Annotated in this window: 96 protein-coding genes, 1 rRNA gene and 2 pseudogenes; 36 read left to right on the plus strand and 63 right to left on the minus strand. The window is 72.5% G+C overall.

The window, feature by feature from the left end:
* The 13 genes from N912_RS0143525 to argC all read right to left on the minus strand — a co-directional run.
* A 16S ribosomal RNA gene (locus tag N912_RS0143525) occupies window positions 1-276 on the minus strand; the annotation flags it as partial.
* Between the two features lie 369 nt (window positions 277-645).
* A complete protein-coding gene (tyrS, locus tag N912_RS0143530) occupies window positions 646-1923 on the minus strand; it encodes a tyrosine--tRNA ligase (RefSeq protein WP_028927384.1) in 1278 nt (425 codons plus the stop codon).
* Between the two features lie 30 nt (window positions 1924-1953).
* Window positions 1954-2943 carry an iron-siderophore ABC transporter substrate-binding protein gene (locus N912_RS0143535; RefSeq protein WP_037069793.1) on the minus strand — a complete coding sequence of 330 codons (990 nt, stop codon included), beginning with the start codon at window positions 2941-2943 and terminating at the stop codon, window positions 1954-1956.
* A 58-nt stretch (window positions 2944-3001) separates the two neighbouring features.
* A complete protein-coding gene (locus N912_RS0143540; RefSeq protein ID WP_028927386.1) occupies window positions 3002-3628 on the minus strand; it encodes a DNA-3-methyladenine glycosylase in 627 nt (208 codons plus the stop codon).
* Window positions 3625-4872 carry an aspartate aminotransferase type Ic gene (locus N912_RS0143545; protein ID WP_028927387.1) on the minus strand — a complete coding sequence of 416 codons (1248 nt, stop codon included), beginning with the start codon at window positions 4870-4872 and terminating at the stop codon, window positions 3625-3627. The genes N912_RS0143540 and N912_RS0143545 overlap by 4 nt, the downstream gene beginning before the upstream one ends.
* A gap of 5 nt (window positions 4873-4877) precedes the next feature.
* Window positions 4878-6341, minus strand: a complete 1464-nt coding sequence (gene argH / locus N912_RS0143550; protein WP_211261608.1) for an argininosuccinate lyase — start codon at window positions 6339-6341, stop codon at window positions 4878-4880.
* On the minus strand, window positions 6290-7489 hold the full coding sequence (locus tag N912_RS0143555) for an argininosuccinate synthase (protein ID WP_028927389.1): 1200 nt from the start codon (window positions 7487-7489) through the stop codon (window positions 6290-6292). Before N912_RS0143555 ends, argH begins: the two co-directional genes overlap by 52 nt.
* A 4-nt stretch (window positions 7490-7493) precedes the next feature.
* The gene (locus N912_RS0143560; RefSeq protein WP_028927390.1) at window positions 7494-8000 is read right to left on the minus strand and encodes an arginine repressor; all 507 of its coding nucleotides are present in this window, start codon (window positions 7998-8000) and stop codon (window positions 7494-7496) included.
* Entirely contained in the window at window positions 7997-8926 is a 930-nt protein-coding gene (argF, locus tag N912_RS0143565; protein ID WP_028927391.1) for an ornithine carbamoyltransferase, read from the minus strand. Before argF ends, N912_RS0143560 begins: the two co-directional genes overlap by 4 nt.
* Window positions 8919-10097, minus strand: coding sequence for an acetylornithine transaminase (locus N912_RS0143570; RefSeq protein WP_028927392.1), 1179 nt, complete (start codon window positions 10095-10097; stop codon window positions 8919-8921). The genes argF and N912_RS0143570 overlap by 8 nt, the downstream gene beginning before the upstream one ends.
* Window positions 10094-10987, minus strand: coding sequence for an acetylglutamate kinase (argB, locus tag N912_RS0143575; protein ID WP_028927393.1), 894 nt, complete (start codon window positions 10985-10987; stop codon window positions 10094-10096). The genes N912_RS0143570 and argB overlap by 4 nt, the downstream gene beginning before the upstream one ends.
* The gene (gene argJ / locus N912_RS0143580) at window positions 10984-12141 is read right to left on the minus strand and encodes a bifunctional glutamate N-acetyltransferase/amino-acid acetyltransferase ArgJ (protein WP_028927394.1); all 1158 of its coding nucleotides are present in this window, start codon (window positions 12139-12141) and stop codon (window positions 10984-10986) included. Before argJ ends, argB begins: the two co-directional genes overlap by 4 nt.
* A complete protein-coding gene (gene argC / locus N912_RS0143585) occupies window positions 12138-13157 on the minus strand; it encodes an N-acetyl-gamma-glutamyl-phosphate reductase (protein ID WP_037069794.1) in 1020 nt (339 codons plus the stop codon). Before argC ends, argJ begins: the two co-directional genes overlap by 4 nt.
* 20 nt (window positions 13158-13177) lie before the next feature.
* Between argC and N912_RS0143590 the strand changes: the two genes are divergently transcribed.
* Window positions 13178-13930, plus strand: a complete 753-nt coding sequence (locus N912_RS0143590; RefSeq protein ID WP_051581623.1) for a DNA alkylation repair protein — start codon at window positions 13178-13180, stop codon at window positions 13928-13930.
* Between the two features lie 37 nt (window positions 13931-13967).
* Here the strand turns inward: N912_RS0143590 and pheT are convergent, their stop codons facing one another.
* The 6 genes from pheT to infC all read right to left on the minus strand — a co-directional run bounded on the left by pheT (window position 13968) and on the right by infC (window position 19813).
* Window positions 13968-16460 carry a phenylalanine--tRNA ligase subunit beta gene (gene pheT, locus N912_RS0143595; protein WP_028927397.1) on the minus strand — a complete coding sequence of 831 codons (2493 nt, stop codon included), beginning with the start codon at window positions 16458-16460 and terminating at the stop codon, window positions 13968-13970.
* 21 nt (window positions 16461-16481) lie between these two features.
* Window positions 16482-17561, minus strand: a complete 1080-nt coding sequence (gene pheS, locus N912_RS0143600; protein ID WP_028927398.1) for a phenylalanine--tRNA ligase subunit alpha — start codon at window positions 17559-17561, stop codon at window positions 16482-16484.
* A gap of 73 nt (window positions 17562-17634) precedes the next feature.
* Window positions 17635-18474, minus strand: coding sequence for a TrmH family RNA methyltransferase (locus N912_RS0143605; protein ID WP_028927399.1), 840 nt, complete (start codon window positions 18472-18474; stop codon window positions 17635-17637).
* Window positions 18475-18497: 23 nt separating this feature from the next.
* On the minus strand, window positions 18498-18887 hold the full coding sequence (gene rplT / locus N912_RS0143610; RefSeq protein WP_028927400.1) for a 50S ribosomal protein L20: 390 nt from the start codon (window positions 18885-18887) through the stop codon (window positions 18498-18500).
* A 78-nt stretch (window positions 18888-18965) separates the two neighbouring features.
* Window positions 18966-19160 carry a 50S ribosomal protein L35 gene (gene rpmI / locus N912_RS0143615; RefSeq protein WP_028927401.1) on the minus strand — a complete coding sequence of 65 codons (195 nt, stop codon included), beginning with the start codon at window positions 19158-19160 and terminating at the stop codon, window positions 18966-18968.
* Window positions 19161-19261: 101 nt separating this feature from the next.
* Window positions 19262-19813 carry a translation initiation factor IF-3 gene (gene infC / locus N912_RS0143620; RefSeq protein ID WP_051581638.1) on the minus strand — a complete coding sequence of 184 codons (552 nt, stop codon included), beginning with the start codon at window positions 19811-19813 and terminating at the stop codon, window positions 19262-19264.
* Window positions 19814-20172: 359 nt separating this feature from the next.
* Between infC and N912_RS0143625 the strand changes: the two genes are divergently transcribed.
* Genes N912_RS0143625 through N912_RS0143635 form a run of 3 tightly spaced genes read left to right on the plus strand, consistent with a single transcriptional unit; the run spans window position 20173 to window position 22349 of the window.
* Window positions 20173-20775 carry a TetR/AcrR family transcriptional regulator gene (locus tag N912_RS0143625; RefSeq protein WP_028927403.1) on the plus strand — a complete coding sequence of 201 codons (603 nt, stop codon included), beginning with the start codon at window positions 20173-20175 and terminating at the stop codon, window positions 20773-20775.
* 39 nt (window positions 20776-20814) lie between these two features.
* Complete coding sequence (locus tag N912_RS0143630; RefSeq protein ID WP_028927404.1) at window positions 20815-21537, plus strand: mycothiol-dependent nitroreductase Rv2466c family protein; 723 nt, start codon at window positions 20815-20817, stop codon at window positions 21535-21537.
* Window positions 21534-22349, plus strand: a complete 816-nt coding sequence (locus tag N912_RS0143635) for a maleylpyruvate isomerase family mycothiol-dependent enzyme (RefSeq protein ID WP_028927405.1) — start codon at window positions 21534-21536, stop codon at window positions 22347-22349. Before N912_RS0143630 ends, N912_RS0143635 begins: the two co-directional genes overlap by 4 nt.
* A gap of 44 nt (window positions 22350-22393) precedes the next feature.
* On the opposite strand, the gene uvrA is transcribed toward N912_RS0143635, so the two are convergent.
* Complete coding sequence (gene uvrA, locus N912_RS0143640) at window positions 22394-25294, minus strand: excinuclease ABC subunit UvrA (RefSeq protein ID WP_028927406.1); 2901 nt, start codon at window positions 25292-25294, stop codon at window positions 22394-22396.
* Between the two features lie 217 nt (window positions 25295-25511).
* Here uvrA and N912_RS0143645 point away from each other — a divergent pair, with 217 nt between their 5' ends.
* Both N912_RS0143645 and N912_RS0143650 read left to right on the plus strand, forming a co-directional pair.
* Window positions 25512-26201, plus strand: coding sequence for a GntR family transcriptional regulator (locus N912_RS0143645; protein ID WP_051581624.1), 690 nt, complete (start codon window positions 25512-25514; stop codon window positions 26199-26201).
* A gap of 83 nt (window positions 26202-26284) precedes the next feature.
* The gene (locus tag N912_RS0143650; protein ID WP_028927408.1) at window positions 26285-26467 is read left to right on the plus strand and encodes a hypothetical protein; all 183 of its coding nucleotides are present in this window, start codon (window positions 26285-26287) and stop codon (window positions 26465-26467) included.
* A gap of 3 nt (window positions 26468-26470) precedes the next feature.
* Here the strand turns inward: N912_RS0143650 and N912_RS0143655 are convergent, their stop codons facing one another.
* The 7 genes from N912_RS0143655 to N912_RS0143685 are packed head-to-tail and all read right to left on the minus strand — an operon-like array spanning window position 26471 to window position 36198.
* Window positions 26471-27625, minus strand: a complete 1155-nt coding sequence (locus N912_RS0143655; RefSeq protein WP_028927409.1) for a calcium:cation antiporter — start codon at window positions 27623-27625, stop codon at window positions 26471-26473.
* A complete protein-coding gene (locus N912_RS0143660) occupies window positions 27622-28152 on the minus strand; it encodes a hypothetical protein (protein ID WP_028927410.1) in 531 nt (176 codons plus the stop codon). The genes N912_RS0143655 and N912_RS0143660 overlap by 4 nt, the downstream gene beginning before the upstream one ends.
* 1 nt (window position 28153) lies before the next feature.
* Window positions 28154-29650 (minus strand): Nramp family divalent metal transporter, encoded by a 1497-nt coding sequence (locus tag N912_RS0143665; protein ID WP_028927411.1) that lies wholly within the window; start codon window positions 29648-29650, stop codon window positions 28154-28156.
* A 48-nt stretch (window positions 29651-29698) separates the two neighbouring features.
* The gene (locus tag N912_RS0143670; protein ID WP_028927412.1) at window positions 29699-31078 is read right to left on the minus strand and encodes an OFA family MFS transporter; all 1380 of its coding nucleotides are present in this window, start codon (window positions 31076-31078) and stop codon (window positions 29699-29701) included.
* Window positions 31079-31113: 35 nt separating this feature from the next.
* The gene (locus tag N912_RS0143675) at window positions 31114-33246 is read right to left on the minus strand and encodes an acetate--CoA ligase family protein (RefSeq protein WP_028927413.1); all 2133 of its coding nucleotides are present in this window, start codon (window positions 33244-33246) and stop codon (window positions 31114-31116) included.
* Between the two features lie 3 nt (window positions 33247-33249).
* Window positions 33250-34482 (minus strand): formyl-CoA transferase, encoded by a 1233-nt coding sequence (gene frc / locus N912_RS0143680; RefSeq protein WP_028927414.1) that lies wholly within the window; start codon window positions 34480-34482, stop codon window positions 33250-33252.
* Window positions 34483-34494: 12 nt separating this feature from the next.
* Window positions 34495-36198, minus strand: a complete 1704-nt coding sequence (locus N912_RS0143685; protein ID WP_051581625.1) for a thiamine pyrophosphate-binding protein — start codon at window positions 36196-36198, stop codon at window positions 34495-34497.
* A gap of 249 nt (window positions 36199-36447) precedes the next feature.
* On the opposite strand from N912_RS0143685, the gene N912_RS0143690 reads away from it, so the two are divergent.
* Together N912_RS0143690 and N912_RS0143695 are read left to right on the plus strand one after the other, a co-directional pair.
* Window positions 36448-37428 (plus strand): 2-dehydropantoate 2-reductase, encoded by a 981-nt coding sequence (locus N912_RS0143690; RefSeq protein WP_028927416.1) that lies wholly within the window; start codon window positions 36448-36450, stop codon window positions 37426-37428.
* Between the two features lie 205 nt (window positions 37429-37633).
* Window positions 37634-38977: an MFS transporter gene (locus N912_RS0143695; RefSeq protein WP_028927417.1), complete on the plus strand. Its 1344-nt coding sequence runs from the start codon at window positions 37634-37636 to the stop codon at window positions 38975-38977.
* A 5-nt stretch (window positions 38978-38982) separates the two neighbouring features.
* Here N912_RS0143695 and N912_RS58380 read toward each other — a convergent pair whose 3' ends face one another.
* Window positions 38983-39702 carry a GntR family transcriptional regulator gene (locus N912_RS58380; protein ID WP_051581626.1) on the minus strand — a complete coding sequence of 240 codons (720 nt, stop codon included), beginning with the start codon at window positions 39700-39702 and terminating at the stop codon, window positions 38983-38985.
* Window positions 39703-39883: 181 nt separating this feature from the next.
* Between N912_RS58380 and N912_RS58385 the strand changes: the two genes are divergently transcribed.
* Genes N912_RS58385 through N912_RS0143720 form a run of 4 tightly spaced genes read left to right on the plus strand, consistent with a single transcriptional unit; the run spans window position 39884 to window position 44981 of the window.
* Complete coding sequence (locus N912_RS58385) at window positions 39884-41812, plus strand: molybdopterin oxidoreductase family protein (RefSeq protein ID WP_245645892.1); 1929 nt, start codon at window positions 39884-39886, stop codon at window positions 41810-41812.
* A gap of 9 nt (window positions 41813-41821) precedes the next feature.
* Window positions 41822-43654: an NAD(P)H-dependent oxidoreductase subunit E gene (locus N912_RS0143710; RefSeq protein ID WP_028927418.1), complete on the plus strand. Its 1833-nt coding sequence runs from the start codon at window positions 41822-41824 to the stop codon at window positions 43652-43654.
* The gene (locus tag N912_RS0143715) at window positions 43651-44595 is read left to right on the plus strand and encodes a 2Fe-2S iron-sulfur cluster-binding protein (protein WP_028927419.1); all 945 of its coding nucleotides are present in this window, start codon (window positions 43651-43653) and stop codon (window positions 44593-44595) included. The genes N912_RS0143710 and N912_RS0143715 overlap by 4 nt, the downstream gene beginning before the upstream one ends.
* A complete protein-coding gene (locus N912_RS0143720) occupies window positions 44592-44981 on the plus strand; it encodes a nuclear transport factor 2 family protein (RefSeq protein WP_028927420.1) in 390 nt (129 codons plus the stop codon). Before N912_RS0143715 ends, N912_RS0143720 begins: the two co-directional genes overlap by 4 nt.
* On the opposite strand, the gene N912_RS0143725 is transcribed toward N912_RS0143720, so the two are convergent.
* On the minus strand, window positions 44978-45601 hold the full coding sequence (locus tag N912_RS0143725; protein ID WP_051581627.1) for a helix-turn-helix domain-containing protein: 624 nt from the start codon (window positions 45599-45601) through the stop codon (window positions 44978-44980). The two genes, N912_RS0143720 and N912_RS0143725, sit on opposite strands and share 4 nt — an antisense overlap.
* Before the next feature lie 48 nt (window positions 45602-45649).
* On the opposite strand from N912_RS0143725, the pseudogene N912_RS66210 reads away from it, so the two are divergent.
* A pseudogene (locus N912_RS66210) lies at window positions 45650-46255 on the plus strand (class I SAM-dependent methyltransferase); the annotation flags it as partial.
* On the plus strand, window positions 46244-46729 hold the full coding sequence (locus N912_RS66215) for a DinB family protein (protein ID WP_425415386.1): 486 nt from the start codon (window positions 46244-46246) through the stop codon (window positions 46727-46729). The pseudogene N912_RS66210 and the gene N912_RS66215, both read left to right, overlap by 12 nt.
* 2 nt (window positions 46730-46731) lie before the next feature.
* Here the strand turns inward: N912_RS66215 and N912_RS0143735 are convergent, their stop codons facing one another.
* From N912_RS0143735 to N912_RS67160, 6 genes and pseudogenes are all read right to left on the minus strand, one after another.
* The gene (locus N912_RS0143735) at window positions 46732-47433 is read right to left on the minus strand and encodes an ABC transporter ATP-binding protein (protein ID WP_028927422.1); all 702 of its coding nucleotides are present in this window, start codon (window positions 47431-47433) and stop codon (window positions 46732-46734) included.
* On the minus strand, window positions 47430-48182 hold the full coding sequence (locus N912_RS0143740; RefSeq protein ID WP_211261606.1) for an ABC transporter ATP-binding protein: 753 nt from the start codon (window positions 48180-48182) through the stop codon (window positions 47430-47432). Before N912_RS0143740 ends, N912_RS0143735 begins: the two co-directional genes overlap by 4 nt.
* Window positions 48179-49153, minus strand: a complete 975-nt coding sequence (locus N912_RS61675; protein ID WP_064745550.1) for a branched-chain amino acid ABC transporter permease — start codon at window positions 49151-49153, stop codon at window positions 48179-48181. The genes N912_RS0143740 and N912_RS61675 overlap by 4 nt, the downstream gene beginning before the upstream one ends.
* Window positions 49150-50034, minus strand: a complete 885-nt coding sequence (locus tag N912_RS61680; protein ID WP_028927424.1) for a branched-chain amino acid ABC transporter permease — start codon at window positions 50032-50034, stop codon at window positions 49150-49152. The genes N912_RS61675 and N912_RS61680 overlap by 4 nt, the downstream gene beginning before the upstream one ends.
* Window position 50035: 1 nt before the next feature.
* Window positions 50036-50704: an ABC transporter substrate-binding protein gene (locus N912_RS61285; RefSeq protein ID WP_028927425.1), complete on the minus strand. Its 669-nt coding sequence runs from the start codon at window positions 50702-50704 to the stop codon at window positions 50036-50038.
* A 77-nt stretch (window positions 50705-50781) separates the two neighbouring features.
* Window positions 50782-51060, minus strand: a pseudogene (locus tag N912_RS67160) (ABC transporter substrate-binding protein); the annotation flags it as partial.
* Between N912_RS67160 and N912_RS64800 the strand changes: the two are divergent.
* Window positions 51059-51232, plus strand: a complete 174-nt coding sequence (locus tag N912_RS64800; RefSeq protein WP_169748054.1) for a hypothetical protein — start codon at window positions 51059-51061, stop codon at window positions 51230-51232. The pseudogene N912_RS67160 and the gene N912_RS64800 overlap by 2 nt on opposite strands.
* A 179-nt stretch (window positions 51233-51411) precedes the next feature.
* On the plus strand, window positions 51412-52086 hold the full coding sequence (locus N912_RS0143765; RefSeq protein ID WP_028927427.1) for an MBL fold metallo-hydrolase: 675 nt from the start codon (window positions 51412-51414) through the stop codon (window positions 52084-52086).
* A gap of 4 nt (window positions 52087-52090) precedes the next feature.
* Here N912_RS0143765 and N912_RS58405 read toward each other — a convergent pair whose 3' ends face one another.
* Window positions 52091-52717 carry a TetR/AcrR family transcriptional regulator gene (locus N912_RS58405; RefSeq protein WP_051581629.1) on the minus strand — a complete coding sequence of 209 codons (627 nt, stop codon included), beginning with the start codon at window positions 52715-52717 and terminating at the stop codon, window positions 52091-52093.
* A 94-nt stretch (window positions 52718-52811) separates the two neighbouring features.
* Between N912_RS58405 and N912_RS58410 the strand changes: the two genes are divergently transcribed.
* Together N912_RS58410 and N912_RS58415 are read left to right on the plus strand one after the other, a co-directional pair.
* The gene (locus N912_RS58410; RefSeq protein ID WP_051581630.1) at window positions 52812-54161 is read left to right on the plus strand and encodes an NAD(P)/FAD-dependent oxidoreductase; all 1350 of its coding nucleotides are present in this window, start codon (window positions 52812-52814) and stop codon (window positions 54159-54161) included.
* Window positions 54158-54646: a nuclear transport factor 2 family protein gene (locus N912_RS58415; RefSeq protein WP_051581631.1), complete on the plus strand. Its 489-nt coding sequence runs from the start codon at window positions 54158-54160 to the stop codon at window positions 54644-54646. The genes N912_RS58410 and N912_RS58415 overlap by 4 nt, the downstream gene beginning before the upstream one ends.
* 11 nt (window positions 54647-54657) lie before the next feature.
* Here N912_RS58415 and N912_RS0143785 read toward each other — a convergent pair whose 3' ends face one another.
* Window positions 54658-54918, minus strand: a complete 261-nt coding sequence (locus N912_RS0143785) for a zinc ribbon domain-containing protein (protein ID WP_245645894.1) — start codon at window positions 54916-54918, stop codon at window positions 54658-54660.
* An 88-nt stretch (window positions 54919-55006) separates the two neighbouring features.
* On the opposite strand from N912_RS0143785, the gene rnhA reads away from it, so the two are divergent.
* A complete protein-coding gene (rnhA, locus tag N912_RS0143790) occupies window positions 55007-55450 on the plus strand; it encodes a ribonuclease HI (RefSeq protein ID WP_028927429.1) in 444 nt (147 codons plus the stop codon).
* A 1-nt stretch (window position 55451) separates the two neighbouring features.
* On the opposite strand, the gene N912_RS61295 is transcribed toward rnhA, so the two are convergent.
* Window positions 55452-56135 carry an MmpS family transport accessory protein gene (locus N912_RS61295; protein WP_084211867.1) on the minus strand — a complete coding sequence of 228 codons (684 nt, stop codon included), beginning with the start codon at window positions 56133-56135 and terminating at the stop codon, window positions 55452-55454.
* A 259-nt stretch (window positions 56136-56394) separates the two neighbouring features.
* Between N912_RS61295 and N912_RS0143805 the strand changes: the two genes are divergently transcribed.
* Window positions 56395-56973 (plus strand): TetR/AcrR family transcriptional regulator, encoded by a 579-nt coding sequence (locus N912_RS0143805; protein WP_028927431.1) that lies wholly within the window; start codon window positions 56395-56397, stop codon window positions 56971-56973.
* Between the two features lie 169 nt (window positions 56974-57142).
* Here N912_RS0143805 and N912_RS0143810 read toward each other — a convergent pair whose 3' ends face one another.
* Window positions 57143-58054, minus strand: a complete 912-nt coding sequence (locus tag N912_RS0143810; protein WP_028927432.1) for an MOSC domain-containing protein — start codon at window positions 58052-58054, stop codon at window positions 57143-57145.
* 30 nt (window positions 58055-58084) lie between these two features.
* On the opposite strand from N912_RS0143810, the gene N912_RS0143815 reads away from it, so the two are divergent.
* A complete protein-coding gene (locus N912_RS0143815) occupies window positions 58085-58576 on the plus strand; it encodes a metallophosphoesterase family protein (protein WP_037069817.1) in 492 nt (163 codons plus the stop codon).
* On the opposite strand, the gene N912_RS58425 is transcribed toward N912_RS0143815, so the two are convergent.
* Window positions 58566-59960, minus strand: a complete 1395-nt coding sequence (locus N912_RS58425; protein WP_281176390.1) for an MFS transporter — start codon at window positions 59958-59960, stop codon at window positions 58566-58568. The two genes, N912_RS0143815 and N912_RS58425, sit on opposite strands and share 11 nt — an antisense overlap.
* Window positions 59961-60057: 97 nt before the next feature.
* Entirely contained in the window at window positions 60058-61116 is a 1059-nt protein-coding gene (locus tag N912_RS58430) for a TerC family protein (protein WP_051581633.1), read from the minus strand.
* Between the two features lie 254 nt (window positions 61117-61370).
* On the opposite strand from N912_RS58430, the gene N912_RS0143830 reads away from it, so the two are divergent.
* The 3 genes from N912_RS0143830 (at window position 61371) to N912_RS0143840 (ending at window position 65537) form a co-directional block, all read left to right on the plus strand.
* Complete coding sequence (locus tag N912_RS0143830; RefSeq protein WP_028927434.1) at window positions 61371-61658, plus strand: antibiotic biosynthesis monooxygenase family protein; 288 nt, start codon at window positions 61371-61373, stop codon at window positions 61656-61658.
* A gap of 67 nt (window positions 61659-61725) precedes the next feature.
* Window positions 61726-64686, plus strand: coding sequence for an alpha/beta fold hydrolase (locus N912_RS0143835; protein WP_028927435.1), 2961 nt, complete (start codon window positions 61726-61728; stop codon window positions 64684-64686).
* Window positions 64683-65537, plus strand: coding sequence for an ABC transporter permease (locus N912_RS0143840; protein WP_028927436.1), 855 nt, complete (start codon window positions 64683-64685; stop codon window positions 65535-65537). Before N912_RS0143835 ends, N912_RS0143840 begins: the two co-directional genes overlap by 4 nt.
* A 10-nt stretch (window positions 65538-65547) precedes the next feature.
* Here N912_RS0143840 and N912_RS0143845 read toward each other — a convergent pair whose 3' ends face one another.
* The 8 genes from N912_RS0143845 to N912_RS0143880 all read right to left on the minus strand — a co-directional run bounded on the left by N912_RS0143845 (window position 65548) and on the right by N912_RS0143880 (window position 73986).
* A complete protein-coding gene (locus N912_RS0143845) occupies window positions 65548-66636 on the minus strand; it encodes an acetoin dehydrogenase dihydrolipoyllysine-residue acetyltransferase subunit (RefSeq protein WP_028927437.1) in 1089 nt (362 codons plus the stop codon).
* Window positions 66629-67639, minus strand: coding sequence for an alpha-ketoacid dehydrogenase subunit beta (locus N912_RS0143850; RefSeq protein WP_028927438.1), 1011 nt, complete (start codon window positions 67637-67639; stop codon window positions 66629-66631). Before N912_RS0143850 ends, N912_RS0143845 begins: the two co-directional genes overlap by 8 nt.
* Before the next feature lie 16 nt (window positions 67640-67655).
* Window positions 67656-68639 (minus strand): thiamine pyrophosphate-dependent dehydrogenase E1 component subunit alpha, encoded by a 984-nt coding sequence (locus tag N912_RS0143855; protein ID WP_156994372.1) that lies wholly within the window; start codon window positions 68637-68639, stop codon window positions 67656-67658.
* A 35-nt stretch (window positions 68640-68674) separates the two neighbouring features.
* The gene (locus N912_RS0143860; protein WP_028927440.1) at window positions 68675-69448 is read right to left on the minus strand and encodes an acetoin reductase; all 774 of its coding nucleotides are present in this window, start codon (window positions 69446-69448) and stop codon (window positions 68675-68677) included.
* Complete coding sequence (locus N912_RS0143865) at window positions 69445-70512, minus strand: 2,3-butanediol dehydrogenase (protein WP_028927441.1); 1068 nt, start codon at window positions 70510-70512, stop codon at window positions 69445-69447. The genes N912_RS0143860 and N912_RS0143865 overlap by 4 nt, the downstream gene beginning before the upstream one ends.
* Window positions 70509-71624 carry an ATP-NAD kinase family protein gene (locus tag N912_RS0143870; RefSeq protein ID WP_245645896.1) on the minus strand — a complete coding sequence of 372 codons (1116 nt, stop codon included), beginning with the start codon at window positions 71622-71624 and terminating at the stop codon, window positions 70509-70511. Before N912_RS0143870 ends, N912_RS0143865 begins: the two co-directional genes overlap by 4 nt.
* Window positions 71625-71745: 121 nt before the next feature.
* Window positions 71746-73002, minus strand: a complete 1257-nt coding sequence (locus N912_RS0143875; protein WP_425415385.1) for a GAF domain-containing protein — start codon at window positions 73000-73002, stop codon at window positions 71746-71748.
* 51 nt (window positions 73003-73053) lie between these two features.
* Window positions 73054-73986 carry an EamA family transporter gene (locus N912_RS0143880; protein ID WP_028927444.1) on the minus strand — a complete coding sequence of 311 codons (933 nt, stop codon included), beginning with the start codon at window positions 73984-73986 and terminating at the stop codon, window positions 73054-73056.
* 71 nt (window positions 73987-74057) lie between these two features.
* On the opposite strand from N912_RS0143880, the gene N912_RS0143885 reads away from it, so the two are divergent.
* The 3 genes from N912_RS0143885 to N912_RS0143895 are packed head-to-tail and all read left to right on the plus strand — an operon-like array spanning window position 74058 to window position 75805.
* The gene (locus tag N912_RS0143885) at window positions 74058-74972 is read left to right on the plus strand and encodes a LysR family transcriptional regulator (RefSeq protein WP_028927445.1); all 915 of its coding nucleotides are present in this window, start codon (window positions 74058-74060) and stop codon (window positions 74970-74972) included.
* On the plus strand, window positions 74969-75376 hold the full coding sequence (locus N912_RS0143890) for a cupin domain-containing protein (RefSeq protein ID WP_051581634.1): 408 nt from the start codon (window positions 74969-74971) through the stop codon (window positions 75374-75376). Before N912_RS0143885 ends, N912_RS0143890 begins: the two co-directional genes overlap by 4 nt.
* 9 nt (window positions 75377-75385) lie before the next feature.
* Window positions 75386-75805 (plus strand): hypothetical protein, encoded by a 420-nt coding sequence (locus N912_RS0143895; protein WP_156994373.1) that lies wholly within the window; start codon window positions 75386-75388, stop codon window positions 75803-75805.
* 16 nt (window positions 75806-75821) lie between these two features.
* Here N912_RS0143895 and N912_RS0143900 read toward each other — a convergent pair whose 3' ends face one another.
* Window positions 75822-76409, minus strand: a complete 588-nt coding sequence (locus N912_RS0143900) for a nuclear transport factor 2 family protein (RefSeq protein ID WP_028927448.1) — start codon at window positions 76407-76409, stop codon at window positions 75822-75824.
* A gap of 86 nt (window positions 76410-76495) precedes the next feature.
* Between N912_RS0143900 and mug the strand changes: the two genes are divergently transcribed.
* On the plus strand, window positions 76496-77038 hold the full coding sequence (gene mug / locus N912_RS0143905; RefSeq protein ID WP_051581642.1) for a G/U mismatch-specific DNA glycosylase: 543 nt from the start codon (window positions 76496-76498) through the stop codon (window positions 77036-77038).
* A gap of 85 nt (window positions 77039-77123) precedes the next feature.
* On the opposite strand, the gene N912_RS58435 is transcribed toward mug, so the two are convergent.
* Both N912_RS58435 and uvrB read right to left on the minus strand, forming a co-directional pair.
* Window positions 77124-78350: a glycosyltransferase 87 family protein gene (locus N912_RS58435; RefSeq protein ID WP_084211868.1), complete on the minus strand. Its 1227-nt coding sequence runs from the start codon at window positions 78348-78350 to the stop codon at window positions 77124-77126.
* Between the two features lie 222 nt (window positions 78351-78572).
* Window positions 78573-80714, minus strand: coding sequence for an excinuclease ABC subunit UvrB (gene uvrB / locus N912_RS0143915; RefSeq protein WP_028927450.1), 2142 nt, complete (start codon window positions 80712-80714; stop codon window positions 78573-78575).
* A 41-nt stretch (window positions 80715-80755) separates the two neighbouring features.
* Between uvrB and N912_RS0143920 the strand changes: the two genes are divergently transcribed.
* Window positions 80756-81262, plus strand: a complete 507-nt coding sequence (locus N912_RS0143920) for a ribonuclease FAU-1 family protein (RefSeq protein ID WP_051581635.1) — start codon at window positions 80756-80758, stop codon at window positions 81260-81262.
* Window positions 81263-81326: 64 nt separating this feature from the next.
* Here N912_RS0143920 and N912_RS0143925 read toward each other — a convergent pair whose 3' ends face one another.
* The 5 genes from N912_RS0143925 to rpsA all read right to left on the minus strand — a co-directional run bounded on the left by N912_RS0143925 (window position 81327) and on the right by rpsA (window position 87063).
* Window positions 81327-82784: a hypothetical protein gene (locus N912_RS0143925; protein ID WP_028927452.1), complete on the minus strand. Its 1458-nt coding sequence runs from the start codon at window positions 82782-82784 to the stop codon at window positions 81327-81329.
* The gene (locus tag N912_RS61300) at window positions 82781-83401 is read right to left on the minus strand and encodes an RNA polymerase sigma factor (RefSeq protein ID WP_028927453.1); all 621 of its coding nucleotides are present in this window, start codon (window positions 83399-83401) and stop codon (window positions 82781-82783) included. Before N912_RS61300 ends, N912_RS0143925 begins: the two co-directional genes overlap by 4 nt.
* A 145-nt stretch (window positions 83402-83546) precedes the next feature.
* The gene (gene coaE / locus N912_RS58445; protein ID WP_051581636.1) at window positions 83547-84800 is read right to left on the minus strand and encodes a dephospho-CoA kinase; all 1254 of its coding nucleotides are present in this window, start codon (window positions 84798-84800) and stop codon (window positions 83547-83549) included.
* A 10-nt stretch (window positions 84801-84810) separates the two neighbouring features.
* The gene (locus N912_RS0143940) at window positions 84811-85452 is read right to left on the minus strand and encodes a hypothetical protein (protein WP_156994374.1); all 642 of its coding nucleotides are present in this window, start codon (window positions 85450-85452) and stop codon (window positions 84811-84813) included.
* Between the two features lie 147 nt (window positions 85453-85599).
* Window positions 85600-87063, minus strand: coding sequence for a 30S ribosomal protein S1 (gene rpsA / locus N912_RS0143945; protein WP_028927455.1), 1464 nt, complete (start codon window positions 87061-87063; stop codon window positions 85600-85602).
* A 251-nt stretch (window positions 87064-87314) separates the two neighbouring features.
* Here rpsA and N912_RS0143950 point away from each other — a divergent pair, with 251 nt between their 5' ends.
* A complete protein-coding gene (locus N912_RS0143950; RefSeq protein WP_028927456.1) occupies window positions 87315-88157 on the plus strand; it encodes a class I SAM-dependent methyltransferase in 843 nt (280 codons plus the stop codon).
* A gap of 65 nt (window positions 88158-88222) precedes the next feature.
* Window positions 88223-89770: an IS1182 family transposase gene (locus N912_RS0143955; protein WP_028927457.1), complete on the plus strand. Its 1548-nt coding sequence runs from the start codon at window positions 88223-88225 to the stop codon at window positions 89768-89770.
* A 178-nt stretch (window positions 89771-89948) separates the two neighbouring features.
* On the opposite strand, the gene N912_RS0143960 is transcribed toward N912_RS0143955, so the two are convergent.
* The 5 genes from N912_RS0143960 to N912_RS0143985 all read right to left on the minus strand — a co-directional run bounded on the left by N912_RS0143960 (window position 89949) and on the right by N912_RS0143985 (window position 94331).
* Window positions 89949-90314 (minus strand): VOC family protein, encoded by a 366-nt coding sequence (locus N912_RS0143960; protein WP_028927458.1) that lies wholly within the window; start codon window positions 90312-90314, stop codon window positions 89949-89951.
* On the minus strand, window positions 90311-90730 hold the full coding sequence (locus tag N912_RS0143965) for a VOC family protein (RefSeq protein WP_028927459.1): 420 nt from the start codon (window positions 90728-90730) through the stop codon (window positions 90311-90313). The genes N912_RS0143960 and N912_RS0143965 overlap by 4 nt, the downstream gene beginning before the upstream one ends.
* Window positions 90727-91179 (minus strand): helix-turn-helix transcriptional regulator, encoded by a 453-nt coding sequence (locus tag N912_RS0143970; protein WP_028927460.1) that lies wholly within the window; start codon window positions 91177-91179, stop codon window positions 90727-90729. Before N912_RS0143970 ends, N912_RS0143965 begins: the two co-directional genes overlap by 4 nt.
* A complete protein-coding gene (gene polA / locus N912_RS58450; RefSeq protein ID WP_245645898.1) occupies window positions 91166-93901 on the minus strand; it encodes a DNA polymerase I in 2736 nt (911 codons plus the stop codon). The genes N912_RS0143970 and polA overlap by 14 nt, the downstream gene beginning before the upstream one ends.
* Before the next feature lie 64 nt (window positions 93902-93965).
* Window positions 93966-94331 carry a hypothetical protein gene (locus N912_RS0143985; RefSeq protein ID WP_028927461.1) on the minus strand — a complete coding sequence of 122 codons (366 nt, stop codon included), beginning with the start codon at window positions 94329-94331 and terminating at the stop codon, window positions 93966-93968.
* Between the two features lie 83 nt (window positions 94332-94414).
* Here N912_RS0143985 and yczR point away from each other — a divergent pair, with 83 nt between their 5' ends.
* Window positions 94415-95884, plus strand: a complete 1470-nt coding sequence (gene yczR / locus N912_RS0143990) for a MocR-like transcription factor YczR (protein WP_028927462.1) — start codon at window positions 94415-94417, stop codon at window positions 95882-95884.
* Between the two features lie 35 nt (window positions 95885-95919).
* Window positions 95920-96354 (plus strand): hotdog fold thioesterase, encoded by a 435-nt coding sequence (locus N912_RS0143995; RefSeq protein WP_028927463.1) that lies wholly within the window; start codon window positions 95920-95922, stop codon window positions 96352-96354.
* Window positions 96355-96437: 83 nt separating this feature from the next.
* On the opposite strand, the gene N912_RS0144000 is transcribed toward N912_RS0143995, so the two are convergent.
* Window positions 96438-96872: a DUF1707 SHOCT-like domain-containing protein gene (locus tag N912_RS0144000; protein ID WP_028927464.1), complete on the minus strand. Its 435-nt coding sequence runs from the start codon at window positions 96870-96872 to the stop codon at window positions 96438-96440.
* Between the two features lie 220 nt (window positions 96873-97092).
* On the opposite strand from N912_RS0144000, the gene N912_RS0144005 reads away from it, so the two are divergent.
* The 3 genes from N912_RS0144005 to N912_RS0144015 all read left to right on the plus strand — a co-directional run.
* Window positions 97093-98232: a sensor histidine kinase gene (locus N912_RS0144005; RefSeq protein WP_028927465.1), complete on the plus strand. Its 1140-nt coding sequence runs from the start codon at window positions 97093-97095 to the stop codon at window positions 98230-98232.
* On the plus strand, window positions 98229-98891 hold the full coding sequence (locus tag N912_RS0144010) for a response regulator (protein ID WP_028927466.1): 663 nt from the start codon (window positions 98229-98231) through the stop codon (window positions 98889-98891). The genes N912_RS0144005 and N912_RS0144010 overlap by 4 nt, the downstream gene beginning before the upstream one ends.
* A 115-nt stretch (window positions 98892-99006) precedes the next feature.
* Window positions 99007-99248: helix-turn-helix domain-containing protein (locus N912_RS0144015; RefSeq protein WP_028927467.1), on the plus strand; the 242-nt coding region annotated here is incomplete at its 3' end.

Here is a 99248-nt window from a genome sequence, read left to right on the forward strand (position 1 = left end):
GTCGCCTTGGTAGGCCATCACCCCACCAACAAGCTGATAGGCCGCGGGCCCATCCCACACCGAAAAAACTTTCCACACAACCCCATGCGAGACCATGTGTAACATCCGGTATTAGACCCAGTTTCCCAGGCTTATCCCGAAGTGCGGGGCAGGTCACCCACGTGTTACTCACCCGTTCGCCGCTCGTGTACCCCCGAAAGGGCCTTACCGCTCGACTTGCATGTGTTAAGCACGCCGCCAGCGTTCGTCCTGAGCCAGGATCAAACTCTCCACAGAAAACCCTGACAAACAAAAACAACACAAACTGGCACAAACAAACCAGAAATATAAAGCTCGACACACTGTTGAGTTCTCAAAAGACATCCGCGCACCAGACCACCACACGATCAAGTGTAGGGATCCGGGGCAACTCTCACACGATACACAGTCCGAGTCGCGGTCGCAACCGCTCGCCCTGCAGATCTTCGAGGGTTTGCCACCTCTTCGCGGTCCGGGGGCGTCTCGCCAGTGGTTCTGGCTTCCGTCCGTCCCGCTCGGTGACGAAGAGAAAGTTACAGACCGTGCCCGACCAAAGTCAAATCGGCACCCCCACCCGTCGCCGAACGACATTTCCGCAGGTCAGCCCTGCGACGAACGGTCGCCGAGTTAGCCAGAGACGATCTCCACACCGGCAGTGTGACGCTTGCCTCTTCGGACCACCAACCACCGTCCGTGCAGCAGGTCGTCCCCGGACGGGCGCCACTCCTCGTCCACGACCTTCGCGTTGTTCACGTAGGCCCCACCCTCGGCCACCGTGCGCCGCGCGGCCCCCTTGCTGGCCGCCAGACCGGTGTCCACCAGCAGCTCCACGATGGTCGGGCCGGCGGCCAGGGACGTCGTGCTGGACGGCACCTCGGCCAGGGCAGCGCGCAGCGTGCCGGGATCCAGCTCGCGCAGCTCGGCGCGGCCGAACAGGGCCTGGCTAGCCCGTATGACCCGGTCGGTCTCGTCCGCGCCGTGCACCAGCGTGGTCAGCTCCTCGGCCAGCCGGCGCTGCGCGGCCCTGGCCTGTGGCCGGCTGGCGGTCTGCTCGTCCAGGGCGTCCAGCTCCTCGCGGCCGAGGAAGGTGAACAGCCGCAGGTACCTGCCCACGTCGGAGTCGGCGACGTTCACGAAGTACTGGTACCAGGCGTACGGGGAGGTCATCTCCGGATCGAGCCAGACGTTGCCGCCGCCGGTGGACTTGCCGAACTTGCGGCCGTCGGCGTCGGTCACCAGCGGGGTGGTCAGCGCGTGCACGACCGAGGCGTCCACGCGCCTGACCAGGTCGACCCCGCCGACGATGTTGCCCCACTGGTCCGAGCCGCCGATCTGCAGCCGGCAGCCGTGCGCCCGGTGCAGCTGCAGGTAGTCGTAGGACTGCAGCAGCAGGTAGCTGAACTCGGTGTACGACATGCCCTCGCCGTCGAGCCGGCGCTTGACCGTCTCCCTGCCGAGCATGGTGTTGATCGAGAAGTGCTTGCCGACGTCGCGCAGGAACTCCAGCGCGGTCAGCTGGCCCGTCCAGTCCAGGTTGTTGACCACCAGCGCGCCGGTCGGCGAGGCGCCGAACTCCACGAACCGCTCCAGCTGGCGCCGGATCCGGACCGCCCACTCGGTGACGGTGTCCACCGCGTTCAGCGTGCGCTCCCCGGTGTCGCGGGGGTCGCCGATCATGCCGGTGGCGCCGCCGGCGAGCACGATCGGCCGGTGCCCGGCGTTCTGGAAGCGCCGCAGTGTGAGCAACTGCACCAGGTTGCCGGCGTGCAGGCTGGGCGCGGTCGGGTCGAACCCGCAGTACAGCGTGAGCGGACCGGGGTCGAGGTCGCGGCGCAGCGCGTCAAGGTCGGTGCTCTGCGCGATCAGTCCGCGCCAGGTCAGCTCGTCGAGAATGTGCTCACTCACGGGTCCGATCATCCCGCACCGGGCCAGCGACTATCGCGGCAGCCGCTCGGCCATCCGGGCCGGCAGGGTGTCCAGGGCCGCCGGCAGGCTCAGCACGCTGCTGAACGAGAGCGCCGCCGACAGCTCGTCGTCGAGCACCAGCGTGCGGTTCTCCCGCACCACGCGCAGCCTCTCGTACCCCGCGAGCTGGGGTATCCGGGCGCGCTCGGCCTCCCCGCCGGTGATCCAGACCACCAGGTCGGAGTCGTCCAGCCGGCCGAGCAGCTCCGTGCTGAGCTGGGCGTAGAAGCGCATGCCCGCGCGCCTGTCGAACTCGGCGGGGGTGCCGAAGCCGAGCGCCGAGAAGAACCTGGCGCGCACGTCCTGCGAGCCCCAGACCATGTACTGCGACGGGTCCACCGAGTTGGGCCGGGCGCCGGCCACCAGCTTTCCGGCGAACTCCGGGTGCGCCGCGCGCGCCTCGGCGAACCTGCGCTCCAGGTCGGTGACCATCTGCTCGGCCCTGGCCGGCTTGCCCAACGCGGCGCCGATCAGCCGCGTGGTCTCCTGCCACGGCACGCCGTGGTCGATGAACTGGGCCGGCGGGACCAGGGTGGGAGCGATCTTGCTGAACGTCTCGTACTGCTCGCGGCTCAGCCCGGCCGTCATCGCCACGATCAGGTCGGGCCGCAGGCCGGCCAGCTTCTCGACGCTGACGTCCGAGGCCGGCAGCACCTCGGGCTTGGCGTCGCCGAGCATCGGCCGGGCCCACGGCCAGGTGGCGGAGGGCTGATGGCCGATGAACTCGCGGATGGCCACCGGCACCACGCCGAAGGCCAGGATCGTGTCCTGGTCGGTGTAGCCGATCGACACCACCCGCTTCGGCTCCGCCGGCACCACCGTCTCCCCGTACCGGTTCGGGATCGACACCGGGAACCCCGGACCGCCGGACGGGGCGCTCTCCTGGGTCGGCCCGCTCGAGCAACCGGCCGCGAAGACCAGCGTCAGACCCACCAGCAGCGTCAGCCATCGTCGAGTCACCGCCAGAAGGTAAGGCTCGCCTATCCACCCGGTCCAGGTGGGCGGGCTGAGTCGAACCTCATACCGCTCGTACGGTGGCGTTGCGCCCCGGCCGGTACTGGCTCACCGAGGGCGACCCGTCCAGCCAGAACCGCCAGGGCAGCTCGTGCGCCGCCGCCACCCCCACCCGGGGGCCGCTGCGCACCGACTCCAACGGCACCGGCGGGGCCGCGAGCAGCCGCACCGGCGAGCCGGGATCGGTCAGGTCGACCCCGTTGTGCTCGCGGCCAAGGCCGAGCAGCGAGGCCAACCGCGCCGGCCCCCTGGCCAGCTCGGCGTCCCGGCGCGCGGTCGGACGCCGCGCCCTGGCCAGCGCCACGTCGCTGACCACCTCGCCGGCGCGCAACAGCACGGCCCCGGCCACGCCCTCGGTCAGGCACACCACGTTCGCGCAGAAGTGCATGCCGTACACGAAGTAGACGTACAGGTGGCCGGCCGGCCCCCACATCACGGTGTTGCGCGGCGTGCGGCCCCGGTAGCTGTGCGAGGCGGGGTCGTCGGCGCCGCGGTAGGCCTCCACCTCGACCAGCCGCACCGCGACCGGCCCGTCCGGGGTGTCCGCCTCGACGGTGCAGCCGAGCAGCCGGTGCGCCGCGTCCAGCACGTCCGTCGCCAGCTCCTGCCGACCGAGCAGCGGCGCGGTCACCGCCCGGAGGTCGCCAGGGCCAGCCGCAGGCACACCGCCACCGCCGCGATCGCCCGCTCCACCTGCGCCAGCGGCGGGAAGGTGGGCGCCAGGCGGATGATCGCGTCGTCCGGGTCCTTGCCGTAGGGGTGGGTGGCGCCGGCCGGGGTGAGCGCGATGCCGGCCGCCTTGGCCAGCCGCACCACCTCGGACGCCAGCCCGTCCGGCACCGTCAGCGTGATGAAGTAGCCGCCGGCCGGCTCGGACCAGCTCACCCCCGGGGTGTCGGCGAAGTTCTCCGCCAGCACGCGCTGGACGGCGGCGAACTTCGGCGCGATCAGCTCGCGGTGCCTGCGCATGTGCTCGGCCACCCCGTCCACGGAGCGCAGGAAACGGGCGTGCCGGAGCTGGTTGAGCTTGTCCGGGCCGATGGTGCGGGCCTCCAGCCGGCGCAGCCACCAGTCCAGGTTGGCCGTAGAGGCGCCCAGGAAGGCCACCCCGCCGCCGGCCAGGGTGATCTTCGAGGTGGAGCCGAACACCAGCGGGCGGTCCGCGTGACCGGCCTCGGCGGCCAGCGGCAGGATGTCCGCGACGCGCGCCGGGGTGTCGGTCAGGTGGTGCACGGCGTAGGCGTGGTCCCACATGATCCGGAAGTCCGGGGCGGCGGTGGGCATGCCGGCCAGGCGGCGGACCGTCTCGTCCGAGTAGGCGATGCCCGTCGGGTTGGAGTACAGCGGCACGCACCAGATGCCCTTGATCGAGGCGTCCTCGGCGACCAGCCGCTCCACGGTGTCCATGTCCGGGCCGTGCGGGGTCATCGGCACCGGCACCAGCTCCACGCCCAGCCGCTCGCACACGGTGAAGTGCCTGTCGTAGCCGGGCACCGGGGCCAGGAACGCCACCCTGGGCTCCTCCACCCACCGGCGGGTGGCCCCGGGGACCGGGCTGAGCAGGGCGTTCGCCACCGAGTCGTGCATCAGCGCCAGGCTGGAGTTGCCGGCCGCGACCAGCTGTTCCGCCGGCACGCCCAGCGGCCCGGCGAAGATCTCCCGCAGCTCGGGAAGTCCGCGCAGGTTGCCGTAGTTGCGGGCGTCGGTGCCGTCGGCGGCGCGGAAGTTCTCCCCCGGCAGGGTCAACATCTCCGACGAGAGGTCGAGCTGTTCGGCCGAGGGCTTGCCCCGGGTGAGGTCCAGGGTGATGCCCTGGGCGACCAGGGCCTCGTACTCGGCTTTGGCCGACGCGGCGTCGACTGGGGACACGGTCACGGGACTCATCTCTTCTCAGGGGGGCCGGCCCACCGCCGCGCGTCCTCCACCGCCGAGCGCATCTCCACCAGCTGCTCGGCGACCCGGCCGGGGGCGGTACCGCCCCGGGCGTCACGGGACGCGATGGAACCGGCCACTGTCAGCACCTCACGAACCTTAGGACCCAGCGCCGGCGACGCCGAAGCCAGTTCCTCGTCGGTCAGCTCGTCCAGCCCGACGCCGCGCGCCTCGGCGATCCGCACGCAGGCGCCGGCCGCCTCGTGCGCCACCCGGAACGGCACCCCGGCCCTGACCAGCCATTCGGCCACGTCGGTGGCCAGCGTGAACCCGGCCGGGGCCAGCTCGGCCAGCCGGGCGGGGTGGAAGGTCAGGGTGCCCACCATGCCGGCCATCGCGGGCAGCACCAGGGCGAGCTGGTCGGCGGAGTCGAACAGCGGCTCCTTGTCCTCCTGCAGGTCCCGGTTGTAGGCCAGCGGCTGGGCTTTCAGGGTGGCCAGTAGCCCCGTCAGGTTGCCGATGAGCCGTCCGGCCTTGCCCCGGGCCAGCTCGGCCACGTCCGGGTTCTTCTTCTGCGGCATGATCGAGCTGCCGGTGGAGTACGCGTCGTGCAGCGTGACGTAGCCGAACTCGACGGTGGCCCAGAGGATCACCTCCTCGGCCAGCCGGGACAGGTCCACCCCGACCATGGCCAGCACGAACGCGGCCTCGGCCGCGATGTCGCGGGACGCGGTGCCGTCGATGGAGTTGGGCACCGAACCGGCGAAGCCCAGCTCGGCGGCGACCGCCTCCGGGTCCAGCCCGAGCGAGCTGCCGGCCAGCGCGCCGGAGCCGTACGGGGACAGCGAGGCGCGGCGGTCGGCGTCGCGCAGCCGGTCCACGTCGCGCAGCAGCGCGTGCCCGTGCGCGGCCAGGTGGTGGGCGAGCAGGACGGGCTGGGCGTGCTGCAGGTGGGTACGGCCGGGCATGGCGGTGTCCAGGTGCCGGGAGGCCTGCGCGCGCAGCGCGTCCACCACGTCCAGCACGCCGGAGGCCACCGAGCGGGCGGTGTCGCGCCACCACATCCGCAGCAGGGTGGCGATCTGGTCGTTGCGGGAGCGGCCGGCGCGCAGCTTGCCGCCCAGGTCGGGGCCGACCCGCTCGATCAGGCCGCGTTCCAGCGCGGAGTGCACGTCCTCGTCGTCGGGGGCGGCGGCGAACTCCCCGGAGGTGACGTCGGCCTCCAGCTTGTCCAGCCCGGCCAGCATGCCGGCCAGCTCGTCGCCGGTGAGCAGGCCGGCCCGGTGCAGCACCCGGGCGTGCGCCCGGGAGCCGGCGATGTCGTAGCGCGCCAGCCGCCAGTCGAAGTGCGTTGACTTCGAAAGCGCGGCCAGCGCGTCAGCAGGGCCGCCCTCGAAGCGGCCGCCCCAGAGCTTGCTGGTCACCGCGCGCCCAGGTCCCGCTTCGCGGCGATCTTGGACGGCAGGCCCCAGAGCTGCACGAAGCCCTTGGCCAGCGTCTGGTCGAACGCGTCGCCCTCGTCGTAGGTGGCCAGGTTGAAGTCGTACAGCGACGAGCCGCTGCGCCGGCCGGTCACGGTGGCCTTGCCGGCGGCCAGCTCCAGGCGGATCTCGCCGGAGACGTGCTTCTGGGTCTCGGCGACGAAGGCGTCCAGCGCGTACTTCAGCGGGGAGAACCACAGGCCGTCGTAGACCAGCTCGGTCCAGCGCTGGCCCACGGTGCGCTTGAACCGGGCCAGGTCACGCTCGACGGTGACGTTCTCCAGCTCCTGGTGCGCGGTGATCAGCGCGATCGCGCCGGGGGCCTCGTAGACCTCGCGGCTCTTGATGCCGACCAGCCGGTCCTCCACCATGTCCAGCCGGCCCACGCCGTGCTTGCCGGCCAGCTCGTTGAGCCGCTGGATGGCCTGCAGGACCGTGACCCGCTCGCCGTCCAGGGCCACCGGGACGCCGGCCTCGAAGGTGATCGTCACCTCGTCGGCGGGCTGGAACTGCTGCGGGTCCTGGGTGTAGGTGTAGACGTCCTTGGTGGGGGCGTTCCACAGGTCCTCCAGGAACCCGGTCTCGACGGCGCGGCCCCAGACGTTCTGGTCGATGGAGAACGGCGACTTCTTGGTGACGTCGATCGGCAGGTTGCGGTCCTCGGCGTAGCTGATCGCCTTCTCCCGCGTCCAGGCGAAGTCGCGGACCGGGGCGATCACCTTCAGGTCGGGCGCGAGCGCGCCGATGCCGACCTCGAACCGCACCTGGTCGTTGCCCTTGCCGGTGCAGCCGTGCGCCACGATCGTCGCGTTGTGGTCCTTCGCGGCCGCCGCGAGGTGCTTGACGATCAGCGGGCGGGACAGCGCGGACACCAGCGGGTAGCGGTCCATGTACAGCGCGTTGGCCTGCAGGGCGGGCAGGCAGTACTGGTCGGCGAACTCGTCGCGCGCGTCCGCGACCACCGCCTCGACCGCGCCGCAGGCCAGCGCCCGCTTGCGGATCTCCTCCAGGTCCTCGCCGCCCTGGCCGACGTCGACCGCGACCGCGACCACCTCGGCCCCGGTCTCCTCGCCGATCCAGCCGATGGCCACCGAGGTGTCCAGCCCGCCTGAGTAGGCCAGTACGACCCGCTCGGTCATGTCTTTACTTCCTTTCGTCTGGGGTGTGGGTGGTGCTGAGGGCGCGCAGCCGGTCGGCGAGCTCGGCGCCGGTGAGCGAGCCCTCCCTGGCGATGACCAGCACCGTGTCGTCGCCGGCGATGGTGCCGACCACGTCGTGCAGCGCGGCCCGGTCCAGCGCACTGGCCAGGAACTGCGCGGCGCCCGGCGGGGTGCGCAGGACTACCAGGTTTCCGCTGGTGTCGGCGGAGATGAGCAGCTCGCCGAGCAGCCGGGCCAGCCGCGAGGTGCCGCCGGCCGAGGCGCGCATCGGGTGGCCGTCCTCGGGCAGGACGTAGACCGGCGCGCCGCCGTCCGGGCCGCGCAGCTTCACCGCGCCCAGCTCGTCGAGGTCCCGGGACAGGGTGGCCTGGGTGACCTCGACGCCCTCGGCGGACAGCAGGGTGGCCAGCTCGGCCTGGCTGCGGATGGCCCGCTGGCCGATCAGCTCGACGATCCTGGCCTGCCTGGCCACCCGGGTGGGGACGCTCATCGCTCGTCCTGGGTCAGCAGCCAGGTCAGCAGGGCCTTCTGGGCGTGCAGCCGGTTCTCCGCCTCGTCCCAGACCGCGCTGGCCGGGCCGTCGATCACCTCGTCGGTGATCTCGTCGCCCCGGTGCGCGGGCAGGCAGTGCAGCACGATCGCGCCGGGGTTCGCGTGGGCCAGCAGGGCGGCGTTGAGCTGGAACGGCAGGAAGGGGGCGTGGCGTTGCGCCGCGTCCGCCTCCTGGCCCATGGACACCCAGGTGTCGGTGGCCACCACGTCCGCGCCGGCCACCGCGGTCTCCGGGTCGGTCAGCAGCGTGACGCTGCCGCCGGTCTGGTCGGCGCGGGCCTTGGCGCCGCGGACCACGTCGGGGTCGGGGGTGAAGCCGGCCGGCGCGGCGATCCGGACGTGCAGGCCGGCGGTCACCCCGCCGAGCAGCAGCGACTGCGCCATGTTGTTCGCGCCGTCGCCCAGGTACACCAGGGTCAGGCCGGCCAGGCGGCCGTGCCGTTCGCGGATGGTCTGCAGGTCGGCGAGCACCTGGCAGGGGTGGAAGCTGTCGGTCAGCGCGTTGACCACCGGGACGGACGCGGCGGCGGCCATTTCTTCGACCCGCTGCTGGCCGCTGGTGCGCCAGACCACCGCGTCCACGTACCGGGACAGGACCCGGGCGGTGTCCGCGATCGTCTCGCCGCGGCCGAGCTGGCTGGCGGCGGCGTCGATCACCAGCGGGTGGCCGCCGAGCTGGGCGATGCCGACCTCGAACGACACCCTGGTCCGGGTCGAGCTCTTGTCGAACAGGACGGCGACCGGCTTCGGCCCGGCCAGCGGTTGGCGGCCGTAGCGGTCGCGTTTGAGCTCGGCGGCGAGGTCGAGGACGGCGCGCTGCTCGTCCGGGCTCAGGTCGTCGTCGCGCAGCAGGTGCCTAACCATCGCCGGCCCTGTCCAGGATCGCGGGCAGGGCGGCCAGGAACTCGGCGGCCTGCTCGTGGCTCAGGATCAGCGGCGGGGCCAGCCGCAGCCGGTCGGGGGCGGTGTTGTTGATCAGGAAGCCGGCGTCGCGGGCGGCGGCCAGTGCGGCGGGCGCGGCGGGGGCGGTGAGCCCGATGCCGATCAGCAGGCCGGCGCCCTCGACGCTGCCGACCAGTGGGTGGCCCAGCGCGTCGACGCCGGCGGCCAGCTCCTTGCCGACCCTGTCGACCTGGCCGAGCAGGCCGTCCTTTTCGATCGTCCGCAGCACCGCCAGTGCGGCGGCGCAGCAGACCGGGTTGCCGCCGAACGTGGTGCCGTGCTGGCCGGGTTCGAGCAGCTCGCCGGCGGCGCCGATGCCGATGCAGGCGCCGATCGGCATGCCGCCGGCCAGGCCCTTGGCCAGCGTGATCACGTCGGGGGTGACGCCGGCGGCCTGGTGGGCGAACCAGTGCCCGGTGCGGCCGATGCCGGTCTGCACCTCGTCGAGCACCAGCAGGGCGCCGTGGCGGCGGGTGATCTCCCTGGCGGCTTGGAGGTAGCCCTCGGGCGGGATGACCACGCCGGCCTCGCCCAGGATCGGTTCCAGGACGACGGCGGCGGTGTCCGCGTCGACTTCGGCCTCCAGCGCGGCCACGTCGCCGTACGGGACGTGGGTGACGGAGCCGGGCAGCGGCTCGAACGGTTGACGCTTGGGTGGTTGGCCGGTGAGGGCGAGCGCGCCCATGGTGCGGCCGTGGAAGGCGTTCTCGGCGGCCACCAGCTTGGTGCGGCCGGTCCGGCGGGAGATCTTGAACGCGGCCTCCAGCGCCTCGGCGCCGGAGTTGCAGAACAGCGCGCGGGCGCCCCCGGGGGCCACGCCGAGCAGGCCGGTCAGCCGCTCGGCCAGCTCGATGGACGGCTCGGCCAGGTACAGGTTGGACACGTGCCCGAGGGTGGCGACCTGGTTGCTGACCGCCTCCACCACGGCGGGGTGCGCATGCCCGAGGGAGTTGACGGCGATGCCGGCGAGCAGGTCCAGGTAGCGGCGGCCCTCGTCGTCCCACACGTACGCGCCCTCGCCGCGCACCAGCGCGAGCGGCGGGGTGCCGTAGTTGTTCATCATCGCGGCCTGCCACCGCGCCGCCATGTTCATGCTGGGACCACCATCGTTCCCACTCCCTCCGGGGTGAACACCTCTAGAAGCACCGAGTGCGCCAGCCGGCCGTCGATCACGTGCGCGCGCGGGACACCGCCGCGCACCGCGCGCAGGCAGGCCTCCATCTTGGGCGCCATGCCGGACGCCAGGGACGGCAGCATCGGCTCCAGCTCGTCCGCCGTCAGCTCGCTGATCAGCGAGTCCGGGTCCGGGTAGTTCGCGTACAGGCCCTCCACGTCGGTCAGCACCACCAGCTTGGCCGCGCCCAGCGCCTCGGCGAGCGCGGCGGCGGCGCTGTCGGCGTTGATGTTGTAGACGGTGCCGTCCGCGTCCGGCGCCACGCCCGCGACCACCGGGATCCGGCCGGCCGCGACGATGTCCAGCACGGCCGCCGCGTTCACCTCGACGACCTCGCCGACCAGCCCGATGTCCACCGCCTCGCCGTCCACCAGCGCGGTGCGCCGCTCGGCGGTGAACAGCCCGGCGTCCTCCCCGGACATGCCCACCGCGTACGGGCCGTGCGCGTTCACCAGCCCCACGAGCTCGCGCCCGACCTGCCCCACCATCACCATGCGCACCACGTCGATGGTCTCCGGGGTAGTCACCCGCAGTCCGCCTCGGAACTCGGCGGGCAGGTTGAGCCGGCCGAGCATGGCGGTGATCTGCGGGCCGCCGCCGTGCACCACCACTGGGTGGATGCCGGCCAGCCGCAGGAACACCATGTCCTGCGCGAACGCGGCCTTCAGCTCGTCGTCGATCATGGCGTTGCCGCCGTACTTGATCACGACGATCTTGCCGTGGAAGGTCTGCAGCCAGGGCAGCGCCTCGGCCAGCACGGCCGCCTTCTCGCCGGCGTGGGCGAGCCGCTGCTGCGGGGTCACCGTCATGACGAGTACGCGCTGTTCTCTTCGACGTAGGCGTGCGAGAGGTCGGTGGTCAGGATCTGCGCCGCGGAGTCGCCCACGCCGAGGTCGATCTCGACCAGGATGTCCCGGCCGGACAGGTCGGCGGCGTGCCGGTCGCCGGCGGCCTCGCCGTTGCGGCAGAGCGTGACGCCGTTGATCCGGATCTCCAGGCGGTTCGGGTCCAGGTTGGCGTCCGCGTTCCCGACCGCCATGGCGACCCGCCCCCAGTTCGGGTCCGAGCCGAAGAACGCCGTCTTCACCAGGCTGTCCCTGGCCACGGCGCGGGCGGCGGTCAGCGCGTCCTCCTCGCTGGCGGCACCGAGGACGGCGACCGTGACGTGCTTGGTGACGCCCTCGGCGTCGGCTTGGAGCTGTCCGACCAGGTCGGCGCACACTGTCGCGACCGCCTCGGTCAGCTCGTCGCCGGCCACTCTCACCCCGGACGCGCCGGAGGCGAGCAGGAGCACGGTGTCGTTCGTGGAGGTGCCGCCGTCGATGTCCAGCCTGTCGAAGGTCCGCGCGGTGGCCGTGCGCAGTGCCTTGTCCAGCTCGGCGGGGTCGACCACGGCGTCGGTGGTGAGCACCGCGAGCATGGTGGCCATCGCCGGGGCGATCATGCCGGAGCCCTTGGCGAACCCGCCGACCCGCCAGGCGTTTGTCTCGGACACCGCCTGCTTCGGGTGGTTGTCCGTGGTGAGCACGGCGGTCGCGGCGGCGGTGGCGGCCTCGGGCTCGGCGGACAGCGCGTCCGCCGCCGCCCCGACCCCGGCCAGCACCCCGTCCCTGGGCAGCTGGGCGCCGATCAGGCCGGTGGAGCAGACGGCCACCTCGGCCGCGCCGCAGCCCAGCAGCTCGGCGGCGCGCTCGGCGGTGGCGTGGGTGGTCTGGAAGCCCTGCGGCCCGGTGCACGCGTTGGCGCCGCCGGAGTTGAGCACCACCGCGCGCAGCCGCCCGGCGGTGAGCACCTGCTGCGACCACAGCACCGGCGCGGCCTTGACCTTGTTGCGGGTGAACACGCCGGCCGCGTGCCGGTCCGGGCCGTCGTTGACGACCAGCGCGAGGTCCAGCGCGCCGCTGCTCTTGATGCCGGCGGCCACGCCGGCGGCGCGGAATCCGGCGGGGGCGGTGATGCTCACGGGGCGACTCCGGTGAGGGGAAGGCCGGTGGTCTCCGGCAGGCCGACGGCGAGGTTCATGCACTGCACCGCCCCACCGGCGGTGCCCTTGGTCAGGTTGTCGATGGCGGCCACCGCGACCAGCCGGCCGGCGTCCGCGTCGACGGTGAGCTGCAGCGCCACCGTGTTCGCGGCCAGGGTCATCGCGGTGCTCGGCCAGGCGCCCTCGGGCAGCAGGTGGACGAACGGCTCGTCGCCGTACGCCTTGTGGTACGCCGCCAGCAGGTCGTCGGGTGTCGCAGTGGTACGCGCGGTGCAGGTGGCCAGGATGCCCCGGGGCATCGGCGCCAGCACCGGGGTGAAGCTCACCATGACCGGCGCCCCGGCGGCCGCCGACAGGTTCTGGACCAGCTCCGGGGTGTGCCGGTGTACGCCGCCGACCCCGTAGGCGCTCACCGAACCCATCACCTCGGAGCCGAGCAGGTGCGGCTTGGGCGACTTGCCCGCGCCGGAGGTGCCGGTCACGGCGGTCACCACCACGTCGGGCTCGACCAGGCCTGCCGCGAGCGCGGGCGCCAGCGCCAGGCTGGCCACCGTCGGGTAGCAGCCGGGCACCGCGACCCGCCGGGCGCCGACCAGCTTCTCCCGCTGCCCGGGCAGCTCCGGCAGCCCGTACGGCCAGCTCCCCGCGTGCTCGCCGCCGTACCAGCGCCGCCACGCCTCCGGGTCGGCCAGCCGGTGGTCGGCGCCGCAGTCGATCACCACCGTGTCCGGGCCGAGCTGGGCGGCCAGCGCCGCCGAGTGCCCGTGCGGCAGCGCCAGGAACACCACGTCGTGGCCGGCCAGGTTGTCCGCGTCGGTCTCCTCCAGCTCGCGGTCGGCCAGCGGGACCAGGTGCGGCTGCACCTCGCCGAGCCGCGCGCCCGCGTTCCCGCCGGCGGTCAGCGCGCCGATCTCCGCCTCCGGATGGGCCAACAACAGCCGGAGCAGCTCGCCGCCGGCGTACCCGCTGGCCCCTGCCACCGCGATCCGCACCATACGCATGACTATGCAGGAGCATGCAGATCTATGCAAGACTGCCGCTCGATGGTGTGACCGACTACGCTGCGCCGGTGGAGATCACGCCACTGCTCGACGCCGCGCGCGACGGGCTGCGCGCGCTCGCCGACCCGGTGGCCGCGCCCGAGATGCGCCGCTACATGCGCTCGGAGATGCCGTTCCTCGGCGTACCGAAACCGGCCAGGTCAGGGCTCGAACGCCGGCTGGTCGCCGAGCACCCGCTACCGGATGCCGCCGCGTTGGAACTGACCGTCCGCACCCTCTGGGACGAGGCCGAGTACCGCGAGGAGCGCTACCTCGCGCTCGCCCTGACCGGCCACCGCCGCTACACCCGCTGGCTCACGCCGGACCAGGTGCCGCTGTACCGGCACTGGATAGTCGACGGCGCCTGGTGGGACTACGTCGACGAGATCGCCAACCGCCGGATCGGCCCGCTGCTCCGCGCCCACCCCGTGACGCTGGACCCGGTGGTCCGGGAATGGTCGGCGTCCGAGGACCGCTGGCTGCGCCGCACCGCGATCATCTGCCAGCTCGGCTCCAAGGACGCCACCGACGTGCGGCTACTCACCGACTGCATCGAGGCGGCCATCGGCGAGCCGGACTTCTTCCTCCGCAAGGGCATCGGCTGGGCCTTACGGCAATACGCCCGCACCGACCCCGACTGGGTCCGCGCGTTCGTCGCCGCCCACCCCGACCTGTCCCCACTCTCCCGCCGCGAAGCGCTCAGGCGCCTCGACCCCGTGAGTGGTTAGCGTTGCTATGACAACGCTAACCACTCACGGGGTCTGATCAGGCGCGGAGGGAGGCGCCGCAGCGTTCGGCGGCCAGTGCCACGGCGGAGTCCCTGGCGCCGATGGCCTCCTCGCCGGTCAGCGTCCGGTCCGGGGCGCGCATCCGCATCTTGAACGCGAGCGAGCGGTTGCCCTCGCCGACCTGGTCGCCGGTGTAGACGTCGAACAGCCGCAGGTGCTCCAGCAGCTCGCCGGCGCCCTCGCGCAGCGCCTCGGCCACCTTGCTCACCGGCTGCTCCTCGTTGACGATCAACGCCACGTCCAGCAGGACCGGCGGGAACGGCGAGATCTGCGGCGCGGGCCGACGCTCGGTCAGCGGCAGCGCGTCCAGCGCCAGCTCCATCACGCAGGTCCGGGCCGGCAGCCCGAGCGCCTCGACGACCTTCGGGTGCAGCTCGCCCGCGTACCCGACCGGCCACTCACCCACCCGCAGCAGCGCGCACCGCCCCGGGTGCCACGGCGGCAGGTCGGCGGCGGCCACCGTCAGCTCCACGCCCGCCGCGTCCGCCACCAGCTGGGCCGCGTGCACCGCGTCCGCCCAGTTCGCGGACCGGCCCGGCCCCCACCAGCCCGGCCGCTCGCGCACCCCGGCCAGCGCCACCGCGACGTGCACCGGCTGCGCCGGCAGCGCGTCCAGCAGCGCGCGGATCTGCTCGTCGGACGGGCGCGCGTCCACCGGCACCGACGGCACCGGGGCCGGCTCGGTGTGCGGCAGCACCACCTGCCCGATCTGGAACACCGCCACGTCGGCCAGCCCGCGCGAGACGTTGCGGACCACCGTGTCGAGCAGGCCGGGCAGCAGCGTGCTGGCCAGCTCAGGGCGCTCGGTGTCCAGCGGGTTGAGCACCGTGAGCGTCCGCCGGCGGGCGTCGTCCTCCGGGCAGCCGAAGTCGTCGAACACCGAGCCGGAGATGAACGGGAACGGCAGCACCTCGCTGTAGCCCGCCTCGGCCAGCGCGTGCGACACCGCCCGGCGCCGCCGCTGCGCCGGGGTGAGCCCGCGCCCGGGGGCGGCGAGCGGGAGTACGGACGGGATCGACTCGTACCCCTCCAGCCGCAGCACCTCCTCGACCAGGTCGGCCGGGGCCAGCAGGTCGGGCCGCCAGCTCGGCGGGGTGGCCACGATCTCCGCGTTGCCTGCCGAGGCCGAGGTCCGCAGCTCAACGTGGCAGCCGATCTGGCCCAGCCGCCGGGCGGTCACGCCGCGCTCGTAGTGCACGCCCGCGATCCGGTCGGGCAGCTCCAGCGGCATCACCACCGGCGCCAGCGCGGGCGGCTCGCCCACGTCGGTGCGGCCGGCCTCGATCGTGCCGCCGCCGTAGCGGACCAGCAGCGACGCCGCCCGCTCGGCGGCCACCGCGCCCAGCTCCGGGTCCACACCGCGCTCGAACCGCTTGGACGCCTCGCTGGGCAGCTTGTGCCGCCGCGCCGCCCGCGCGATCACCGCCGGCTCGAAGTTGGCCGCCTCCAGCAGCACGTCGCGGGTGGACTCGGAGATCTCGGTGGTCGCGCCGCCCATCACCCCGGCCAGCCCGATCGGGCCGCTGCCGTCGGTGATCAGCAGGTCGTCCGGGTCCAGCTCGCGGGCGGTGCCGTCCAGGGTGGTGAGCTTCTCCCCCGCCTCGCCGTTCTGCCCGGCGCGGCGCACCACGATGGCTTCGGTGAGCCGGGTGGTGTCGTAGGCGTGCAGCGGCTGGCCCAGCTCCATCATCACGTAGTTGGTGACGTCCACCGCCAGCGAGATCGGGCGGATCCCGGCCGCGATCAGCCGCCGGCGCATCCACCACGGGCTGGGCGCCTCCGGGTTCACCCCGGTCACCCGGCGGGCCACGAACCGGCGGCAGCCCTCCGGGTCCTCGATCCGCACCGGCCACGCCTCACCCTCGGCGGCCGGCAGCTCGATCCTGGCCGGGTCGCCGAACAGGGCGTCCAGCGAGCACGCCAGCTCGCGGGCCAGCCCGCGCACCGAGAAGCAGTAGCCCCGGTCCGGGGTGACCGCCAGCTCGATCACCGGGTCGTCCAGCCCGAGCACCGCGCCCGCGTCGTCACCGGGGTCGCCGCTCTCCGGCGGCAGCACCAGGATCCCGGTGTGGTCGGTGCCCAGCCGCAGCTCGGCCGGCGAGCAGATCATCCCGTCCGAGACGTGCCCGTAGGCGGTGCGCGCGGAGATCACGAAGTCGCCGGGCAGCACCGTGCCGGGCAGCGCGACCACCACCGTGTCGCCCTCGACGAAGTTGGTCGCCCCGCAGATGACGCCGCGCGGGGCGATCTCGCCGACCTCGACCTGGCAGTACCGGATCGGCTTCTTGACGTCCTCGAGCTGCTCGAACGAGACCACCCGGCCCAGCCGCAGCGGCCCGCTCACCTCGGGCGGCGAATGGATCTGCTCGACCTCCAGCCCGACCCGGACGAACGCCTCGGCGATCTCCTCCGCCGTGATGCCCTCGGGCAGCCGGACCTGCTCGGCCAGCCACGACACCGAAACACGCACGTAATCGCTCCTCGCAGGATCTCAGCCGTCGACGCCGAAGGCGGCGGTGAACCGGACGTCGCCCTCGACCATGTCGCGCATGTCCGGCAGGCCGTTGCGGAACATCAGGGTGCGTTCCAGGCCCATGCCGAACGCGAAGCCGGTGTAGCGGACGGGATCCACGCCGCAGGCCCGCAGCACGTTCGGGTTCACCATGCCGCAGCCACCCCACTCGATCCAGCCGGCGCCGCCCTTCTTCTCCGGGAACCAGACGTCCACCTCGGCGGACGGCTCGGTGAACGGGAAGTAGGACGGCCGCAGCCGGGTCTTCGACGTCTGCCCGAACATCGCCCGGGCGAACGCGTCAAGGGTGCCCTTGAGGTGGGCCATCGTGATGCCCTCGTCCACCGCGAGGCCCTCGACCTGGTGGAACGCCGGGCTGTGGGTGGCGTCCGGCTCGTCGGTCCGGTAGCACCGCCCCGGGCACACCACGTAGACCGGCAGCGGGCGCTCCAGCAGCGCCCGCACCTGCACCGGCGAGGTGTGGGTGCGCAGGACCAGCTCGGAGTCCTCCTCCGGGCGCCCGGAGTCGACGTAGAAGGTGTCCTGCATGGCCCGGGCCGGATGGTCCTTGCCGAAGTTCAGCGCGTCGAAGTTGAACCAGCCGGTCTCCACCTCCGGCCCCTCGGCCACCTCCCAGCCCATGCCGACGAACACGTCGGCGATCCGCTCGGAGATCTGGGTGACCGGGTGCCGGGCGCCGCGCGCGACGCGGTCCCAGGGCAACGTGACGTCCACCCGCTCGTCGGCGAGGACCCGGGCGTCGCGCTCCTCCTCCAGCTTCGCACGGCGCGCCTCGAACGCCTTCTGGACGGACTGCAGGGCCTCGTTGACCCGCTTGCCGGCCTCGGCCCTGGCCTGCGGTGGCAGCGCGCCGATCTCCCGGCGGGCGGACAGCACGGGCGAGCGGTCCCCCAGGTGCGCGGACTTCACGGCGGTCAGCGCGTGCAGGTCGGCGGCCTCGGTAAAGGCCTTCTCGGCCTCCGCCACGGCGCTCGTGAGCGCCTCCGGCCGCAGGGCCGCGACCTCTTTGGGGTCGTAGTCGTCGTTCACACCGGACATGGGGACGAGCCGCGCTCTCTTCGCTGAATGGGATGGCTTGGATGACCAGATGCCGCTTGGTTACCGAACGTGGTCACCGAGCGGCATCTGGTGAAATCGTAGCGCCACGCTGTACTAGCGCTGTCGCATATATGCATACCGCCGATGCGGTGGCCAGGTTCAGGCTCTCCGCCCGGCCGTAGATCGGCACCCTGACCCGCTCGTCGGCGGCCGCCGCGACCTCGGCGGGCAGGCCGTGCGCCTCGTTGCCGAACAGCCACGCCGCCGGCCCGGCCAGTGCCGCCGAGGTGGCCGGGTCGTGCAGGTCGCGCTCGCCGATGGCGGTGGCCGCGAACAGCCGAAGGCCGGCCTCCCGGCAGGCGGCGAGCGCCGTGGCGACGTCGCGCTCCCGCGCCACCGGCAGGTGGAACACGCTGCCGGCCGAGGCCCGCACGCACTTGCCGTTGTGCGGGTCCACGGCGTCGCCGGCCAGGAGCACGGCGTCCGCGCCGGCCGCGTCGGCGACCCTGATCACGGTGCCGGCGTTGCCAGGGTCGGACGCGCCGACCAGCACCACCACCAGCCTCGGGTCACCGTCCAGTGCTTCGGCCATGGGTACGTCGAGCAGCCCGCACACCGCGACCAGCCCCTGCGGGGTGACCGTCTCGGACAGCGCGGCGGCGGCTCGCTCGGTGATCATCGACACGGTCACGCCGGCGGCGTGCGCGGCGGCCAGCGGCCCGGGGTTGCGGTCCGCCGCCGCCGGCGTGACGAACACCTCGTACACCCGTACCGAGCCGGGCGCGGCGGCCAGCGCGGCGCCGACCGCCTGCGCGCCCTCGGCGAGGAAGCGCCCGACCCGCTCGCGCGCGGCCCGGCGGTGCAGCTTGCGCGCCGCGACCACGCGCGGGGTGCGCTCGGTGCACTCGGCCATGGCCGCTGGGTACGGGGGCGGGCTCAGGCCGCGGAGTCGTCCTTGGCGGGGCGCCCGGCCGGCGCGTTCGCCTTGGCCAGCTCGACCAGGCCGGCGAACGCGGTCGGGTCGCTGACCGCGAGCTCGGCCAGGATCTTGCGGTCGACCTCCACCTCGGCGGCGCGCAGGCCCTGGATGAAGCGGTTGTAGGTCATGCCGTTGGCACGGGCGGCCGCGTTGATCCGGGTGATCCAGAGCTGGCGGAAGTCGCCCTTGCGGGCACGGCGGTCACGGTAGGCGTAGTTGAGCGAGTGGAGCATCTGCTCCTTGGCCTTGCGGTACAGGCGGGAGCGCTGGCCCCGGTATCCGCTGGCCGCCTCGAGGGTCGACCGTCGCTTCTTCTGGGCGTTGACCGCCCGCTTCACGCGTGCCACTGCTACATCCTTATTCGGTCGGGTGGGGCGGCGGGGCCGCCCGCTCGGGCGTGGGGTCCTTGCGGCGCGAGCGCGGCGTCAGCGGCCGAGCATCTTGCGGACCCGCTTGACATCGGCGGGCGCCACGTCGGTGGTCCCGGCCAGCCTGCGGGTCTCCCGGCTCGACTTGACCTCCAGCCGGTGGCGCAGGCCGGCCTTCTGGCGACGCAGCTTGCCGCTTCCGGTGACCTTGACCCGCTTCGAGATCCCGCTGTGGGTCTTGTTCTTGGGCATGAAAAATCCTTCGCGTTCTCGTTCGGAAGGCTGTCCTCGGACGAGCCTGTCGTACCGATCCGGCCGGTAGCACGCCGGCCGGACGGTCGGGGGCTTGTCGACTAGGAGTCGCTCGCCGCCGCCGCGGGCTTCGGCTTCGCCCGGTTCTTGTGCGGCGCGATCACCATCGTCATGTTGCGGCCGTCCTGCTTGGGCGCGGCCTCCACGACGCCGAGATCGCTGATGTCCTCGGCCAACCGCTGCAGCAGCCGGAATCCGAGCTCCGGACGGGACTGCTCCCGGCCCCGGAACATGATCGTCACCTTGACCTTGTTGCCGTGTTCGAGGAAGCGCCGGACGTGGCCCTTCTTCGTCTCGTAGTCGTGGGTGTCGATCTTCGGACGGAGCTTCTGCTCCTTGATCACGGTGAGCTGCTGGTTGCGCCGGGACTCGCGGGCCTTCTGCGCGCTCTCATACTTGAACTTCCCGTAGTCCATGAGCTTGCAGACCGGCGGCCGCGCCTGTGCGGCCACCTCGACCAGGTCCAGATCGGCCTCTCGGGCCAGGCGCAGGGCGTCTTCGATGCGCACGATGCCGACCTGCTCACCGTTCGGTCCGACCAGGCGGACCTCCGGCACGCGGATCCGGTCGTTGATGCGCGTCTCTGTGCTGATGGGGTCTCCTCTGTCTCGGGGTCGTGCGTGACACTCGTTGTCGCCTGCGCAACACCGTCGACCGCCAGTGGATTCCCGAACCACGACAAAGGCCCCGCCGCCACAATGGCTGCGAGGCCCGCGCCGACCGATCGGCGTGCGACGAACCGTCACACGCAACGCCGCCACCGTCGCCGGCGGCGGGACCGGACCCGGGCACCTGAGGCGATGCCGGGTGGGAGCGGGGCTCCGCTTGCTGCTCGCCACGCACGCGCGACGAGCTGGTCGCGGAGCACATAGTACCAGCCCGATGCCCCGGTACGGGGACGGTGCCGACTCGTCGTTGACTGACCGGTCAACTACTGGCTAGTGTGCCGGGCATGCCAAAGCCGGTCGACACCCGCGAGCGCATCGTGCGCGGCGCGGCCCGGCTGTTCCTGACTCGCAGCTACACCGGGGTCGGGGTGGCGGACCTGTGCGCGGCCGCCGACGTGCGGCGCGGCAGCTTCTACCACTACTTCCCGTCCAAGGCGGAGCTGGCCAAGGCGGTCGTCGACCTGCACGCGGCCGAGTTCGACCGGCGGATGGACCAGGCGTGCCGCGAACACGGCGTCCGAGGCCGGCTGCGGGCGGCGGCGGACGCCGTGTTCGCCATCCAGTCGGGCTTCGAGGACAGGTTCGGCCGGATCGTCGGCTGCCCGTTCGGGAACCTCGCCGCCGAGCTCGCCACCACCGACGACGAGGTGCGCGCCCACGTCGCGGCGGTGTTCGCCGGTTGGGAGGCCCGGCTGGCGGAGATCTGCCGGGAGGCGGCGGCCGAGGGCGCGCTGCGGGCCGGGGTCGAACCCGAGCGGGCGGCGCACGCGGTGCTGGCGCAGATGCAGGGGCTGATCCTGCTGGCCAAGGTGCGGGGCGCCAGCGCGCGGAGCATCCGGGACGACCTGGACACGCTGATCGACAGCTTCCTGATCACCGCCGAGTAGCGGTGGCGGGGGAGGCGGTGGAGAGATGAGGAGCCCCGGATGGCCGATGTGCAGGTGGACTTCCACTTCGATCCGATGTGTCCTTTCGCGTACCACACGTCTCGGTGGCTGCGGGAGGTCCGCGCGCGGCTGGGCATCGACGTGCGCTGGCGGTTCTTCAGCCTGGAGGAGGTCAACCGCGCCGAGGGGAAGAAGCACCCCTGGCAGCGGCCGTGGTCCTACGGCTGGTCGCTGATGCGCATCGGGGTGCTGCTGCGGCGGCGCGACATGGCGCTGCTGGACGCCTGGTACCGGCTCACCGGCTCGACCCTGCACGAGCACGGCGGCAAGCCGCACGACCCGGAGGTGGCCCGGCGGCTGCTGACCGAGATCGGCGTCGAGCCCACGCTGCTGGACCAGGCGCTGGACGACCCCTCGACGCACGAGGAAATCAAGGCCGAGCACCGGAAGGTGGTCGAGCACGGCGGTTTCGGCGTGCCCACCCTGTTCGTGTCCGGCCCCGGGCTGTCCGGCGAGCAGTGCCTGTTCGGCCCGGTGCTGATGGACCCGCCGAGCGGCGCGGCGGCGGAGCGGCTGTGGCGGGCGGTCACCGGGCTGCTGGAGTTTCCGCACGTCTACGAGCTGCAACGACCCAAGTCGGCGGCCGACCAGGCGCTCATCGCGGACCGGCTGCAACCGTACCTGCGCGGGCGGGACTGGGTGAGCATCAACCGCGGCGAGATCGTCGAGTTCCCCGAAAGCAAGGCGGGAGTCACCTCATGAAGATCGACAGGGATGCGGTGGTCGGCAACCTCGGCGCGGAGTGGGCGTCGATCAGCGAGCTGCTCGGCGGGCTGTCCGCCCAGGACTGGAAGGCGCCGAGCGTGCTGCCGGGCTGGTCGGTGCAGGACATCGTGGCGCACATGATCGGTACCGAGTCGTGGTTGGACGGCCAGGACCCGCCGGAGCCGGGCCTGGACCCGATGAGCCTGCCGCACGTGCGCAACGAGATCGCCGCGCGGAACGAGCGGTGGGTGCTGTCCATCCGGCCGGACGACCCCGCGCGGGTGCTCGACCGGTTCCGGGAGATCACCGACCGGCGGCTCGCGGCGCTGCGCGCGATGTCCGACGAGGAGTTCCACCGGCCGTCCTGGACGCCGGCCGGGGAGGACACCTACGCCCGGTTCATGCGGATCCGGGTGTTCGACTGCTGGCTGCACGAGCAGGACATCCGCGCCACCCTGGACCTGCCCGGCCACGAGGACGGCCCAGTCGCCGAGATGGCGCTGGACGAGGTGGCCGGCGCGATCGGTTTCCTGATCGGCAAGCGGGCCGGGGCGCCGGACGGCAGCGCGGTGGCCCTGCGGCTGACCGGCCCGGTGCGCCGGGAATACCACGTCGAAGTGGACGGCCGCGCCAAGGTGGTCGACCCGCCGTCCCGACCGGCGACGACGACGGTGAGCATGACGTCGAGCCTGTTCACCCGGCTGACCGGCGGCCGGGTGGACCCCGCGTCGCGACTCACCGAGGTCGAGCTGGCCGGCGACCCGGACCTCGGCCGCCGCATCGCCCTCAACCTGGCCTTCACCATCTGACGACGGCCGGGCGCGCCACCGGGGTCGGCGCGCCCGGCCGTCGGTCACACCGCCGCCGCCTTGCCGCGCCTGGTGACCGCAGCCTCCTCCGGCCTGACCATCCGGGCCAGGAACTCGCCCGTGTAGCTGGTCGGGTGGCCGGCCACCTGCTCCGGCGTGCCCGCGACCACCACCGTGCCGCCGCCGGAGCCGCCCTCCGGACCCATGTCGATGATCCAGTCGGCGGTCTTGATGACGTCCAGGTTGTGCTCGATGACGACCACCGTGTTGCCCTTCTCCACCAGCCCGTTGATCACCGCGAGCAGCTTGCGGATGTCCTCGAAGTGCAGCCCGGTGGTGGGCTCGTCCAGGATGTAGATCGTCCGCCCGTTGGACCGCTTCTGCAGCTCGGACGCGAGCTTCACCCGCTGCGCCTCACCGCCGGAGAGCGTCGGCGCCGGCTGGCCCAGCCGCACGTAACCGAGGCCGACCTCGACCAGGGTGCGCAGGTAGCGGGCGATCGAGTTGATCGGGGCGAAGAACTCGGCGGCCTCCTCGATCGGCATGTCCAGCACATCCGCGACCGTCTTGCCCTTGTAGTGCACCTCCAGGGTCTCCCGGTTGTACCGGGCGCCCTTGCACACCTCGCACGGGACGTAGACGTCCGGCAGGAAGTTCATCTCGATCTTGATGGTGCCGTCGCCGGAGCACGCCTCGCAGCGCCCGCCCTTGACGTTGAACGAGAACCGGCCGGGCTGGTAGCCGCGCACCTTGGCCTCGGTGGTGGCGGCGAACAGCTTGCGCACGTGGTCCCAGACGCCGGTGTAGGTGGCCGGGTTGGACCGCGGCGTGCGCCCGATCGGCGACTGGTCGACCTGGACCAGCTTGTCCAGCCCGTCCAGCCCGACCACCCTGGTGTGCCGGCCGGGCACCTGGCGCGCGCCGTTCAGCTTGTTCGCCAGCGTGGTCGCGAGGATGTCGTTGACCAGCGTGGACTTCCCGGAGCCGGAGACCCCGGTGACCGCGACCAGGCAGCCGAGCGGGATGTCCACGTCGATGCCGCGCAGGTTGTGCTCGCGCGCCCCGACGACCGTGAGCATCCGCTTGCGGTTCAGCGCGCGGCGCTTGGCCGGCGTCGTGATGGACCGCCGGCCGGACAGGTACGCGCCGGTCAGCGAGGTGTCGTGGGACTCCAGCTCGGCGACCGAGCCGCTGTGCACGATGTACCCGCCGTGCTCCCCCGCGCCCGGGCCGATGTCCACGGTCCAGTCGGCGTGCCGGATGGTGTCCTCGTCGTGCTCGACGATGATCAGCGTGTTGCCCAGGTCGCGCAGCCGGGTCAGCGTCTCGATCAGCCGGTGGTTGTCCCGCTGGTGCAGCCCGATGGACGGCTCGTCGAGCACGTAGAGCACGCCGACCAGGCCGGACCCGATCTGGGTGGCCAGCCGGATGCGCTGTGCCTCGCCGCCGGAGAGCGTGCCGGCCGCCCGGTCCAGCGAGAGGTAGTCCAGCCCGACGTCGAGCAGGAAGCCCAGCCGGGCCTGCACCTCCTTGAGCACCCGGCCGGCGATCATCTTCTGCCGCTCGTCTAGCTCCATGTCGGCCAGGAAGCGCGAGCAGTCCGCCACCGACATGGCGCACACCTCGGCGATGGACCGGTCCCCCTGCTCGTGGTGGCGCAGGGTCACCGCCAGCACCTCGGGCCGCAGCCGGGCGCCCTTGCACGTCGGGCAGGGCACCTCGCGCATGTAGCCCTCGTAGCGCTCCCGCATCGACTCCGACTCGGTCTGCTCCATCCGCCGCTCCAGGAACGGCACCACGCCCTCGAACGCCGCGTAGTACGAGCGCTCCCGGCCGTAGCGGTTCTGGTAGCGCACGTGCACCTGGTCGTCGATGCCGTGCAGCACGGCCTTCTGCGCCTTCGCCGGCAGCGCGCGCCACGGGGTGTCCATCCGGAACCCGACCGACTCGGACAGCGCCTGCAGCAACCGGCCGAAGTACTCGGCGGACTGGCCGCCCGCCCACGGCGCGATCGCCCCCTCGCCGAGGCTGAGCTCGTCGTCGGGCACCACCAGCTCCGGGTCGACCTCCTTCTTGATCCCGATGCCGGTGCAGGCCGGGCAGGCGCCGTACGGGGAGTTGAAGGAGAACGTCCTGGGCTCCAGGTCGTCCAGCGCCACCGGGTGGCCGTTCGGGCAGGCCATCCGCTCGGAGAAGCGGCGCTCGCGGGCCGGGTCGTGCTCCGGCAGGTCCACGAAGTCGAGCACGACCAGGCCGTCGGCCAGCCGCAGCGCGGTCTCCACCGAGTCGGTGAGCCGCTGCTTGGCGCTGTCCTTGACGGCCAGCCTGTCGACCACCACGGAGATGTCGTGCTTCTCCTGCTTCTTGAGCTTCGGCGGGTCGCTGAGCTGGTGCACGGTGCCGTCCACCAGGACCCGCGAGTAGCCCTGGGTCTGCAGCTGGGAGAACAGGTCCACGAACTCGCCCTTGCGGGTGCGGACCACCGGCGCCAGCACCTGGAACCGGCTCCCGGCCGCCATCGCCAGCACCTGGTCCACGATCTGCTGCGGGGTCTGCCGCTCGATCACGTGGCCGCACACCGGGCAGTGCGGCACGCCGGCGCGGGCGTAGAGCAGCCGCAGGTAGTCGTAGACCTCGGTGATGGTGCCGACGGTCGACCGGGGGTTGCGGTTGGTCGACTTCTGGTCGATGGACACCGCCGGGGACAGGCCCTCGATGAAGTCCACGTCCGGCTTGTCCATCTGCCCGAGGAACTGGCGCGCGTACGCCGAGAGGGACTCCACGTAGCGGCGCTGGCCCTCGGCGAAGATCGTGTCGAACGCGAGGCTGGACTTCCCGGAACCGGACAGTCCGGTGAACACGATCAAGCTGTCCCTGGGTAGGTCCAGGTCGACGCCGCGCAGGTTGTGCTCGCGCGCGCCGCGAATCACGAGTCGGTCGGCCACAGACGCCCCTTCCGACGGGCCGAGGGATTGCCGATGCGGAGCTGTCTCCACGTCGGTTTCCATGCTATGCGGCACCCCCGACAGAACCGTGGGCGCGGTCGCCGGCGGGCGTGAGGCGACTCACCGCGCGGTCACCGGTTCGCCGGCCGCGCAGACTGTATGCTGTAACCAGTCGACGAAAACCACCGTTGACCAGACCACACCACTGGAGCGTGCGATGGCGATGACCGGGGCTCAGGCGCCGGCCAGCTCGCGGATTGCCCGGCCGGTTCCGCTGCGGGAGAGCGTCCAGGCGGCGATCCTGGACATGATCGTGAGCCGGGAGCTGGAGCCGGGCCGACACCTGGTGGAGAACGAGCTGGCGACCCTGCTCGGGGTGTCCCGCCAGCCGGTCCGGGAGGCCCTCCAGTCGCTGCAGAACGACGGCTGGGTGGAGCTGCGCCCGGGGCACGGCGCCTACGTGCACGCGCCGACCGCCGAGGAGGCCGACCACCTGCTCGGCGTCCGCCGGCTGCTGGAGTCCGAGTCCGCCGCGCTCGCCGCCCGCCACGCCGGCCCCGACGGGGTCGCCCGCCTGCGCGAGATCTACCGGCGCGGCGTCGAGGCCCTGGACGCCGACGACGTGGACACCGTGGTCGCCTGCAACGCCGAGCTGCACGCCGAGGTGGCCCGGCTGTCCGGCAACGCCGTGCTGGTCGAACTGGCCTCCACGGTGGCGCAGCGGGTGCGCTGGCTGCACGCGCCGGTGGCCCGCACCCGCGGCCGCCGCTCCTGGGACGAGCACCTGGCCCTGATCGACGCCATCGCGTCCGGCGACGCCGACGAGGCCGGCCGGATCATGGCCGAGCACACCGAACACACCCGGCACTCCTATCTCGGGACGGACGCACCCGCGCCGACGCACTGATCCGCCCCCAACAACGCCACACCTCGGCACACCCATGCCTTGTCCGACAGATGTATACTTTATAACAGGAGGTCTAGCTCGCCATGTCCAAGTTCAGGTCAGTTCTCTCCGCCCTGCGCCGGCTGCCCCGGGGTGCCTCCGCCGACGGCCGGAGCATCGGCCTCGGCCTGGCCGCCGCCCTCGACGCCCAACGCGCCCGAGGCGCGGAGCCCATCACCAAGAGCCCTCGCCCCACCCTCGAGGACACCCGCACCCAGGTGCACTAAGGCTCACATGACCACGTAGAACGCGACCACGACGGCCCCGTACGCGCCCAGCAGCGCCGGACCGTGCCACCGGGCCGTCCGGCCGCGCACCAGCAGGAGCGCGGGCACCAGCACGGCGACCGCGAGCCCCAGGTACTCCACCCAACTGAACGCCAGCGGCATCGGGCGGAAGAACAGCGAGAGCAGCATCACGGCGGGGATCACCCCCACCGCCACCTGCGACGCCGACTGCAGGGCGATCTCCGAGGCCAGCCGGACCCCGCCCCGGGCCGCGATCACCACCGCCCCGCCGTGCTCGGCGGCGTTCCCCGCGATCGCCACGATCACCGCGGAGACGAACAGCTCGGACAGCCCGGACGCCCTGGTGAACTCCTCGATCGAGTCGACCAGCACGTGCGAGACCGCCAGGGTGGCCAGCGTGGCCACCCCCAGCGCAACCAAGGCGCGCGGCAGCGACCAGTCCGCCTCACCCGCCTCGCCGCTGTCCCGCTGCCTGTCTCGTTGGCGGCGTCCCTCCTTGACCACCGACCAGGCCGTCACCACCAGGTAGATCGTCAGCAACACCGCGGCCACCGCGATCCCGACACCGGTCAACTCATCGCGCGCGAGCGGCCCGTCGGCCACCACCGGCAGCACGAACAGCACCCCGGCCAGCGCCACCATGCCCAGCGCGCCGAACACGGTGCGCCGCGAGACCCGCCCCCGGCCGCCGACGAACAGCGCGAACCCGAGCACCAGCAGCAGGTTGCTGATCACGCTGCCCGACAGCGAGCCCCTAACCACCTCGAACAGCCCGCTGTCCACCGCGAACAGTGCGATGATCAGCTCCGGCGCGTTGCCGAAGCTGGCGTTGAGCAGCCCCGCGATGGCCGGGCCGGTGTACTCCCCCACCTGCTCGGTCGCCTCGCCGATCACCCACGCCAGCGGGATGAGCGCGAGCACCGACAGCAGGAACACCGCCACGTCGCCCATCCCGAGCGCGGCGGCCGCCAGTGAGGCGGGGACGATGACCAGCGAGGCCCACATCAGGTGCCGGCCGGAGACGCGCCGCCAGTCCAGGACGCCCCACCGCGCCAGCCCGCGATACACCCTGCCCTTGGGGGCGTAGGTCACCCGGCTGAAGCCGGTCCGCTCCCGAGGTAGCTCCAGCTCGCTCATCCTGTCCTTTCTCTCCGCCTGGCTCGGCGCCGCTCACGTTGGCGGTAGACCATCTCCGCGTGTGCCCGGTACGCGTCGAACACCCGCGCGGCGACCGGGTTGTGCCCGCCGATGCGCGCCAGCCAGTGCGGCGCGATCCGCTCGTGCAGCCAGATGAAGCCCACCGCGTACCCGAGGCTGATGATCCCCTGGAAGGCCAGGAAACCAGCCAGGTCGGCCGGCGGCGTTGCCGGCCCCCCGAGCAGCACCGGGGTGAACGTGGCGTGCACCAGCCGGGCCAGCGGAAACCCCACCAGCCAGGCCAGCGCGGCGGGCGCGAACACCCCCGGCCGCGCCCACCCGCGCGCCAGCATCACGCCGTAGAAGGCGCCCACCGCCGCCAGCAGCACGCCGAGCACCAGCGCCCCGACCAGCGCCCAGCCGACGGGCTGGCCGACCACCACCGCCAGCCCGCCGACGAAGACCCCGGCCACCAGCCCGATGCCGATCCCCGGCAGCCCGACCTCCAGCTCCTGGCGGCCCGGCACCTCAGCCCACCACCACGCCGAACCTGAACAGGCTGTAGAACAGCATGCCCAGGTAGAACACCGCGCCGAACCCGATGACCAGGTTGGTCCACAGCTTGGGCCGGATCGGCTTGGGCAGCATCCGGTTGTTCACCAGCAGCAGCGTCACGCAGTACGAGCCCATTGCGAAGGTGGACAGGAACGCCAGCGTGTCCAGGATCCCCTGCGGGCCGTCGGCCGGCCCGAACAGCAGGATCAGGATGCCGAAGATGATCACCGCCCAGAGGAACCCGCCGTACAGGTGGGACACCCGGAACCGCTTCGCGCCCGGCACGAAGTTGTAGATCATGTCGGCCTGGCCCCGGGAGAACGAGTCGAACAGGCCGAGCGTGGCGTTCAGCCCGATCAGCGCGATGAACCCGAGGAACAGCGCGCCCAGCGCCGGCGCGCCCGCCGAGGCGAACGACTGGGACATGGCCTCCAGCGCGGTGTTCCGCTCGCCCTCGCGCAGCAGGCCGATCAGGTCCGGGTTCTGCCGGGCCGCCGCCTGCGCGAGCACCGTGAAGGAGATGGTCACCAGCATGGTGATGCCCCAGAACAGCAGCAGCGCGTCGAAGGTGACCCAGCGCCGCCAGCCCTTCCACTTGCGCATCTCGTCGGCGTCGTCGGTGTCGAACATGAACCCGCGCGCGGGCAGCTCCTCCTGCGCGCCGGAGTGCGCGAGGCCCCGGATCTTCGGGATGTGCGCGCCCATGCCGGCGCCGCTCTCCCGCAGGTGCAGCGTGTACCACATCTGCTGCATGCCCGACGGCCCGGCGAACGCGATGGCCCCGACCAGCACCGGGAACCACTCCTCGCTGAACGCCTCTTGCGGGATGTAGCCGAAGGCGAACATGCCGGCGAGCGTGCTGGCCAGGTCGGCCCAGGTACCGACCAGCGAGGCGATGATCGCGGTGCCGACCACCAGCACGCCGATCAGGATGGACAGCACGTTCTCCAGCAGGTCGTAGATCACCTTCGCCAGCGTGAAGACCACGCCGACCAGGACCAGCCCCACCACGGCGGCGGCCACCCACGGTATGCCGGTGGCCAGCTCGAACGCCGAGGCGCCCGCCGAGAGGTGGCCCGGCCAGATGTAGACGGCCAGCGCGGTGATGAAGAAGAACCACATGAGCGGCTTGAACACCCGCGCCGCGCCGGTGAAGATGCTCTCCCCGGTGGCCATGGCGTAGCGCGCCATCTCCAGCATCACCACGGCCTGCAGGGTGACGCCGATCAGGAACAGCCACCGGATGTCCGGCCCGAACAGCAGCACCAGCCGGGGCCACAGGTAGGACTCCCCGATGCCCACCCCGAGCGCGACCAGGAACACCGTCGGCCCGATCAGGTGGACGGACGGCGGCGCGTCCGGGAGCTTGCGGATCGGCATCGGATCGAGGCCGCCGGCGTGCCAGACCCGTTCATCGGGTGCGGTGGCAACCTCCGGTCCGTCGGGGTTCGGATTCTTGGACGTGGTCACGGCAGACTCCTTTGTAAGCCGGTCGGGGTGGCGTCTTGCGATGCGGCCCTAGGCCGGGCCTCCCAACGCCGGGTCGGGCCTGACGGCGATCTCCGATCCCTTGCTCCGCCCGGGTTGGCGCAGGAACAGCGCGATCAGCGCGGACAGGAACGCGATCGCGCCGCTGATCTCGTAGGCCCCCTGGAACCCCAGTCCGGTCACCACGCTGGCCGCCACTCCGAACCCGACCAGCCCGCTGACCAGCTTGGAGCTGTACACCAGCCCGTAGTTCGTGGCGTTGTTGTTCTCCCCGAAGTAGTCGGGGGTGAGCGCGGCGAACATCGGGAAGAACGCGCCGCCGCCGAACCCGGCCAGGAACGCGGAGAACAGGAACAGCGCCTCGTTCCTGATGTCACCGGCCCAGACCAGCCCGTACTGGGCGATCCCCTCGACGACCAGGACCAGGATCAGCGCCCGCTTGCGCCCCAGGTGGTCGGACAGCCAGCCGACCACGCCACGCCCGACGCCGTTCACGATCGTGAGCACGCCGGCGCCCGCCGCCGCCACGAACGGGCCGAACCCGACCTGCTTGGCGAAGTTGACCTGGTAGCCGACGCCGAACAGGGACACCCCGCCGATGACGGCCAGCGAGAACCACATCAGCGGGAGCTGGCCGGTCCTGATCGCCTCGATCGGGCCGAACTGGCGCACGGCGGGCGGGTTCATCCGCAGGGTGCGCGCGGACTTGGGGTGCGACGCCCACGCCAGCGGGTCGATGTCGACGGGCCACCAGTTCTTCGGCGGATCCTTGAACAGGAACCCGCACACCCCCACCACGATCAGCATGTACAGCCCGATCAGCCCCAGGACCCAGGAGAAGTCCGCCTCGTTGAACAGGTAGCTGAACACGAAGATGAACGGCACCGACCCGTAGGCGAAGGCCCCGTTGACGAAGCCGGTCCGGGCGCCGCGCTTCTCCGGGAACCACTTGCCCACCATGTTGATGCAGGTCGCGTACACCAGGCCGGCGCCGGTGCCACCGATCACCGAGTAGAAGACGATGTTGACCGCCAGGCTGTCGGAGACGCCGAGCACGCCGAACGCGAGGAAGCACATCACCGCGCCGGCCAGCATCGCGGCCCTGGCCGAGACGACGCCCCTCTCCCGCAGCCGGCCGGCCGGGAACGCCACGCCGGCCTGGAACACCGTCCAGATCGCGACCAGCCAGAACGCCTGGGACAGCGACCAGTGGTGCACGTGCTCCAGCGTCTTCTCCGCGGCGCCGTAGCCGTACTCGAAGACGCTGACCCCGAACATGGCCAGCCACGGGAGCCACATCATCCAGTCCCGTGACCTGCCCATCAGCTGTTCGGGGGTCTCCCCCACGCGGTACACGCGTCCGTTCGCGTCGGCTACTTCCCGATAAGGCAGATCAGAGGTCGCGGTCACGTCGTCTCCCTTGACGAGCTGCGCGGGGCGTTCGGTCAGAGCAGGTTCGCCGCGCGTGCCCAGCGGTACTTCGCACCGAGCACGGCGACCGGCTTCTCCGTGGTGTACGGGTAGGCGACCACGCCGTGGTCGTAGAGGTACTCGCTGGCCTGCTCCACCTCGGTGTCGCCGGCCAGGGAGGCCACGATCGGCTTGTCGATGCCCTTGGCCCTGGCCTCGCCGACGACCCGGCCGACCAGCTCGGCGAACACCATCGGCGGGGTGACGATGGTGTGCCAGTAGCCGAGCACCAGCGCGTGGATGCGCGGGTCCTCCAGCCCGAGGCGGATGGTGGCCTCGTAGGTGCTGGGCGGCTCGCCGCCGGTGATGTCGATCGGGTTGCCGGCCGCGCCGAACGGCGGGATGAACGCCCGGAACGCGGTGTCCAGGTCGTCCGGGATGTCCATCAGGGTCAGCCCGTTGGCGTCGCAGGCGTCGGAGAGCAGCACGCCCGATCCGCCGGCGCCGGTGATGATCACGACGTTCTCGCCCTTCGGCGTGGGCAGCACCGGGAGCCCGCGCGCGAACTCCAGCATGTCGTTGAGGCTGTAGGCGCGGACCACGCCGGCCTGGCGCAGGATGTCGTCGTAGACCTTGTCGTCGCCGGCCAGCGCTCCGGTGTGCGAGCTGGCGGCGCGGGCGCCCAGGGCGGTGCGGCCGGCCTTGAGCACGACCACCGGCTTGCGCTTGGTGGTGCGCTGGGCGGCCCGGACGAAGGCGCGCCCGTCCTTGAGGTCCTCCAGGTGCATGGCGATGCACCTGGTGTTGTCGTCCTCCTCGAAGAACGTGAGCAGGTCGTCCTCGTCCAGGTCGGACTTGTTGCCCAGCCCGACGATGGCCGACACCCCGGTGCGGGTGGTGCGGGAGAAGCCCAGGATGGCCATGCCGATCCCGCCGCTCTGCGAGGTCAGCGCCACCCCGCCCTTGACGTCGTACGGGGTGCAGAACGTCGCGCACAGGTTCTCGTGCGTGTAGTAGTAGCCGTAGATGTTCGGCCCGAGCAGCCGCACGTTGTGCTCGCGGGCGGCCTGGACGAGTTCTTTCTGCAGCTCCACGTTGCCGGTCTCGGCGAAGCCGGACGGGATGAGCACGGCGGCCGGGATGCCCTTCTCGCCGACCTCACGCACGGCGCTGACGACGAACTTCGCCGGGATTGCGAACACGGCGACGTCGACCTCGCCGGGCACGTCGGCGACCCGGGCGTAGGCCTTGCGGCCGAGCACCTCGTCGGCCTTCGGGTTGATCGGGTAGATCTCGCCAAGGTAGCCGCCGTTGATCAGGTTCTTCATCACCGAGTTGCCGATCTTGCCGTCCTCGTTGGACGCCCCGATCACCGCGACAGCGCGCGGGTGCATCAGCCGGTTCATCACCGCGAGCATCTCCTCGCGGGTGTACTGGGGCGGCGCCGCGACCGGCTCGGTGTCCAGCAGGATCCGCACGTCCGCCGCCACGGACCCGTCCGCGCCGGCGAACACCGGGTTGAGGTCGAACTCGCGGATCTCCGGGAAGTCCGTGACCAGGTCGGACAGCCGGACGATCACGTCGGCGAGCGCGTCGGCGTCCACCGCCTCGCCGCCCCGGACCCCGCGCAGCAGCTCGGCCGCCGCGATGCCGTCCAGCATGGAGCGGGCTTCCGTTTTGTCCACAGGGGCCAGCCGGAAGGTGACGTCCTTGAGCACCTCGACGAGCACGCCGCCCAGGCCGAACACCACGACCTTGCCGAAGCTGGGGTCGGTGGTGGCGCCGATGATCACTTCCTGGCCGCCGGTCAGCATCTGCTGCACCTGCACGCCGTCCACGGCCGCGTCGGCCTTGTAGCCGCGCGCGTTGGCCAGGATCTTCTCGAAGCCGGCCCGCACCGCGTCGGCGCCCTCGACGCCGACCAGCACGCCGCCGGCCTCGGTCTTGTGCAGGATGTCCGGGGACACGATCTTCAACGCCACCGGCCCGCCGCCCAGCTCGGCGGCCAGCGCCACGGCCTCCTCGGCGGTGCTGGCCAGGCCCTCACCCGGGGTGGGGATGCCGTAGGCCTCGCACACCCGCCGGCCCTCGGGCGCGGTGAGCGCGTCGCGGCCGGCCGCCGCGGCCTTGTCGAGTACCTCTCGTACCGTCTGCTTCTGGTAGGGCACGGTTCAGACCACTCCATCCTTGCGGAGCCCGGCGAGCTCGGCCCGGTCCAGCCCGAGCTCGCCGAGGAAGACGTCCTCGTTGTGTTGTCCGAGCAGCGGTGAGGTCTGGACGTTCACCGGCGAGTCGGAGAGCTTGATCGGGCAGCCGACGGTGCGGAAGGTGCCGCGCTGGGGGTGCTCGACGTCGACGACCATCTCGTTGTCCACCAGCGAGGCGTCCTCGATGATCTCCTTGGTGGACAGGATCGGGCCGCACGGGATGTTGTGCTCGTTCAGCGTGGCCAGCACGTCCCACTTGCCGTGCCGGATGGACCACTCCTCGATGAGCTGGAACATCTTGTCCAACTTGGACAGCCGCGCCTCCGGGGTGGCCCACTCCGGGTCGGTGGCCAGCTCGGGGCGGCCGATCAGCTCGGCGATCGGCGCCCAGCCCTGCGGCTGGACGATCACGTAGATGTAGTCGTTCGGCCCGCCGGGGCTGCAGCGCACGGCCCAGCCCGGCTGGCCGCCGCCGGAGGCGTTCCCGGAGCGCGGCACCGCGTCGCCGAACTCCTCGTTCGGGTACTCGTTGAGCGGGCCGTGGGTGAGCCGCTGCTGGTCACGCAGCTTGACCCGGCACAGGTTGAGCACGGCGTGCTGCATGGCCACCGTGACCCGCTGGCCCCGGCCGGTGCTGCCCCGTTGCAGCAGCGCGGCCAGGATGCCGGCGACTGTGTGGATGCCGGTGCCGGAGTCGCCGATCTGCGCGCCGGTGGCCAGCGGCGGGCCGTCCTCGAACCCGGTGGTGGACATCGAGCCGCCCATCGCCTGGGCCACCACCTCGTAGGCCTTGAAGTGGGTGTACGGCCCGTCCCCGAAGCCCTTGATGGAGGCGTACACCAGCCGGGGGTTGATCTCCTGCAGCCGCTCCCAGGAGAACCCCATCCGATCCACCGCGCCGGGGCCGAAGTTCTCCACCAGCACGTCGGACTTCGTAACCAGCTCGGTGAACAGCTCCTTGCCGCGCTCGCTCTTCATGTTGAGCGTGATGCTGCGCTTGTTGCAGTTCAGCATCGTGAAGTAGAGGCTGTCGACGTCCGGCAGGTCCCGGAGCTGCTTGCGGGTGATGTCGCCGGTCGGGGCCTCGAGCTTCAGCACGTCCGCGCCGAGCCAGGCGAGAATCTGCGTACACGAAGGTCCGGACTGGACATGGGTCATGTCCAGAACGCGGACTCCTTCCAAGGCACGTTGTGTCATGGCTGGGGTCCCTTACTTGTACATCGTCTGGTTCATGGTTCCGGGCGCGTAGACGTCCGGGTCCACCCAGACGTTGATCAGTGATGGCTTGCCGGACTCCCTGGCGCGGCGCAGCGCCGGGCCGATGTCGGCCGGGTCGCGGACCTCCTCGCCGTGGCCGCCGAGGATCTGGGCGAACTTGTCGTACGGCACGTGCCCGAGCGTGTTGCCGACGCGGCCTCGGGCCTCGCCGTACTTCTGGATCTGGCCGTAGCGGATCTGGTTCATCGAGGAGTTGTTGCCGACGATGCCGACGAACGGCAGGTCGAAGCGGACCATCGTCTCGAAGTCCCAGCCGGTGAGGCTGAACGCGCCGTCGCCGAACAGGCAGACGATCTCCTTGTCCGGGCGGGCGTGCTTGGCGGCCATCGCGAACGGCACGCCCACGCCGAGGGTGCCCAGCGGCCCCGGGTCCATCCAGTGACCGGGCGACTTGGGCTGGACGACCTGGCCGGAGAAGGTGACGATGTCGCCGCCGTCGCCGATGTAGATGGAGTCCTCGGTGAGGAACTCGTTGATCTCGTGCACCAGCCGGTACGGGTCGATCGGGGAGGCGTCGGAGTGCTGGCGGGGCAGCCGCTTCTCGTAGGCCGCCGTCTCCACCGCGCGCAGCTCCTCGATCCAGGTCTTGCGGACGCGCTTCGCCGCCGTCCGCGCGACGGCGCCCAGCACGGTGCCGGGGTCGCCGACGATGCCCAGGTCGATGTCCCGGTTCTTGCCGACCGTGCGGTAGTCCAGGTCGATCTGGACGACCTTGGCCGCGGGCGAGAGCCGCCGCCCGTACCCCATCCGGAAGTCGAACGGGGTGCCCACGATGATGATCAGGTCGGCCTCGGCGAAGGCGTGCCGACGGGCGAGCTGGAAGTGCAGCGGGTCGCCGGGCGGCAGGGTGCCCCGGCCGGCGCCGTTCATGAACGCCGGCACGTTCAGGGAGCGGACGAAGTCGACGGCCTCGGCGGTGGCCCGGCAGCTCCAGACCTGGTTGCCGAGCAGGATGCAGGGCTTCTCGGCGCCGTCGAGTAGCGCGGCCAGGCGGTCGACGTCGGCCGGGTCGCCGAGCGAGCGGCGGGAGGCGCGGTACTGGCCGGCGTGCGGGATGCGGGCCTGCTCCAGCGGCACCTTGGCGTCCAGGATGTCGCGCGGGATCTCCAGGAACGACGGGCCTGGCGCGCCGTGGAAGCACTCCCGGAAGGCCATGGACACCAGGTCGGCCACCCGGGCGGTGCTGGGCACGGTGGCGGCGAACTTGGTGATCGGCGCCATCATGTCCACGTGCGGCAGGTCCTGTAGCGAGCCCATCTTGTGCTGGCTCAGCGCGCCCTGGCCGCCGATCAGCAGCATCGGGCTCTCCGCGCGCAGCGCGTTGGCCACGCCGGTGACCGCGTCGCTGGTGCCGGGGCCGGCGGTGACCACCGCGCAGCCAGGGGTGCCGGTGACCCGGGCGTAGCCGTCGGCGGCGTGCGCGGCGACCTGCTCGTGGCGCACGTCGATGACCGAGATGCCCTCGTCCACGCAGCCGTCGTAGATGTCGATGATGTGGCCGCCGCAGAGCGTGAAGATCGTGTCGATGCCTTCCGCCTTGAGCGCCTTCGCGACCAGGTGACCGCCCGAGATCCGCTCGGGATCGCCGGTCGCTGCATCGCTCGGCGCGGCGCTCTCGGGAAGTGTCTGGGTCATCCGGTCTTCATCTCCTCGTGGTCGCACGCGGGCCGAACGGGCGGGCTCGCCATACTGCATACCGTATGTCGTTTTCGTACTCCATTGATCTCCCGATGTCCAGACCCGCTCGCTAGCTCGCTTCCGGCGACCGGTTCCGTTCGACCATCGGATACTGCATACTGCATACTCTGCCACAGCACGCGGGCGTTGCTCTACCCCCGCACGAGACTCGACGCGCCGCCGCCGATCACACGACGGGAGCACGACGTGAAGATTGCCGTTCTGGGAGCCGGGGCCATCGGTGCCTACGTGGGCGCCAGCCTGTGCCGCGCCGGCGCCGAGGTACACCTGATCGCCCGGGGCCCGCACCTGGCCGCGCTGCGCCGCGACGGGGTGCGCGTGCTCAGCCCGCGCGGGGACTTCTCCGCCCGCCCGTACGCCACCGACGACCCGCGCGAGGTCGGCCCGGTGGACCACGTCTTCCTCGGGCTCAAGGCGCACGCGTACGCCGCCGCCGGGGAGCTGGTCCGGCCGTTGCTGCACGCCAGGACGACGATCATCGCCGCGCAGAACGGCATCCCGTGGTGGTACTTCCACGGGCTGCCCGGTCCCTACCGGGACTACCGGATCGAGAGCGTGGACCCGGGCGGGGCCGTCACGTCCGCGCTGCCGCTGCACCGGGCGGTCGGCTGCGTGGTCTACGCCGCGACCGAGATCGAGTCGCCCGGCGTGGTGCGCCACCTGGAGGGCACCCGGCTGTCCATCGGCGAGCCGGACGGGCGGGTGTCGGGGCGGTGTACGGAGTTCGCCGACGCGATGGTTGCGGGCGGGCTGAAGTGCCCGGTCGAGCCCGACCTGCGGGCCGACATCTGGATCAAGCTGATGGGCAACATCTCGTTCAACCCGATCAGCGCGCTGTGCCGGGCCACCATGGCCGGAATCTGCCGCCACGACGGCACCCGCGCGCTGGTGGCCACCATGATGGCCGAGACCCTGGACGTCGCCGCCCGCCTCGGCTGCCGCCCGGAGATCTCCATCGAACGCCGCCTGGCCGGAGCCGAACGCGCCGGCGAGCACAAGACCTCCACGCTCCAGGACCTGGAACGCGGCCGCCCCATGGAACTGGACGTGCTGCTGACCGCCGTGGTCGAACTGGCCGACCTCACCGGCGCCGAGGCCCCCACCCTGCGCACCGTCGCCGCCATCGCCGACCTGCTCAACCGACAACTCGGCCCGCAAAACGCCTGACCAGGACCCGTGAGTGGCTAGGGGCGCTATAGCGCCCCTAGCCACTCACGGCCTCTGACCAGCGGATACGACAGATCGCCGGGCAAAGACGCATGTATGCGTGACCCTCGCGCGTTAGTGCATACAGTATGGACTCCCTCTTGTGCTCCAGGTCACTCAGGGGCAGACTGAAGGACGTTTCCATACAGTATGGAAGGGGGCGGCGATGGCCAGGGGTGAGCACGGTGGTCGGGTGGTGCACGACTGCTACGGGCGGCGGTACCTGCTGCGGAACACCCGGAGCGACATCGCCGGGCGGGAGTCGGCGACCTGGCTGGCCTGGCCGCCGATGGCCGCGGTGGGCGTGCTGCAGTACGGGTATGGGGCGGCCGCGCCGGCGTTGATGGAGCGCAACGGGTGGTCGCTGGTCACGGTGTTCTGGCTGCTCGCGGCGTGGACGGTGTGCCAGGCCGGGGTGGGGTTTCCGGTGGCGTTTCTGCGCGAACGAGGCTGGATCGGGCTGCGCACCGTGATGCTGTCCGGGGCGGTACTCTGCGCGGCCGGGGTGCTGGCGCTGGCGCGGTCGCCCGGCCTGCTCGGCGCGCTGCTCGGGTACTCGGTGCTCGGCGGCGTGGGCGCCGGGCTGGTGTACGCGGCGTGCAGCTCGACGGTGGCGAAGTGGCACCCGGAGCGGGTCGCCAGCCAGGTCAGCGTCGTGACCGGGGCGTTCGCCTACGGCACCGTGCCGTTCGCGCTCGCGGCGGTGGTCCGGCTGGACGGCACGAACCTGGAGCACGCCCTGACCGTGACCGCCGTGCTCATGGTGCTCATCGTCGGCGGGTTCGGGCTGTTCTTCCGCGACCCGCCGCAAGGCTGGTGGCCGGAGTGGCTCGACCCCGGCCAGTGGGCGCTGGCCCACGCGCCCGGCCGGCGCGCCAACCCGCCGGCGATCCGGCAATACACCCCGCCGAAGGCCCTGCACACCGCCGCCCTCGCGGTGATGTACCTGATCCTGCTCGCGGCCGGGGCGGTGTCGCTGTTCGACGCGGCGTTCCTGGTCGTGTTCGGGCTTTCGACCGGTACCACCGTCGGGTTCATCGCGCTGGCCGCCGGACTGCTGGTGGGCGTCAACGGCGCCAGCAGGGCGGTCGCGGTGCGCATCTCCGACCGGATCGGGCGCGGGCGGACGCTCAAGCTCGTACTCCTACTACAGGCGGTGGCGCAGCTGGCGCTCGCGCTCGCGGCCGGAACCAGCTCGGGCGGCCCGCTGGTGGTGGCCGCCGTGCTCGCCGGCCTGGGCGGGGGTGGCTTCTACCCGCTGTTCGCCAGCCTGGCCCGCGACTACTTCGGCGACCGCCGCGCCCTGGAGGTGCACGCGGTGGTCTACAGTGCGAAGGCGCTCGGCGGGGTGATCGGCGTCGGCCTGGCCGCGATGGCCGTCATGGCCTGGGGTTTCACCGTCGTCTTCGTGATCGCCGCCGCCGTAGCCCTGGCGAGCGCGGCGGCCACCTCCGCCCTACACCGCCCCGGTCTCCCGAACACCCTACCGGCGGGATCACCCGCCGCCTAAGACGATCAGTGGGCGCGGCGGCCCGCGGCGAGGTCTCCGGTGGACGGTTCGGACGCCTGGGCGAGGTAGCTCTGGCGGGTGTGCTCGGTGTGCGCGCGCATGATGTCGGCCGCGCGGTCGGCATCGCGGGCGGCGATCGCGTCGACCAGGTCGGCGTGCTCAACCCAGGACTGGCCACCTCGGGTGCGGGCGACCGGGTTGTAGTACCAGCGGACCCGGCGGTCCACCTGGCCGGCCAGCTCCACCAGCACCTTGTTCCCGGAAGCCAGGGCCACCGCCGCGTGGAACTCGGCGTTCGCGCTCACCATGCCGTCCACGTCGTCGGACTCCACCGCCGCGAGCCCGCGCTGGCACAGCTCACGCAGGGTGGCCAGGTCCGCCTCGCCGGCGTGCAGCGCGGCCACCCGGGCCGACTCGGCCTCCAGCAGCGTGCGCACCGCCAGCAGCTGGTCGGCCTCCTCGGCGGTCGGCGCGTGCACGAACGCCCCGTGCGCCGGCCGCAGGTCCACCCACCCGTCGTTCTTCAGCCACTGCAGCGCCTCGCGGACCGGCTGGCGGGACACGCCCAGCATCACCGCCAGCTCGTTCTCCACCAGGTGCTGGCCGGGGCCCAGGGTGCGGTTGACGATCATCTCCAGGATCGCCTCGTAGACGCTCTGCCGCAGCGGGACCGGCCGCGCGATCTGGCGACCCAGCTTGTCGGGCGGTGTCTCGGGCGGCGGCATCGTGGCTCCGAGGAGATGTCGATCAGTATTGGATGGCTACAGCATACGATGTGCCGCCAAGCGCGCCGGAGTGGCCAGCGTTCAACGGCGAGTGCATACTGTAGACACCGAGCTGGAGAGAGCCCCCGTTTCGTCGGTAAGCTTCTTTCCGCCCACAGTGTGTCTTTCGAGGGAGATGGCGATGCGCAAGCCACGCCACGTACGGCTGACCGAGCCGCTGGTCCGCGACGGGGGCGAGCTGCGGCCCGCGTCCTGGGACGAGGCGCTGCGCCGGGCGGCCGACGGGTTCGAGCGGGCCAGGGCGGCGGGGCCGTCCGCGTTCGGCATGTTCAGCTGCTCGAAGGCCACCAACGAGATGAACTACGCGGCCGAGAAGTTCGCCAGGGCGGTGATGGGCAGCAACAACGTCGACAGCTGCAACCGCACTTGACACGCTCCTAGCGTCGTCGGTCTGACGACAGTCTTCGGTGCCGGTGGCGGCACCTCCTCCTACGAAGAGGCCGAGCGCGCCGACCTCATCGTGCTGTGGGGCTCGAACGCGCGCGAGACCCACCCGATCTTCTTCCACCACGTCCTGCAGGGCCTGCGCAACGGCGCCCGGATGTACAACGTGGACCCCAGGCGCACCAGCACGGCACAGTGGGCGGACGGCTGGCTGGGCCTGGACGTGGGCACCGACATCGCGCTGGCCAACGCGATCGGCCGGGAGATCATCGCGGCCGGGCTGCACAACCGGGCGTTCATCGAGCGGGCAACCACCGGCTTCGAGGACTACCGGCGCACCGTGGAGCCCTACACCCTGGAACGTGCCGAGGAGCTGACCAAGGTGCCGGCCGCGATGATCCGCGAGCTGGCGCACGCCTACGCCCGCGCCGACCGCGCGCAGCTGTGCTGGACGCTGGGCATCACCGAGCACCACAACGCGGCCGACTACGTGTTCGCCCTGATCAACCTGGCGCTGCTGACCGGGCACGTGGGCCGCTACGGCTCCGGGCTGTGCCCGTTGCGCGGGCAGAACAACGTGCAGGGCGGCGGCGACATGGGAGCGATCCCGGCCAAGCTGCCCGGCGGCTACGACCTGGGCGACGACGAGGCGCGGGCCCGCTTCGAGCGGACCTGGGGCGCGAGCATCTCACCGAAGCCCGGCTGGCACCTGTCCCAGATGTTCGAGGCCATGGAGCGCAAGGAGCTGCGCGCGCTCTACTGCATCGGGGAGAACCCGGCCGAGTCCGAGGCGAACGCGACGCACGCCCGGCACCTGCTGGAGGGCCTGGACCACCTGGTGGTGCAGGACATCTTCCGGACGGCCACCGCCGAGCTGGCCGACGTGGTGCTGCCCTCGGCGGCCGACTGGTGCGAGTACGAGGGCACCGTCACGAACAGCGAGCGGCGGGTGCAGCGGGTGCGCAAGGCCATCGACCCGCCGGGGATGGCCAGGCCGGACACGCACATCATCTGCGAGATCGCGAACCGGATGGGCCACGACTGGGGGCTGCCCACGGCCGAGCAGGTGTGGGACGAGCTGCGCTCGCTGTCGCTGAACTGGCACCACGGCATGAGCTACGCCCGGCTGGAGGCCGAGGGCGGGCTGCAGTGGCCCTGCCCGTCCGAGGGCCACCCGGGCACGCCGCTGATGCACGCCCGGCTGTGGGCCGACGACCCGGCCGACCGGGGTACCCCGGCGCCGTTCACCGCGGTGGAGCACGTGCCGCCGGTGGACGCGCTGTCCGAGGACTTCCCGATCCGGCTGACCACCGTGCGCAACCTGGACAACTACAACTCCGGGGTGCAGACCGGCGGCTACGCCTCTCCCCTGCGCCGGCGCGAGGCGCTGCGCATCGACGCCTCCGACGCGGCCAAGCTGGGCGTCGAGGAGGGCGAGGTCGTGCTGGTGGTGTCCCGGCGCGGGTCGGTGCGGGCGCCGGTGAGCTTCGACCCGGCGCTGCGGCCAGGGCTGGCGTCGATCACGCCGCACTTCTCCGAGCAGGTGGACACGAACGTGATCACCAACGACGCCTGGGACCCGAAGTCGGGCACCTCCGAGTTCAAGGCGACAGCCATCAGGATCGAGAAGCTGGCCCCGGCCACCCTCCCGGTCGCCGGACGGTAAGGAGTCCCGTTGGACCTACGGCTCACCCAGGCCCGTGCCACCGCCGCCGAGCGGGAGGCGGTGGACCGCGTCGTCGGCCCCTCCGAGGGCCACGACGAGCACTTCGCCGACGCCGGGCACGCCGCGCGGAGCCGGCGGCACCTGCTGCTGCCCGCGCTGCACGCCGTGCAGGAGGACATCGGCTGGATCAGTCCCGGCGCGCTGAACCACGTGTCGCTGCGGCTGTCCGTACCCCCGGCCGACGCCTACGGGGTGGCCACCTTCTACGCGATGTTCAGCACCGAGCCGCGGGCGCCGAAGGTGGTGCACGTCTGCGACGACATCGCGTGCGGTGCCCGCGGCGGCGAGGCGATGGCCGCCGCGCTGACCGCCGAGATCGGCGCGGAGGGTCAGGGCGAGGACGTGTGCTGGGTGCGCAGCCCGTGCCTGGGGCTGTGCGAGCGGGCGCCGGCGGTGCTGCTGCAGCGCACCGGCGAGCCGGACTACTCGATCGCCCCGGCCTCGGTCGAGCAGGCGCTGGCCGCCGCGACCGGTGACCGCGCCGCCTCGGACGCCGACTTCGACGACACCTCGGTCAGCGTTCCGCAGACGGGATCCCCCCGGGCCGAAGGGCTGCGGCTGCTGCGCCGGGTCGGGCTGGTCGACCCGGAGAGCCTGGACGACTACCGCGCGCACGGCGGCTACTCCGCGCTGCGCCGAGCGGTGGACCTCGGCCCGAGCCGGGTGATCACCGAGGTGTCCGACTCCTCGCTGACCGGCCGGGGCGGCGCCGCCTTCCCCACCGGCGTCAAGTGGGACGGTGTGGCCCGCGCGCCGGAGCGCCCGCACTACCTGGTGTGCAACGCCGACGAGTCCGAGCCCGGCACGTTCAAGGACCGGGTGCTGCTGGAGAACGACCCGTTCGCGCTGGTCGAGGCCATGACGATCGCCGGCTACGCGGCCGGCTGCGAGCGCGGCTACCTCTACATCCGGGGCGAGTACCCGCTGGCCACCCGCCGCCTGGAGAACGCCATCGAGCAGGCCCGGCTGCGCGGCTACCTCGGCGAGGACGTGATGGGCGAGGGGTTCTCCTTCGACATCGAGCTGCGCCGGGGCGCCGGGGCGTACATCTGCGGCGAGGAGACCGCCCTGCTCAACTCCATCGAGGGCTACCGGGGCGAGCCGCGCAACAAGCCGCCGTTCCCGTCGGTGTCCGGCCTGTTCGGCAAGCCCACGGTGATCAACAACGTGGAGACGCTGTACAACGTCCTGCAGGTGCTGGAGGTCGGCGGCCCGGCGTTCGCGTCCATCGGCGGCGGCCGCTCCACCGGACCCAAGCTGTTCTGCGTCTCCGGCGCGGTGGCCAGGCCCGGGGTGTACGAGGTGCCGTTCGGCGCCACCCTGCGCCAGGTGCTGGACCTGGCCGGCGGCACCACCGGCGAGCTGCGCACCATCCTGCTCGGCGGCGCGGCCGGCGGGTTCGTCATGCCGGACCAGCTCGACGTGCCGTTGACCTTGGAGGGCACCAGGGAGATTGGCGCATCCCTCGGCTCCGGGGTGATCTTCGCGCTGGACACCGAGGCGAACCTGCCGGACATCCTGCGGCGCATCGCGGCGTTCTTCCGCGACGAGTCGTGCGGGCAGTGCGTACCGTGCCGGGTGGGCACCGTGCGGCAGGAGGAGGCGCTGGCCCGGTTGGCGCGCGGGACCGAGATCGGGTCCCGGGAACAGGAGTTGGCGTTGCTGGACGACCTGGCCAGGGTGATGCGGGACGCCTCGATCTGCGGGCTCGGGCAGACCGCGCCGGCGGCGGTGCAGTCGGCGATCAGCCTGGAGCTGCTGAACGGGAGGCCGGGCTCATGACGGCGGTGATGCTGGGCACGATCCGGCGGATGGTGACGCTCACCCTGGACGGGGTGGAGGTGCGGGTGCCGGAGGGCTCCACGATCCTGGACGCGCTGCGCGCGCAGGGCACGGACACCCCGACGCTGTGCTGGGCGCCGAACCTGACCCCGGTCAACGCCTGCCGGGTGTGCATGGTCGAGGTGACCGGCTCCCGGGTGCTGGTGCCGTCCTGCGCCCGGGCGGTGGAGGACGGCATGGAGGTGCACACCGACTCGGAGAAGGTCCAGCACAGCCGCAAGATGGTGCTGGAGCTGCTGGCCAGCTCGGTGGACCTGTCTCAGACCGACCCGGACGTGCACCGCTGGATGACCAAATACGGGGTGGACGCCACGCGCTACGGACCGCCCGCACCCCCGGCCGCCGAGGGCGAGCGGGACACCCGACACCCCGGCCACCACCACGCCCCGGACGGGTCCACCGCCGAGACGGTCGCGCAGCCGGTCAAGGAGGACAACGACCTGTACGTGCGCGACTACGGTCGGTGCATCATGTGCTACAAGTGCGTGAAGGCCTGTGGTACGGACGCGCAGTACACGTTCGCCATCTCGGCGGCCGGGCGCGGGTTCGACACCCGGATCGCCACCGAGTACAACACCGAGCTGCCCGACTCGGCCTGTGTGTACTGCGGCAACTGCATCGGCGTGTGCCCGACCGGGGCGCTCAAGTCGGTCGCCGAGCACGAGCTGCGCGAGGCCGGCAAGTGGGACGAGGAGAACGAGACGGTCACCACCACGATCTGCTCGTTCTGCGGCGTGGGCTGCAACCTGGAGCTGCACGTCCAGCACAACACGATCGTCAACGTGACCTCCCCCAGCGACCACAGCGTCACCCACGGCCACCTGTGCATCAAGGGCCGCTTCGGGTTCCAGCACGTTCAGAATTTGCCACCGTCGGAATGAACGTCGAGGCGGAGGTCGTCGAGCAGCATCGGCTGCTCGCCGCCTGGCTGGGCTCGGCCGCCGGTCCCGAGGTGCTCGACGAGCTGCGCGACGCGCACACCGACGACTTCTCCATGGTCACCACCGACGGCCAGGCGCTGAGCCGCGCCGCGCTGCTCGACGGCCTCGCCGGCGCCCGCAACGCCACACCCGGGCTGCACATCCTGATCAGCGAGGTGACGGTGGTGGCCGAGCTGGGCGACGCGGTGCTGGCCCGGTTCCTGGAGACGCACGTGGCGCACGGCCACACGTCCTCACGCCGGGTCACCGTGCTGCTCCAGCTCGACGAGAAGGCCCGCAACGGCCTGCGCTGGCGCTACCTGCACGAGACGCCGATCGCCGACTAGGTCGCGTCCGTGCCGGGGCGCACGTGCGCGCGCACGCCGTTCAGGCCGAACAGGATGAGCAGCTCGACCGCGCCGCCGTCCGCGCTGCCCAGCCAGTGCGGTACCGACGTGTCGAACTCGGCGGCCTCACCGGCCGGTAGCGTCATGTCGCGCTCGCCGAGCACCAGCCGCAGGCGTCCGTTGAGCACGTACAGCCATTCGAAGCCGTCGTGGGTCCTCGGGCTCGGTTCGAGGGGTTCCGGACGGGCGGGAATGATCATCTTGAACGCCTGGGTGCCGCCCGGGCGCCGGGACAGCGGGATGAAGGTCATCCCGAAGCGGTGGATCGGCTTGAGGTGGATGCGCGGGTCGCCGGTGCGCGGGGCGCCGACGAGGTCGTCCAGCGGGACGTCGTAGGTACGGGACAGCGGCAGCAGCAGCTCCAGGGTCGCCCGGCGCTGCCCGCTCTCCAGCCGGGACAGCGTGCTCTCCGACACTCCCGTGGTCGCCGAGAGGTCGGCGAGGGTGAGCCCCCGCTCGCGGCGCAGCGCACGCAACCGAGGTCCCACCGCGTCGAGCACGTCCTCCGTCTCACCACTCACGAGGCCATCTTGCCGGAACGGCAAGAATCCGTGCCACATCGCGCCGAGCCTGGCGAGACTGGCCGCATCCCGACCCGAGGAGGCTCGATGAGCAGCACCGATGCGGCCACGTTCTGGGACGGCGTCTACGCCGCCCGGCCGGCCGCCACGGACCCCCGGCCGAACGTCCGCCTGACCGAGGCCGTCACGGACCTGCCGCCCGGCGAGGCTCTGGACATCGGATGCGGCGACGGCGGCGACGCGCTGTGGCTGGCCCGCCAGGGATGGCGGGTCACCGCCGTCGACATCTCGGCCGTGGCGGTCGAGCGGCTCGCCGGCCTTGCCCGCTCACACGGCCTGGCCGAGCGGATCGACGCCCAGCGGCTCGGCCGTTTCCCCAAGGGCCGGTTCGACCTGGTCAGCGCCCACTACCTGCCGCCCGCCCCGGGCAGGGCGACGGTCCTGCGCGCGGCCGCGCACGCGCTGCGCCCTGGCGGGCTGCTGCTCGTGGTGGACCACGGCTCGACGGCGCCCTGGTCATGGAACCAGGACCCCGACGTCCGCTACCCCAGCCCGACGGAGGTCGCCGAGGGCCTCGACCTGGACCCGGCGAGGTGGACGGTCGAGCGGGCCGACGCACCCCGCCGGGTCGCGACCGGACCGGGCGGACACACCGCCGAGGTCACCGACCACGTCCTGCTCATCCGCCGCACCCGCCGCACCCGCCGCCGTGACACCCCGCCGCCCCGGACCGGCAACAGCGAGCTCGAGACCCTGCGCGGATTCCTCGACTACCTGCGGACCTCGATCGCCGCGAAGGTCGACGGCGCCCCCGAACCGGCTGTTCGAACGGCCGGAGTGCCGTCCGGCACGAACCTGCTCGGCCTGCTCAACCACCTCACGTTCGTCGAGCGCTCGACCTTCCTCGGGGGCAAGGTCACGAACTGGCAAGCGACGTTCCACGCCGCGCCGGACGACAGCGTGGCCGACGTCGTCGAGCGCTACCGAACGACTGTCGAACGCGCCAACGAGGTCCTCGACAACTGCACCGACCCCGGCGCGCCAGTGCCTGAGCGCCCCGGTCCCAGCGTCCGCTGGGCGCTCACCCACATGATCGAGGAAACCGGCCGCCACGCCGGCCACGCGGACATCCTCCGCGAGCTGATCGACGGCGCAACCGGACGCTGACGTCAGGCGACGCCGAGCAGCCGGTGCGCGGTGTCCGGGTCGCGGCGGAACGCGGGCGTGTCCACCCGGTGCACGATGCGGCCCTTCTCCATCACGGCGATCTCGTCGCTCACCGCGAACGCCAGGTGCAGGTCCTGCTCGACCAGCAGGATGCCGGCGCCCTCGGCGCGCATCCGCCCGATCACGCCGACGAGCTGGTCCACGACCGAGGGCGCGAGCCCGTCCGAGGGTTCGTCCAGGAGCACGAGCTTCGGGTTGGTCACCAGCGCACGAGCCACCGCGAGCATCTGCTGTTCGCCGCCAGAGAGTTGCCCGGCGTACTGCCGGCGCCGCTCCGCCAGCCGGGGCAGCAGCTCGTACACGGCGTCCACCGTCCAGCCGCCGCGGCGACCCCGGCCGGCGAGCGCGAGGTGCTCGGCCACGGTCAGGGTCGCCCACACCCGCCGGCCCTGCGGCACCAGCGCCACGCCGGCCCTGGCGATCGCGTCGGGGCGGCGGCCGGCCAGCTCCTCCCCGTCCAGCAGAACCGAGCCGGATGTCACCGGCACCAACCCCATCAGCGTCATGACCAGCGTGGACTTCCCCACCCCGTTGCGGCCGAGCAGCCCGAGCACGGCGCCGGCGTCCAGGTCGAGGTCCACACCGCCCAGCACGGTGCTCCGGTCGTAGCCGGACACCAGCTCGCGGACCCGCAGGAACGTCATGTCAGGAACAGCTCCTCCCGCCGGCCGGTACCCAGGTACGCCTCCCGCACCCGCTCGCTGGCCCGCACCCGCTCCGGCGAGCCGGACATCAGCACCCGGCCCAGGTGCAGCACCGTCACCGTGTCCGCCAGCTCGAACACCAGGTCCAGGTCGTGCTCGACGAACAGCACGGTGACCTCCGGGGGCAGCCCGGCGAGCAGCTCCACCAGCCGCTTGCTCTCCGCCGGGGACATGCCGGCCGCCGGCTCGTCGAGCAGCATCAGCGTCGGGCGGCAGGCCAGCGCGACCGCCACCTCCAGCTGCCGCCGCTCGCCGTGCGACAGCGACGGCACCGCCACCCCGCCCCGCCCGGCCAGCCCGACCGCGTCGAGCAGCTCGTCGACCCGGTCCCAGACCGCCGGCTCGCGCCTGGGCAGCACCCCGACGCGCCCGTGCCGCCGGACCGCGAGCGCGACGGTCCGGGCGGCGGTCATGGAGGCGAACAGGCTGGAGTGCTGCGGCGTCCGGCTCATGCCCAACCGCGCCCGGCGCGCCTCGGAGAGCCGGGTGAGGTCCCGCCCGTTCAGCGCCACCGTCCCGGCGTCCGGCCGCAGCACCCCGGTGAGCAGCCGGAACAGGGTCGACTTGCCGGCGCCGTTCGGGCCGATCAGCGCGTGCCGGGCGCCGGCCGCGACCTCCAGGTCCACCCCGTCCACCGCCTTCAGCGCGCCGAACGAGCGGCTCAGCCCGGCGCACCGCAGCACGCTCACCTCCCCCACCGCCCGAGCCGCAACCCGGCGGCGCCGCGCGGCAGCAGGTAGACCACGACCACGAACAGCGCGCCGAGCAGCAGCGTCCCGTGCCCGCCCAGGCTCGGCCCCAGCGCGTCCCTGACCACGATCACCAGCGCGGCGCCCAGGCAGGCGCCCCACAGCGACCCGGCGCCCCCGATGATGACCGCGAGCAGCGCGAACGCGGCGGTGACGAACCCGAGGTCGGCGGGCGTGACCAGCCGCTGCTGCGCGGCCAGCAGCGCACCGGCCAGCCCGGCCACCCCGCCGGAGGCCACGAACGCCAGGTACTTGTAGCGCGCCGTCGGGTAGCCCAGCGCGCGCATCCTCGGCTCGTTGTCCCGGATCCCGCGCAGCGCCTCCCCGACCGGCGACCGGGCCACCGCCCAGAGCAGCGCGAACCCTACCCCGAACCCGGCCAGCACGTACCAGTACACGAACCCGGCCAGCACCAGCGGCTCTCCGCCCAGCCGGGGCGCCGGTATCCCGGACATGCCGTTGGCGCCGCCGGTCACCGTCTCCCAGGTCTCCGCGACCTGCTGCACCAGCTCGCCGATGGCCAGCGTCAGCATCAGGAAGTACACGCCCCCGGTGCGCACCGTGATCCACCCGGTCAGCGCCGCCGCCACCGCCCCGAACGCCGCCCCCGCCAGCAGCGGCACCGGTATCTCCGCCGTCACCCGCAGCGACACCCAGCCGGCGGCGTACGCCCCCGCGCCGAAGTAGGCGGCGTGCCCGAGCGACGGCAGCCCGGTCACCCCGACCAGCAGGTCCAGGCTCACCGCGAACAGCGCGAACACCAGGACCCTGCTCAAAGTGCCGGTCACGAACGGCGCCAGGAACAGCGGCGCCGCCGCCAGCACCACGGGCACCGCCACCGCCAGCACGGCGGCCGCCCGCCCCCGCCGAACGCCGGGACCGCGCGCGGGCGCCGAGGTCGTGACGGTCACCTGTCCACCGCCACCTGCCCGAACAGGCCCCTCGGCCGCAGCACCAGCACCACCGCGAGCGCCCCGAACAGCACGAACGACGCCAGGTCCGGCAACAGCGCTCGCCCGAGCGACTCGATCTGGCCGATCACCAACGCACCCACCAACGCCCCGCGCACCGACCCCAACCCGCCGATCACCACCACGACCAGCGCCAGGATCAGCACCGTCGAGTCCAGCCCGGAGCGGGCGCCGTAGATCGGCCCGCCGAGCACCCCCGCGGTGGTGGCCAGCAACGAGCCGACCGCGAACACCGCCGCCTTGACCAGCCGGTTGTCCACGCCGACGGTGGTGACCATCTCCCGGTCCGCGACCGTGGCCCTGACCAGCGCGCCCACCCAGGTGCGGTCCACGACCAGGTAGACGGCGAGCGCCAACACCGCGCCGATTCCGATCAGCGCCAGCCGGTAGGTGGGGTACGTGGCGCCCAGCACCGCGACCGAGCCGTCCAGCCCCGACGGCGCGCTGGCCGCGAGCGGGTTGTCCCCGAACACGATGCTCAGCAGCTCGGCCGCCACCAGCGCGACGCCGAGGGTGAGCAGCGCCTGGTCCAGGTGCGAGCGGTTGCGCAGCGGCTCGGTCATCAGCGACAGCGCCCCGCCGGCCGCGAGCCCGGCCACCGCCGCGATCCCCAGCGCGGCCAGGAACCCTCCCCAGCTCGCGGTCCCACCGAGCGTCGCGCCCAGGTACGCACCGCCCAGGAACAGTGCCCCGTGCGCCAGGTTCAGCACGTCCATCATGCCGAACACCAGCGACAGCCCGACCGCGAGGATGAACAGCAGGAACCCGATCGCGAACCCGTTGAGCACGCTGACCAGGTGCGCCTGGAGCCAGATCGGCATGTCAGGCCGGCTGGCTCTGCTGCCCGAGGTCCCGCACCACGGCGTTGACCAGCGTGTTCCCCACCCGGTCCACCCGGCGCAGGTAGATGGTCTGCCTCGGGGTCTGCCCGTCGAACGTCCACGGCCCGCGCGGGCTGTCCTCGATCGTGCCGACCCCGCCCAGGGCCGCCGCTATCGCGTCCCCGCTCAGCCCGGTGGCCGTCCGCAGCGCCCGGTTGAGCACGTTCGCGGCGTCCCAGGCCTGCACCGAGAAGCAGCTCGGCGGCTCCCCGTACTTCTCGCTGTACGCCGCCACGAACGCCTTGTTGGCCGGGTTGTCCAGCCGGTCGCTGTAGTGCAGCGTGTTCTGCACGCCCAGCGCCGCGTCGCCCTGCTGGGGCAGCACGTTGCCCTCGGTCAGGAACCCCGACGCGTACAGCGGGATGCTCCTGGCCAGCCCGAACTGCGCGTACTGGCGCACGAACGTGATCGCCTCCGAGCCGGAGAAGAAGCAGAACGTGGCCTTGGCCCCGGAGTTCTGGATGCCGGCCAGGAACGGCTGGTAGTCCGCCGTCTTCCCGAACGCCGGCTTCGCCTGGCCCACCACCTTCCCGCCGCCCGCCTCGAACGCCTTGGTGAACCCGGCGATGACCTCGCTGCCCGCCGCGTAGTCCGGCGCGATGGCGTACACCCCTCGGAAAACCCGGAGGCGGCCAGGTGCGTCCCCATCGCGGCGGAGATCTGCGCGTTGGTGAACGAGCTGCGCCACAGGTACGGGCTGCGCGCCTTGCCGGTGATGTCCGCCGCGCCCGCGTTGGCCACGATGAGCAGCTTCTTCGACTCGGCGAGCAGGTTGCGCACGCCCAGCGCGGTCGCTGAGTTGACCAGGCCCACCACCACGTCGACGCCGTCGCTCTGCAGCACCTTCTGCACCGCCGGCACCCCGGTCTGCGGCGTCTCCCCCTCGTCCGCGAGCACCGTCGTCACCGAGTAGTCGCCGAACCTGCCGCCGTTACGGGCCAGCCACAGCTCCCAGCCGCGCTGCATGTCGGTGCCCAGCGCGGCGTACACCCCGGACGCCGGCACCACCAGGCCGACCTTCACCGCCCGCCCGCCGCCGCCACCGCCCCCGCCGACGCTGCTCCCGCACGCCGCCAGCGCCAGCGCGCCACCACCGGCGCCCGCCATCGCGAGGAGCCGCCGCCGACTGATGCCCTGAATGCCCTGGATGCCCGCCATGTCACCGCTCCTCGGCCGAACGCGCACGTGGGCGGATCGTGGCGGCGAACGATCTCCCTTGTCAACCTTTCGAGTGAACGAAGTTCCCCAGGGCGCCCCGCCGACACCCAAAGCCGCGACCCAATTGTGACGCCGACGACGCTGGCTAAGGTGGACGCCGTGGACGTACTGGACTCCTACACCGGTCACACCGACCCCGGCGGCGCCGCGACCCGCCGCACCCTGGACGGCCTGACGATCACCAAGGTCTCCGTCGGCCCGATGGACAACAACGCCTACCTGCTGACCTGCACCGCGTCGGGCGAGGCGCTGTTGATCGACGCGGCCAACGAGCCGGACCGGCTGATGGACGTCGTCGGCCACGGTGACGACCGCCCGCAGCTGCGCACCGTGGTCACCACGCACCAACACTGGGACCACTGGCAGGCCCTGGCCGCCGTCGTCGGCATGTGCGAGGCGGCCACCGTGGCGCACCCGCTGGACGCCCCCGAGCTGCCCGTCCCGGTGGAGACGCTGGTCGAGCACGGCGACACCGTCCGCGTCGGCCAGGCCGAGCTCGAGGTGATCCACCTGCGCGGCCACACCCCCGGCTCGATCGCCCTGCTCTACCGCGCCGAGGACCGCCCCCACCTGTTCACCGGCGACTCCCTGTTCCCCGGCGGCGTGGGCAAGACCGGCTCCCCGGAGGACTTCCGGTCCCTGATCGACGACGTCGAGGGCCGGATCTTCGACGAGCTGCCCGACCAGACCTGGTTCTACCCGGGCCACGGCGACGACTCCACGCTGGGCGCGGAGCGGCCGAAGCTTCCGGAGTGGCGCGAACGCGGCTGGTGACGGTTCAGGCCTGCTCCCGGGCGGTCAGGTAGCGCTGGGCGAGTTCGCCCAGGGTGACCAGGCTGTGGGCGACCTGGCCGGTGACGGCGGCCAGGTCGGGGCCGATCCTGTCCTGCAGGTTGGCGGTGAGCCACAGGGTGGCGAAGCCGTGCGAGAGTGACCAACCCGCCGTGACCAGGCCGGCGACGTCCGCGTCGGCCGGGGTGCCGGGGTGGCTGGCGCGGGCGCTGCCGTAGAGCAGGTCGAACGCGGCGTCGCGGGCGGTGACCAGGTCCGGGTCGTCGTCCAGGTAGAGGTCGGGCCGGAACATCACCTCGTAGTGCCCGGGGTGGGTGAGCGCGAACCGGATGTAGGCGATGCCGCCGAGGAGAAACCCGTCCGGCCCGGTCGCGGCGGGACCGATCGTCTCGACGGCAAGGCGGAAGCCCTCGGTCGCGATCGCGGTGAAGATGCCGGCCTTGTCCCCGAACTGGTAGGCCAGCGCGGCGTGGGACACCCCCGCCCGGCGGGCGATCTCGCGCATGCTCACCCCGGCCGCGCCGACCGCCCGCACCTCGGCCACCGCAGCCTCGATCGCGGCCTGTCGAAGCCGGCCGTGGTGGTAACGCCGGGGTGTGCTGTGCGAGTTCACCCGACCACCTTAGCCCGATCTGACCATTGATAAGTTCCCTGGTCATGCCGGAGACTGACCAACGGTAAGTTCCGCGGGTGACGGAGGTCGGTCGATGGAGCCGTTCGATGTCGTGATCGTGGGGGCGCGCTGCGCCGGATCGCCGCTGGCGGTGCTGCTGGCCCGGCGAAGCCTGCGGGTGTGCGTGCTGGACAAAGCCCGGTTCCCGAGCGACACCCCTTCGACGCACGTGATCCAACCGTCCGGCGTGGCCGTCCTCGACCGGCTCGGGGTGCTCGACACCGTGCTCGCCGCCGGGGCGGTCCAGCTCACCGCGTTCACGATGGTCAACGAACACGCCCGGATCGAGGCGGACCTCACCGATGCGGCCGTTCGCGCCGCCTACGGGGCGGCCGGGGCGGGGCTGTGTGTCCGGCGGGTGACGCTGGACCACCTGCTGGTGGCGGCGGCCGGAGAGGCCGGCGTGGACGTCCGCACCCGCACCGGCGTGACCGGGCTGCGCCACGACGGCACGCGGGTGACCGGCGTCGAGACCACCCACGGCCCGGTGCGGGCGTCACTGGTGGTGGGGGCCGACGGCCGGCACTCGACGGTGGCCCGGTTGGCCGGCGCCGCCGAGTACCACACCACCGGGCCATGCCGCCCGTTCACCTGGGCCTACTTCGACGGTGTCGCCGACACCGAGGCGCGGCTGCGGCTCGGCCGGCTCGGCGACCTCGCCTTTCTCTCCAGCCCCACCGACGGTGGCCTGTATCTGGCCGGCGCCATCCCGTCCTCGGGCGTCGACACCCGCGAAGAAAGCTTCATGGCGCGGTTCGCGGCGTGGCCGGAGCTGGCCGAGCGGCTCGACGGGGCGAGGCGGGTGGGCCCGATCCGGGTGGTACCGGACTGCCGAGGCTACTTCCGCTCGGCCACCGGCCCCGGCTGGGTGCTGACCGGTGATGCCGGACAGTTCAAGGACCCGACACCGGCCCAAGGCATCTCCGACGCCTTCCGCCAGGCCGAGCGGCTGGCCGACGCGATAGTCGCCGGACTCGGCGGATCCGCCGTCCTCGACGACGAGCTGCGCCGCTGGTGGCGCTGGCGCGACGACGACTGCTACGAGATGCACTGGCTCGCCACCGACATGGGCGCGCCCGGCCTGCCCTCCCCGCTGATCACCCAGGTGCTGCGCGACATCGCCGGCGACGTGCCCGCCACCGTCGCGCTGCTGCGAGTGCTCAACCGCGACCTGCGCCCCTCGCGGCTGTTCACGCCGCGCCGGCTGCTCACCGCCGCCGCGCGCGCCATGGGCGCCCAGCCCACCCGAATCCCCGCGCTCGCCCACGAGGCCGCGTCCCTCGCCGGCCAGGAGCTGCGCCGCGCCCGCCAACGCCGCCTCGGAACACGAGGTCGGATTCTCGCCAGCGTTCCCCGGACGCGTGTTCGTACGCTCGCGCCATGAGAACCGACAACCGGGCCGTCGTCCAGGCCGCGTGGCGGGCGTTCGCCACTCACGACGCCGAGCGGATCGCCGCGTTCTTCACCGAGGACGCCGAGTGGCTGGCCCCGGCGGGAAACGCGACCGCGGCGGCGCTCGACGGACCCAGCCACATGATCGGACGGGACGCGATCGTTCGCTTCCTGTCGCGGGACTTCTCGCGGCTTTTCGTCCGCGACGTCACGGTGGACTTCCGGGGCGTCTACGCCGATGGTGACCGGGTCGTCGTGGAGGAGACGATGAGCGCGACCCTCGTGAACGGAAACGCGTACAGCAACGACTACTGCTTCGTGTTCGAGTTGCGGGACGGGCTGATCCGCCGGGTCCGCGAGTACATGGACACCGCGCGCGGGCACCGCGACATCTTCGGTGACACGACCGCGTCCGGGCTACCGGAACTCGTGCACGACCTCGATCGGGCCGACCAGGTGGGTGTTGAACTCGGCTAGTTCCTCGGTCGTCACGGGCGGTTCCTCGCCGGATCCCATGCCTGGCGGCGGAGATCCTCGGCCTGGTCCTTGGTCAGGCGGGAGGCGGCACCGCAGTACGTGCACTGGATGGAGTGCTCGGTGCGGACCGGGAACAGCGGCACGAAGAACAGCGTGAACTTGGTGACCACCCGGCTCAGCGGATGCGCGCACGAGTTGTGGCAGTGCGCGCAGACCAGGGTGAGCATCGCGAGCTGCTCGGCGTAGCCCTTCAGTCCGAAAATGATCAACATCCGCCACACCCCCTCCTACCACGGTAGCCGGGGCCGTACCCGCGCCGTACTCGAATACGGTGCCGGCGCGGCGGCGTACGGTTCGTGGGTGGGCGTCGAGATCTACACGGACGGGGCGTGCAGCGGCAACCCCGGGCCCGGCGGCTGGGGCGCGCTGCTCCGGTACGGCCGCCACGAGAAGGAGATGTACGGCGGCCAGTCCACCACCACGACCAACAACCGGATGGAGCTGACGGCGCCGATCATGGCGCTGGAGAGCCTGACCCGCCCGTCCGAGGTGGACATCTACACCGACAGCAGCTACGTCCGCAACGGCGTCACGATGTGGCTGCCCCGGTGGAAGCTCAACGGGTGGGAGACGCGCGGCAAGCAGCCGGTCAAGAACGCCGACCTGTGGCGGCGGCTCGACGCGGCCGCCGCCGCGCACCGGGTGCGCTGGCACTGGGTCAAGGGGCACGCCGGGCACCCGGAGAACGAGCGTGCCGACCGGCTCGCGGTCAGGGGAATCCAGGAGGCGCTCGCGGCCGGGTGAGTCAGCGCGCCTGGCCTTCGTCGGAGAGGGCCTGCGCGGTGCAGGTGGCCACGGCGTTGGTGCCCTGCGTGGTCACGCTGGAGACCAGCTCGCCGTCGACGATGATCCGGCAGCTGATCGACCCCGACCCGGCGCTCTGCACGCTGACGCTCGGCACGAAGCCGCCGGCGGCGTCGAACTCCTTGCGCCAGGGCAGCCGCACCCGCGTGACCTCGGTGACCGGGCTCGCCTGGCCGCTGGTGAAACTGACCAGGCCGGCGTACGGCGCCCCGTCCAGCTCGTAGCGCACCCGCACCAGCAGCGGCGGGACCGGGATCGGGCCGCCGGGCTGCTGGGCCGGCGCCGCCTCGGTGGGGGCCGGCGGGGCCGCGCTGGGCGGCGCGACCAGCACCGGCGCGAGCGCCCTCGGCGGCGTCATCTCGCTGAGCGCGTACTCGGAGGTGTCCACCGGACCCGAGAACGTGACCGCCGTGAACCCCACGCACGCCGTGCCGAGCACCACCGACCCGGCCGCGAGCCACGGCGTCCACCGCCGGCCCGGACCCGGATCCGGCGTGGCGGGCGGCCGTTCGGCGCAACGGGACTCGGAGGCCGGGCGCTGCCGGGGGATCAGCGCGGACACCTCCGGATACGCGCCCTGGCACGCCGAGTTACCGCGAGAACCGGAGGACGGCGAGGTGCTCATGCTCGGTCGGCCTTCCTGGCTGGACGTGGCGCGCGCTATATGTGTGATCGGCACGGCCCCCCAACGTGTTACCCGGATCACCCAGACGGCCGTCGTAGCGGTCGCCCGCCCGGAGGTCTACGCCGTAGACCGAACGCCACCGTCTACGGCGTAGACATCGTGCGTATACGGCCGTAGCCGGGCGTTGACACGCACCTCGTGTGTACGGCGTAGACGTGGGCCTGACAGGGCGGCGGGAGCGGTGCTCTAGGTTGTCCCCATGGCCCTTCGCACCGCGGACCGCATCGCGGAGCAGGCCAAGGCGATCTTGGTCGCCGAGGGCTCGGAGGCGGTCAGCATGCGCCGGGTCGCGGGCGCGGCCGGCGTCACCGCGATGGCGATATATCGACACTATCCGAACCGTGAGGCGCTGCTCGGCGCGGTGGCCGAGCGCGGTCGGGCCGATCTTGCCGAGCGCTGGCGGCGGCGCCCCCGGGAGGACAACCCGCGCGCCGAGCTGCGCGCCGTGCTCAACGCCCTGCTGGACTTCGCGCTGGACCAGCCCCGGCTCTACGCGCTGCTGCACAGCGAGCCGCCCTGGCACGAGGACGGGGTCGCCAGGGACTTCCGGTCCGACGACTCCCCCGCGCTCAACGCCGTCGTCGCGGCCATCGACGAAGGGATGCACCGGGGCGTGTTCGCGCCGGACGACGTGTGGGAGGCGGCGCTGTCGATCGTGGCGCTGCTGCACGGGCTGATCAGCCTGCATCACGCCGGTCGCCTCGGCGTGTCCGACCCGGAGTTCCGGGTGCTCTGCGGCACGGCGATGACCCGGCTGCTGCACGGCATCTCCGCCTAGGAGGGTCCTGAACAATGCCGCTCGTCGCGAGCGGCGATCCAGCCGGATGCATCGCAAGGCGGCGTCTGATTCGGAGCCCCCGATACCGCTGTTGTATCGGGGGCGACGACAACGCCGCGAGGCGCCGGCTGGGCGCCGCGCAGCAGAGCATGCATTGTTCAGGGCGCTCCTAGCCAGCCGCGTCCGCCGCCTCGGGAGCCCGCACCTCGTCGCCCCGGCGCACCACGCCGGGTCCGTTCACCGAGGCGTAGACGCCGGCGCACGCCCACTTCCCCATCCCGGTGATCTCGCGGCGGTTGTGCTTGGCGATGGTGCGCAGGGTCTGGCGGTCCTCGGGCAGGCCGTCCTGGGCGAGCGTGGTCATCACGCAGCGCATGGTCGGCATGACCACCGACACGGTGGCCTGACCGCCGACGGCCAGCTCGGCGTTCACCCAGTCCTCCTCGACGAAACGCTCACCGGGAACGTCCAGCACCAGGTTCGGGCGGTACCGGCGCGGGTCGAACCCGGCGTCGGGGGCGAGCGCGGACAGCTTGGCCAGGGTCGCGGTGGTGATCAGGTGGAGCACGGCGAGGTCCTGGAAGGTGTTGGCCGGGGCCATCGCGCCGAGCGGGATGCGGCTGACCGCCTCGCCGGTCGCCTCGTGGCCCACGGTGGTGCCCGCGATGAACTTCTCCGGGGCCAGGCCGGCGATCTCCGGCCACACCTCCTCGAACGACTTGCCCTCCGGCGGCTGGCTGACCAGCTTGACGTCCCGTCCCAGGGTGGCGGACAGGGCCGCGTCGATGTCCTCGTCGTCGCTGCGCCGCACCGCGCCGTCCGGGAACGTGATCCGCACCGGCGGCAGCGGCCCGTCCGGCGTCGGCTCGGCCAGGTAAGCGGCGCGAAAGCCGAGCAGGGCGCCCCACTTGCGCGGGTTCTTGGCGCTGGCGACCATGCCGTCGCCGGCGTCCACGACCGCGTAGGCTCGGTCGCCGGGCAACCCGTCGGCCGTGATCGAACACTCGTCCAGTGCCTCCCCCAGCATGGACTTGACGGGATAGCGGTGGATCGCCGCGACGGTGAGGCGCTCGGAGGTCATATACAGGTGTCTACCACGAAACTGCTGTTCATGTCCGATACGCACGTCCCGGCCCGGGGCCGGCGAGTGCCGGACGCGCTGTGGCGGGAGGTCGAGTCGGCCGACGTGGTGGTGCACGCCGGGGACTGGGTGGGCGTCGAGCTGCTGGACGAGCTGCAGGCCAGGGCGCGGCGGCTGGTCGGCGTGGTGGGCAACAACGACGGCCCCGACCTGCGTGCCCGGCTGCCCGAGGTGGCCACCGCCGAGCTGGACGGGGTGCGGCTGGCCGTGGTGCACGAGACCGGTCCGGCGGCCGGGCGGGAGCGGCGGTGCGCGGCCCGCTTCCCGGACGCCGACGTGCTGGTATTCGGGCACAGCCACATTCCGTGGGACACCGTGGCGCCGGGCGGCCTGAGGTTGCTCAACCCGGGTTCGCCGACCGACCGCAGGCGCCAGCCCACGCACACCTGGATGACCGCCCGGACCGCCGCCGGGCGCCTCGACGACGTGGTGCTGCACCACCTGGAGCGGCTCAGGTCGTGAGCCGTGCCCGCGCGTCGGCCTGGCGCGTCTCCACGATCGCGATCACGAGCGCGACCAGCACGAACAGGATCGCGACCAGCATCGCCGCGACCACCGCGACGCCCTGGTCGCGCCCGGTGGCCTCCAGCGTGCCGTAGTACACGCCGGCCAGCAGCGCGGTGCCGATGGCCGCCCCGATCCGCCCGCCGGTTTGCAGCGCGCCGCCCGCCGCGCCGGCCATCCGCACCGGCACCTCGGACAGCGTGAGGGTGATGTTCGGCGAGATCACCACGCCGCCGCCGATCCCGGCCAGCAGCAGCGGCCCGGCGGCCAGCCAGCCGGCGGCCGGCCCGGTGTGGATGCCCACGGCGGCCGCCGTGCCCGCCAGCCCCACCACGACGGCGACCAGCCCGTACACGGTCAGCCGCCGCCCGAACCGGGCCAGCAGCCGCCCGCTGGCCCCCGCCGAGAACGCCGATCCCACCGCGAACGAGGTCACCGCCAGCCCGGACTGCAGCGGCGTGTAGCCCAGCCCGCCCTGGAAGAACATGGCCAGCACGATCCACAGCCCGGAGAAGCCGATGAAGTAGGTCAGGCTCAGCGCCGTGCCGGTCGCGTACCCGGGCGTGCTGGTGAGCAGCCGTGGGTCCAGCAGCGGCGGGCGGACCCCACGCCGGGCCACCCGCACCTCCCAGAGCGCGAACCCGGCCAGCAGCGCCGCCGCCACCAGCAGCAGCCACCACAGCCGGCCGAACCTGTCGTACTCCAGCATCGGCAGCAGCACGGCCAGCACGCCGGCGCCGAGCAGGGCGGTGCCGACCAGGTCGAGCCGGCGGGCGAACTTCGGGGCGTGCGCGGCGTCGGTCCGGCGGCGCGGCAGCAGCCGGTAGGCCAGCGCAAGCGTGACCAGCCCGACGGGCACGTTGACGTAGAACACCCACCGCCAGCCGTCCGGGCCGCCGGCCAGCGCCAGGATCACCCCGCCGAGCACCGGGCCCACCGCGGTGGACAGCCCCACCGTCGCGCCGAACATGCCGAACGCCCGGCCCCGCTCCGCGCCCCGGAACAGGTCCTGGATCAGCCCGGAGTTCTGCGGCCCGATCATGCCGGCGGTGAACCCCTGCACGAGCCGCGCCAGTACCAGCAGCTCGAGCGTGGGCGCCGCCCCGCACAGCGCGCTGGTCACCACGAAGCCGGTGAGCGAGACGAAGAACATCCGCCGGCGCCCCCACGCGTCGCCCAGCCGCCCGGCGGGCACCAGTGCCAGCCCGAACGCGAGCGCGTAGCCGGACACCACCCACTGAACGCCGGACGGGGTCGTACCCAGCGAGGCCTCCATGGACGGCAGCGCCACCGTCACGATGCTCACGTCGAGCAGGCTCATGAACCCCGCCGCGAGGGTCACCCAGAGCGCCCGCCAGCGGCGTGGGTCCGGCGCCTGCTCCGGGGCGGCGGGACGGGTCTCCGCTCGGCGCGGGGCGGGGCGGCGGGCGGAGGTCACCCTAGGAGTGTGCGCCCTCCCCGGAGCCGTTCGCGCGCCGAGGTTCGGGCACGGTGGCCGGGGTCGGCGGGTCGTCCTCGGTGGTCTCGCTGGTCGAGGTGCCGCGCGCCTTGATCAGGCTGGCCACCGTGGTGACCGCGAGCACGCCCACGATGACGCCCAGCGAGAGCACGATGCCGATCTCCGGGACCGGCACCGGGTCGCCGCCGTTGAGGAACGGCAGGTCGTTCTCGTGCAGGGCCTCGAGCACCAGCTTGACGCCGATGAACGCCAGGATCACCGACAGCCCGTAGGACAGGTACACCAACCGGTTGAGCAGCCCGCCGAGCAGGAAGTACAGCTGCCGCAGGCCCATCAGGGCGAACGCGTTCGCGGTGAAGACCAGGTACGGCTCCTTGGTCAGGCCGAAGATGGCCGGGATGGAGTCCAGCGCGAACAGCAGGTCGGTGGTGCCGATCGCGGTCATGACCACCAGCATCGGGGTGACGAACCGCCTGCCGTCGATGCGGACCGTCGTGCGGGCGCCGTGGAACTCGTTGGTGACCGGGACCAGCTTGCGCAGGATCCGCAGCGCCGCGTTCTCCTTGTACTCCTCGTCGGCGTCGTCGTGGTTGCGCAACAGCCGGTACGCCGTGACCAGCAGGACCACCGCGAACAGGTAGAACACCCAGCTGAAGTGCGCGATCGCGGCGGCCCCCAGCGCGATGAACGCACCCCGCATGAACAGCGCTATCACGATGCCGACCAGGAGCACCCGGTGTTGGTGCTCGGCCGGGACCTTGAACGCCGACATGATGATCACGAAGACGAACAGGTTGTCCACCGACAGCGAGTACTCGGTGACGTAGCCGGCGAAGAACTCGCCCGCCGACCCCCCGCCGGCGAATATCCAGACGCCGACGCCGAACAGCACCGCCAACGCCAGGTAGAAGATCACCCATCTGGTGGCCTCGGCGAGGGACACGGCGTGCGGGTTGTGGTCCACCACGAACAGGTCGACCACGACCACCGCGAGAAGCACGGCGATCGTGACCAACCACAACCACACGGGAACGTTCATGGCGAGACGCCTTCCGGACGAGAGCATCGGTCTACGACCGAGGTCTCTCCCGCCGGCGCTTTCGTGCTCACTCCGACCGATGACACCGGGCGCAGCGGCGCCGTGTTGACGATGTCATCGCGCGAGGGATACTCCCCTTGGCTATACCCGTGAGTGTTACCTAAGAACGGGCTGTGCGCCAGCCCTGGACACCCGGACGTGAGTGCCGACACCTGTGACATTCGGCTAGTTCGGCGCTGTGCATGATGGTGGCCATGATCCTGGAGATCGCGGAGCTCAGCATCCAGCCCGGCCGTGAGGACGACTTCGCCGCCGCCTACCGACAGGCCCGCCCGCTGGTGGCGGCCACCGAGGGTTTCCGGTCCGCCCGGATGACCAGGGGCATCGAGTCGCCGTCGACGTTCGTCCTGATCATCGAGTGGGACTCGGTGGAGGCGCACCTGAAGGGCTTCCGCGAGTCCGAGCGCTTCACCCGATGGCGGGAGCTGCTCGGGCCGTACTTCGCCGCCGACCCCCAGGTGCGGCACACCGCCGAGATCTGACGCCGGCGGCCGCGGCGGCTGTGGATATCTTCAGCGTCCCCTCAGCCTGTTCGCATACCGTCGTGTGGTGTCCTCGTTCACGACCCGGCTCCGGCTCACCCGAGGTCGGGTCGCCACCATCCTGGCCGTCCTCGCGCTGCTCGCCGGCACCGTCACCGTGCTGGCCGTTCGCGGCACCGGCCCGGCCGACGTGTCCACCCAGGACCTGCGGCTGACCGTGCCGGGCGGCCCGGGGCAGCCGGCCACCGTGGCGCTGGACGCGACCCTGTACCTGCCGTCGCGGACGCCGGCGCCCTCGGTCCTGGTCCCGCACGGGTTCGGCGGCACCAAGGCCTCGGTGGACGCGGACGCCCGCGAGCTGGCCGCGCGCGGGTTCGTGGCGCTGGCCTGGTCCGCCAGGGGCTTCGGCACCAGCACCGGCCAGATCGCGCTGGACTCCCCCGACCACGAGGTGGCCGACGCGTCGCGGCTGCTCGACTACCTGGCCACCCGGCCCGAGGTGCGCCTGGACGGCCCAGGCGACCCCCGCGTCGGGGTGACCGGTGCTTCCTACGGCGGCGCGCTGGCGCTGCTGCTCGCCGGCTACGACCACCGGGTGGACGCGATAGCCCCCGTGATCACCTGGAACGACCTGTCCCAGGCGCTGTTCCCGAACGCCGCGCTGCCCGCACCGGCGCCTGCCGCCCTGACCCCGGCGGCCACCGCGTTCGGCCCGGACGGGGTGTTCAAGCGCTCCTGGGCGGGCATCTTCTTCTCCGCCGGGCTGAACACCGGGCGGACCAACCGAGGACCCACCGGGATCGCGCCGGAGGCCACCCCCGGCGGCGGCCGGAGCACCTCGGCGCAGGCCCAGGACGAGGCCGCCGACGCCGAGCAGCGGGAGGCGGTGCTGTCCTCCGACCCGAGCCGCCGCGACGCGGCCGCGAACCCGCCGACCGTCTGCGGCCGGTTCGTGCCGGCGATCTGCACGGCCTACGCCGAGGCGGCCAGCACCGGGCGGGTCAGCCCGGCCACCGCGGAGCTGCTGCGCCGGTCCTCCCCCGCCAGCGTGACCGACCGGATCGCCGCGCCGACCCTGCTCGTGCAGGGCGAGACCGACACGCTGTTCGGGCTCGACCAGGCCGACGCCACCGCCCGCCAGATCGCGGCGGCCGGCGGCACCGTGGACGTGATCTGGTTCGCCGGCGGTCACGACGGCGGCGCGCCCGGGCCGGTGGTGCGCGAGCGGATCGGCGCCTGGTTCGACAGGTACCTGGACGGTCGGACGGACGCCGAGGCCACCCCCGGCCTGAGCTACGCCGTCCAGGGCGGCGTCCGCACCGAGAGCCGCAACACCCCGACCGTGCGCACCGTCAGCTCGGACCGCTACCCCGGGCTGACCGGCCCCGACCCGGCACCGGCCCAGCCGCTGCCGCTGCGCGGCGACCCGCGGGTGGTGCTCAACCCGGCCGGCGCCAACCCGGCGGCGATCACCTCGGTGCCCGGGGTGGGCGGCGCGCTGGGCTCGCTGTCCGGGCGGTTGGCCGCGATCACCTCCGAGCTGCCCGGCCAGTCCGCCGGGTTCAGCACCGACCCGTTGAACGGGCAGCTGCTGATCGCCGGCTCGCCCCGGGTGCGGATCCAGGTGGCGCCGGTGCCCGGCCAGCCGGCGGGCTCGGAGGCCGTGCTGTTCGGCAAGGTCTTCAAGGTCGCCCAGGACGGGCGGCGCACCCTGCTCGGCGGCGCGGTCGCCCCGATGCGCGTCCCGATGCCCGCCGACGGCTCGCCGGCCCAGGTGACGGTGACGCTGCCCGCCGTGGTCGCCCCGATCGAGGCCGGCCAGCGGCTGGTGGTCTCGGTCAGCACCACCGACCAGGCCTACGCCGGCGCGAACCAGCCCTCGGTGTGGCGGATCGGGCTGGCCGGCGGCGCCGGGGAGGTCGCGGTGCCGGTCGTGCCCGGCCGCAACGTCACCGCGAACACCGTCCCGGCCGCCCCGGCGGTGGGCATCGGCCTGATCCTGGCCGCCGCGCTGGTGGCCTGGCTGGTCGCGGTGCTCCGGCGCCGCCGGCGGCGGGCGGCCGAGGTCCGCGCGCTGACCGGCTCCGAGCTGCCGCTGGTGATCGACCGGCTGCGCAAGTCGTATCCGGGCGGGGTGACGGCCGTGAACGGGGTGTCGTTCACCGCGAGGCCGAACCAGGTGCTCGGCCTGCTCGGCCCCAACGGCGCCGGCAAGACCACCGTGCTGCGCATGCTGATGGGCCTGATCCATCCCAGCGCCGAGAGAAGCGCCAGCGGAACGAGCATCAGCACGGGGGAGATCCGCGTGTTCGGCCATCCGGTCGGGCCGGGGGCGCCGGTGCTGTCCAGGATCGGCTCGTTCGTGGAGGGGCCGGGCTTCCTGCCGCACCTGTCCGGGGCGGACAACCTGCGGCTGTACTGGGCGGCGACCGGCCGGCCGGCGGCGGACGCGCACGTGGAGGAGGCGCTGGAGATCGCCGGCCTCGGCAACGCCGTGCACCGCCGGGTCCGCACCTACAGCCAGGGCATGCGCCAGCGGCTGGCCATCGCGCAGGCCATGCTCGGCCTGCCCGACCTGCTGGTCCTCGACGAGCCGACGAACGGGCTGGACCCGCCGCAGATCCACGCCATGCGCGAGGTGCTGCGCAACTACGCCCGCGACGGCCGCACCGTGCTGATCTCCAGCCACCTGCTCGCCGAGGTGGAGCAGACCTGCGACCACGTCGTGGTCATGCACCGGGGCACGGTGGTCGCCGACGGCACGGTCGCCGACATCATCGCGGGCGGCAGCCAGGCCAGCTTCCGGGTGGACGACCCGGCGCGGGCCGCCGAGGTGCTGCGCGGGGCGTCCGGGGTCAGCGCCGTCGAGGTGGACTCCGGCAGCGTGCACGCGGACCTGAACGGGATGCCCCGCGCGGACGCCGTCGGCCGCCTGGTCCAGGCCGGGGTCGCGGTGTCCGCCGCCGGCCCCAGGCGCCGGCTGGAGGACGCGTTCCTCCAGCTCGTCGGAGAGGACACCACGCCATGACCGCGAGCACCGCGGACGCCGCGCCCGGCTACCGGCCCGGCCAGACCCTGCGGGTGCGGGTGGAGCTGGTCCGCCAGCTCAAGCGGCGGCGCACCCAGGTGGCGCTGGCCCTGGCCGGGCTGCTCCCGATCATCCTGTGGATCGCGTTCAGCCTGACCAGGAAGGGTCCCGCGACCGGCTCGGTGACGCTGGTCGACCTGGCGCAGACCAGCGCGCCGAACTTCACAGTGTTCGCGCTGTTCGCCTCGGCCGGGTTCCTGCTGGTGGTCGCGGTGGCGCTGTTCTTCGGGGACACGGTGGCCAGCGAGGCGTCCTGGTCCAGCCTGCGCTACCTGCTCGCCTCCCCGGTGCCCCGCGCGCGGCTGCTGCGGCAGAAGGCACTGGTCGCCGGGCTGCTGTCGATCGTGTCACTGGTGCTGCTGCCGGCGGTCGCGCTGCTGGTCGGCTCGCTGGCCTACGGCACCGGCGACATGGTCAACCCGACCGGCGAGTCGCTGCCGTTCGGCCAGGCCGTGACCCGCCTGTTCATGGCGGCCGGCTACATCGCCGTCTACCTGTTCTGGGTGGCCGGCCTGGCGCTGCTGCTCTCGGTGGTCACCGACGCCCCGCTCGGCGCGGTCGGCGGCGCCGTGCTCGTCTCGATCGTCTCGCAGATCCTGGACAGCATCACCGCCCTGGAAGGCCTGCGCGACTACCTGCCGACGCACTACGGCTACGCCTGGGCCGAGCTGCTCACCGACCAGGTCGACTGGGGCAACATGACCCGGGGCGTGTTCTCCTCCCTCGCCTACGGCACCGCGTTCTGCGCGCTCGCGGTCTGGCGCTTCGCCACCAAGGACATCACGTCCTGACCCGTGCCGCTCACGGCCTGCGCAGCCGGGCCAGCACGTCGTTCGCGGCCTCCATGTGCAGCATGTGCCCGGCGTCCACCCGGAACAGCTCGACGCCGTCCGGCACCGGGAGGATGCGGTCGGCGCCGCCCCACACGACGGTGACCGGGGCCTTCACCCCGGCCAGCAGCGCGGGGGTGTCGATGGCCTGGCGGTCGCCGTCGAGCAGGGTGGCGAGCAGGGTGGACAGCGCGGCCGACACCCCGTCCAGGCGCTTGTACTTCAGCAGGTCGTCCACGAGCTGGCGGGTGACCTGCGAGGGGTCCGCGAACAGCCGCCCGAGCAGCGGTTTCAGCTCGCGGCGGGACGCGGCGGCGGCGAAACCGCGCAGGTACTCGACGTCGGCGTCCGGGCCGAAGCCGGCGGGGGCGAGCAGGTCCAGCGAGGCGACCCGGTCGGGGGCGCGGGCGGCCACCGCGGCCACGACCGCGCCGCCGAGCGAGTGCCCGACCAGGTGCGCGCGCTCGGCGCCCACCGCGTCCAGGAAGCCGAGCACGGTGTCGGCCAGGGTGTCCAGCGAGCCGTCGCCGACGTCCTTGCCGGACGCGCCGTGCCCTGGCAGGTCCAGCGCGTGCACGGTGTGCGACTCGGACAGCGGCTGCTGGACGAACAGCCAGGAGTTCTTGTCCCCGCCGAAGCCGTGCACCAGCACGAACGGGTCGCCGCCGCCCTCGCCCATGGTGACGTAGGAGATCGTCCGGCCGCCGACCTCGACGGTGGCCGGCTCGATCTCGTCCTCACCGCCCAGCTCGCCGGACTCCAGCTGTTCGCGCGCCTGGGCCACCACGGCCTCGACCTCGCCGTCGGGCACGTCCGCCGGGGCCACCACCGCGAGCGTGGCCCCGACCGGCAGCTCCACGCCGGTCTCGGCGACGATCCGGCGCAGCAGCCCCTCCTGCGGCGACTCCAGGGTGCCGGCGATCTTCTCGGTCTCGATGTCGGCCAGGTCGTCGCCCTTGGCGATGGTGTCGCCCTCGGACACGAACCAGTCGATGACCTTGCCGGTCTTCATCGACAGGCCCCACTTGGGCATCGTGATCCGCTCGATGCGGTCATCCATGGGCCATCACGGCCTTCACCGCGTTGGTGATCTTCTGCGCGTCCGGGATGTAGAGGTCCTCCAGGGAGTCGGCGAACGGGACGGGGGTGTGTGGCGCGGTCACCATCTGGATCGGCGCGCGCAGCGACCCGAACGCCTCCTGCGCCACGGTCGCGGAGATGTCGCTGGCCAGCCCGCACCTCGGGGTGGCCTCGTCGACGACCACCAGCCGGCCGGTGGCCTCCACGCTCTCCAGGATCGTGTCGGTGTCCATCGGGCTGGTGGTGCGCGGGTCGATGACCTCGCACTCGACGCCCTCGCCGGCCAGCGCGGCGGCGGCCTCCACGGCGGTGTGCACCAGCTTGCCCACCGCGACGACCGTCACGTCGCCCCCGTCGCGGACCACGTTGGCCTCGCCGAACGGGATCGCGTAGCTCTCCTCCGGCACGTCGCCGGTGGTGTCGTAGAGCATCTTGTGCTCGCAGAACATCACCGGGTCGTCGTCCCGGATGGCCTGGATGAGCAGCCCCTTCGCGTCGTACGGGGTGGACGGGGCGACGACCTTCAGCCCGGGGATGTGGGTGAAGATCGGCAGCAGCGACTGGGAGTGCTGCGCGGCCGCCCGCAGCCCGGCGCCCCACATGGTGCGGATCACCACCGGGGTGACGGCCTTGCCGCCGAACATGTAGCGGAACTTCGCGGCCTGGTTGAAGATCTGGTCGAAGCAGACGCCCATGAAGTCGATGAACATCAGCTCGGCGACCGGACGCAGGCCGCCGGTGGCCGCGCCGATCGCGGCGCCGATGAACGCCGACTCCGAGATCGGGGTGTCCATCACGCGGCCGGGGTACTTGCCGTACAGGCCCTTGGTCACGCCCAGCACGCCACCCCAGGCGTCCATCTCGCCGGGCGAGCCGGTGCCGCCCACGTTGTCCTCGCCGAACACCACGACCCGTGGGTCACGCGCCATCTCCTGGTCCAGCGCCTCGTTGATCGCCTCGCGGTAGCTGATCGTGCGTGCCATCTTTTAACCCTCCGGATCAGTACGAGACGTAGACGTCGGTGAGCAGTTCGGGCGCGTCCGGTTTGGGGGACGCCTTGGCCTCCTCGACCGACCTGTCGATCAGGGCGGCGACCTCGGTGTCGATCGCGTCCAGCTGTTCGGCGGTGAGCTGGGCGCTGTCGGTGACCCTGGCCCGGAACCGCTTGAGGCAGTCCAGCTTCTCCCGGGCGTTGGCCACCTCGTCGCCCCGGTAGAGCTGCTGGTCACCCTCGAAGTGGCCGAAGTAGCGGGTGAACTTGACCTCGATGAGCGTCGGGCCGCCGCCCTCGCGGGCCCGGGCCACCGCCTCACCGGCCGCCTCGTGCACGGCGAAGAAGTCGAACCCGTCCACGATCACGCCGGGCATGCCGAAGGCGGCGGCCCGGTCGGCGATGTCGTCGGTGGCCACCGACCACGCCGACGCCGTCGCCTCGGCGTAGCCGTTGTTCTCCGCCACGAAGATCGCCGGCAGGTTCCAGACCGTGGCCAGGTTCAGCGACTCCAGCGTGGTGCCCTGGTTGGACGCGCCGTCGCCGAAGAACGCCACCGCCACCCCGCCGGTGCCGAGCTGCTTGGACGCCAGCGCGCGCCCGCAGATCAGCGGCGGCCCGCCGCCCACGATGCCGTTGGCGCCGAGCATGCCCTTGGACAGGTCGGCGATGTGCATCGAGCCGCCCTTGCCCCGGCAGGTGCCGTTCGCCTTGCCGTAGATCTCGGCCATCATGGCGACCACGTCCACGCCCTTGGCGATGCAGTGGCCGTGGCCCCGGTGGGTGGAGGCGATGGCGTCGCGGTCGTCGAGGTGCATGCACACCCCGGTCGCGGACGCCTCCTCGCCGGCGTACAGGTGCACGAAACCGGGGATGTCCCCGCCCGCGAACTCCTCGTGCACCCGTTCCTCGAAGTCGCGGATGGTGCGCATCATCCGGTAGGCGTCGAGCAGATGTTCCGGCCCCAGCTCGTGGGTCCCGGTTGTCGGCATCGTTGCTGTCACCGTCGTACCCCTTTCGGTAAGAGTCAGTTCATCGCCATGCCGCCGTCGATCATGATCGACTGGCCGGTCATGTAGTCGGAGTCGGAGCTGGCCAGGTAGGACACGAAGTTGGCCACGTCCTCGGGGGTCTGCACCCGGCCGAGCGGGACGGCGTGCACGTAGCGGTCCCTGGCCTCGCCCTTCGCGGTGCCCAGGTAGCCGCGCAGCCGGTCGTCGATCAGGTCCCACATGTCGGTGCCGACGATCCCGGGGCAGTACGCGTTGACGGTGATCTGGTGCGGGGCCAGCTCCTTGGCCGCCGCCTGGGTCAGGCCCCGGACCGCGAACTTGGTGGCCGAGTACGGACCGAGGTAGGCGGCCCCGGCGTGCGCGGCGACCGACGCGGCGCTGATGATCTTGCCACCGCCGCCCTGGGAGATGAACCGCTCGGCGGCCGCCTGCATGCAGTAGACGACGCCGTTGACGTTCACGTCGAAGATCCGCCGCAGGTCCTCCGGCGTGGTCTCCAGCACGGTGTTGACCTGGACGATGCCCGCGTTCGCCACCATCACGTCCAGCCGCCCGAACGTCTCGGCGGCGCGCGCGACCATGCCGAACACCGCGTCCCGGTCGGTCACGTCCCCCGGCACCGGCAGCGCACGCCCGCCGGCCGCCTCGATCTCCTTGCCGACGGCCGCCGCGGACTCCGGGTTGACGTCGTTGACGGCCACCGCCAGCCCGTCCGAGGCCAGCCGCAGCGCGATCGCCCGCCCGATCCCCCGGCCCGCCCCGGTGACCACCGCAACCCTGCCGCTCATGACAACCCCCTCGGTGAGACCAAGATCTTCACGTGCTCGTCCTTGTGCTCGATGAGCTGCCGGAACCCGCCCTCGACCAGCTCGTCCAACCCGATCCGCCCGGTGATGAACCGGCCGGCGTCGACGGTGCCGTCGGTGAGCAACCGGATGGTGTCCGGGTGGTCGTCGCGGTAGGCCAGCGAGCCGACGACCGCGACCTCGGACATCACCAGCGAGTTCATCGACACGGTGGCCGGCTGCCCCCAGATGGCCACGTTCACCACCGTGCCGCCGGGGCGGACCGACGCGATCGCGCTGGCCAGCACCGCGTCCAGGCCGGCGCACTCGAACGCCACCTCGGCGCCGGCACCGCCGGTGAGGTCGCGCACGGCGGCCGGTACGTCCACCTCGGTCGGGTCCAGCACCACGTTCGCGCCGGCCTCGGGCGCCTTGCCCTTGCGCGCCGCCGCCGGCTCAACGGCGATGACCTGCCCGGCGCCGGTGGCCCGCAGCGACGCCATGGTGACCAGCCCGATCGGGCCGGCGCCGAACACCACGGCGGTCGCGCCCTCGGGCAGCGCGGACAGCCGCACCGCGTGGTAGCCCACGGCAAGGGGCTCCACCAGCGCGCCGATGTCGGTGTCCAGCCCGCCCAGCGGATGGACCCACCGCCGGTCCACCACGCACCGCTCGGCGAACCCGCCCTGCGCCCCGGACAGCCCGACGAACCCGAGCGAGCGGCAGATGTTGTAGCGGCCCTCCAGGCAGGCCGCGCAGTGCCCGCAGACGTAGTACGGCTCGACGGCCACCCGGTCGCCCACGCTCACCCCGTCGACGCCCGCGCCCAGCTCGGCGACGGTGCCGGCGAACTCGTGGCCCATCACCACCGGCAGGGTCTGGCCGGTGAGCGGGTGCGGGCTGCCGGGCGGCGGGATGAACAGCGGCCCCTCCAGGAACTCGTGCAGGTCGCTGCCGCAGATGCCGCACCAGTCCACTGACACCTTGACCTGGTTGGGTCCGACCTCGGGTTCGGGCACCTCGTCGATGCGGATGTCGCCGCGTCCGTGGTAGCGCGCCGCCTTCATCTGCCCTCCAGGGTCGAAACCGCCAACGACTCGGACGCCACCAGCAGGCCGCGCTCGGCGGCGGCGGCCAGCACGGCCCTGACGTCCAGCACGGTCGGGCCGTCCGGGGTGAGCGTCACGGTGACCGGCGTGGCCGGCCCGAACTCCAGCTCCCGCTCCCCGTCCACCGCCACCGTCCCTCGGCTGACCGCGCTGGTCAGCGGCCTCCCGGCGGTCATGGCGGCCACGTCGAGCACCCCGACAGGGGCGAGCACGCCAGGGGCGATCGGGGCCAGCACCCGGCGCGGCGCGGTGGCGATATCGCCGGCCAGCCGGACCAGGACGCCCCCGGCATCGGTCCGCGCGACCGGCGCGAGCAGGCCGGCGATGCTGGACAGCCCGATCGCGTGCGGCTCGGCGAACGCGCAGTACAGCTCGCGCAGGGTGCCGACCTCCCACAGCGCGCGGGCGCCCACGTGGGCCACCGTGGACACGCACACGTCGACCAGGGCCAGCTCCTCGGCCTGTCCGCGACGCACCTTCAGCGCCTTGGCCCGGTAGGTGACCTCCTCGCGCGGCACCCGCCCGGTGGCCAGCAGCGCGGCGGCGGCGCCGGCCACGGTGGCCTCCCACATCTCCGGGAACGCGTTGTTCGTCCCGGTGGACAGCGGCAGCACCGGCAGGTCGCCGCACTCGGCGGCCGCCGCCCGCACGGTGCCGTCGCCGCCGAGCAGCACCAGCACCGCCACGCCGCGCTCCCGCATCGCCCGCACCAGCGCCCGGGTGTCCTCGGCCGTGCCGGACGCCTCCCCCAGCTCGCAGAACTCCAGCTCGGGCCACCGCCCGTCCCGGGCCCGGCGCTTGGCCTGGGCGCGCAGCACCCCGGCCGCGACCCCCATGGCGTCGGTGGACATGAACACCCGCTGCACGCCCAGCGCCCCGGCCGCCGCGATCAGCCGCAGCGCCATGTTGGTCTTCTCCGCGTTCGGGAACACCGACGCCCGCGCGACCAGCCGCCTGATGTCCCGCCCGGACATCGGGTTGGCGATGATCCCGATGGCGGAGCCCGGCACGACCGGCAGCGGCGGCGGCGCCGTCCGCCCGTCGCCGTTCCGACTTCCGTGGTCGAGCACTCGCCGCCCCTTATGCCGCCTGTGGCCTACCTCACCGCGGCGCCCGCGCGCCGGCAACGGTTGCAGTCCGGTTGCACCTGAACCCGTGAGTGGCTAGGGCCGTCATAGCGGCCCTAGCCACTCACGGGTTGAGTGCGCGGACCCCGGGCGCGGCGGAGCGGGCCACGAACGCGCTGCCGGCCAGCCCGGTGGTCCGCGCCTCCACCCACGGGGCGATCCGGTACGGACGGGCCTGCAGCAGCCCGCCCAGGGTGCGGCGCAGCCGGGACAGCTCGGCGCGGACCGTGACCAGGTGCTCGCCGTCGCCGTACAGCGCCCGGCTCAGCTGGGCCGCGTTCATCCCGGCCGGGCCGGCCAGCGCCAGCAACAGCAGCACCTCGGCGTGCCGGGTGGACAGCGGGTGCAGCCAGACGCTGGTGCCCTCCACGATCGCCCGGGGCGGCCGGTGGTCGAGCTCGAGCAGCAGCCGCATCCGGCGCGGCGCCCGCCCGGGGTCCTCGGCGCGCAGCAGCCAGCCGCCGGGGACCGGCTCGGGCTGGCACACGCCGATGCCGTGCACCGCCAGCGGCTGCCCGGGCCGGGGCGCGGGCACCCGGTCCAGGCTGGGCATGCCGGTCACGGCGGCCACCCAGCCCTGGTCGTCGACCACCAGGCCCGGTCCTCGGGCGGCGGCCAGCAGCGGGGCGCCGACCGTGCGCAGCGTCTCCAGCCGGCGCTCGTGCTGGTGCCACAGGCTCGCCTCGGCCAGCTTCACGGCGGTGCAGACCAGCGCGACGGTCGTCGGGTGCACCGTCTCGGCCAGGCCGCTGACGTCCACGGCGCCGATCAGCTCGCCGGTGCGCGGGTCGTGCACCGGGCAGGCGGTGCAGGTCCACGGGTGGTGGGTCCGAACGAAGTGCTCGGCGGAGAAGATCTGCACCGGCGCCGCCTCGGCCAGCGCGGTGCCGATCGCGTTGGTGCCGACCATGCCCTCCGACCAGTCGGCGCCCTCGGTGAACCCCAGCCGGTCGGCCCGGTGCCGAACCGCCGGCGCGCCCTCCCGCCACAGCAGGATGCCGTCCGCGTCGGTGACCACCATGACGTGCCGGGCGTCGTCGGCGATCGAGGTGAGGCTGGCGCGCAGCTCGGGCAGCACCCTGGCCAGCGGCGTGGACAGCCGCCGCTGCTCGACCTCGTCCAGGGACACCTGGCCGGGCGGGTCGCCCTGGTCCGGGCTCACCCCGTGCCCGCGCACCCGTCGCCAGGACCGCTCCACCAGCTTCCTCGGCCGGGCCGGTGGCCGGTCACCGGAGAGCAACGCGTCGTGCACCTGGGCAAGCAGGCGCGCATGCCGGCCGAGGTCCACCCCGGGCCGGACCGCGCAGACACCGTCGTCCACCAGCATCCCTCCGAGCGGCCGCCGGCCACCGCGCGCCGCCCGCGCCTCAGCCTAGGTAGCCCGCGTGACCTCCGCTATAGCCCGCTCAGCCGCACCCTCCTCGGTGCGTGCGCGCGGGCGCGGCGGGCGCGGGGTACCGAGCAGGACGCCGCCCACGATGACCGCGCCGGCCACCAGCTCCACCCAGCTCGGCCGCTCGCCCAGCACCAGCGCGGCCAGCCCCATGCCCACCACCGGCACCAACATGCAGTACGGCGCGACGGTGCCGGCCGGGTACCTGGTCAGCAGCGCGGTCCACACCCCCAGCCCGAGCACCGTCGCGCACAGCACCAGGTAGCCCAGCGCCGCCAGCCCGGCCCACCCGCCCGGTGTCACCGCCGAGGCGAGCGCCTCCCCCATCGCCCCCGGCCCCTCCACGGCCAACGACAGCGCGAACAGCGGCACCGGTGGCACCACCGACATCCAGAGCATGAACCGCATCGGCTCGGCCGGGTCCGCCCTGCGGCTGCACAGGTTGCCGAACGCCCAGCTCAGCGCCGCGAGCAGGCCGAGGACGAGCGGCAGCGCCGGCGCCACCGCCGAGCGGGCCACCGCGATCGCGGCCAGCCCGCCCACCGCGAGCAGCACCCCGGTGACCTGGCGCCGGGCCAGCCGCTCGCGCAGCAGCACGGCCCCGAGCAGCACCGTGAACGGCGCCGCGGCCTGCAGCACCAGCGATGCCAGCCCGGTCGGCAGGCCCAGCTTCATGCCCATGAACAGGAACGGGAACTGCGCGGTGCCGAAGAAGAAGCCGTAGCCGACCAACCACCGCCACCTGACGTTCGGGCGGGGCACCAGCAGCACCGTCGGCACCGCGATCACCAGGAACCGGACGGCGGCCAGCAGCAGCGGCGGGAAGTGCTCCAGCGCGATGTGCATGGCCAGGAAGTTGCCGCCCCACAGCACCACGACGAGCAACGCAGCCAACCGGTCCCGCACCGTCACCTTCCCACCGTTGGTGAGCTCAACTGAAAAGACAATCAACAAGAAGTTGGCTGGCACTTTAGAGTTGCTTCATGGACGTTCGCCGGCTGCGCATCCTGCGTGAGCTGGCCGACCGGGGGTCGGTGTCGGCCGTCGCGTCGGCGCTGTCGTTCACCCCGTCCGCGATCTCCCAGCAGCTGCGCACCCTGCAGGCCGAGGTCGGCGTGGCGCTGACCGAGCCGGCCGGGCGCGGGCTGCGGCTCACCGACGCCGGGCACGCCCTGGTCGCCCATGCCGACGCCGTGCTGGCCGCGCTGGCCAGCGCCGACGCCGCCGTGGAGCAGTACCGCTCGCAGCCGCGCGGGGTGGTGCGCATCGCCATGTTCGCCTCGGCCGCCCGGCTGCTGCTGCCCGGGCTGCTGCGCCGGGTCGGCGAGCTGCCGCACGTCGAGCCTCGGTTCAGCGACGTCAACATGACCCCGCCCGAGGTGCCGGCGCTCACCGCCGACTTCGACCTGGTGGTGGCCCACCGCGACGAGCACGCCCCGCCGTTCGCCTCGGACCGCTGGGACGTCACGCACCTGCTGCGCGAGCCGCTGGACGTGGTGCTGCCGCCGAGGCATCCGCTGGCCCGCCGCCGCCGGCTGCGGCTGGTCGACCTCACCGAGGAGTCCTGGATCAGCGTGCAGGAAGGTTTCCCCGTGGACGACGTGCTCCGTTCGATAGCGCTGCGCACCGGCACCGAGCCGAGGGTGGTGCAGCGGATCAACGACTTCGGCGTGACCGAGGAGCTGGTGGCGGCCGGGCTCGGGGTGGCGCTGCTGCCCCGCTACTCCACCGACGACCGGGGCGGGCGGCGGCTGGTGCGCCGCGAGCTGGCCGGGGTGCGCGCCGCCCGGCACGTCGAGGCGGTGACCCGGCGCGGCGGGCTGTCCAGGCCGGCGACCCGGGCGGTGCTGGACGCGCTGCGCGCCGAGACCGACCAGGTGCGGCGGTCCGGGCGGTGACCGAGCACGCCGAGGACCCGTTTCTGCACCTGCCGTTGGCGCGGGCCAGGGCGGTCACCGCGCCGGACGGTTCGCTGGTGCACGAGCTGCCTCGGGTGCGGGGCGGCGGGATGGCGTTGTGCACGCTGCCCGCCGGCGCGGTGTCCCGCCCGATCCGGCACCGCACGGTCGACGAGGTGTGGTTCGTGCTCGCCGGCCGGGCCGACTTCTGGCGCGCGGCGGACGGCCGGGAGGAGGTGCGCGCGGTCGGCGCGGAGGACAGCCTGCGCATCCTCGCCGGCACCGCGTTCCAGTTCCGGACGGTCGGGCCGGCGCCGCTGCGCGCGCTGCTGCTCACCGCCCCGCCGTGGCCCGGCGAGGACGAGGCGGTATTGCTCGAGCACGGGCGCTGGCCAGGGCACTAGAGTGCTGTCGTGGCTGGCAGCGCGGCATCGACCCCCGACGAACGCAGGCCGGTGATCGACGAGCTGGCCGATCATCCGCACCCGGCGGTCAGCCGCGCGGCGCTCGCCGCCCGGCATCCCGCCTGGGGGTTGGCCACGGTCTCGTTGCTGGCGGTGGGCCTGGTCGCCGGGTTCATGTCGCTGGGGCCGTTGGGCGCGACCATCAAGGGCTGCACGGCGGTGGCGGAGCGGCTGGTGTGCTCCGCGCGGATGCACGCCATCGTGGTGGTGCTGCCGATGGCCTCGCTCATCGCCGGCCTTGCGGTGGCGCTGGTCGGCGGCCGGGTGGCCATCCGGCTGGGCCGCTCGCCGCTGCTGGCCGCGGCCGCCGGCTGGGTGGTCTTCCTGGCCGGCATGGTGACGGCGTACGCCATGGGCGGCGTGATCTGAGCGGGTCCGCTCCTGCTCAACGGCCGGTGGACAGCCAGGTGAAGGCGTCGGCGTAGAAGCGGGCGGTCTCCTCGGGCCGGTCGTCGCCGTAGAGGTCATCGCCGATCCGGTAGCCGCGCCGGGAGAAGACGTAGGACAGGAACCGGTACGGCGGCCGGTAGGCCGCGACATCGGCCGGCGCGATGCGCAGCGACACGCCGGGGTGCACGGGCGTGATCGTGTCTTGCTCGTAGACGGGGTCCAACGACGCGATCAGCCAGCGGCCGTCGCGCCGCTCCACGCGAAAGTAGAGACGCGCCGCCGAGGCAAGGTCGACCTCGACGTCGTCGACGACCGTGCGCACCTCGATCACCGCCGGAAGCTCCACGAACGCGCGGCCGTCCTGCTGGTGCACCACGGGCGGGCTCAGCCGGTGCCGGGCGGTATCGCCTCGGGCGGCCATCTTCTGTGACTCGGCGATGAACTCGGCGCCGCCGCCTCGGAACCAGCTCAGACGGATGGCGGCATCGTCGGCGTAGCACGGCCGCATCCGCTCCCACCAACCTCGGTCACGTCCCTGGCGCTCCTTGAGCACAAGCTGCGTGATCTCGGTGATCTCGTCCATGCTTCTCCCGACGTCGAACCTGGACTCCGCACAGTAACGTCGGATCGCCCGGAGTGGCCGGCGCGGCGGGCGCTAGAGTGCCGGCCGTGGCAGGTGGTGGCGGCGCCGGGGTGGGCGTGCTGCCCGACCTGCTGCCCGGTCCCGCCGACCCGCCGGCGCGGGTGCTGTTCTGCGGCATCAACCCGGGCATGGTCTCGGCGGCCACCGGGCACCACTTCGCCCGGCCGGGCAACCGGTTCTGGCCGGCGCTGCACCGCTCCGGCTTCACCCCGACGCTGCTGCGCCCCGACCAGCAGTCCGTGCTCCCCTCCCTCGGCCTCGGCCTGACCAACCTGGTCGCGCGGGCCACCGCGCGCGCCGACGAGCTCACCGCCGACGAGCTGCGGGCCGGCGGTGAGCGGTTGCGCGAGCTGACCGAGCGCCTCCGCCCGGCCTGGTTGGCGGTGGTCGGCATCACCGCCTACCGCACGGCGTTCGGCCGGCCGAAGGCGGTGGTCGGCCGCCAGGACGAACGCCTCGGCGACACCAGCATCTGGGCACTCCCCAACCCGAGCGGCCTCAACGCCCACTGGACCCTGCCCACCCTCGCCGACGAGTTCGCCCGACTGCGCGCCGCCGCCTCCGCCTAGACCGCACACCCGGTTCGTGCCCGGCACACCTGCTCCAGCGCGTGTGCGGCGCGCGAAGTTGGTGTGCGGGCAGCAGCGGCGGCGGCTAGGCGGGTACGGCGGGGCGGTTGCGCCAGGTCAGCCAGAGCAGGACGTAGACGGCGACGGTGGCGATGACGTAGCTGGCGCCGATCACCTGCTGGACCGGCGACCAGGTCAGCTCGAGGCCGGCGGTCACGTCGTGCGGCATGAACTGGAACGGAGCCACCACGAACACCACGGCGAGCACCCCGGTGACCGCCGCCCACAGCCGCGACCCCGCCCGCCACGCGGACACCCCGCCGACCAGCAGCGCCGGGGCCACCCACACCCAGTGGTGCGACCACGAGGTGGGCGAGGCCAGCAGCGCCACGCCGGCGACGGCCATCAGCGCGAGCGGCCGGGGTGACCTGCGGATGACCGGCACCGCGAGCAGCAGCACCGCCGCGGACAGCGCCAGCCACGCGACCTTCAGCTCCAGCCCGCCGACACCTGCCCTGGCGAGCACCGCCTGGAACGTCTGGTTGGTGAAGAACGGCGAGCCGCTCACGCCGCTGACCCCGGACATCCCGCCGCCCCAGTACCGCTCTGACGCCCCCGGGGCGACCAGCGCGCCCACCCCGGTGGCCACCGCCGCGCTCACCGCCGCGGTCACCGCCGCCCGGTAGTCCCGCCGCAGCAGGAAGTACAACACGAACGCCGCCGGCGTCAGCTTGACCGCCGCCGCGATGCCGATCAGCAGCCCGCGCGGCCACCGGGTCCGCGCCGCCAGGCAGTCCACCGCCACCAACGCCATCAGGATCAGGTTGACCTGACCGAACCGGAACGTCTCCAGCACGGGCTCCAGCGCCAGCGTCAACGTCAACACCGCCGACCCCGCCGCCAACGCCCCCGCGCGCCCGCCCGACGGCCACAGCCGCCGCAGCACCACGTACACGGTGACCGCCAGCGACATCAGCGACGCCACGAACAGCGCGACCCACGCCACCGTCCACCCGGTCACCGCCAGCGGCACCATCAACAGCGCCGCGAACGGCGGATAGATGAACGGCAGCACCAGCCCCGTACTGGTCGGCGGCAACGCCCCGTAGATGTCCCCGCCGCTCAGCCACACCTGAACCCCGAGCCGATACACCTCCAGGTCCAGGAAGTACCCGTGCAGATGCACCAACAACGCCACGATCGCCAGCGCCAGCACCGGTAGCGACACCCGATAGATGAGCCCCGGCCGCTCCCGCAACCGCGCCCCGAGACCGCCGACCCGAGCGCGCACCGTGCCAACCGCCGCAGTCACAGCCCGGGTTCCCCGCTCCCTCTATCCCTCGCCTACTCCCACCCCACCGTATCGCCGCACCCCATACCGCCGACCGTCCGCCCCCACGGCACGAGTTATAGCCAGGCTGCGAGATCTAGCGGGCGTCCAGGTGCGTGCATCGCAAGGCCGAGCGTCCCGACGCGTGCTCAGCACGCGAGGGGCGGGAGAACGCCGCGAGGTGCGTGCCTGGGCGTTCGCTAGCTAGGAGGCCGCGTCCATGCCTCGCAGCTCCTTTTTGAGCTCGCCGATCTCGTCCCGGAGCCGGGCCGCCAGCTCGAACTGCAGGTCGCGGGCGGCCGCGAGCATCTGGTCGGACAGCTGCTGGATGAGGTCGGCCAGCTCGGCGCGCGGCATGGACGAGGTGTCCCGCCCGTGCACCACGCCGGAGCTGGCCCGGCCGGGCTCGCCGGCGGCGCGCTTGCCCCGGGACTGGTTGCGCCCGGAACCGCCGACCGGGACCTCGTCGGACTCCCGGTACACCTGGTCCAGGATGTCGGCGATCTTCTTGCGCAGCGGCGTCGGGTCGAGGCCGCGCTCGGTGTTGTACGCGATCTGCTTGGCCCGGCGGCGTTCGGTCTCGTCGATGGCGCGCTGCATGGACTCGGTGACCGTGTCGGCGTACATGTGCACCTGGCCGGAGACGTTCCGGGCGGCCCGGCCGATGGTCTGGATCAGCGAGGTCTCCGAGCGCAGGAAGCCCTCCTTGTCCGCGTCCAGGATGGCCACCAGGGACACCTCGGGCAGGTCGAGGCCCTCGCGGAGCAGGTTGATGCCGACCAGCACGTCGAAGTCGCCCAGCCGCAGCTGCCGCAGCAGCTCCACCCGCCGCAGGGTGTCCACCTCGGAGTGCAGGTAGCGGACCCGCACGCCCAGCTCGAGCAGGTAGTCGGTGAGGTCCTCGGCCATCTTCTTGGTCAGCGTGGTGACCAGCACCCGCTCGTCGCGCTCGGCGCGGACCCGGATTTCGTGCACCAGGTCGTCGATCTGGCCCTTGGTCGGCTTGACCACGACCTCCGGGTCGACCAGGCCGGTCGGCCGGATCACCTGCTCGACGAACTCGCCGCCGGTGCGCTGCAGCTCGTACGGGCCCGGCGTGGCGGACAGGTACACCACCTGCCCGATCCGGTCGGCGAACTCCTCCCAGGTCAGCGGGCGGTTGTCGCAGGCCGAGGGCAGCCGGAAGCCGTACTCGACCAGGTTGCGCTTGCGCGACATGTCGCCCTCGTACATGCCGCCGATCTGCGGCACCGTGACGTGCGACTCGTCGATGACCAGCAGGAAGTCGTCCGGGAAGTAGTCGAGCAGGGTGGACGGCGCGGTGCCGGCACCCCGGCCGTCGATGTGCCGCGAGTAGTTCTCGATGCCCGAGCAGAACCCGACCTGGCGCATCATCTCCACGTCGTACTGGGTGCGCATCCGCAGCCGCTGTGCCTCCAGCAGCTTGCCCTGGCGCTCCAGCTCGGCCAGCCGCTGCTCCAGCTCGGCCTCGATGTCCCGGATGGCCCGTTCCATCCGCTCCGGGCCGGCCACGTAGTGCGTGGCCGGGAAGATCCGTACCTCGTTCACCTTCTTGATCACGTCGCCGGTGAGCGGGTGCAGGTAGTAGAGCTCCTCGATCTCGTCGCCGAAGAACTCGATGCGGATCGCCAGCTCCTCGTACGCCGGGATGATCTCGACGGTGTCGCCCCTGACCCGGAAGGTGCCGCGGTTGAACGCCATGTCGTTGCGGGTGTACTGCACGTCGACCAGCGCGCGCAGCAGCGCGTCCCTGTCGATCTCGGTGCCGACGCCGAGCTGCACCGAGCGGTCCAGGTAGGACTGCGGGGTGCCCAGGCCGTAGATGCAGGACACCGACGCGACCACCACCACGTCGCGCCGCGAGAGCAGGTTCATCGTGGCGGAGTGGCGCAGCCGCTCGACGTCGTCGTTGATCGACGAGTCCTTCTCGATGTACGTGTCGGTCTGCGCGATGTACGCCTCGGGCTGGTAGTAGTCGTAGTACGACACGAAGTACTCGACGGCGTTGTTGGGCAGCATGTCGCGCAGCTCGTTGGCCAGCTGGGCGGCCAGCGTCTTGTTCGGCGCCATCACCAGCGTGGGCCGCTGCACCCGCTCGATCAGCCAGGCGGTGGTGGCCGACTTGCCGGTGCCGGTGGCGCCGAGCAGCACGACGTCCTGCTCGTTGGCGCGCAGCCGGCGCTCCAGCTCGTCGATGGCGGCCGGTTGGTCGCCGGCCGGCTGGTACTCGCTGACCACCTCGAAGCGGCCGTCGTCCCGGGGGATCGCCTCCACCGGGCGGGTGTCCGAGTGCGCGGTAACTGGGTATTCGGTCGCGAATGCCACGGTATCGAGGGTAAGCCTTCGGTCTGACAGTATCTGAGTCGATGCACCCGCCGAAGGTCGAGACGTTCGACGTGCGCGCCCGTACCAACACCGACCCGAAGGGGTTTATTCGCCCGGTCGAGGAGTACCGGGTCGAGCCGTTCGGCCTCTACCTGATGCGGCCCATGCAGGACCACCCGAGGGTGGACTGGATCGAGTCCTGGCTGCTGCCCGCGCAGGGCATCCGGGTCACGGACTGGGGATGGCGCCCCGGCCACGAGCGTGACCAGGACTTCTACCTCGACATCGCGGACATCGAACGCGACGGCGACGTCTGGCGGACGGTGGACCACTACCTGGACATCGTGGTCCGGACCGGGCGCGACAGCCGGGTGCTCGACCTCGACGAGTACGTGTCGGCCGTGGCCGCCGGGCTGCTGGACACCGCGGCCGCCGAGCGAGCGCTGGCCACCAGCTACCGGGTGCTGTCCGGGCTGGGCGCGCACCGCCACGACCTGGACGCCTGGCTGTCCGACCTGGGGATCAGCCTGACCTGGCGCCGCCGCTAGCCCTCTGAACAGACGAAACCGCCCCGACCCGGGTGTCCGGATCGGGGCGGTTGGTCGTTCTTGCTCAGCCGTGCGGCGCCGGTTTCGGGGGCGCGTTCTCCGGCGTGGGCCGGACACCCTGCGGAGCCGCGGCAGGGGCGGGGGCCGGCCGGTGGTAGGCGGCCGGCTTCGCGTCCGAACCGTGCACCCGACTGGACTCCTCGCCGGACCCACCGGTCCCGCCGCCCGACGGGCGCTCGTCGGACCCGCTTCCGCCTCGCCCGCTCGACTCACCGGAGCCGCTGCCCCGGCCGCTGCTCGACGGGCTCTCGTCGGAGCCACCGCCGCCCGAGCCCTGCGTGGGCTGGTGCTGCGTCTTGGTCGCGGGCTTCGGTGTCTCCTTGGTGGTCTGCGTCTTCTCGGCCGGAGGCTTGGCCTCGGTCGTGGTCGGCTTCGGCTTGGGCTGCTCGGCCGGCTTCTCGGTCGTCGGCTGCTGCTGCGGCTTCTCGGCGGACGGCTGCGGCTTTTCGGCCGGCTTCTCCGCCGAGGGCTGCTGCGGCTTCTCGGCGGGCTTCTCCGAGGACGGCTGCTGCGGCTTCTCCGCCGGAGCCGTCGGGGCCGTGCCACCGGGCTGCGGCCAACCGACCCCCGGAGGCCTCGGCGTCCCGGCCGGCACGCCCGGCCATCCGCCAGGAGGCTGCGGCCCGTTGGTCGGCGCCTGCGGCCAACCGACCGGGGGCCGCTGGCCCTCACTCGGCTTCTCGGACGGGGAGCCCGGACGGTCCGGCAGCGTGCTGGGCCGGGTGGACGACGAGGGGTCCGGGCGGTCCGTGGGCCGGCCCGGGTTCGGCCACTCGACCGGCGGCCACGGGCGGTCCGTCGGCGGCTTCGGCCAGTTGGTCGGCCAGGGGCCGTTCGTCGGCGGCCAGGGGCGGTCGGACGGCGGCCACGGGTCGTCCGTCGGCGGCCGGGGCCTGGTCGTCGGCGTCGGGTGGTGGTTCCCGTCACCATCGTGGTCACCGTGGTCACCGTCGTGGTCGTGATGGTGACCGTGGTCGCTGTCCCAGTCGCGCCCACCGCTGTCGCCGTCGTCATCGTCGTCATCGTCGCGGACGTCGACAGGGCTTCCCTCGTCCGAGCTCACCGAGGAGCCCTTGGGCAGCACGGTGACGCCACCGCCCAGGCCGCGGGCGCCCGCCGGGGGCACCACACCCTGCTTGAGCTGGACCAGCGACTCACCGGGCTGGAGCACCTCGGCGACCGGCGGCGGGGCCGCGCCGGCGGGGGCCGCCATCGGAGAGGCCGGCGACAGCGCCACCGGCGCCGGCAGCGGCACGCCACCGGAGACGACGGACTGCGCGACGACGGTCACCGCGCCCAGCGCTCCCACCGTCAGCACGGCCGCGGTCGCCGCGGTCGTGGTGCGGTTCATCGAGTCCGCGCGCCGGATGACCGCGTCAACCGGAGGGAGCATCACGGACTGGGTCAGGTCTTCGTCGAGGCGGCGCAGTGCGGCAGCCCCGAGGTCGACGTTGTCGTTCACATGTCCTCCCAGTTAGCGGTGGGCGGCACTGTCGTGGGGCCCTGCGACAGGATTTCGGTCAGTTCGCGCTGCGCGTATGCGAGTCGCGCCTCGGTCACGCCGATGTCCAGGTTTTCCAGTGCGGCAATGTCGGTGAGCGGCATCTGCGCGATGTCGGCGAGCACCAGCACCCGGCGCCGGTACAGCGGCATCTGGGCGAGCGCGTGCAGCACGGCCTGGTGCTGAGGGTCGTCAGACGGCGGTACGGCGTTCTTGCCGCCGTACCTGTCGATGCCCAGCTTGGCCAGGAACCGCCGCCATTTGCGGTTGCTCCCCTGGACCGCCATGAACCGGACCCAGCCGGTCGGGTTGGGCAGCTCACGCACCTGCGACCAGCGCTGCCAGGCGCGCGAGTACGCCTCCTGCACCAGGTCCTGCGCTTCCGTGGCGTTCAGGGTGATCATGCAGAGCTGCGCGACCAGAGCGGGGTAGTTCGCTTCCAGATGAGCACCGAACTCCGCGCGCAGGTTTGACTCCGGCGCGGCAACGGTAGCTACGGTGGCCCCCGCGTCACCCAGGTACTGGGTGGCATCGTCACCCAGGTACTGGGTGGCCTCGGCGGCCATCTCCCGGTTCACGTCGTTCCCCCCTCGATATCAGCGGGCAGCCCTCGAATGCTTCGGAGATCGGCGCGGCTCGGGGGCAGACCGCGCCATCTCGGTGACGGCATGCCGGTACGGCTTCCGTCTCGTACTCGGTCTGTCGAAGGTGGCGATCCGTCCGTTACACCTTTGGGGAATCGCCCGGCACCAATTGGGCGGAGTTGTCGTCGAACGGTATCCGCCATCCGGTCGCTTGCGCCCAGGCGTCGGCCCGGGGCAGCGCGCTGTCGAACCACCGTTCCTTTGCCCGCCCGTAGTCGAAGCTGGCCCGGTCATCGGCGTGCTCGGCGGCCAGGCGGCGCTTCAGCTCCAGGTACTCCGTACGGACCGACTCGTCCGCGCGCAGCCAGTCGCGGAAGAGCAGCGCGTACCGCCATCCGGGTGAGTCGACCGCCCGCAGGTGCAGGTTCACCGGCCGCCCCGGGTCGGCAGAGGTGAAGAGCCGCTTGCGCCACCGCTCGGGGTCCGGGTTGGACGGCGTGGGGTTGTCCGACCGCAGCCACGGCACCTCGACGAATCCGGCCGTGCGCAGCGCCGGGCCGAGCGTGTCGGCGACGTCTGCGACGTCCACGGAGGCCACCCCGAGCTGGATGTCCAGCACGTCCTTGGCCGGCAGCCCGGGCACCGAGGTGGACCCGATGTGGTCCACCCGCGCGGTCACCTCGCCGACGGCGCGTTCGATCCGCGCGGCCAGCCGGGCGTACTGCTCCGGCCAGCGCTCGTCCGGCGCCACCAGCCGGACCGGCATCGGACCCCGGGGCCGGTCCAACCGGAGGTTCTCCTCGAACGGCACCAGCCGCTCCCGCCACAGCCGGTCGACGGCCTCGACCGCGGCGTCCGGAGACCCGGAGTTGTCCAGCCAGACGTCGGCGGCGGCCCGGCGGGCGTCGTCGTCGGCCTGCGAGGCGATCCGGGCGCGGGCGTCGCGGTCGCTCATCCCCCGGTTCGCGCGCAGCCGGCGCACCCGCTCCTCCACCGGTGCGCCCACCACGACGACCAGGTGGAAGCCCGGGCCGAGGCCGTTCTCCACCAGCAGCGGGATGTCCTGGACGACCACCGCGTCCGCCGGCGCGGCCGCCACCAGCTCGGCGGTCCTGCGGCCGACCAGCGGGTGGACGATGCCGTTCAGGCGGCGCCGGGCGTCCGGGTCCTCGAACACGATGGACGCGAGCGCGGGCCGGTCCAGCGCGCCGTCGGCGTCGAGCACCCGCTCACCGAACGCGGCGACCACCTCGGCGAGCCCAGGGCTGCCCGGCCGGACCACCTCGCGGGCGACCACGTCGGAGTCCACCAGCGTCGCGCCGAGCTCGACCAGCCGGCCGGCGACCGTCGACTTGCCCGCCCCGATCCCGCCGGTCAGGCCCACCCGCAACATGACGGGGACGCTATCGTGAGGACCCCGGGCGCGGTGGCACCAGGTTGGGCAGCACCCGCTGCGCCAGGTCGATCATCACCTGACGGCCCAGCTCGGGGCGGACCACGCCGTCGCGCAACATCACGGTCACCGCCGAGCGGCCGCTGGCGACCATGAGCACCGACATGCCGCGCTCGGCGAACAGGAACGTCCGCGCGGTGCCGATGGTGAACTCCTCGACGGACACGGCGTCGGACCGCTCGGCGTTGGCGTTCGTGGTCAGCTGGGCGTCGGCGGCGGCGTCGGTGGTGTACGCGGTGAGGTTCAGCTTCACGCTCGGCGTGCTGTTGCGGGCGCCGGCGGGCTGGTAGAGGCAGGTCACCCGCTCCAGCTGGCCCACGGTGGGCGCCGGCTGGCCGATCACCGCCTGTTCCTTGACGCTGTCCACCGGCTGGCCGAGCAGCGCGGACATGTTCGTCCCGGTGATCACGTCCGCGCAGTCGGCGGGTAACAGGGTGTCGCGCTGCCGGGCCGGCCCCGCGCCGGCTCCCGGCGTCGCGGAGAAGGTCGGCACCGGGTGGTCCAGGTCGCCCCGGTGGCCGCCACAACCACCGATCGCCCCACAGGCCAGCACGACCGACACCAACGCGACGACCTGGGACCGAGCACGCACATCGAGAACGTTATCGGGGCGCCGACGGATCCACCGGCGCGGCACGCCCAAAGTCCCCCGGGCATGCGAATGTCTGAAATCACACGCGAAACGGGCCGGTCACCCCTCGCGGTGAGGGATGACCGGCCCGTGTCGTCAGCGTGCGGCTCAGGCGCCGCCGGAGAGCTTCTCCCGCAGCGCGGCGAGCTGCTCGTCGCTGGCCAGCGTGCCGCCGTCGGACGAGCTCTCCGAGGAGTAGTTCGACGGGGCGGCCCCGCCCTCCTCGGTGGCGGCCTGGGCGTCGGCCTCGGCGGCCTTCTTGAGCTGCGCGATGTGCTGCTCGTAGCGGACGTGCGCCTCGGCGTACTGGCGCTCCCACTCCTCGCGCTGCTTGTCGTACCCCTCCTGCCACTCCTGGGTCTCCGGGTCGAAGCCCTCGGGGTAGATGTAGTTGCCCTCGTTGTCGTACTCGGCGGCCATGCCGTAGCGGGTCGGGTCGAACTCCGTCTCCGGGGTCATGCCCTCGTTGGCCTGCTTGAGCGACAGCGAGATCCGCCGACGGTCCAGGTCGATGTCGATGACCTTGACCATGCAGTCGTCGCCGACCTGCACGACCTGCTCCGGGATCTCCACGTGGCGCTCGGCCAGCTCGGAGATGTGCACCAGGCCCTCGATGCCCTCCTCGACGCGGACGAACGCGCCGAACGGCACCAGCTTGGTGACCTTGCCCGGCACGATCTGGCCGATCGCGTGGGTGCGGGCGTAGAGCCGCCACGGGTCTTCCTGGGTGGCCTTCAGCGACAGCGAGACGCGCTCGCGGTCGAGGTCCACGTCGAGCACCTCGACGGTGACCTCCTGGCCCACCTCGACGACCTCGCTGGGGTGGTCGATGTGCTTCCAGGACAGCTCCGAGACGTGCACCAGGCCGTCCACGCCGCCGAGGTCGACGAACGCGCCGAAGTTGACCACCGAGGACACCACGCCCTTGCGGACCTGGCCCTTGGCGAGCTGGTTGAGGAACTCGCTGCGCACCTCGGACTGGGTCTGCTCCAGCCAGGCGCGGCGGGACAGGACCACGTTGTTGCGGTTCTTGTCCAGCTCGATGATCTTGGCTTCGATCTTGCGGCCGACGTAGGGCTGCAGGTCGCGCACCCGGCGCATCTCCACCAGGGAGGCGGGCAGGAAGCCGCGCAGGCCGATGTCCAGGATCAGGCCGCCCTTGACGACCTCGATGACGGTGCCCTCGACCGGCTCGTCGGCCTCCTTGAGGGCCTCGATCGTGCCCCAGGCGCGCTCGTACTGGGCGCGCTTCTTGGACAGGATCAGGCGGCCTTCCTTGTCCTCCTTCTGCAGGACAAGCGCCTCGACGAACTCCCCGACCTTGACCACTTCGGCCGGATCGACGTCGTGCTTGATGGACAGCTCCCTGGACGGGATGACGCCTTCGGTCTTGTAGCCGATATCGAGAAGAACCTCGTCACGGTCGACCTTGACGATGGTCCCCTCCACGATGTCTCCATCGTTGAAGTACTTGATCGTCTGGTCGATGGCGGCGAGGAAATCCTCCTCCGTCCCGACGTCGTTGACGGCGACCTGGGGTGTGGTCGGGACGGTGGTGGTGTCGGTGGACATGCGGTGGGTTGCTCCGGTATGGATAGATGTTGAGGCGGGCAGTTGTCGTGGCGTGCTGTTGTTGGCGCCGCACGGAGTGTGTCTGCGCGCCGCCAGCTCCTCCAACGCTGTGTTCTGCACCAACGCTGGCGAGCGACGTTGTATTTCACGCAGCACATAAACCGATGCGGTTCCATGCTACGCGTCACCCGATCGGGCGGGCAACGGCGCCCCCCGTGCGATCCGCGCGAGCGGCCGGCGAGGATGCGCCGATGGACTCGGATGCTCGTTCCGCGGACGCTGTGCTGGGTGCGGTGGGCGTCGCCCGGCGGCCGGTGGACAGCGCCGAGTCGTCGGCCGCCAGCCGGCGCTGGTGGGACGCCGACGCCGACGACTACCAGGCCGAACACGGCGCCTTCCTGGGCGACACGGACTTCGTGTGGTGCCCGGAGCGGCTGCGCGAGTCCGACGCCCAGCTGCTCGGCGACCCGGCCGGGCTGGCCGGCGCGCGGGTGCTGGAGGTGGGCTGCGGCGCGGCGGCCTGCGCGCGCTGGCTGGCGGCGAGAGGTGCCGCCGTGGTCGGGCTGGATCTGTCGGCGGGGATGCTGCGGCAGGCGAGGCTGGCTTCCGGGCGCAGCGGGGTGAGCGTGCCGCTGGTGCAGGCGGACGCGGAGCGGTTGCCGTTCGGGGACGGGCGGTTCGACCTGGCCTGCTCGGCGTTCGGCGCGGTGCCGTTCGTGGCCGACCCCGGCCGGGTGATGCGCGAGGTCGCGCGGGTGCTGCGGCCGGGCGGGCGCTGGGTGTTCGCGGTGAACCACCCGATGCGCTGGATGTTCTCCGACGACCCCGGCCCGGACGGGCTGACCGTCTCCCAGTCGTACTTCGACACCTCGCCCTACCTGGAGGTCGACGACCAGGGCCGGGCCACCTACGTGGAGCACCACCGCACGCTCGGCGACCGGATCCGGGACATCGTCTCCGCCGGGCTCGAGCTCTACGACCTGGTGGAGCCCGAGTGGCCGGAGGACCTCACCGAGCAGTGGGGCCAGTGGTCCCCGCTGCGCGGCGCGCTGTTCCCCGGCACGGCGATCTTCTGCTGCCGCAAGCCGGGCTAGGAGCCTGCTGAAAAGCTCGGGTGTCGGACCGCTAGTTGTTGTCGGGTCGCTGCGACGATGCCGGGGTGCAGGGTCGATGTGATCCGCAGCGCGAGCTGCTTGATGTCGAGTCCGTGGCCGGGCATCTGCTGCCCGAAGGCGGGATGTTCGCGTTCCTGGCCGAACACCGCCGGGAGTTGTTCCCCGACGAGTTGTTCGCCGACCTGTTCGCCACCGGACGGGGGCGCCCGTCGGTCCCGGTCGAGCAGGTCGCCTCGGTGCTGGTGCTGCAGACCCTGCATGGCCTGTCGGACCGCGAAGCGGTCGAGGCACTCACGTTCGACCCGCGGTGGAAGGCCGCGTGCGGGCTCGCGGTCACCGACGCCGGGTTCCACCCCACCACCCTGACCTACTGGCGGCGCCGCCTCGCGGCCTCGGACCGCCCGGGACGGATCTTCGAGGCCGTGCGGGCGGTCGTCACGCAGACCGGCGCCCTGGCCGGCAGGCATCGCCGCGCGTTGGACTCCACGATCCTCGACGACGCGGTGGCCACCCAGGACACGGTCACCCAGATCATCGCCGCGATCCGCCGGGTGGGCCGCGAGGTCCCTGGCGCCAGCGAGGTGATCACCGCTCACGCGCGCGCCCACGACTACGCCCAAGCTGGGAAGCCACGAATCACCTGGGACGACGAGACCGCCCGCGCAGAACTGGTCGACGCCCTCGTCTCGGACGCTCACCGGATCCTCGGTCATCTCCCCGAGCAGGAACTCGGCCCGCGAGCAGCCGAAGCGGTCGGACTACTCGCCTTGGTGGCCGGCCAGGACGTCGAACCGGCCGAGGATTCCGACGGGCGCGACGGGCGCTGGCGCATCGCCCGGCGCACCGCCTCGGACCGGGTCATCTCAGTCGTCGACCCCGACACCCGACATGCCCACAAGACCCGCAACCAGCGCCGCGACGGCTATAAGGCCCACCTGGTGGTCGAGCCCGACACCGGCATCATCACCGCCACCACGCTGACCCCGGCGGCCGGGCCGGAGAACTCCGACGCCGCGGTCGGTATCGATCTGCTCGCAGGCCCGCGGCGGTTCGAGGTGCTGGGCGACTCGGCCTATGGGAGCGGGGACATGCTCGCCGCGCTCGCCCAGGCCGGGCATCGGGCAGTGATCAAGCCTTGGCCGCTGCACTCGCCGGTTCCGGGCGGGTTCACCGTCGACGACTTCACCGTTGACGAGATCGCAGGCGCCGTGACCTGCCCCCACGGCGTCACCGCCTCCATCAGCCCCACCCGCCAGGTCACCTTCGGAGCGCGCTGCCGCGGCTGCCCCCTGATCGCTCGCTGCACCACCTCCAAGACCGGCCGTATGCTGCGGCTACGCCCGCACGACGCGCTGCAACGCGCTCACCGCGCCGCCGCCCGAGACCCCGAATTCATCGAGGTCTACCGCCGCCACCGCCCCATGGTCGAACGCAGCATCGCCTGGCTCACCCGCGGCAACCGGCGCCTGCGGTTCCGCGGTGTCGCTCTCAACGACCTGTGGCTGGCTCACCGCGCCGCCGCGCTGAACCTGCGCCGACTGCTCGCCCTGGGCCTGCACCGCCGGTCCACCGGCGCTTGGGCACTCGCATAACCCGCGCACAGCGCCCACCCAGCGCCAACCACTCTTGACCCGGCAAGATCAGCGGCGCAGGCTCCCCAGCGGACAGGGCGACCCTCAAGATGTCGCACCCACTGGTGCTGACCCAACCCAGCGGCACCAGACCACCATGAGGCGCCCTACCCCACAACCACCCTTGTTCAGCAGGCTCCTAGCCCTTGTCGTTGACCACGAACTCGCGGCCTTCGGGGTCGGTGACCTTGATGAAGCTGCCCCACGGGTGGGTCTCCGGCTCGGTCACCGGTACGCCGGCGGCGGTCAGCCGGGCGTGCGTTTCGGCCAGGTCGGCGCAGCTGAAGCCGAGCGGGTACTGCTTGTCGGGCTCGCGGCCGAAGTCCGCGGCGCGTTCGAGCACCAGCGCGGTCTGCGCGTCCGGCGGGGTCACCTGCACCCACCGGGCACCGGGCCACATCTCCGCGTCGACGGTCTTGGCGAAGCCGAGCGTGTCGACGAAGAACTCGGCCATCACATCCTGGTCGGCCACCGCCAGCGTGACGAACCCGATCTTGCTGATCACTGTTGCGCTCCCTCGGCCGCCTGGCTCAGGCTGAACCAGTTGCCGGAGTCGTCCCGGAACAGGGCCTCGGTGCCGTAGAACCGCTCGGTGGGCTCCTGGGTGAACGTCACTCCCCTGCTCACCAGCTCGTCGTAGGTCTTGCGGCAGTCGCCGGTGGCCAGCACGCCGGGGCCGATCGCGCCCTTGGCCACCAGCGCCCTGATCTGGTCGGCGGTCTCCGCGTCGTGGCCCATGGAGCAGTCCGCGAGGATGATCTTGAGGTCGGGCTGGTCCGGCGGGCTCACGGTCAGCCAGCGGATGTCGTCCCCGAGGGCGACGTCCTCGTTCAGGGTGAAGCCGAGCTTCTCGGTGTAGAACGCCTTGGCGGAGTCCTGGTCGAGCACGTAGATGCAGGCGTGGGACAGAGCTTTGATCATGTGGCCACGCTATCCGCGCCGGCCGGGGCGACGCTTCTCCTCGATTGCTCGGTTCCGGCGACCGGGCGCGTCCAGGCCATCACGAAGCACCCCGGCACGCGCGGCTCCCCGGTGCGCCGGCGGAACTCCGACGGCGACATCCCGACCAGCTCACGGAACCGCGAGCTGAACGAGCCCAGGCTGCTGAACCCGACCAGCGCGCACACCTCGGTGACCGTGACGTCGGCGGCCCGGAGCAGGTCCTTGGCCCGCTCCACCCGCCGCCGGCTCAGGTAGCCGCCGGGCGTCTCGCCGTACACCTCCCGGAACAGCCGGGCGAAGTGGAACCGGGAGAACCCGGCCTCCCGCGCCATCGTGTCCAGGTCGAGCGGCTCGGCGTAGCGCCTGTCGATCAGGTCGCGGGCCAGCCGCACCCGGATGAGCCCGGGCACCGGGTCAGTGCGCGGCATCGTCCCAGCTGCGCCCGACGCCGACCGAGACCTCCAGCGGCACGGACAGCTCGTGCGCGGCGCCCATCTCCGCGCGCACCAGCTCCTGGACGGGCTCCCGCTCCCCCTCCGCGATCTCCAGCACCAGCTCGTCGTGGACCTGCAGCAGCATCCGCGAGCGCAGGTCGGCCTCGGACAGCGCCCGGTGCACCCGCAGCATCGCCACCTTGATGATGTCCGCGGCGCTGCCCTGGATCGGGGCGTTCAGCGCCATCCGCTCGGCCATCTCGCGGCGCTGGCGGTTGTCGCTGGTCAGGTCGGGCAGGTAGCGGCGGCGGCCGAGCATGGTCTCGGTGTAGCCGTCCTTGCGGGCCTGGTCGACCACGCTGCGCAGGTAGTCCCGCACGCCGCCGAAGGTCTTGAAGTACTCGTCCATCAGCCCGCGCGCCTCCTCGGTGGAGATCCGCAGCTGCTGGGAGAGGCCGAACGCGGACAGCCCGTAGGCCAGCCCGTAGTTCATCGCCTTGATCTTCGCCCGCTGCTCGGGGCCGACCTCGTCGGCGCCCACCCCGAACACCCTGGCGGCGGTCTCGGCGTGGAAGTCGTGCTGGGACCGGAAGGCCTCGATCAGCGCGGCGTCCTCGGACAGGTGCGCCATGATCCGCATCTCGATCTGGCTGTAGTCGGCGGTCATGAGCTCGGAGTAGGCGTCTCCGACGACGAACGTCTCCCGGATGCGGCGGCCGGCGGCGGTGCGGATGGGGACGTTCTGCAGGTTCGGCTCGGTGGACGACAGGCGGCCGGTGGCCGCGATGGTCTGGCTGTACGTGGTGTGGATGCGGCCGTCGTCGTCGATCGACTTGAGCAGGCCGTCCACGGTGACCTTGAGCCGGGTGGCGTCGCGGTGCAGCAGCAGGTGCGACAGGAACGGGTGCCCGGTCTGCTCGAACAGGTTCTGCAGGGCGTCCGCGTCGGTGGTGTAGCCGGTCTTGGTGCGCTTGGTCTTGGGCATGCCCAGCTCGTCGAACAGCACCACCTGCAGCTGCTTGGGCGAGCCGAGGTTGATCTCCTTGCCGATCTGCGCGTACGCGTCCTGGGCGGCCTGCTTGACCTGCGCGGCGAAGTCGGCCTCCAGGGCGGCCAGCAGGTCGCCGTCCACCGCGATGCCGGCCTTCTCCAGGTCGGCGAGCACGCCGAGCAGCGGCAGCTCCAGGTCGGCCAGCAGCGGCGCCCCGCCCAGCTTGGTCAGCTCGGTGTCCAGTGCGTCGGCCAGCTCGCCGACCGCGTGCGCGCGCAGGATCTCGGCGGAGTCGCGCTGGGCGTCGGCCTCCTCCTCGCCGCCGAGCAGCGAGAGCTGGCCGTCCTCGGGCTCGCCGTCGGCCCGCAGCTCGCGGCGCAGGTAGCGCAGCGCCAGGTCGGCAAGGTCGAAGCTGCGCTGGCCGGGGCGCACCAGGTAGGCGGCCAGCGCGGTGTCGCTGGTGAGTCCGGCGAGGCGCCAGCCCCGGTTGCGCAGGGCGTGGATCGCGGCCTTCACGTCGTGCGCGGCCTTGGGCGCCGCCGGGTCGGCCAGCCACTCGCCGAGCGCCGCCTCGTCCTCCGGGGTGAGCCCTGGCAGGTCCAGGTAGCCGCCCTGGCCGTCGGCGGTGGCGATCGCTATGCCGTCCACGTCCCGGCCGATCCAGCTGCCCAGCGCGCCGTGGAAGGCCAGGCCGACCCGCCGGCCGTCGCGGGCGTGCTCGGCCAGCCAGGCGGCCACCGTGCCCGGCTCGACGGCGCCGCCCTGCACCTGGAAGCCCGACTCGGCCTCGGGCTCGGCGCTGGACAGGGTGGAGAACAGCCGCTCGCGCAGCACCCGGAACTCCAGCTCGTCGAACAGCCGGTGCACCGCGTCGCGGTCCCAGGCGCGCACCGCAAGGTCGTCGGGCACCACGTCCAGCGGGACCTCCCGCACCAGCTCGGTGAGCTGGCGGTTGAGCAGCACGTTCGCCAGGTTGGCGCGCAGCGCGTCGCCGGCCTTGCCCTTCACCTCGTCGACCCGGTCGGTCAGCTCCGCCAGCGAGCCGAACTCGCGGACCCACTTCGCCGCCGTCTTCTCCCCCACCCCGGGGATGGACGGCAGGTTGTCGCTCGGGTCGCCGCGCAGGGCCGCGAAGTCGGGGTACTGGGTGGGGGTGAGCCCGTAGCGGGCGTCCACCTCGGCCGGGTCGACCCTGGCCAGGTCGGAGACGCCGCGCTTCGGGTACAGCACCGTCACCGCGTCGCCGACCAGCTGGAACGCGTCCCGGTCGCCGGTGCAGATCTCCACCTTGTAGCCGGCGGCGGTGGCCTGGGTGGTCAGGGTGGCGATGACGTCGTCCGCCTCGTAGCCCTCCACCGCGACGCTGGGCACCGCGAGCGCGGTCAGCACCTCGCGGATCAGCTCGACCTGGCCCCGGAAGTCGTCGGGCGTGGTGGTGCGGTTGGCCTTGTACTCCGCGTAGGCCTCGGAGCGGAACGTCCGCCGGGACACGTCGAACGCCACCGCGAGGTGGGTGGGCTGCTCGTCGCGCAGCAGGTTGATCAGCATCGAGGTGAAGCCGTAGACCGCGTTCGTGGTCTGCCCGGTCTGGGTGCGGAAGTTCTCCGCCGGCAGCGCGAAGAAGGCGCGGTAGGCCAGCGAATGCCCGTCCAGGAGCAGCAGCCGACGGTCGGCGTCCTCGGGTTGGGCTGTCTTTCCTGCGGTGCTGGCGGTGGTGGCGGTCACCTCGGCGAGTCTAGGCCGACCCCCTGACAACCTACGGCCGGCTCCGGCGACCGCCACCCGCGATTCAGTCGATCCGGGCCGAGGGCTCCCCCGCCGGCGGAACGGGCGGCAGCATGCGGCCCCGCAGCCGCCAGCCGTCGCCCTCCTCCCGCCAGTGCAGCTCCTCCTCGGGCGACGCCGGCGGGTCGTCACCGCGCCAGGGCTGGTGCGCCCGCCAGCACGCCCCCCACGCCCGCTCCTGCGCGTCCCACATCCGCGCCAGCCACGCCCCCAACGCCCGCAGGTCGCCGCCGAGGGTGCGCCGCGCCCCCGGCCCGCCGGCACGGCTACCCGCCGAGCTCCAGTCCCTTCCGTCCCTCGAGTCCACCCCGTAACGTGGCGCGAGCGCCGCCACGACGGCCAGTATGGCCACCACGACCAGGCCAGTCATTGTCTATCGCCTCCCTGTGGACCTATCCTGGCGAGAATTGGACCGGGCTTACAGAGCCAATTCCGAGGAAGTGGACCACGTCGATGGACGGCGACAGGCACGTGACCGGCCGCACGCTGGCCAAGCACCTGGGCCAGTGGCGCACCGCCAACTCCAGGGCGGCGTACGCCGAGCTGGCCGAGCGGGTCAAGCTGCTAGTGCTGGACGGGCGGCTGCCGGTGCGGACCCGGCTGCCCGCCGAACGCGAGCTGGCCGCCGCGCTGCAGATCAGCCGGACCACCGTGGCGGCCGGCTACGACCTGCTGCGGGAGGCCGGCTTCCTGCAGAGCAAGCGCGGCTCGGGCAGCTGGACGACGCTCCCGGACGCGCCAGGGGTCCGCCAGCTCACCCCGTTCGCGCCGGCCGGCGACAGCGCCGCGTTCGACCTGGCCTACGCCGCGCTCGCGGCCCCGCCGGACGCGCTGGCCGGCGCCATGGCCGCCGCCACCGAGCAGGTCGCGTGCCACGCCACCGGCAGCGGCTACCAGCTGCTCGGCCTGGACTCGCTGCGGGAGACGGTGGCCCGGCGGTTCACCGACCGGGGGCTGCCCACCACCCCGGACCAGATCCTGATCACCTGCGGCGCCCAGCACGCCATGGCGCTGGTGCTCAGCGCGCTGGTGTCCCCCGGTGACCGGGTGCTGGTCGAGCACCCCACCTACCCGAACGCGCTGGACGCCATCGCCCGCGAGCACGCCCGCGCGGTGCCCGTCGGGTTCACCGGGCCGGACTGGGACCTGGACACCATCGCGGCGGCCGTGCGCGACGCGTGCCCCAGGCTGATGTACCTGATCCCGGACTACCAGAACCCCACCGGCCGGTGCATGAGCCAGGAGCAGCGCGCGGAGATCGTCGAGCTGGCCCGGCGCACCCGCACCCCGCTGCTGATCGACGAGACGGTCAGCGAGATCGTCCTGGACGGGCCGGCGCCGACGCCGCTGGCCGGCCAGCTCGCGGAGAGCAGCACCTCACCGCTGATCACCATCGGCTCGGCGAGCAAGACGTTCTGGGGCGGATTCCGGATCGGGTGGGTGCGGGCGCGGCGGCCGATGATCGAGCGGATCGCGCGCGCCCGCGCCTCGATGGACATTTCCACCTCGGTGATCGACCAGCTGGTCTGCCAGCACCTGATGGCGGACCTCGGCCCGGTGCTGGCGCGGCGGCTGCCGGCGGTGCGCTCGGCTCGGGACCACCTGTTCGCGCTGATGGCCCAGCGGTTCCCCGGGTGGCGCACGGTCGTGCCGCCCGGTGGGCTCTCGCTGTGGGTGGACCTGGGCGCGCCGGTGTCCAGCGCGCTGGTGTCGTCGGCCAGCCGGCACGGCGTGATGCTCGCGGCCGGCCCCCGGTTCGGGCTGGACGGGGCGTTCGAGCGCTACCTGCGGCTGCCCTACACGCTGCCGGAGGCCAAGCTGGACCAGGCCATGGAGCGGCTCGCGGCGGCGTGGCTGGCGCTGTCCGACGCCGGCGCCCCGACGCCCGGCTGGCCGGACCTGGCGGCGGCCGAGGTGGCCTGAGCCGGCGCCGTCGTGAGCTGCCTTAGGCTGCACTGATGTCGATCCGTCCGCAGGACCCGCCCGTCGAGGCGCCGTCGCCCGACTTCTCCGACGAGCAGCTACCCGCCCGGATGGGCATCGAGGTGACCGAGTCCAGCCGCGAGCGCGTGGTGGGCACCATGCCGGTGGCCGGCAACCGCCAGCCGTTCGGCCTGCTGCACGGCGGCGCCAGCGGCGTGCTGGTGGAGACGCTCGGCTCGCTGGCCGCCGCGCACTACACCCTGCCCGAGCGGTTCCCGGTCGGGCTGGAGCTGGCCTGCACGCACCACCGGGGCGCCACCGAGGGGCTGCTCACCGGCGTCGCCACCCCGATGCACGTCGGCCGGACCACGTCCACGTTCGAGGTGGTGATCACCGACGAGCGCGGCCGCCGGACCTGCACCGGCAAGCTGACCTGCCTGCACCTGGACCGTCGGCCGGGTCCAGCGTGAGCCCACAACGCCAAGTGCTCACCTGACCAGTGCTCACGCACTTCACGCCGAGCGCAGCGAGGCAGGTATCACGACCTGACCGCTCAGGCCCGCGTCCGGTAGGGCGGCCAGCCCCAGACTCCGCGCAACCGGGCGTGCACGGCCAGGCTGACCACCGCCCAGAAGATCGGGAAGATGGGCCAGAAGAACACCATCCCGCTGGCCACCCAGCGGGTGAGCACGGCCGTCGCCAGGGCGAGCACCAGCACCAGGTGCACCCCCAGCGCCACCCTGTCGCCGCGGGTCAGCTCGCGGCGCGTCGGCTCTTTCGGAGCGGGCGGTGGGGCCGGTAAGTCGGCCACCAGCGGTTCCAGCTCGTGGCGCATCTTGGCCCGGTAGACGGCGGCCAGCCGCTCCTCCAGCTCGTCCATGGTCAGCCGGCCCTCGCCGGCGGCCTCGCGGATGGTGCCGGCCGTCCGCTCCCGCTCCGCGTCGGAGGCGCGGACGCCCACCTGGTTCGCTGTGCTGTTCTCGTCCATGACGACATGCTGCGCGCCTCTGGGCCGGGTGCGCGTCGTCGCGGCGGAGGCTCCTGACCAGGCCGGCGTACGGTGCCGGGAGTAGTCGTACCGTCCACTCCGGCCCGACGTCATGTCGCCGCGGGGTGGCTACGGTTTGAGCGTGAGCCCACAACGCGACGCACCCAGCACGATGAGTGCGAACGCGCGTCACGCCGAGCGCAGCGAGGCCGGTGTCACAGTGAACGCTTCCCGAGCCCGGCTGCTGGGGCCTGTCGTGTTCGCCGTGTTCGTCCAGCTCATGGGCAGCTTCGGCGCGGCGGCCAAGCAGCCGACGGCCCGCCCGCTGGACGCCGTCGCGGTGGCGCTGCTGCTGGTCGGGCCGCTGGCGCTGCTGGCCAGGCGGCGGTACCCGATCCCGACCCTGGTCACCACCGTGGCCGCCCTGCTCGCCTACCTCGGCCTCGGCTACGCGTACGGCCCGATCGTCGTCTCGTTCGTGTTCGCGCTGGTCAACGCGGTGATCAAGGGCCGGAGGCGGGCCACCTGGGTGGTCACCGGGATCACCTACCTGGCGATGGTCGCGATCAGCTGGCTGCGCGGCCACGGGTTCAACTGGTGGGCGGTGTCCGGCCTGGCGGCCTGGCTGCTGGTGCTGCTCACCATCGGCGAGCTGGTGCGCTCGCGCTGGGAGCGCCAGGCCAGGGAGCGGCGCGAGCGCACCGAGGCCGCCGAGCGGCTGGCCACCGAGGAGCGGCTGCGCATCGCGCGCGACCTGCACGACGTCCTCGCCCACCACGTGTCGCTGATCAACGTGCAGGCCGGCACCGCGCTGCACCTGCTCGACGAACAGCCCGGCCTGGCCAGGGAGGCGCTCACCGCGATCAAGGCGTCCAGCAAGGAGGTGCTGGTCGAGCTGCGTACCATGCTCGGCGTGCTGCGCCGGGTGGACGAGCAGGCCCCCCGGGCGCCCACCGCGGGCCTGGCCGGGCTGGACGAGCTGGCCGATCGGCTGCGCGCCACCGGGCTGCCGGTCACCGTGCGCCGGGTCGGCGAGGCGCGCGCCCTGCCCACCGCCGTGGACACCGCCGCGTTCCGGATCGTCCAGGAGGCCCTGACCAACGTGCACCGCCACGCCGGCGACGCCACCGCGACCGTGCTGGTGGACAGCTCCGGCCCGGCCGTCGTGGTCCAGGTCGACGACGACGGCCGGGGGCCGGGGCCCGACAGCGGTGTGAACGGAGGCGGTGGCAACGGCATCCCCGGCATGCGGGAGCGGGCGGCGGCGCTGGGCGGGCGGCTACAGGCCGGAGAACGCCCCGGCGGCGGTTTCCGGGTGCGCGCCGAGCTGCCACTCCCGCCCGCCCAGGAGACACGATGATCAAGGTACTGCTGGTCGACGACCAGGCGCTGGTCCGCGCGGGCTTCCGCTCGCTGCTCGACGCCCAGCCGGACATCACGGTGGTCGGCGAGGCCGGCGACGGCGCCGAGGCCGCCCGGGTGGCCGCCGAGACCCGCCCGGACGTGGTGCTGATGGACATCCGGATGCCCGGCACGGACGGCCTGGAGGCCACCCGGCGGATCGTGGCCAACCCCCGGCTGGCCGGCGTCCGGGTGCTGATCCTGACCACCTTCGACGAGGACGAGTACGTCTTCGAGGCGGTGCGCATCGGGGCCAGCGGGTTCCTGGTCAAGGACACCGAGCCGGTGGAGCTGCTGCGCGCGGTGCGGGTGGTCGCGGAGGGCGAGGCGCTGCTGTCCCCCGGCGTGACCCGCCGGCTGATCGGCGAGTTCGCCCGCCGCGCCCGACCCGGCCGGTCCATGCGCGAGCTGGACCTGCTCACCAGCCGGGAGAAAGAGATCGTCGCGCTGGTCGCGGAGGGGCTGTCCAACGACGAGATCGCCCAGCGGCTGGTGGTCAGCCCGGCCACCGCGAAGACGCACGTGAGCCGGGCGATGATCAAACTCGCCGCCCGGGACCGCGCGCAGCTGGTGGTGCTCGCCTACGAAACCGGCCTGGTCCGCCCCGGCTGGTCGTGAGTCCGTGAGGCCGTGAGTGGCTAGGGTCGCTATGGCGGCTCTCCAGTCTCATGAGTTGTGTCGCATGGTGTGTCTCAAGGCATGTGTCGCTTGATCGACGCTATGACGGCTGGTCATGGCGCGAAAGCAGGCGATGATGCGCTTCCTGGACGCGATGTTGGTCGCCGAGGTGAAGATCGACAATGTGGCGGAGTGGTGCCGGGCCAATGGGGTCAATCCGCGCACGTTCTATCGGCATCGGGCGCGGGTCGCGGCCGAGGGCGAGTGGCGGGAGCGGTCGCGGCGGCCACGGTCGAGCCCGACCGCCACCTCGGGGGTGGTGGTGGCCGAGGTGTTGCGGCTGCGCGAGGTGTTGGC

It is taken from the genome of Actinospineispora acaciae DSM 45401, from assembly GCF_000620785.1.
Taxonomy (GTDB): Bacteria; Actinomycetota; Actinomycetes; order Mycobacteriales; family Pseudonocardiaceae; genus Pseudonocardia; species Pseudonocardia acaciae.

Bases quoted from the DNA above. Each gene is read 5' to 3' on its own strand.
- N912_RS0143885 (WP_028927445.1), top strand. From the start codon at position 74,058: ATGGACGTTCGCCGGCTGCGCATCCTGCGTGAGCTGGCCGACCGGGGG.
- N912_RS0143555 (WP_028927389.1), bottom strand. From the start codon at position 7,489: ATGACCGAGCGGGTCGTACTGGCCTACTCAGGCGGGCTGGACACCTCG.
- N912_RS0143995 (WP_028927463.1), top strand. From the start codon at position 95,920: ATGTCGATCCGTCCGCAGGACCCGCCCGTCGAGGCGCCGTCGCCCGAC.
- N912_RS0143840 (WP_028927436.1), top strand. From the start codon at position 64,683: ATGACCGCGAGCACCGCGGACGCCGCGCCCGGCTACCGGCCCGGCCAG.
- N912_RS0143685 (WP_051581625.1), bottom strand. From the start codon at position 36,198: ATGACCCAGACACTTCCCGAGAGCGCCGCGCCGAGCGATGCAGCGACC.
- N912_RS58430 (WP_051581633.1), bottom strand. From the start codon at position 61,116: ATGAACGTTCCCGTGTGGTTGTGGTTGGTCACGATCGCCGTGCTTCTC.
- N912_RS0143695 (WP_028927417.1), top strand. From the start codon at position 37,634: ATGGCCAGGGGTGAGCACGGTGGTCGGGTGGTGCACGACTGCTACGGG.
- N912_RS0143590 (WP_051581623.1), top strand. From the start codon at position 13,178: ATGCAGATCTATGCAAGACTGCCGCTCGATGGTGTGACCGACTACGCT.
- N912_RS0143725 (WP_051581627.1), bottom strand. From the start codon at position 45,601: ATGTGGCACGGATTCTTGCCGTTCCGGCAAGATGGCCTCGTGAGTGGT.
- N912_RS0143645 (WP_051581624.1), top strand. From the start codon at position 25,512: ATGGCGATGACCGGGGCTCAGGCGCCGGCCAGCTCGCGGATTGCCCGG.
- N912_RS0143570 (WP_028927392.1), bottom strand. From the start codon at position 10,097: ATGAACATGGCGGCGCGGTGGCAGGCCGCGATGATGAACAACTACGGC.
- coaE (WP_051581636.1), bottom strand. From the start codon at position 84,800: ATGTTGCGGGTGGGCCTGACCGGCGGGATCGGGGCGGGCAAGTCGACG.
- N912_RS0143965 (WP_028927459.1), bottom strand. From the start codon at position 90,730: ATGATCAAAGCTCTGTCCCACGCCTGCATCTACGTGCTCGACCAGGAC.
- N912_RS0143650 (WP_028927408.1), top strand. From the start codon at position 26,285: ATGTCCAAGTTCAGGTCAGTTCTCTCCGCCCTGCGCCGGCTGCCCCGG.
- N912_RS64800 (WP_169748054.1), top strand. From the start codon at position 51,059: ATGTCGGTGCCCAGCGCGGCGTACACCCCGGACGCCGGCACCACCAGG.
- N912_RS58410 (WP_051581630.1), top strand. From the start codon at position 52,812: ATGGAGCCGTTCGATGTCGTGATCGTGGGGGCGCGCTGCGCCGGATCG.
- pheS (WP_028927398.1), bottom strand. From the start codon at position 17,561: ATGTCCGGTGTGAACGACGACTACGACCCCAAAGAGGTCGCGGCCCTG.
- N912_RS0143715 (WP_028927419.1), top strand. From the start codon at position 43,651: ATGACGGCGGTGATGCTGGGCACGATCCGGCGGATGGTGACGCTCACC.
- N912_RS0143625 (WP_028927403.1), top strand. From the start codon at position 20,173: ATGCCAAAGCCGGTCGACACCCGCGAGCGCATCGTGCGCGGCGCGGCC.
- rpmI (WP_028927401.1), bottom strand. From the start codon at position 19,160: ATGCCCAAGAACAAGACCCACAGCGGGATCTCGAAGCGGGTCAAGGTC.
- rpsA (WP_028927455.1), bottom strand. From the start codon at position 87,063: ATGTCCACCGACACCACCACCGTCCCGACCACACCCCAGGTCGCCGTC.
- N912_RS0143985 (WP_028927461.1), bottom strand. From the start codon at position 94,331: ATGACTGGCCTGGTCGTGGTGGCCATACTGGCCGTCGTGGCGGCGCTC.
- N912_RS0143845 (WP_028927437.1), bottom strand. From the start codon at position 66,636: ATGGATGACCGCATCGAGCGGATCACGATGCCCAAGTGGGGCCTGTCG.
- N912_RS0143720 (WP_028927420.1), top strand. From the start codon at position 44,592: ATGAACGTCGAGGCGGAGGTCGTCGAGCAGCATCGGCTGCTCGCCGCC.
- N912_RS0144010 (WP_028927466.1), top strand. From the start codon at position 98,229: ATGATCAAGGTACTGCTGGTCGACGACCAGGCGCTGGTCCGCGCGGGC.
- argC (WP_037069794.1), bottom strand. From the start codon at position 13,157: ATGGTGCGGATCGCGGTGGCAGGGGCCAGCGGGTACGCCGGCGGCGAG.
- N912_RS0143900 (WP_028927448.1), bottom strand. From the start codon at position 76,409: ATGGACGAGATCACCGAGATCACGCAGCTTGTGCTCAAGGAGCGCCAG.
- N912_RS0143635 (WP_028927405.1), top strand. From the start codon at position 21,534: ATGAAGATCGACAGGGATGCGGTGGTCGGCAACCTCGGCGCGGAGTGG.
- N912_RS0143735 (WP_028927422.1), bottom strand. From the start codon at position 47,433: ATGACGTTCCTGCGGGTCCGCGAGCTGGTGTCCGGCTACGACCGGAGC.
- N912_RS61680 (WP_028927424.1), bottom strand. From the start codon at position 50,034: ATGCCGATCTGGCTCCAGGCGCACCTGGTCAGCGTGCTCAACGGGTTC.
- N912_RS58415 (WP_051581631.1), top strand. From the start codon at position 54,158: ATGAGAACCGACAACCGGGCCGTCGTCCAGGCCGCGTGGCGGGCGTTC.
- argB (WP_028927393.1), bottom strand. From the start codon at position 10,987: ATGACGGTGACCCCGCAGCAGCGGCTCGCCCACGCCGGCGAGAAGGCG.
- N912_RS0143815 (WP_037069817.1), top strand. From the start codon at position 58,085: ATGTCCGATACGCACGTCCCGGCCCGGGGCCGGCGAGTGCCGGACGCG.
- yczR (WP_028927462.1), top strand. From the start codon at position 94,415: ATGGACGGCGACAGGCACGTGACCGGCCGCACGCTGGCCAAGCACCTG.
- N912_RS0143785 (WP_245645894.1), bottom strand. From the start codon at position 54,918: ATGTTGATCATTTTCGGACTGAAGGGCTACGCCGAGCAGCTCGCGATG.
- N912_RS58380 (WP_051581626.1), bottom strand. From the start codon at position 39,702: ATGCCGCCGCCCGAGACACCGCCCGACAAGCTGGGTCGCCAGATCGCG.
- N912_RS61295 (WP_084211867.1), bottom strand. From the start codon at position 56,135: ATGAGCACCTCGCCGTCCTCCGGTTCTCGCGGTAACTCGGCGTGCCAG.
- N912_RS0143560 (WP_028927390.1), bottom strand. From the start codon at position 8,000: ATGAGCGTCCCCACCCGGGTGGCCAGGCAGGCCAGGATCGTCGAGCTG.
- N912_RS0143810 (WP_028927432.1), bottom strand. From the start codon at position 58,054: ATGACCTCCGAGCGCCTCACCGTCGCGGCGATCCACCGCTATCCCGTC.
- N912_RS0143805 (WP_028927431.1), top strand. From the start codon at position 56,395: ATGGCCCTTCGCACCGCGGACCGCATCGCGGAGCAGGCCAAGGCGATC.
- N912_RS0143920 (WP_051581635.1), top strand. From the start codon at position 80,756: ATGCACCCGCCGAAGGTCGAGACGTTCGACGTGCGCGCCCGTACCAAC.
- N912_RS0143950 (WP_028927456.1), top strand. From the start codon at position 87,315: ATGGACTCGGATGCTCGTTCCGCGGACGCTGTGCTGGGTGCGGTGGGC.
- N912_RS0143830 (WP_028927434.1), top strand. From the start codon at position 61,371: ATGATCCTGGAGATCGCGGAGCTCAGCATCCAGCCCGGCCGTGAGGAC.
- N912_RS0143605 (WP_028927399.1), bottom strand. From the start codon at position 18,474: ATGGCCGAGTGCACCGAGCGCACCCCGCGCGTGGTCGCGGCGCGCAAG.
- N912_RS0143630 (WP_028927404.1), top strand. From the start codon at position 20,815: ATGGCCGATGTGCAGGTGGACTTCCACTTCGATCCGATGTGTCCTTTC.
- N912_RS0143850 (WP_028927438.1), bottom strand. From the start codon at position 67,639: ATGGCACGCACGATCAGCTACCGCGAGGCGATCAACGAGGCGCTGGAC.
- frc (WP_028927414.1), bottom strand. From the start codon at position 34,482: ATGACACAACGTGCCTTGGAAGGAGTCCGCGTTCTGGACATGACCCAT.
- N912_RS0144000 (WP_028927464.1), bottom strand. From the start codon at position 96,872: ATGGACGAGAACAGCACAGCGAACCAGGTGGGCGTCCGCGCCTCCGAC.
- N912_RS0143865 (WP_028927441.1), bottom strand. From the start codon at position 70,512: ATGAAGGCGGCGCGCTACCACGGACGCGGCGACATCCGCATCGACGAG.
- argF (WP_028927391.1), bottom strand. From the start codon at position 8,926: ATGGTTAGGCACCTGCTGCGCGACGACGACCTGAGCCCGGACGAGCAG.
- N912_RS0143970 (WP_028927460.1), bottom strand. From the start codon at position 91,179: ATGCCGCGCACTGACCCGGTGCCCGGGCTCATCCGGGTGCGGCTGGCC.
- N912_RS0143655 (WP_028927409.1), bottom strand. From the start codon at position 27,625: ATGAGCGAGCTGGAGCTACCTCGGGAGCGGACCGGCTTCAGCCGGGTG.
- N912_RS0143860 (WP_028927440.1), bottom strand. From the start codon at position 69,448: ATGAGCGGCAGGGTTGCGGTGGTCACCGGGGCGGGCCGGGGGATCGGG.
- N912_RS0143855 (WP_156994372.1), bottom strand. From the start codon at position 68,639: ATGCCGACAACCGGGACCCACGAGCTGGGGCCGGAACATCTGCTCGAC.